Here is a 115,343-nt window from a genome sequence, read left to right as displayed (position 1 = left end):
GACTCACATACTGGGGATCCACATGTTCAAAGGCCGCTTTTACCGGATCAATGTGGATCTCCAATGCATCGCCTGCAGGATTCACACCGTCTTTCACATCAACAATTCCCGGTACGGCTTTGATTAACTGTGTAACTTTTCTTGCAGTATTTAATAAATTACTTTGATTGTTATCAAAAATCTTAATTTCTACTGGTTGAGGAACAGAAGTTAAATCACCGATACGGTCTTCCATAAGTTGCGCAAATTCAACAGTTACGCCAGGAATTTCTCGATTAATTTTACTGCGTAACGCCTCCATCACCACATTAATATGCTCTCTAGGTTCAGGTTTTAAACGAACAAAGAAATCCCCTTGGTAGGATTCAGTAATCCATCCCCCCATTTGTGTTCCTGTCCGGTGAGAAAAAGTCAGTACGTTGGGGTTATCTTTAATAATTGATTCTACTTGGTTACCTAAGCGTACCGATTCTGTTAATGATGTGCCAGGCTCTGTTCTTATATCAACAGTAAAGCCACCCTCATCTGTTTCAGGCATAAATCCTGATCCTGTAGCAAAATAGGCAAAGGTTCCTACTGCAAACAAAGGGATCAAAAAAACTACCAGTTGCAAAGGTTTTTTCAAGAAGCGAGTCAACCACAATTCATAGTGTCTATAGAGAGTACTAAACCAATCGTGCTTCCCCTCTGATTCAGCATCTTTTTGTGTTAACAGAAGATCACTAATCAATGGAATAACCAGCCAAGTGATTAAAAAAGAAATCACTAAACTTGCTGCCATGGTTAACGATAATGCTTTAAAGAATGCCCCTGTTACTCCATCTAAAAAGGCCAATGGAATAAAAATTACAATTGTCGCCGAGGACGAACCAACTAATGGAACTGTAAACTCTCTTGCTGCTTGCATAATCGTAGCGGAATGATTTCCCTGATGATCCCGTAGACGTCGCATGATATGTTCAATCATAACAATGGCATCATCAATGATTAATCCTACCGCAGCAGCCATTCCACCTAAGGTCATGATATTAAAAGTCATACCAAAAATAGACAAAATAGTAACGGTAGAGATCAATACAGCAGGCACCACAATAATGGCAATGAGAGTAATTTTGTAATTTCTAAGAAACACATAAAGCACAGCGGAAGCGAGAATCACACCGATCAAAATAGCATCTCGAACACTCACCGCAGAATCAATGACTAGGCGACTTTGATCATACCAGTTAGCCAATTTGATATGCCCTGGGAAAGTGAAATGATTTAATTTTTCTTGAATAGATTGTTCAATAACAACTGTATTTGCATCAGGTTGTTGGTGGATATTAATTAATACTGCATCTTTACCATCTGCATTAACTCGAACCCATTGAGGGACAGTACTATCAGAAACATCAGCCACATCCGCTACTGTAATAAATCCGTTCTTTCCTGAGCGAAGGATGGTTTGCTTAATTTTATTCGTGGTAGATAAACGATTGTCCGTAACTGCTAAATATAATTTGTAATGATCCTCGATTTTACCTACAGCAGTGATCACATTGTTTGCATTAACCGCATTAATGACATCGCTAATAGTCAAGCCATAAGCTAATAATTTAGCGGGCTTAACCGTAATATGAAACTCTTCTAGATTGCCCCCCGTTATTTGAATACGTGATATACCTTCCACTGAAGACAATAATGGTTTGAGTTGATACTCAGCCACTTCACGTAGCTTGGTTAAGGTTTCTGAGTTAGAAGTTAGGCTATAAGAAAGAATAGGAAATACAGTGGTATCCATTCGACGTACCAACATACTGCTACCTCTTGGTAGAGTCGGCATGATCCTTGAGATGGCTGCATTCACTTCTAAAGTTGCGTTAGCCATATCTGTCTTCCACGGAAAATAGACAGATACTTGAGCTTCTCCACGAGTGGTTTTAGAGCGGACATCTTTAACGTGTGGGACCAAACGAATCGCTTCTTCTACAGGTTTCGTGACTTGAAAGATCATTTGTTCTGCAGTCATATCTCCGCTACTTACAGAAATCTCGACACGTGGGAAATCGATATTGGGAAATAATGCGACAGGCAATGTAAACGAATTATAAACACCCGATAAAACAAGCAACACGATCAGAAAAAAAAGTGAACGACGGTGTTTTTGAATCCAGTTATCCACACGCATTATTGAGTTACCTTTACTGCCATACCCTCTTTCAATTCATAGTTACCCAAGACTACTACGGGTAACTCTTTATCAAAGGGACCGTCAATCACCGTAATATCGTCATATTCTTTTGCTTGCACATTGATTCTTTTAGCATGGTTATTACGTATCTGAAAAATATAATATCCTTGATCGTCAGATAAGACTGCTGAGCGTGGCACTTGCCATTTTTTACCAAGATTAATCTCGATATTACCCTGCATTCTCATACCAGGAGACAAATGAGAGTCGTTAACATCAATAAATAAATTAACTAATCCGGTTGTTTGGTCCACCATCCCTGTTATGTACTTAATATGGCCATTAATAATAATTCCTGGATCAAATACTGATGAGATATGCACTGGGGTATTCACGCTAATGGATGACACAAGCTCTGGTAATATCCCCATCTGAAAGTACAAACCCTTGTCAGCAATTACCGTGACAGCAGACTGGGCGGGTTGAACACGCATCCCTGATTCAACTGAAATCATGGTGACAATACCTGAAAAAGGTGAGCGAATGATTTCTCGTTGAATATTATTACCTAATTTTATCTCTGCATTTAGTGAACTCTCTGCATCGAATAACGCTTTTTTTGCATTGGCAAGTTGACTATTTGATGCCAAATTATCTTGATAAAGACGTTGTATCCGCTCAAACTCTTTTTTCGCAGTTTTTAGTTGTAGTTCTGCTTGATTAAATCCCTTTAACACTGAGGCTGCAGTAATTAATTCAAAGAGGGGTTCTCCTTTTTTTATTTTCTTACCTGGTAAAACGTATACTTTACCAATTTGCCCTTGGCGAGGACTATTTGCATTAAATTGCGCTTCAGGAGAGGCTACCATTACACCATAACCAGATAATTGGTAGTTCATCTCAGTGTAGCGAATCGGTTCCGTTTTAATCCAGGCTGTTTCACTCTCTTGGCCTAAAACGGTGGTTGCCACTACAACCATCATCAACATAAGAAGACGTTTCACTTATTCACCCAATTAGATAAAGGTTCACCGATCAACATTGATAAATTAATAGCTTGCTCAAGCCATAATTGCTTGGTTTTTACTAATTCTATTTTTTTATCAATCTCATTTATTTTAAACTGCCCGTATGCGACAAGATCCATATCTTGTCGTTGATAGGCCGCATGTGCGCTATCACTAAGTTGTGACAACAGATCAACGCTACTCAATAGAACCGGCATTTGATTAGTTAAAAAATCCAAGTCTTGAGTTAATTGGTGTACATCACTAAATGAACTATTGAGTCGATTCTGATACTCATCATAGAGTTGTTGGCGCGTTGCTTGAGCAATGGCTACATTTCCTTGATTGCGATTAAAAATAGGCAATGTAACGGATAAGTCAAAACCATTGTATATCACCGCTCCATTATCTCTTAATCTGGTATAACCAAAGTTGATCGCTGGAAATTGCCCTAAGATAGCCTCACGTAATCTATAGTCCTGCGCTTCATACCCTTTTTGTAGAGCTAATAAATCAGGACGAATGTGATGTAACTGCTGTAATTGATGATTGATTTGTTGTTTTGACAAATGGGGTAATGTTAACGAGTCTACTAGCACTAAATGGGTATCAGGAGATAACCCCAGCATCTGATTAAGCGCTGAACGATCTTGTGCGATAGCTCTTTTTAAATCAATAACCTGTTTTGTTGTTTCTTTCAATACAATTGTATTCACAGCTATTGTATTAAGATCCAAATCTTTTTCTACTAATGCTTTATGCTGAGCGCTTTCTATATTTTTTAATAATGTTTCTTTATCCAATAAGAGAGTTAACAAGCTTTCATTGGTAATAATCTTTTCAAATAAAATTTGTGATTGGGATAGAAGTAGCCACTCTTGCCAGAGTAAATCTAAATCAGCTTTTTCTTCAGAACTTTTTACGCCATGTTGAACAGTTGAGTGTGTAATAAGCGCAGAAATGTTATAAAAAAGGCCATACTCAGAGGCCACTGAGTTAGCTCCTGGACCACCATTGATAGGAGGTTGAGGATAAATGAGTAGAGTGGGATCCGGTAATAAACCTGCATTAAATGCTTGCGCCTTAGTAACTCCTGCGCTATCTCTTGCTTGCTTTAATCCCGGATTATTAGCAATAGCAATAGTAGCCACTTCAATAACATCCAACCCATTATTTGGATTAAATTCGTGTTGTATACCTATTTGTGTTGAACTTATTTGATCAGGTAGTTGGAGACGGCTGATATCCTGAGGCCACAACGGCTTGTCTGGTAATGGTTTACTGTTATAAGAAGCACAACCAAAAAGAGCCAATAGAGTAAAAAAAAGTACTATTTTAATTTTCATTAATAGCGGAACACATCTTGTTATTTAAAGACTAGGTTAACTATATCAACTTAAAATTAACTTAAAATTAGAGTAAATACTGTTTTTTTATATTGTTAATTTATACTCTAATCATAACCTTTAAACAATTAAATAATTATTAATTCATTGATTATTCTTGAACAATAAGATGCATCCAATGAATTGATGCCACTCCTAATGAAATTAAAACGATCTGCCAAACCGACTCTTTAAAGTCAACACGACGATGTAAACCTGGAATCAAGTCAGCTACAGCCACATAAATCATACTTGATGCAGCTAAAGCTAATAGATAAGGAACTGCATGTTGTAACGATTGCAGCGCAAGACAAGCAAACACCCCACCAACAAGGGTAGCCACACTGGTCAACAAATTAAACATTAGCGCTTTACTACGAGATAACCCTGAATGAAGCAACACCAATACATCACCTGCTTCTTGTGGTATTTCGTGAGCAATAATTGCTAGTGCAGTGACAATGCCAAGTTGGGTATTGGCCACAAATGCTGCAGCAATTATAATCCCGTCAACAAAATTGTGAACTGAATCACCTACAACCACCATTGCGCCAGTGCGTTGATGTCCCTCATGGAGGGAATGGCCGTGATCTTCCATGTCATGAGCATGAACATGACGCCATAAAACCAGTTTCTCCAAAAGAAAAAATAACAATATACCCGCTAACACTGTCATTGATACTAAATCAGCATTATGAGACAAGGTAAAGGCATGAGGCAGTATTTCTAAAAATACCGCTCCTAATAATGCGCCAATAGCATAGCTGACGAGCAAAGGAACCCATGTTGGACGTGCAGTAAGTACCACGATGACAGCGCACACAACCGATAACAGCCCAGCAGCAAGGCTTGCGATGACGGTATTCATTAATGGGGTCATGATCACTGGCTACACTCTTAATTGGAAATATTAACTAAATATTATACGACGCTTTCTGACTCTGCATCGAGCCAAATATAAAACCCCATTCGCCCCGTTTTACCCTGGTCACGTCGATGAGAATAAAAAAGATCGGCATAGGTGTAATTACATATCTCTCCGCCATAAATATGGTTAACCCCCAGCTCACTTAACTGTTGTTTTGCAAGCAACACTAAATCAGCAAACCATTTATGTGGGGCATGGGATGAAATAAAAGCCTTGTGTGCCTCTTGTCGATGCATAACAAACGCATCTCTCACTTCTTCCCCAACCTCGAAGTACTGTTGCCCAATTGTAGGGCCAATCCACACCATTAAATCATTAGCGGAAACACCCATCGCCTTAATTGTATTACCGATCACTCCCTTAGCTAAGCCACGCCAACCTGCATGAGCCACTGCTACAATTTTCTCTTTTTTATGACAGAATAATATTGGCATACAATCTGCAGTCAATACCACAGCAGCTCTACCCTGTTGAGTTAAAAACGCAGCATCTGCCTCGGGGACAGAAGTCGTATTGAGTAGATCAAGATTAACCACTTGAGTACCATGAACTTGCCTTAGGTAATAGGGTGTGACTTGTATATATTGCTCAACACGCTGACGATTTAGTGCAACATGCTGTAGATTATCATGAACATGATCACCTAAATTTAAGCTACCAAACTCTCCCACACTTACTCCACCCTGACGAGTGGTGGCAAATGTTTTTACCCATCGTGGCGCTGGCCAATTTACATTCCACTCATTCATAGTGACTGTGCCTTAATACTTCTACTAATCCCAGCAGATCCTCTGCTAAAGGAATACTCCACTCACAATATTCCTTTGTACGTGGATGAATGAGACCTAACCGAAAAGCTTGTAAAGCTTGTCTATTTAATTGTTTTAACGCAGCAATAGTATGCTCGTCATAACGTGGCAATTTACCGCCATAAACAGGGTCACCTGCTAAAGGATGGCCAATAAATTGCATATGTACTCGAATTTGATGTGTTCTACCTGTTGCCAAATGACATTCAACCAAAGTATGACAAGGTAGGCGCTCGAGAATATCGTAGTAAGTTAAGGCTTCTTTACCCGTTGCCACAACGGCCATTTTAGTACGCTGGGTTGGATGTCGACTAATCGGCGCTTCAACTTGTCCGGGCATAGTCAACATACCCTGAACACATGCCCAATAATGTCTTTTTACCGTTCTCGCTTGTAGTTGTTGCACTAAATCTTGGTGGGTAGGAAGGTTTTTTGCAACTACCATTAAGCCATTGGTTTCTTTATCAAGACGATGAACAATACCGCAACGAGGAACCATCTTTAACTGCTCATCGTAATAAAGTAGTCCGTTTTGTAGTGTATTACTCCAATTGCCATTCCCCGGATGAACAACTAAACCTGCTGGTTTATTTAAGACAATAATATCATCATCTTCATGAACTATATTAAGGTCAATAGGCTGGGCAATAATAGCTTCAAGGTCAATTTCCTCTGGCACCACAAGACTAACCTGGTCTCCAGTCCATACTTTTTCTTTAGGGACTGTAAGCTGACCATTAAGTTTGACTGCCCCATCTTTAATCCATTGTTGCAGTCTACTCCTTGAGTAACCTGGAAAGAGCATCACCAAAGCGTGATCAATACGACTTCCTGCTAAATCATGAGGTATCATGATATCAACTGGGTCTGATTCATCAAGACTGGTATAATCTAAAAATTCACTATTTGCTTCGGACATTATGAACACTAGTATAACTCGATTCTTATTACTCTCTCTATCTTTACTAGTAGTAGGGTGTAGCGGTATGAATGATGACTTAGATCCCACTAAGGGTTGGTCAGCTTCAAAAATATATAATGAAGCCAAATCACAAATGTTAGATGGCAATTATGAACAAGCTGCAAAGCTTTATGAATCATTGCAGACACGTTATCCGTATGGGGTTTACTCCCAACAAGCTGAGCTAGAACAAATCTACTCCTACTATAAGCAAGGAGAAAAAGCATCAGCAATCAGTGAAGCTGATCGTTTTATTAAAGCACACCCTAATCATCCCGGGGTAGATTATGCATACTACATGAAAGGGTTAGCAAATTTTGATGATGATTTAGGTCTTTTTGGGGTATATTCCCCAGAAGATCTGGCACAACGCGACAGCAAGCCTTACCGCGATGCGTTTGAAACTTTCAAAGAATTAGTTACCCGTTTCCCCAAGAGTAAATATACCCCTGACGCGATCGTGCGTATGCGTTACATTGTTAATGCCTTGGCCAAAGGTGATATTGTTATGGCGCGATACTACTATAAACGCCAAGCCTATTTAGCTGCAGCAGACCGCGCTAAAGAAGTATTAATCGATTATTCAAAGAGCCCACAGACTGAAGAGGCATTGTATATCTTAGCTAAAAGCTATCAAGCCATGAATCTCACACAGCTGTCTAACGATGCGTTAAGAGTGCTCAAGAGAGATTTTCCTGAGAGTAAGTTTTTACAAAATAAACCCAGTATAAATAGACCCTGGTGGAAAAAAATTATTTAACTTGAGCGGGTTTTTTAGTGGCATTGGTAGAAGGGGTAGTAGTTGATTGGGGGTTAACATACCGATAAAAGGTCTCCCCCTCCCTCACCATCCCCAAGTCTGTTCGTGCATGCTCTTCCAGAGCATCAGTCCCTTTCCTTAAATCTTTCACTTCAGCACTAAGTGCATCATTACGCATTTTTTGCTGAGTATTGGCTTCTTTTTGCTGAGAAATCTGTTGGTTTAAAGAACGGATTCTTAACCACCCACCTTTACCAATAAAAAGAGAGTAGCTAAGAAGTGTAATTAACAACAACAAAAAAAGAGAGACGATCTTACCAGGATCCTTCATGGTTCTCCTGATTCATTATCTATAATTGATAAAAAGCGCCTTTGCCTGCATAGCGGGCAACCGATCCCAATTCATCTTCAATTCTTAATAACTGGTTATATTTTGCCAATCGATCTGAGCGTGACAATGATCCTGTTTTAATTTGCCCTGCATTCGTTGCAACAGCAATATCAGCAATGACAGTATCTTCTGTTTCACCTGAACGATGAGAAATCACATTGGTATAACCTGCACGTTTTGCCATTTCAATAGCAGCAAAAGTCTCACTTAATGAACCAATCTGATTAATTTTAATTAAGATAGAATTGGCAATATGTCTTTGAATTCCCTCTTTTAAGATCTTAGCATTGGTAACAAAAATATCATCGCCAACTAATTGAACCTGTTTACCCAAGGCAGCAGTCAGTGCTTCCCAACCAGTCCAGTCAGCCTCAGACATACCATCTTCAATAGTAATCAACGGGTATTTTTTCACCCAGGCAGCCAAATACTCAACAAACTCACCAGAGCTTAATTGACGATTTTCTGCATGAAGATGGTAAAAACCATCTTTATAAAACTCTGAGCTGGCACAGTCTAATCCAATAGCAATGTCTTCTCCTGGACGATACCCAGCTTTTTCAATGGCTCTCATAATCAAGGTCAAACCAGCTTCATTACTTGAGAGGCGCGGAGCAAATCCCCCTTCATCACCAACAGTGGTAGACATACCCTCATCATCAATCAACTTTTTAAGGTGATGAAATACCTCAGCACCATAACGTAACGCTTCTTTGAAGCTTGGTGCACCAATTGGCAGAATCATGAATTCTTGCATATCCAATCCGTTATTGGCATGTGCACCACCGTTGATGACATTCATCATGGGAACTGGCATTTCGATGGCATTAGCACCACCCAAGTAACGATAGAGAGGTAGCCCTGCTTCTTCAGCCGCAGCTTTTGCTGTTGCTAAGGATACTGCTAAAATTGCATTGGCACCCAAGCGCGCTTTATTGTCTGTACCATCCAACTCAATCATTGTCTGGTCGATAAAACTCTGTTCGCTGACATCAAGCCCTACTAAGGCTTCATAAATTTCCGTATTAACATGACGAACAGCTTTTTCTACGCCCTTACCCAGATAACGCTTACTGTCTCCATCACGTAACTCAATAGCTTCTCTCGTCCCTGTTGAGGCGCCAGAAGGAACAGCAGCACGTCCAAGCGCTCCATCCTCGGTAACTACTTCTGCTTCAACAGTTGGATTACCACGAGAATCAAGAATTTCACGAGCGTAAACTTCAACAATAGAACTCATATTAATATTTCCTATTAGTTACTGGATTTCAATTAAACCTTGTTTTTTTACAATCACATCAATTTCAAGTAAAGTTTCCAACAATTCCCTCATCTGCCCTAAAGGCCACGCATTGGGGCCGTCAGACAAAGCTTGTGCAGGGCGAGGATGTGTTTCCATAAATATCCCCGAGATTCCAGCCGCAATGGCAGCCCTTGCTAATACAGGGACAAATTCTCTTTGACCACCACTAGCTGATCCTAATCCACCAGGCAATTGAACAGAATGAGTTGCATCAAAAACAACCGGACAATTTGTTTCCCGCATAATCGACAACGAGCGCATATCAGAAACCAAATTGTTGTAACCAAAAGAGACGCCGCGCTCACACACCATAATATTGTCTTGGCCACTGGCTTTCTTGGCTTTTTCAACAACATTCTTCATATCGTGAGGGGCTAGGAACTGCCCTTTTTTAATATTTACTGGCTTACCTGACTTAGCTACAGCCTCAATAAAGTCAGTTTGACGACATAAAAAAGCAGGGGTTTGTAATACATCAACAACAGATGCAACCTCCTTCACATCAGCGCTTTCATGTACGTCAGTTAACACTGGAATGCCTAACTCTTTTTTAACATCAGCCAAAATAGACAAACCCTTATCTTGGCCTATCCCTCTAAATGAACTACCAGAACTACGGTTTGCTTTGTCATAGGAGGCTTTAAAGATAAAAGGAATTTCAAGCTCATGAGTTATCTCTTTTAATTGGCCTGCCACCTCAAAAACCAATTCACGTGACTCAATCACACATGGCCCTGCAATGAGAAAAAAAGGATGATTAATTCCCGCTTCAAAATGACAGAGTTTCATTATTCTCTCCCAGGTTTCTTGCTCTTAGCATGCTGAGCCAGTGCTGCTTGAATGAAAGAACTGAATAAAGGATGACCGTGTCTTGGTGTTGATGTAAATTCGGGATGGAATTGACAGGCCACAAACCAAGGGTGATGAGGTAACTCAATCATTTCACACAACCCTTCCTCACTTGATTTACCAGATATTTTCAATCCTGCTGACTCTAATTGAGGCAAATAAAAATTATTCACTTCATAACGATGGCGGTGGCGTTCTATTATCACATCATGTTGATAAATAGTGCGGGCTAAACTGTCTTTTTCAAGTACACAACTTTGTCCACCAAGACGCATTGTGCCGCCTAAATCAGAAGAAGTATCTCTTGTTTCAACTCGCCCTTCAGCATTAATAAATTCAGTAATCAACGCAATCACAGGTTGCTTGGTTTGAGGTTCAAACTCTGTACTATGGGCTTCAGGAAGGTTGGCGCAATGACGTGCAAACTCAACAACAGCAAGCTGCATACCAAGGCAAATTCCCAAGTAGGGAATTGATGATTCCCGAGCAAAACGGATAGCTTTGATTTTACCTTCAACACCACGCTTACCAAATCCACCAGGAACCAATATGGCATCCATCCCCTTCAGGCAATCAATTCCCTCAGTCTCAAGACGCTCTGAATCCACATAATTAATATTGATTTTCGCACGCTCGTGAATACCAGCATGAATTAACGCTTCTGAAAGTGACTTATAAGATTCAATCAGATCAACATATTTACCAACTAGAGCAATACTTACTTCATGAAGTGGGTGCTCAATGGCGTCAACCAGTTTTGACCAGGCAGATAAATCTGCTGCGGGCGCCTTAATTGCCAGCTTGTTTAATACAATTTCATCAAGACGCTGGGTATGCAAACCACTTGGAATTTTATAAATACTGTCAACATCGGGTGCAGAAATGACGGCATCAGCATGAACATTGGTAAATAAAGCAATTTTGCGTCTTTCATCATCAGGAAGAGCACGATCGGCACGACAAATAAGCGCATCAGGCTGTATACCAATTTCACGTAGTTCTTTTACTGAGTGTTGCGTGGGTTTAGTCTTAATTTCCCCTGCTGAGGGTAAATACGGTAATAATGTAAGATGAATAAAACAGGTCGCATCACGCGGTAGTTCAACAGCCATTTGTCGAATAGCTTCAAGAAACGGTAACGACTCAATGTCACCCACCGTTCCACCTATTTCGACAATGGCAATATCTGCACCATCAGCACCTTGAACAATGCAGCTTTTAATTTCATCCGTAATGTGTGGGATAACTTGAACAGTACCACCTAAATAATCACCACGGCGCTCTTTCTTAATCACGCTTTCGTAAATCTGACCCGTGGTGAAGTTATTCTTTTTAGTCATTTTAGCGCTGATAAAACGCTCATAATGACCAAGGTCTAAGTCAGTCTCAGCGCCATCATCGGTGACAAAAACCTCACCATGCTGAAAGGGGCTCATAGTCCCTGGATCCACATTAATATAGGGATCCAACTTAAGCATAGTGATACGAATACCTCTGGATTCAAGAATCGCACCCAACGATGCGGCTGCGATGCCTTTACCTAGTGAGGAAACTACACCGCCGGTGACAAAAATATACTTAGTCATGGAATTAGATAAATATTAGACGATTGATTATATCGTTTAATGGAATTTACCTCAAACATTCCAGAGAATCTATTTATCTTAGTCTGACAGGATTTAAACTGATAGCCACTTGTGGAAATTAAGTAACCACCAGTCTAAATCATAACTTGCAGATAGAACGCTACTTAGAAGTTACTTAGTAAAAGCTCCCGCCTCTTTGTGTTGCGCTATTTTTTCCTCATTCCAACCTAATACTTCCTTCAAAATCTCATTGGTATGCTCTCCGAGTAAGGGTGAGCGTTTCATAGACACATGATTATCTGAAAGCTTAATTGGCATACCCACATTGAACCATTTCCCACGTTTGGGATGATCAAGTTCAACATACATATCACGTAATTTAACATGTTCATCTTCAGCCAAATCTTCTGTGCTCATAATAGGACCACATGGCACATCGATCTCATTGAGGATAGCCATAAACTCTCGTTTTGTATATTGACTGGCATAATCAGTAATTAATTGCCACATAATATTCTGATTACGTCTTCTTTCTTGAATCGTACTAAAACGTGAATCTTGTGCGAGTGCCTCTCCTCCTATTTTTTTGGCCAAGTTTTCCCATACCGCTTCTTGTACTACAACGTAAATAAAGTCATTAGGGCCACCTGGCTTACAACGAATAGCGTTACCAAGTTGTCCACCACCTGAGTCATTACCACTTCGAGGGGTTGCAGAGCGATTATTAGTATCAACAGAATACTCAGGTAAGGTGCCATGACTAAGACGTTGATGATCTCTAAATTTAACGCGACAAAGATTCATCACTGAATCCATCATAGCAACTTCTACATATTGCCCTTTGCCAGTGCGATGTCTTGACTGAAGTGCCGCTAATATACCAATGGCCAAATGTAATCCCGTACCAGAGTCACCAATCTGGGCACCCGTTACTAGAGGTGGGCCATCATCAAAACCCGTGGTACTCATTGCCCCACCCATAGCCTGCGCTACGTTTTCATAAGCTTTAAATTCTGAATAAGGGCCAGCAGAGCCAAAACCTTTAATTGATGCCATGATTATTTTCGGGTTAATTTCGTGAACTTTTTCCCAAGTAAAGCCAAAACGATCTAGTACACCTGGTCCGAAATTCTCCATAATTACATCACATTGTTTTAACAATTCAACAAAAACCTCTTTACCAGAGGGATTTTTCATGTTCACGGTAATCGAGCGTTTATTACAGTTCAGCATAGTAAAATAGAGACTATCCGCATCGGGTATATCTCTTAATTGCCCACGGGTAATGTCTCCAGATGGCGGCTCGAATTTAATCACATCCGCTCCAAGCCAAGCCAATAACTGTGATGAGGTTGGGCCAGCTTGAACATGGGTCATGTCAAGGATGCGAATACCTGATAATGCGTTTTCCATAAATCCCTCTTTGAAAAAATTAAATCATACCCCTCCTTTTTGTCGCTTTAGCAAAGAAAAGTCAAGTACATATATCAATAAAAATACAAAAAAAATATTGCTAAACAGATTCCAATTAATCAAAACGTGCACTTATAATGAAAATTCAAATAATAAAAATAATTGTCTCTTTTTTATTCAATTCTCAGTATTTTGCTATTTCTAGGACTGATCATGAAAATTTGTATTGTGGGTGGCGGTGGTGCAATTGGGGGATTTTTAGCGGTACAACTAGCCAGAGCAGGCAATGATGTGACAGTGGTTGCTCGCGGAAAAACATTGGACGCGATTCGTGAAAAAGGATTAACACTCATCACTGAAGAACATCCTAATGGAATACAGGGCCCTGTTCGAGCTGTAGAAAAAATAAGCGAAGTGGGTGTTATGGACGTGGTGATTTTGGCCATCAAAGCGCACCAATTAACTCCGATTGTAGACCAAATAGAACAAATGGTCGGGCAAGATACAGTCATTATCCCCATGCAAAACGGTATTCCTTTCTGGTATTTTCAACGCCGTCCAGGTTTACACCAGGATCATGTTGTTGAAACCGTTGATCCAAACGGCACCATCATGAAAACCCTTGATCCTCACAAAATTGTTGGCTGTGTTGTCTATCCTGCGGCCATCAGTGTATCTCCAGGTGTCATCAAACATGTAGAAGGCATTCGCTTCCCTATAGGTGAATTAGATGGAGCAACTACAGAGCGCGCCCAAAAAATATCTGACATGATGACAGCAGCTGGATTTAAGTCCCCCATTCTTGAAGACATCCGCTCGGAAATATGGTTGAAATTATGGGGCAACCTTACATTTAATCCTATCAGCGCCCTAACTCATGGAACATTACTTGAAATCTGTCAGCATCCAAGAACACGACAATTAGCCAAAGACATGATGACTGAAGCGCAAGAAATAGCGCATCAATTTAATGTGACATTCCGTGTAACAATTGACAAACGTATCGATGGCGCTGAAAAAGTGGGTCGCCATAAAACCTCAATGTTACAAGATGTGGAAGCTGGGCGTGAATTGGAAGTAGACGCACTACTTGGCTCGGTCATTGAACTTGGCCAATTGGTTAACGTACCGACACCAAGGCTTGAGGCAGTTTATGCACTCACCACGCTACTAATGGATTGTATACAAGATGCAAAAAGTGGGATTTCTCTGGTTAGACCCGGAAATCAACACTAAAAACAAAAAAATAGTTCGGGTGCGAAAGATTTACTGTTGTTAATCTAAAATAGATAGTAAAATTAAAAACAATAACAATAATTATATAATAAATCTAATAATTTTTAGAGAAGACTAAAGCTATGCGCCATGCTACGTTACGTCAGTTAAAGGTATTTGAAACTGTCGCCAGACGGTTATCTTTCTCACGGGCAGCTGAGGAATTACATTTGTCTCAGCCAGCGGTATCAACTCAAATTAGGCAACTTGAAAACCATGCAGGAGTGCCGCTATTTGAGCAACTAGGTAAAAAGATATATCTCACCCAGGCGGGTGAGACTATGCTTAAACACTGCCGTCTGATTATCAATCAATTTCGTGAAGCTGAAGAAGCCATGGACGTCTTTAAAGGCGTTTCAAGCGGGACGTTAAATGTGGGGGTGAATAGTGCTGCCGATTACTTCTTCCCTCACATTTTAGCGGAGTTTAAAAACCAAGTTGAACAAGCGAAAATACAATTAACCGTTGTGAACAGAGACAGCTTGGTACAAAAATTATCTGATAACGAAATTGACTTGATAATTATGTGCCGTCCACCCCATGAAATAGAAGTGATTGCCGAAAAATTCGCTCCACACCCCTACGTGATCATTGCAAGACCAGATCATCCTCTTGCCAATAAGAAAAACATTGCGCTTGAAGAGCTATTTGACTACCCCTTTATCACAAGAGAAACAGGCTCTGATACACGAGATGCAATTTCTGAAAAATTCAAAGACCAAGTAACAAATTTAGATATTGCGCTGGCAGTTCAAAGTACTGAAACCATTAAACAAGCCGTCCGATCGGGGATGGGGCTGGCTTTTATCTCTGCCTTTAATATTAATCTTGAGATAGAACTTAACCATCTCACTATACTTGATGTGGCCGGTTTTCCTGCTATGCGTCACTGGTATATTATTTACCGTAAAGAAAAACTCTTACCTCCTATTACCCAAGCTTTTATTGGTTTTTTACACGAAAGAGGGGCAACATTAATCAATGACTTTACGCCACTTAAAAGAGCAAATGTTGTGACAGATCTCTTTTTAGAGAATAGCCTTAGCGTATCTGAAACCTTTTAATGATTTTTAACGATTGAATTGAGTCTCTCAATTTCAACAATTAAACCGCTGTGATCAAGATCACTCAAACCATTTTCTACCATTGACTGAAAAAGCGCTTGCGTCTTAGCTAAAACAGGTAAATCTAATCCGTATTGACGGGCAACATCTAAAGCCGTATTTAAATCTTTTAACTGTGTAGTAGCATGAGCACCTGGTTTAAAACTCCGCTCAACCATTCTTTGGCCGTGTAATTCAAGGACACGACTCTCTGCAAACCCTCCGCGAATAGCCTCTCTCACAGCTTTAGCATCCGCTCCTGCTTTTGCCATGAGTGTCATGGCTTCGGCAACTGCTGCAATAGACATACCTACGATCATTTGGTTAGCCAGTTTAGCAAGCGCTCCTGCTCCCGCCTCACCAACATAGGTTGCTCTACCTAGTACATTAAACAAGGGTAACGCGTCATCAAAAACTGATTTTTCTCCGCCCACCATAATAGCAAGCGATCCTTGTTCTGCACCCACTACCCCACCTGATACAGGCGCATCTAGAGCATCGACGCCTTTCTCACGACACCACTGAGCATGTTGTTTAGCTACATGGGGTGGAATAGAACTCATATCAATAAAAATATCCCCAGGTTTGCTTGCAGGTAATATACCTTGTTGTAGTACTTCAGTGACTGCAGCACCATTAGTTAGCATGGTAATGATGATGTGTGCATCAGCCACCGTCTCTTGAATAGAGCCGCCTAAGTTTGCTCCTAACTGAACTAATGGCTGACATTTATCACGCGTACGGTTCCAAACCACTAACTCATAACCATGATCTAGCAATCTCTTTGCTATGGGCGTCCCCATTAAGCCAGTTCCAATTAACGCACATTTAGTTTTCATGAGCTTTATGCTTATAATGATTAATGAACAATTAACTGCTAATCCTACCATGACACAACCTGCATCCATACAGTTATTGATTGAACAATATTGCCAACAATTTATAAATGAATTGGTTGCACTGCGTCGAGATTTTCATCAACATCCTGAACTCTCAAACCGTGAGTATCGTACCTCGCGAATCGTGGCCACTTACCTAGAGCAACTGGGTTTATCTGTCACCCGCGAAGTGGCCCACACAGGAGTTGTCGGCTTATTACATGGTAGCCAACCAGGTCCTACTATTGCACTGCGTGCAGATATGGATGCCTTACCTGTTAGTGAAAATCATTCAACTTTAAGTTTTGCCTCGCACGTCAAGAGCGAGTATGAGGGTAAAGAAGTTGATGTTATGCATGCCTGTGGCCATGATTGTCACACTGCCATACTCCTTATTGTGGCAAAGATTCTCAGTAACCTAAAAGAGCATTGGCAGGGCACGATTAAATTTATTTTTCAACCTGCTGAAGAAGGGCCACCAGAGGGAGAAGAAGGCGGAGCTGAATTAATGATTGCTGAGGGAGTGCTCAATGACCCAGCACCTTTAGCTATATTTGGCTTACATGTTATTGCCGGCATGAAGTCAGGGCATATTGGTTACCGTTCAGGGGCGGCCATGGCAAGCTCTGATACCTTAAAAATTACCATAAAAGGCAATCAAACACATGGGGCGATGCCTTGGCTAGGAGTAGATCCTATTGTGGTTGCCTCACAGGTTATTCTGGGATTACAAACCATTACTAGTCGCCAAATAGATGTTACTCATGAACCAGCGATTGTTACTATCGCCTGTATCCAAGGAGGGATTCGTGACAACATTATTCCAGATCAGGTAAAGCTACTTGGAACCATTCGAACATTTGATGAAGACATGCGTGTAGATATTGCCAAACGCGTGACTGAAACGGCAAAGCATATTGCAATGAGCGCTGGTGCACAAGCAGAAGTACAAATAGACCGGGGGTATTCAGTTACCGTTAACGATCCACAACTGACAGAAAAAATGGTGCATAGTTTAGAAATAGCGGCAGGCAAAGAAAAAGTATTTATTGCACCCAAGCTAACGGGGGCCGAAGACTTTTCAAAATATCAACAATACATCCCCGGTCTATTTTTCTTTCTTGGCATTACCCCTGAAGAGTCAAGTCATGGCCAGGCAGCACCTAACCACTCTCCCCATTTTACCGTTGATGAAAGCGCCTTACCCGTAGGGGTGAAGGCGCTATGTCAATTAGCAATAGATGCCTTAAGCTTGTTTGGCCAAAAATAGCCAAGTCGAAATCACTGAATCTGGATTAAGAGACATTGATTCGATTCCCTCAGCCATTAACCATTTGGCCAAATCGGGATGATCTGACGGTCCTTGACCGCAAATACCCACATATTTGTTAGCGCGACGGCAAGCACTAATTGCTAGATGAAGCATGGCTTTAACAGCAGGGTCACGCTCATCAAAAGCATGTGCGACTAAGCCTGAATCTCTATCAACAGCTAAAGTCATTTGCGTTAAATCGTTTGAGCCAATTGAAAAACCATCAAAACGCTCTAAGAACTGATCAGCGAGAATTGCATTAGCCGGAATTTCACACATCATTACAATGCGTAAACTATTCTCGCCTCGTTTCAATCCTAACTCACCGAGCAGCGCTAAAGTACGATCGGCCTCAGCCAAACTTCTCACAAAAGGAACCATGATCTCAACGTTTGTAAAACCCATTACATCACGGACGTGTTTAAGGGCTTGGCACTCTAATTCAAAACATTCTTTGAAGGAACTTGAAATATAGCGCGCAGCACCCCTAAAACCTAGCATAGGGTTTTCCTCATGGGGCTCATACTGCTTACCACCAATTAAGTTGGTGTATTCATTTGATTTAAAGTCAGACAAACGAACAATCACTTTTTTAGGCCAAAAAGCAGCTGCAAGGGTTGCAATCCCTTCAGTTAATTTCTCACGATAAAAGTGAGAGGGGCTGGCATACCCTCTAGATTTTTCTTCTACTTCACGTTTTAAGTCGCCAGGAAGATTAGGGTAATCAAGACAAGCGCGAGGATGAACCCCAATCATGGCACTGATAATAAACTCTAAACGTGCCAAACCCACTCCTTCATTAGGTAGTCTTTGGAATGCGAAAGCCAATTGAGGGTTACCCACATTCATGGTAATTTTAACGGGAATATCAGGCATGCTATCTAACGTCACTGAATTCACTTCAAAATCAAGAATACCTTTATAGATATGCCCTGTTTCACCTTCCGCGCAGGACACAGTTACTTCACTCACTGTTTTTAATACGTCAGTTGCATTTTCACAACCCACTACCGCAGGAATACCTAATTCACGAGCAATAATCGCTGCATGACATGTTCTTCCACCGCGATTAGTCACAATCGCTGAAGCACGTTTCATGATAGGCTCCCAATTAGGATCAGTCATATCAGTGACCAAAACATCACCCGGTTGGACTTTATCCATCTCACTAACATCAAATATGATTTTCACCTTACCGGCACCAATTTTTTGGCCTATAGCGCGACCGGTTACAAGTACCTCACCTTTTTGTTTTAACTGATAACGCTCAAGGGTATCGGCGTTTTTACGAGAGGCAACAGTCTCAGGACGTGCTTGTAGAATATACAGTTTGCCGTCTATACCATCTTTAGCCCACTCTACGTCCATGGGACGCTGGTAATGCTTCTCGATAATCATGGCATAACGAGCTAACTCTTCGAGCTCTTCGTTATTTAAACAAAAACTATTGCGGTCAGATTCAGGTGTCTCTACGGTAGTAACTGTTTTCCCTGCAGTCTTATCGCTGCTGTATATCATTTTAGTGGCTTTAGAACCAAGATTACGCATTAATACAGCAGGCTTCTTTTCGGTTAAAGCCAGTTTACTAACATAGTATTCATCTGGATTCACCGCACCTTGAACAACACTCTCACCTAAACCCCAACTGGCTGTAATCAATACCACTTGATCAAAACCGGATTCTGTATCCATGGTGAATAACACACCACTCGCTCCTTTGTCGCTACGTGCCATTCTCTGAATACCAGCGGATAAGGCAACCTCTGCATGAGAAAAGCCTTGGTGAACACGGTAAGAAATAGCACGATCATTGTACAGAGAAGCAAATACGTGTTTAACTGCCTCGATGACATTGTCTAACCCGGAAATATTTAAAAATGTTTCCTGCTGTCCCGCAAAAGAGGCGTCAGGTAAGTCTTCAGCAGTAGCTGATGAACGGACTGCTACGGAGGGACTATCCTCACTGCCTACAGCAAGTTTTTGATAAGCACTAGCAATCTCATCTAGTAGTTTTTTTGGTAAAGGGGCATCCAATACCCATTGACGAATTTGTTTCCCGGCTTGAGCTAGGGCATTCACATCTTCGACATTAAGGCTATTTAAAGAGGCTTGAATACGCCCTTCTAAATCGCCCTCTTTTAGAAAATCACGAAATGCCAGTGCGGTGGTTGCAAATCCACCGGGAACACGAACCCCAGCATGACTCAATTGACTAATCATCTCACCTAAAGAGGCATTTTTACCTCCCACGGAGTCAACATCAGTCATACGTAATTCTTCAAACCAACGGATATACTCCCCAGCCATAATTTTCCCCTGACAACCACAAAAACTCTTATTATAAAATATTCGTGAACTAATAGGTTAGCCTAATCGAGAGATTTTAAAATGCCAAAAAGAAGTATTTTTTACGTATCAGACCGCACTGGGATTACCGCAGAGATGCTTGGCCAGAGTCTGATTACACAATTTGAGTCTGTTTCCTTTAAAAGACGCACATTACCCTTTATTGCTTCCCCTGAAAAAGCCCAGGAAGCCGTCACTATTATTAACCAAGCAAGTCTTGAAGATGGGTTCCAAGCTATTGTTTTTAGTACATTAATTGACGATGATCTACGTCAAACAATTCGCTTATCTAATGCCCTTGTATTTGATTTTTTTGAAATTTTTATCTCTCCATTAGAAAACGCCCTTGGCCTTGCCTCTTCCCACGCCATTGGTCGCTCACATGGAGGGGGGGATACACAAACTTATACACAGCGTATTGAGGCTATTAATTTCACTATGTCCCATGACGACGGGGTAAGCTCTAGAGGGCTTGATGAAGCGGAGATTATTCTTGTTGGCGTATCGCGTTCAGGCAAAACACCCACAAGTCTCTATCTTGCCATGCAATTTGGTATAAAAGCGGCGAATTACCCCATTATTCCCGAAGACCTGAGTCGCCAAAAACTACCTGATACATTAAGTAACTATCGTAAAAAACTATGGGGGTTATCAATAAAACCTGAGCGACTTCATCAAATTCGCTCAGAAAGACGGCCTGATAGCGAGTATGCGTCATTAGCCAATTGTCGTTATGAGATTCAAGCGGCAGAAGCTCTCATGAGGGGGCAAGGAATTCCTTTTCTAGATTCGACCAATATGTCTATTGAAGAACTGTCCACGACCATTCTTCATCAAACTGGTTTATCAAGACATCTTTATTGAACTTTCAACCTTTTTACTCAGAAATTATTGCCGTTTAGGGCAGGGAGGATGTCAACTAACTGAACTTGTAATTAATCTGTTACTCCAAAAACTTAAATTTATAACAAGTTAACTTAATATGACCCAATCTTTAAAACAATTGAGCCTATTATGCGCTCTTTTATTTTTTTATCAGTACTCTAATGCTTTTTGGTTATTAGGGTTTTCTGACGCCAACACTCTCTCTCCGGGGAGCCTTGGGGTAATTGCTGGAACGGGAGCTCAATTTGCAAGGGTGGGTAACCCGCAGAGTAACAGTTTCACTGGGGCAATACCTCATGCTGGAATTCGGTATGGATTAAATGAAGATACTGATATTGGCTATCGTCTGGTTCAAGTTGCTCTACCTTTCACTAGTGTTGGTCCAACTCTAGGGAGTGAAGTTGACCTCAAGAAAAGACTAACCAACGTTAATGATCCCTATCAAATTGCCTTAGTAGGGGGCGTCGCCTACTCCTATCTTGATATCTCCGGCACATCCAAAAGTGCATACAGCCCTGGTGCTGATCTCATTCTAAGTCATGCCATCAGTCCTAAATATACTTGGTTTACAGAATTACGAGAAGTATATACAGCCATCCCAACAGCAGTTGGCAGCACAGGATCTAATCATTTCAACGCACTTGGTATCGCATCAGGCGGCAAAATCAAACTGACGGATAGCACAAGTTTTGTCCCGGAAATTGGTTATTTCCACTTCAATGGATTACTAAATAATCAAAGTGCTAATGGCAATGCGATACAAATTGGAGCTATTTTTGCGATCAAAATCTGGTGAGTTATTGTCGTTGTCGCAAGCTTTCAAACATAATAATTGAGCCTGCTACCGCTGCATTTAATGACTCAGTACTCCCTTGCATAGGTACCTTTAAATGATTGGGATAGCAGAGTTGAAGCTTACTATCAACACCTGCCCCTTCATTACCGACTATCAAAGTAAAAGGCTCTGCTAGATTGATACCGTAGTAAGGTTGGCTACACTCAGATAAGGTTGCTACCCATACAGTCTGTAAAGGATTATATAACTCTTTTTCTAAATCCACCTGCTCAAAAATAGTGAGCTCAAAATGCGCACCCATCCCCGCGCGTAGCACTTTCGGTGACCATGCATGAGCGCATCCTTTTGACAACAGCACAGTATTAAAACCACTAGCCGCAGCAGAACGTAATAAAGTACCTACATTACCCGGGTCTTGAATCGTATCAAGCGCCAAATGAAAACCGTTAGGTACTATTGTAGACTCTGCATGCAACATAGTCATAACAGCCAATACACCATCCGGCGCATTGAGCGTACTTATTTTCTTGAATAACTGATGAGGTACTTCGATGAGTTCACCTTCAAAGCCATCAATCAACTCACGCACTTCTTTGTGCGTTCGCTTATCTTGAGAGTAGACAAGAGAAACAATACAGTCTCTCTTAAATTTAAAGAGGGACTGGACTAAATGTATCCCTTCAATTACTACCTGCTGCCTATCCAACCGATAAGCGTTGTCTTTATTAAGTGAAAGAATATGACGTATAAGTAAATTATCTGAGGAGGTAATTATTTTCATAATAACTCCCTCACTGGCCCAAAACTTTTTCTGTGGTGGGAACTAACCCCAAACTGATGCAGGGTTTGAAGATGCATTTTGGTTGGATACCCTTTGTGTTGAGCAAAACCATACTGCGGATAGTGTTGATGTAATTGAAGCATCGTTTTATCGCGTTCTGTTTTAGCCAAAATAGATGCAGCAGAAATCGATTCAATTCTCGCATCTCCAGAGACAACAGCATACATGGGATAGTCGCATTCAATGAATTGATTGCCATCGATCAATACGTAGTCAGGATGTACTGATAACTGATTCAGTGCGCGTTTCATGGCAAGTAAGGATGCTTGTAAGATATTTAACTCATCAATTTCTTCCACACTAGCAGAAGCCACAGCCCATGATAAGGCGTTCTCTTTGATTAACAAAGCAAGCTTTTCTCTTTTTGATTCTGATATTTTTTTTGAGTCATTTAGCCCTACAATAGGATGCACTGAATTCAGTATTACAGCTGCTGCGACAACAGGGCCTGCTATGGGACCTCGTCCTGCTTCATCCAACCCCACTGTAAGACCAACTAAATCATCAAGACTGTCTTTCAGTCCAATCTTTTTTCTAAATAGCATGATTCTCGAGTACCAACCTTACCCCATCAATGATGGCTTGTTCAGTATCAATGGATAGTTCCTGACGCATGTTTTGGTAGGCTGACAACATAATGTCACGTTTAACCTGGTTACTAAGTAGTTCATCTAAACTAGCTGTGATATTTTCAACCGTAGCTTTTTCTTGAAGCCATTCATCAATGATGGGTTGATTTAAAATCAAATTAGGTAGTGCAACAAAACCCTTTTTCTTTTTGCGACGAACCATCCAAGCGGTAAATGCTGATAGTTTATAGGTCACCACTTGTGGACAATCAAATAATGCAGCCTCAAGTGTCGCAGTTCCTGATGCCACTAAGGCCACATCAGCCGCACTCAACACCCGATGCGCATTTTCCTCAAGCATCATGATATGAACATCGTTCAGTGAATCTCCAGCTAGCTGACAAAATAACTCTTTCAATTTAGTATTAATAAAAGGGATTAAAAAAGTAACTGGTTTATTATGTTTACTGACTTCTTTTGCTACATTCATAAATAAACGAGCATGGTATTCTATTTCTGAAGAGCGACTACCAGGTAACAGTGCTACCACATGATCTTTATCATTAATAAACAAAGACTCTCTTACTGCTTTACGGTTAACAGGATGAGGCAGTTGATTCACTAAGGGATGGCCGATATAAGTAGAGGTTACTCGATGAGTAGCAAAATACTGTTTTTCAAACGGGAAAACGACTAATAAACGATCTACTGCCCGTTGAATGAGAGGTAATCTTCCCTCACGCCAAGCCCATACCGTTGGTGCTACCATTTGAATGGTTTTAATACCGCGTGCATGGAGTTGTTCTTCAACCCCCAAGTTAAAATCAGGGGCATCAATACCTATAAACAAATCAGGCGGTTGATGGATAAAATGAGCAATGATTTTTTTGCGTATAGACAATAATTCACGAAGAGAGCGTAATACTTCCCAATATCCCCTTACAGATAACTTGTCCATAGGAAATAAAGAGTGTGCCCCCTCTTTCATCATAAGAGGGCCAGCAATCCCTTCAAAATAGATATCAGGATAATGTTGTTTGAGTATACGAATGAGTGAGGCGCCCAGCTGATCACCTGATGCTTCCCCGGCTACAACCCCCACTCTTAACATCAGCGCATTATGCCTCGAGGGCTAGGTTGTAAAAGAAAATCGAGAAACAATTGTACCTTTGGGTAATCGCTCACAATTTCTTGAATATCATTTTTAGCTTCATCAAGTGACAAGGATGAGCGATATAGTTTTCGATAAGCCCGTTTAATAGCCATGATCTCCTCTGAAGAGTAACCACGTCGTTTCAGACCTTCACTATTAATACCGTGAGGACTAGTAGGGTTACCAGCAACTGTCACGAAGGGTGGAACATCTTGAGTGACAACAGCTGAAATACCAATAAAGCTATGAGCACCAACACGACAGAATTGATGTACACCAGAAAAACCTGCCAATATAGCCCAGTCACCCACATGAACGTGCCCTGCTAAACTCGCGTTATTTGCAAAAGTGGTATGGTTACCCACCTGACAATCATGTGCTAGATGTACGTAAGCCATAATCCAATTATGGTTACCTAAACGAGTTACTCCACCATCATCAATAGTGCCTATGTTAAAAGTACAAAACTCTCTGATAACATTATCGTGGCCAATCTCTAGAGCCGTATTTTCACCACGGTATTTTTTGTCTTGTGGGTCTCCACCAAGAGCAGCAAAGGAATAAATTTTATTGCGTTGCCCTATTGTGGTTTTACCAGAAATCTTAACATGATCGCCAATCACCGTATCCTTACCAATGGTTACTTGCTCATCAATAATAGAATACGCCCCTACTCTAACCCCTTCATCAAGTTGGGCTTTAGGATGAATTATCGCAGATGGATGGATCATCATTCTTCGTTAATATTCTTTTCAGTACACAGCAATTCAGCCTCAGACACAACTTTACCGTCCACTAATGCTTGTGTTTCATATTTCCACAAGCGTGATGAGCGACGTAATAATTTAGCTTTAAGTGTCAGCTGATCACCAGGGAAAACAGGTGCCCTAAAACGGGCTTTATCAATACCAATAAAATAGGTTACTAAATTACCATTAGGTTGCTTACCTTCTGTTTTATAACTTAGCAACGCAGCAGCTTGGGCCATTGCCTCAATAATCAATACACCAGGCATAACAGGGTGATCAGGAAAATGTCCCTGAAAAAACTCTTCATTCATGGTGATATTTTTGATAGCCGTAATGGACTCCCCAACATTTAACTCAACTACTTTATCGATAAGCAAAAAAGGGTATCGGTGAGGAAGATATTTCATCACTTCTTTGATATCCATAATAGCCATGATATTCCCTACTCCTCTTTTTTAGTTACTTTTTCTAACGCTTTAATTCGTTTTGCCCAATCCGGCAAATGACGCAAATAAACCAATGTTTCCAACCACTCTTTATGTTGTGCTCCGGGGACACCTGAAGAGTAGACGCCAGGTTCAGTGATGGATTTTGTAATCATAGTAAATCCTGTTACTGTTACGCCATCACAAATCTCCAAATGACCAACAATTCCTACTCCACCACCAATGCGACAGTGTTTGCCAATTTTAGTACTTCCTGACACGCCAGTACAACCAGCAATAACAGTATGAGCACCAACATGACAATTATGAGCAATTTGGATTTGATTATCCAATTTCACACCATCTTCAATAATAGTGTTATCAATGGCACCACGATCAATGGTTGTATTGGCACCAATCTCAACATCATCACCAATGATTACCTGACCAATTTGCGGTATTTTAATCCATTTACCTTTGTCCCACGCCATGCCAAAGCCATCCGAACCAACCACTACTCCTGAATGAACAATGGCACGCTGGCCAATCTGTGTTTGGTGATATAAGGTGACGTGAGGATACAGATATGTCTCATTACCAATAACACAATCTTGCCCTATATAGCACCCAGCCTCAATAACTACTCCTTCTCCTAAGCGCACGCCAGACTCTATCACCACATGTGCACCAATACTAATGCTCTGAGGCAATACAACGTCATCCGCTACCACAGCACTTGAATGAACACGAGAAGGTTTTTCATCAAAGGGGAATAATAACTGAGCAACTTTTGCATAGGTTGCGTAGGGATTTGCGCTGATTAAGCAGTGTGTTGGAGAAAAGGATTGATCTACTGTAGATAAAATTACTGCACTGGCTTGAGTATTTTTAAGAGAATCTCGGTAAAGAGAATTCGCTAAAAAAGTGATTTCACCTTTTTTAGCACCACCAATGGTTCCGATACCACTAATAAGCTCGGAACCATTACCAGACAACTCGACATCACAAAGTTCAGCTAACTGCGACAGAGTAAATGAATGCTTAGACTTCAAACAGATTACCTATTGTTTATCGGCTAAAGACTTTAATACTTTGTCAGTAATATCAATAGTTGGGCTAGCATAAATAACATCAGATATGATCAAGTCATACTTTTCTGATACGGCTATCTGACGAATAACTTGGTTTGCTCTTTCTTGAATACCAGCTAATTCTTCATTACGGCGGGTATTTAAGTCTTCACGAAACTCTCTTTGCTTGCGTTGGAATTCGCGATTTAAGTCAGCTAACTCTCGTTGTTTTGCATTACGATCAGACTCAGACATGGTCATGCCATCACGATCTAGCGATGTTTGTAGGTCTCGAGCTTGTTTTCCTAAACGTTGTAAATCTGCATCACGCGCAGCAAACTCTTTTTCGAGCTTTTTAGTTGCTTTTTGAGCAGGGGCAGCTTCACGGAAAATACGCTCGATGTTAATCCAGCCAATTTTTACGTTATCCGCATACACTGCTGGAATCGCAGATAAAAGCACCATTGCTAAAACTAGTCTTAAGAATTTCATATCAGTACTCTCTTAAAATGTTGAACCTAACTGAAACTGTAATCGCTCAATATTATCATAGGGTTGGGTTTTAAAGGGAAATGCATAGCTAAATTGTAACGGCCCCATTGGTGAATACCAATTTAACCCCACACCATAAGAATAACGGAATTGACTGGTTGAAATAGGTTGGTTCTGCGCAAAAACATTACCACCATCCAAGAATGTGCTTAAACGGAAGGATCGATCGTTAGATAACCCTGGGAACGGGAAATAAAACTCTAAGCTTCCGGTAGCAAGCTTGGCACCGCCTAAGTTATAAATATTACCGTAAATATCCTGTGCTTGAGGCCCCATACTAAATGGATAATAACCACGAACTGAATTAGGACCACCAGCAAAGAAGTTTTTAAAGAAGGCTAAGGGTTGGCCACCGTAACCATTGGCATAACCCAAATGTGATGAAGCTGAAAAGGTAATATCCTTATTAAACGTGGGATGAAGCCACTGATCATCAGCGGTAGCCTTATAGTATTTCAAGTCGGCACCAGGCAACCCTACTTCTAGGCGATAACGCTGATTGGCCCCTCTTGTTGGGTAGAGAATACTGTCTCGGGTATCTTTAGTGAAGCCAATGTCACTTTTAATTGTTCTAGCCAAATCACCAAACTGATTGACGAATCCCAAATATTGCAGCGGGCTACCTGTATACACATTGACACTGGTTGTTTCCACACCAAAACCAAATGTATATGCGTTAGTTTCACTTAATGGTACAGTCCAATGCGTATCAGCACCGAGCGTATTAGTACTGTACGGGCTAACGCCAATTAAAGATGTTGTATCTAACGACTGATCATAGATACTATAAGATCGTCCAATGCCGTCCTCAGTCCAGTAGGGATTGAAATAAGTTAGCGACACATTACGGCTGACTAGACCAGTGTTTAAAGCAAGCGTTAATGAGTTACCTGTTCCAAATAAGTTATTTTGACTAATACTTCCACTCAAAATAATTTTTTGTACTTGTGAGTAACCTGCACCCAATTGAATAGAACCTGTTTGCTGCTCAACCACAGTAAAATTAACATCAACCTGATCTGTGGTACCGGGAACGGGTTTTGTATCTACAGTAACCTCTTTAAAAAAGCCCAATCGATCAATACGCTCTTTTGATCGATTGATTTTTGCAATTGAGTACCAGCTTCCTTCAAGTTGGCGAACCTCACGACGTATTACTTCATCTCGAGTTTTTGCGTTACCATAAATATTAACGTGTCGCACATAAACACGACGGCCTGGATCAACCACAAAAGTGAAAGAGGCCGTTTGATTGTCTTTGTTAACTTGTGGGTTAGCATTGATATTAGCAAAAGAATAGCCTTCGTTAGCCAAGCGATCTGTCATAGCCTTAATGGATTCAGTGACCTTTTGTCGAGAAAAAATCTCACCTTTTTTAATTTCAATGAGTTTTTCTAACTCTTTTCTTGGTACAACGAAACGTCCAGCCATCTTAACGTCTGAAACGGTATAGCGTTTTCCTTCAGAAATAACAATAGTGATATAAATACCAAGCTTATCTGGAGAAATAGAAACTTGCGTTGAAAGAATAGCAAACTCTAGGTAACCACGGTCTTCATAAAAGCTTTTTAATGTTTCCAAGTCACCACTGAGCTTTTGTTTTGAGTACTGGTCGTTTTTGGTATACCAACTAATCCAATCGTGAGTTGAGAGTTTAAGCTGATCTAATAATTCTTTTTCTTTAAATGCTTTTACGCCAATAATATTAATAGATTTAATTTCAGAGGAATCCCCTTCTACGATATTTAAGGTAATTGCCACACGATTGCGATCCATAGGCGTAACAGTTGCTATCACCTGCGCGGCATAATGCCCTTTACTTAAATATTGTCTTTTTAACTCTTTTTCAGCTTTATCAAGGATTGACTTATCATAGATGCGCCCTTCAACCAAGCCAATTGACTTCAAAGCTTCTTTGAGTTGGTCCTTCGGAAATTCTTTTGATCCATTAATTTCCAACTTGGCGATAGCTGGACGTTCATGAACTTTTACAACCAGTACATCATGATCTTCCTCGAGCACTACATCTGAGAAAAACCCCGTTCCGTAAAGTGCTTTAAGTGCTTCGGAAGCCTTTTCATCGGTTACTTTGTCGCCAACTTTAATGGGCAAGTAGGTAAATATTGTACCCACTTCAATACGTTGTGCCCCCTCCACCCTAATATCCTTAATAACAAAGGAATTTAAAGCAAAAGCAGCCAAGCTAAATGAGCACAACAACAGTGCAGAAAGTAATCGTTTGATCATGAAATCAGGTTAATTAGTTAACAATCTATGTATATCGTTATATAAGGCAAATACCATTAATGCAGTCAGTAACACGAGACCAATTCTTTGAGTAAAAGCGACCACAGAATCGGAAACAGGACTCCCTTTTAATAATTCCACTACATAATACAACAAATAACCGCCATCTAATACCGGAATTGGAAGTAAATTCAATGCGCCAAGACTGATACTAATTAATGCCACAAAAGACAAAAAGGGAATAATTCCTAATTTAGCGGTCTCTCCAGCAAATCCTGCAATTTGAACTGGCCCACCTATACTCTTCCAAGAGGCCTTACCAACTAACATCATGGCAAAACTTTTAAAAGTTAAAGCCGTTACATTCCAGGTTTTATCAACAGACTTCATCACGGCTACACCCAAAGGATAGCGTACTGTTACCTTTAGTTTGTTTACTAGAGCGCTATCGCGCTGTGGCATCACACCTATACGACCAATTAATTTGCCATCATTGCTTTTTACTGACTCGGGAGTTAATTGAAGTGGTAGCAACTGCCCCGAACGCTCAACCTTGAGAGATACAGTGTGACCCGGTTGAGATTGAATGATTTTGACTAATGCTTGCCAATCCTCAACTTTCTCTTGATTAACCGAAATAACCCTATCTCCCTCTTTTAGATTGGCTTTTGCAGCGGGACTATCAGGTAAGATTTTTCCAACCACAGGCGCCATAGGAGGATTCCAAGGTAATACTCCAATATCTTTAATGAGATCCTGATCTGCGTGCGCCATATCAAATCCAAAAAGATCTAACTTTTTAAAAGCCACATGCCCCGCATCATCTTGCGTTTGTAAGTTAACTTGTTGTTCACTAAGTATTTTCTCAACTAATAAGGGTTCCAGATCGTTCCAGCTTGAGACGGGCTTGTTATCTACAGCAACAATAAGCTCTCCCCCTTTCAATCCAGCCGCATCAGCGATAGTTCCTTTGGCAGGCTGGTCTATGAAAGGACGCATTCCTGGAATGCCAATCATATTTAGGATAGTAAACAACAAAATGGCTAATATAAAGTTAGCCAAGGGGCCTGCACTGACTATAGCAAAACGTTTACCAAGAGTTTGATTATTAAAAGCGCGATGTAATTCATTATGAGCAACTGGTGCCTCACGTTCATCAAGCATTTTCACATAACCACCTAAAGGCAATATACCTAAAGCCCATTCGGTCTTATCAGGCCCAATCCGTTTCTGCCAGATAGGCTTACCAAAGCCAATGGAAAAACGTAATACTTTCACTCCAGCACGCTTAGCCACATAGTAATGGCCAAACTCATGAACTGTAATTAAAACGAGTAGCGTAAAAAGAAAAGCCGCTAGTGTTTCAATAATCCCCATATACTTTACACCTCATTTTTTTCAATAACAGTATAAGTTAAGACTCTGGCTTGTTGGTCTGCTGCTAACACCACATCTAACGAGTCCACTGAGTTAATTGTCATCTGATTCAATACTGCCTCAATAACGTCGGTTATTTGATTAAAACGAATGCGTCTATTTAAAAAGCTTTCAACAGCCACCTCATTTGCAGCATTTAAAATTGTACTGGCTGTTCCACCTGTTTTCACAACTTCATAAGCCAAACGAATAACTGGGAAACGATCTAAATTAACTGCTTCAAATTGCAAGCTTCCCACCTTAGCGAGATCTAAAGTAGGGACACCTGATTTAATTCTATCTGGATAAGCTAATGCATGCGCAATCGGAGTTCGCATATCGGGACATCCTAATTGAGCGATAACTGAGCCATCTCTATAGGCTACCATAGAGTGAATAATGCTTTGCGGATGAATCAGTACCTCGATTTGAGATGGGCTTGCATTAAATAACCAACATGCTTCAATTAATTCCAAAGCTTTATTCATCATCGTAGCAGAATCAACCGATATTTTTTTACCCATACTCCAGTTTGGATGCTTGCATGCTTGCTCTGGAGTGATATCTGCTAACTCATTTAATTGGTTATGTAAAAAAGGACCGCCTGAAGCTGTTAAGATGATTTTTTCGACGCCAGATTCAGTAAGCCCTCTTTGATGGTTTATTGGTAAAGATTGAAATATCGCATTGTGCTCACTGTCTACGGGAAGAAGGATTGCTTGACTGAGTTTTACGGCATCGATTAATAATTGCCCCGACACAACTAAAGACTCTTTATTGGCTAACAATATTCTTTTACCACGTGATGCTGCTGCAAGAGTGGGTTTAAGACCCGCTATCCCCACTATAGCAGCCATTACTGTATCAACAGAGTGGTTTGCTGCAACCTCTTCTAACGCATCAATACCAAATAATAATTGCGTTTGTTGGTCTTTGAATCGCTGAATTAACTCTTCATTTACATCAACATTAACTAACACCGCATAGGCAGGTTTAAACTCTTTACATTGCTCAAGTAACAATTCGCTATTACTAAAAGCCGTTAATGCATATACCCTGTATTTTTCAGGGTACATGGCAATGACTTGCAAAGTACTACAGCCTATGGATCCAGTTGACCCTAATATTGTAATGTGTTGCTGTGTCATATTATCTGACTAAACTCTCAGTCCATATTGCCATGACTGGCAACGTAGCAATCAAGGCATCGATTCTATCTAAAACGCCACCGTGGCCCGGCAAAATAAAACCACTGTCTTTAACACCTACGCAACGTTTTAACCATGACTCAAACAAGTCACCTTGAATACCCAGTATAGCTATAACTATTAGTAACGTATAAAAATTAAATTGATGATTTTTAATCCAACCAATCAAAGGAAGCTCGGTCCATGGCCAAAAAAATTGTAAAAAAATACCATATAAACAGACCATCACTAATGCACCCGTCACACCCTCCCAGGTTTTCCCTGGGCTAATACTTGGTGCTAATTTATGTTTACCGATTGCTTTACCAGTAAAATATGCAGCACTATCAGATAACCAAATAATAATTAATAGTAATAACAATTGAATTGCTCCTGATTGTTTAATCACAGCCAGTGAGAACATAGTTGAAAACAATAACAACCAACCTAGCAGAGCGTGCCCCCATTTATTCTCTATGTGCCAGAGATTTTTGAGCCAGAGAGGCGCCACTATTAACCAAAATAAGATAGCAAGAATATTTAATACGAAGGGGATATGACTGTGCGCAAACAGAATTTCAATCACAGCATAACAAACTGCTGTTAACAACAAATAAGAGTAGGTTTCTAACCGGCTAAAACGTCCAAGCTGAGCCCATTCCCAAAAACTGAATAAGGCAATAATAGCCACAATCACGTGCCACTGATTTGCAGTTGTATAAAACAACGCCCATCCCATGCCCAACAACAAGAAAAAGGCAGTGACAAGACGCTGTTTTAACATATAGATTAATTATATGGCCGCAGAAATACTTGGCCAGCTTGATTGAGACACTTGCTCGCTGGTTCTACCGAAGCGTCTCTCCCTTGACTGATAGGATAGTATTGCTTCTTTAAGACTGTCTTCATCAAAGTCAGGCCATAAAGTATCTGTGAAATATAATTCCGTGTAGGCTAATTGCCATAATAAGAAATTACTTATACGTTTTTCCCCACCTGTACGAATAAACAAATCAGGCTCAGGAATATTCCCCATAGATAAATAGGGAGTCAAATCGCTCTCAGAAATATCTTGTTCAATCTTTTCGGGACACTCTCTCATAAGCCTATTAAAGGCCTGCAAAACATCCCATCTTCCGCCGTAATTTGCCGCGATAGTGAGGGTTAATTGAGTGTTTTTTTCAGTTAATTGTTCAGAAGAACGAATTAACTCTTGTAACGGCGTATCAAATTGAGAAACATCACCTACTACACGTAGGCGAATATTGTGACGATGTAATCGGTTGATTTCTTTTTTTAATACAGTTAAAAACAACTGCATCAACATAGATACTTCATCTGCCGGACGGCGCCAGTTCTCACTACTAAAGGCAAACAAAGTAACATAAGGAATACCAAGATCAATTGCAGATTTAACTAATGAACGAACAGAATCTGTTCCACGTCTATGCCCTGCAATTCTTGGTAATAATTTTTTTCTAGCCCAACGACCATTGCCATCCATGATAACAGCAATATGCTGAGGAATTGAACCAACCTCAGGAATTGCTAAGGTAGAGCTGTTCGTATTACTCATGGCAAGTCCTCAGGTTGATAGTTCAGTTAAACAGCCATTAATTCAGCTTCTTTGGTAACCAATAATTTATCAACTTCTGCTATAAATTTATCAGTTAATTTTTGTATATCATCCTGTGCTTTACGGTCTTCATCTTCTGAAATAGATTTAGCCTTAAGCAAATCTTTCAATTGACCAATTGCATCTCGTCTAATATTTCTAACAGCAACTCGCGCATTTTCTGCCTCAGATTTAACGACTTTAGTTAAATCCCTGCGTCTTTCTTCTGTTAAAGCAGGCATAGGAACGCGGATTAGATCTCCTTGACTGGCTGGATTTAAGCCCAAATCAGACTCTCTAATTGCTTTTTCAATGGCAGACAACAAATTTTTCTCATAAGGAGAAACACCAATTGTTCGCGCATCAATTAAGTTCACATTAGCCACTTGATTAACAGGGGTAGGATTACCGTAATAATCAACCATAACATGGTCTAATATTCCCGCATGGGCTCGACCAGTTCTCACTTTAGACAAGTCAGTTTTCAGTGTTTCAACAGACTTTGCCATTTTTTGTTCAGCAGTTTTTTTTACGTCAGCAATCATTCCACTGGCTCCAATTTAATTCCTAACAAAGGTTCCTTCAGGCTCACCCATAACCACCCGTTTTAGAGCTCCTTCTTTGAAGATACTAAATACACACAGAGGCATATTTTGATCACGACATAAGGTCAATGCAGTAGCATCCATAACCTGTAGATTATTGACAATCGCTTCTTCAAAAGTTAAGGATTCATAACGTTTGGCTTCAGGATTTTTCACTGGATCAGCAGTGTAAATACCATCAACTTTAGTGGCCTTTAAAACAACATCTACATTCATTTCCATGCCGCGAAGAGCCGCTGCAGTATCAGTGGTAAAAAAAGGGTTACCAGTTCCAGCTGCAAAAATAACGACGCGACCGTCCTCTAGGTAACGCAATGCTTTACCACGAATATAAGGCTCTGCAACTTGATCCACATGAAGAGCTGACTGAACTCGGCTGACCAGACCAACTCGCTTCATTGCATCTTGAAGCGCTAAAGCATTCATTACCGTGGCAAGCATACCCATGTAGTCAGCTGTAGCGCGATCCATACCTTCAGCACCCAAAGCAACACCTCTAAAGATATTGCCCCCACCAATAACCACGGCAAGCTCGACGCCTAAGCGTTGAACTTCCGCTAATTGAGCGACAATCCGATCAATGGTCGCTCGATTAATCCCGTATGCATCCGACCCCATCAAGGCTTCACCTGATAGTTTTACTAATATTCGTTTGTATACGGGTTGGGTCATGGTTAAGCCATCGCAGCGCCAGCAGCAGCAGCTACTTCAGCCGCAAAGTCTTCACTTTTTTTCTCAATACCTTCACCAACCACATACATGGTGAAACTATGAACTCGGGCTTTTTTGGCAGCCAATAATTTTTCCACGGTCTGATCTGGATCTTTAACAAAAGGTTGTCCCATTAAGGTTACCTCAGCCAAATATTTTGCAATTCTTCCATCCACCATCTTAGCGATAATATCAGCTGGTTTACCAGATTCAGCTGCCTGAGCAGTATAAATCTCACGCTCTTTAGTTAAGATTTCCGCAGGCACTTCGTCCTTAGAAACACAAATTGGTTTACTTGCAGCAATATGCATAGCCAAGTCTTTACCTAAAGCATCATCTCCACCCTCAACGTCAATCATGACACCAATTTTTGCACCATGAAGATATTGAGAAAGACGACCCTTCGCATTAAAGCGCGCAAAACGACGAATAGTTACATTCTCGCCTAATTTCATAACCAAAGCTTTTCTTGATTCCTCAAGAATTTCACCGGCTGAAGTTTTGCATTGACCCAAGGTCTCTACATCAGCAACTTGAGAGTTGGCGGCACATTCTGCAGCCATTTTTGCAAAAGAAACGAAATCTTCATTTTTACCAACAAAGTCAGTCTCGCAATTAACTTCAACCATTACACCGAGATTGCCTTCTGCATTTACGTAAGTTGCAACCACGCCTTCAGCAGCGATTCGGCCAGCTGCTTTACTGGCTTTTGCACCACTACGTATTCTTAATAAATCTTCGGCAGCCTTTAAGTCACCATTAGATTCTGTGAGAGCCTTTTTACATTCCATCATGCCAAGACCAGTTAACTCACGTAACTCTTTCACTAAACTTGCGGTAATTTCCGCCATTTTCAAACTCCTTAAAGCTTTATCTTAATTAGACAACACTATTACTCTTGTGTAGGCTCAACAACTTCTTCGTACTCTTCGCCTTTGACGATTTCGGAAATACTTGCAGAACGACCTTCCAAGATAGCATCAGCAACACCACGAGCATACAAACGAATAGCACGCGTTGAGTCATCATTACCAGGAATCACGTAGTCAACCCCTTCGGTAGAGTTATTGGTATCAACCACACCGATAATTGGAATACCTAACTTACGAGCTTCAACAATAGCATTTTTCTGGTAACCCACGTCGATTACAAACATAGCATCAGGAATACCTTGCATGTCTTTGAAACCACCAAGACTGCGTTCCAATTTTTCCAATTCACGTTGATAGTTCAATGCTTCTTTTTTTGGTAACTTTTCTAAAGTACCATCGGTTGTCATTGTTGTTAATTCGTTGAGACGTTTAATTGACTGTTTAACAGTTTTAAAATTGGTTAACATACCACCAAGCCAACGGTGATCAACGAACGGCGAGTTGCTGCGTAAAGCCTCTTCGCGAACGATTTCTCTTGCTTGACGTTTAGTTCCAACAAACAAAACGGTACCTTTGTTATTTGCCACCTGACGGATAAACTTCATGGCTTCTTGGTACATCGGCAACGTTTTTTCTAAATTAATAATATGGATTTTATTACGATGACCAAAGATGTAAGGGGCCATCTTGGGATTCCAAAAACGGGTTTGATGCCCAAAGTGAACACCAGCTTCTAACATTTGACGCATTGTAACTGACATAAAAACACTCCTTAGTGTGAGGGTTGAGCCTCTGCCGATTAGCTAACTTTTTAAAAAAGCACCCTAACAATATATCGGCATGAGTCGTTTTAAAATAGAATCGTATGTAACGAATTCTCCAGCTTCTATCTTAAAGTCTTTCATAGACCTTTTAATAAAAGCTCTTAATTTTAGCATTTTTAAGGGTTGTTTTCAAGGAACGTACCCTAAAATGCTATAATGCAAATAAATATCATTAGGTCATTCCATGAAAATTCATATTAAAAATACACAAGAAATCGCAGCAATGCGTGTTGCTGGGCGCTTAGCCAGCGAAGTCCTTGATTTTATTACCCCTTATGTTAAACCGGGCGTTACTACAGAAGAGCTTGATAGGTTATGCCATGACTACATGGTAAATATTCAACAGACTATTCCAGCGCCACTTAATTATTGCCCTCCGGGTTACACACCTTATCCAAAATCGATTTGTACTTCGGTTAACCACCAAGTCTGTCATGGTATTCCAGGTAGTAAAACTCTTAAAAATGGCGATATTGTTAATCTTGATATTACCGTGATTAAGGATGGCTTCCACGGAGATACCAGTAGAATGTTTGTGGTTGGTGAAGGTAGTAAACAAGCAACAAGACTCTGCCAAATCACGTTTGAATCTATGTGGATTGGTATTGAACAAGTTAAGCCTGAGGCCTTTTTAGGTGACATAGGTTTTGCTATTCAGTCCTATGCAGAAAATGCAGGTTATAGTGTTGTTAGGGAGTTTTGCGGACATGGTATTGGTAAAGAATTTCATGAGGACCCCCAAGTTTTACACTATGGAAGGAAAGGAACTGGTATAAAACTTCGTCCTGGTATGATTTTCACCATTGAACCAATGATTAACGCAGGCAAGAAAGAAATTAGACAATTAGCTGACGGTTGGACTATTGTTACTGCCGATCACAGTTTGTCTGCACAGTGGGAACACACGGTTCTTGTCACTGAAACAGGTTATGAAGTATTGACACAATCTGAAGGATGTCCATCTCGTCCTACATTATGATCAACATTGATATAAAAACAATTCGTCAACATTTACTTGAACAACGAGAAAAATTAAAAACTCAGTATTACCAAAAACCCAATCCAAATTGGTTACTCAATAAGTGGACGGGGGTTGTTGATGATGTATTAACCAAAATATGGAAAGAGTTTGATTTTAATGACAAAATCAGTCTCATTGCTGTTGGTGGCTATGGGAGAGCGGAGTTATTTCCTTTCTCAGATATAGATTTACTAATATTAATTGATAAAGAGTTATCAACTGAATGCTTAACAAAAATTGAGTCATTAATTGGGTTATTCTGGGATATTGGTCTTGAAGTTGGGCATAGCGTAAGAACCCTTGATGAATGTCTTGAAGTAGCACAAGAAGATATTACTATTGCAACAACCCTTATTGATTCGCGTTTGGTTATTGGTCAACCAAACCACTTGGAAGGACTGAGAAAAGGTTTGTTCCATACTTTGGATTTAAATCAATTTATCCTAGGTAAAATTAAAGAGCAAAAAGATCGTCATCACAAACACAATGATACCGCTTTTAATTTAGAGCCTCATATAAAAGAAAGTCCAGGAGGGATTAGAGATCTGCACACCATTATTTGGTTGTCTTGGGGTGCAGGGTATGGCAATACGTGGCAAGACTTAGTCACAGCAGGTATTTTATTTGAACAAGAAATAACCAAAATAAAATCTTTAATTAAATATCTTGCAAACTTACGAATACGTTTACATTATCTTGCTAAAAGACGTGAAGACAGATTGCTGTTTGATTATCAAAACCAATTAGCAAATGAATTAGGATTTAAAGACAAAGAAAATCATCGCGCAAGCGAAATGATGATGCAGCAATACTATCAAACAGCTAAGTCGGTCTTATTAATTAACACTATTATTATTGAACAAGTCAAAGCGCAATTTTCCAAAACGCAAGAAACAGAAAAACAACAACGACTTTCTGATCATTTTATTCGCCAAGATGACTTACTCGGAACCACACCAGAAAACTTATTCAGTACTCAGCCTGATTTGATTTTTGACGGTTTTTTAATGCTACAAAAGTATCCCAAATTAAGAGGGTTTACTCCAACAGCTATTCGTGATTTGTGGCGTGCGCAAAAGTTAATTGATCACCAATTTCGTATAAACCCTCACAATCAAGAGGTGTTTATGGACATACTTAGGCAACCACTAAGGACTGCTGAAGTATTAAAAAGAATGAATTATTTCGGGATTTTAGGGCGCTATATCCCCTCCTTCGGTAAAATCGAAGGGCAAATGCAACATGACTTATTTCATGTTTACACAGTTGATGAACACATTCTGCGGGTATTAACTAACTTAAGACGATTCGCAGTACCTCAGTATGATCATGAGTTTCCATTTTGTTCAATTTTAATGCGTCAATTTGATCGTGTTGATCTACTCTATATTGCTGCTCTATTTCATGATATTGCCAAAGGCAGAGGTGGAGACCATTCTCTTCTAGGCTGTGAGGATGCACAAGAATTTTGTACTACGCATGGTTTATCAAAATACGATACAAACTTTGTATCTTGGTTGGTTGAGAGCCATTTACGTATGTCTTCCGTAGCGCAAAAACAAGATTTATCTGATCCTGAAGTCATTGAGAAATTTGCTTTAAGCGTAAAAGACAAACGACATTTAACTGCCTTGTATCTACTTACAGTAGCAGATGTTAGGGGAACCAGCCCTAAAGTATGGAATGCATGGAAAGCCAAATTACTAGAAGACTTATATCGACTCACTGAACGTTACTTTGATGGCCATCAAACTGATATTGATACCGAGATTGAAGAGAAAAAGCAACGTGTTCTAAATACCTTAAAGCATTACGGGTTATTAGATTCATCACAAATTAAATTATGGCGGATAGTGGATCCGTTTTATTTCCAACGCTATGATGAAAAAGAGATCACTTGGCACGCAAGATCGCTACAAGGAGTTATTGACTCTACTAAACCCATTGTCAAAGCAAGACTTTCCCCTCTTGGAGAGGGTATTCAGGTTCTCATTTACTCCCCTGATCAAACAGCTTTATTTGCAAGAATTTGTGGTTATTTTGAAAAAATCTCTTACACCATTCAAGAGGCAAAAATTCATACTTCGCTTAATGGTTATGCTTTAGATACATTTCAAATAGTTCATAAAAGTGAAGAGAATGATCATTACCGTCATGTAATTAAACGTATTGAAGAAGAATTGCAAACTAGGTTAATCCAACAATCCTCTCTAGAAGAACCGCTGAACTCTAGAATATCAAGACATTTGCAACATTTCCCCATAGAAGTGATGGTTCATTTTGGTGATAGAGAAAGACACCATGATCGCTCACTCACTATCGTTGCTGGAGATCGTCCTGGACTATTGTATAGAATTGCGCGTGTATTAGTTGGTCATCGTATCAATTTAAAGAGTGCACGTATCAATACATTAGGAGAACGTGTTGAGGACGTATTTATTTTGGACGACACTGGTCTTGAACAAACGGGACAACGTGAAAATATCCGCAATGAACTAATACAGGCCTTATCATAAAAAGAGCCTAGAAAATACAACTTCTAGGCTCTATATACTGATATTTTACTAATAATTATTAATTATCAAAACCTCGGAAACCTATATTGCCACCGCCATGATCACCGCTTTCTCCAAGGTGAGTGTTGGCGTTATTTTGCATAGTTCCCTGTTGAACCACTGCTAATACACCTGTTGCAATATTAGTATTCACCTCACTGGCATTAGTAGTATTAACTGCACCAACAGCAGTAACATAATCGCCGGCATTAATACTTAACGAACTAGAGGTAGTTGGTGAGTTATTTACTAAAATAGTAGTTGTGGCTGAACCAAAATCAACAGTTACTCCTTGGACCACAATAGGAGTAAGACCTACTGCACTAGTTCCTGTTGTAGCCAAACCTGAAACACTCACAAATCCTGTTGTAGGTGCTTTGATAACACTGATACCTGTGGCGCGACGGATTGATGATGCATCTAAATAAGTTGAAATCACAGTGTATACAGTAGGACTAGATGTGGCTGTAGCCAAAGAGGCCAAATAAGATGAGAAATTAGTAATATTAAATGCAGCAAAAGTCGTCGCTGTACGATCAGCAATTTCAGTATTACAGTCAACTACTACTGGTTGCCCTAAAATTGTTACTGTGTAAGCGGGTAAAGACGCTGCACAATTAGTGGCTGCTGTAGCACCACTGGTAATAGCTGCTACGGTAATTGGTGCAGTAAAAATTGTTCTGGATAGTGTTGAGGAGAGTTCAGACTGAACTGCAGAAGCAACAATTGATCCATTTGCGTTAACTGTACCCGTAAACTCTACTTTCGCTCCCACTGTAGGAAAGTTTGTTGTTAACTGACTTCCATCAATAGTAATACCACGTACAACAAAATTTGTACCAGATACCAGTGAAACAGTGCCCTCAATTTCCACGGTTTGACCAACTTGTAGTGTTGAACCACCTGGATTAATTGCACTCGTTCCAGTAAATGCGCTCACTACATTCGGTACGAATGTATTTGTTCCTATTACAGGCTGGGTAATTCCGCGCGCTGAGATCATAGCACCATTGGGAATGGTAGAGCACACTGATGTCACGCTATTAATCGTACAAGTTGCGCTAGCCAAATTAATGGTTTCATTGCCAACAGTATAAATACCATTTGCTAAGCTCACTGCCCCTGACACTTTAAATGGATAAAGTTCTGTGCTCACACCATTATCTGTAGTGAAAGGTTGTGTAAATACAGTATTAGTTTCATCCCAAGCACTCACCATCGTAGCCACAATTTGTGCCATGGAGGATCCTGACTGTGCATAAGAATAACCATAAACAATCACATAGGTTCCAACAACGTTACCACTTGTACTCTGTAAGTTGCTTTGTCCTGTAACAGGAACACATGATGTGATACCTGTTGTACAAGCTCGTTTATCTGTAAAAGACGTACTTGAAGTAATCTGAATAGTTTGCCCCATTACTGTAATTGTTCCTGCTGTCATGTCACTGGCATCAACATAGCCGCGTACCAAAGGCGTAATTCTTACTTCTTTTGCAACGGGCACCGCCACAGTACTGTTCGTGGCTGAATTCACTGCCACAGTCATTCCGACCACAGGTGAAAGTAGTCCGCTACTCAATAGCGCGGAATTGAGTGAGCTGTTAACAATACCGGTATCCGCATCCACTATATTCGCTGACGAAGTATCAAACTCATGTCCGTTAACAAACACACTGCCCAGCGCTGTAACTGTTCCATTTGAGACTGTCGCAGTTGATTGTAATGAGGTTGGTGTAGCAGAACTTGAGGTTCCTCCCCCTCCTCCGCCACCGCAGGAAACCAATCCTATTAAAGACAAAAATACAATAATTCCCGTCCATCTCTTTTGCGTTAAAAACCCCATGATTGCTCTCCCTTAGGTAGTATGCCATAAATGGGAATTTTACCCATTTTTTAAAAGAGTGCAAGAAATATTTAATGGTTTTTTAAAAAAACCATTAAAATCAATCGTCTGGAGTATTTATACCGAGCTCTTGAGAGAAGCCGAAGGAGTTAAAGTCACGTATTCTCGAAGGATAGAGCACGCCATCAAGATGGTCGCACTCATGCTGAACAACACGCGCATGAAATCCTGATACGGTACGGTCTATGATGTTTCCGTGCTCATCGCTCCCTTGGTAACGTATCACTGTATAGCGAGGTACACGACCTCTTAATCCAGGAACAGATAAGCATCCTTCCCAATCTTCCTCTAATTCTTCTGTTAAAGGTGTGATAATTGGATTAATTAACACAGTTAGCGGCACTTCCTCTGCATCTGGATAACGCGCGTTGTGTTTTACCCCGAAAATAACCACACGTAAACTGACTCCTATTTGAGGTGCTGCAAGCCCTGCTCCATCCAAATAGGCCATCGTATCAAACATATCCTCTAATAAAGACATGAGTGCTGGGGTATTAAATTGGTCTACAGATTTAGCCACCTGTCGCAACAGTGGATGCCCCATTCTTAAAACAGGTTTAATTGCCATACGACCCTTCGTGTAATTTCAACCATTCTAGAAATTGTTGTCCTACCTCATGATGCCTTACACCAAAAGCGATTGTTGCTTTTAAGTATCCCAATTTACTACCGCAATCGTAACGGACGCCATCAAAAGGTAAAGCCAATACATCTTGATCTTTTAATAATCGTGCAATGCCGTCTGTTAGTTGAATTTCACCACCGCTACCAGGCTGAGTTTGTCTCAAATAATCAAAGATTTCTGGGGTTAACAAATAACGACCTACCACACCTAAAGTAGAAGGAGCTTTATCAGGTTCAGGTTTCTCGACAATTTCAATAATTTTTTGAAGTGTATTTTTTTCTTGAGTAGCAACAATCCCGTACTGTTTGGTCTCTTCGCGAGCCACTTGCTGAACCCCCAACACGGATGAACCCGTTTCATTATACAAATCAACCATTTGCTTTAATACTGGCTTTTTAGCATCAATTAGGTCATCGGCCAATAAAATAGCAAAAGGCTCATCACCAACTAGGGGCTCTGCGCATAAAATAGCGTGTCCTAACCCTAAGGCTTCAGGCTGACGAACATACACACAACTTACATTCTTAGGTAGCAACCCTCTGACGTTCTCAAGTAGTTTCGTTTTGCCGCGTTGTTCAAGTTCGGCTTCTAATTCGTAAGCTTTATCAAAATGATCTTCAATAGCTCTTTTGCCCCGACCTGTAACAAAAATCAGCTCAGTAATTCCTGCAGCCACTGCTTCCTCAGCAGCGTATTGAATCAAAGGCTTATCAACAACCGGCAACATTTCCTTAGGGCTGGCTTTAGTGGCTGGTAAAAAACGACTCCCTAATCCAGCCACAGGAAATACAGCTTTTCTAATTGGTTTCATATTTTTCATGTCCTGTCTTAATTAATTCCAAGAACTCATCTTCATTGAGTATTTTAATTCCTAATTCAATTGCCTTGTCTAATTTACTTCCCGCTTCAGTACCCGCCACTACAAAATGGGTTTTACCAGACACACTGGATGACACCTTACCACCAATCTCTTCAATTTTAAGTTTTGCTTCATCACGGCTTAAGTGCGGAAGCGTGCCAGTTAATACGAATGTTTTTCCAGAACAAGAGTGGCTTTGAATGGTCACAATATGTGGCCAATGTATACCTGCTTGTAGTAACTTGTTAATCACATCACGATTATGTTCTTCTGCAAAGAAATCAACTATTGATTCTGCAATCACTGGACCAACGTCTTTTACAGCCAACAATTGTTCTTGATTGGCTGCCATTAATGACTTTATATCACCAAAATAATTAGCTAAATCTTTTGCTGTTGCCTCTCCTACGTTTCGTATTCCTAAGGCAAAAATAAAGCGAGGCAAAGTGGTTTGTTTGCTTTTCTCAATGGCGTCCATTAAGTTATCAATTGATTTATCACCAAACAAAGGTAATTCTTTTAATGCATCTCGAGAAAGATAATAAATATCAGCAGGAGTAGTTAATATTCCCAAATCCACAAACTGATCAACTCTTTTGTCACCCAAACCCTCAATATTCATGGCTCGTCGATGACAAAAGTGAACAATAGATTGTTTTCTTTGGGCAGGACAATATAATCCACCGCTACATCTTAATACTGCTTCATCCTGTTGACGAAATACGCTACTGCCACAAACAGGGCAATGCGTTGGCATGATGAAAGTCGTCACTCCAGCAGGTCGTTTCTCAAAAATCACGCCCACCACTTCGGGTATCACATCTCCTGCACGCCTTACCCAAACACTGTCCCCTACTCGAACATCTTTTCTTTTTAATTCATCTTCATTGTGTAAGGTAGCATTGGTGACCGTTACCCCACCTACAAATACTGGCTTGAGACGCGCTACAGGGGTTAATGCTCCCGTTCTACCCACTTGCACATCTATTCCAACAACTTCAGTTACTGCTTCTTCTGCTGGAAACTTATGCGCTAGGGCAAACCGAGGCGCTCTTGAAACAAACCCTAATTGCTGTTGTTGAATAAAATCATTTACCTTATACACCACACCATCAATTTGATACGGTAATGTTGGCCTTAATACATTTAATTTCTCAAAGTAACCGATCAGTCCTTCTACGCCAACAACCACATCTCTAATATCACAAACGGGAAAACGCATGGAAGCAAGCCAATCCATTAAGGATGAATGAGTGATAGGATGATCTCTACCTTCCAATACACCCAAACCATAGGCGAAAAATGATAGTTTTCGTTGTGCGGTAAGGGTGGAGTCTAATTGACGTAAAGCACCTGCTGCTGCATTACGTGGGTTAGCAAAAAGCTTTTCTCCTTTCTCACGCTGCGTCTCGTTAAGCTGGTCAAAATCCTCTTTAAACATCAATACTTCACCGCGTACCTCAAGTATCGAGGGAGGATTATTAGTAAATAATCTTAAAGGAATAGAGCGTATAGTTTTCAAGTTGAGAGTAACATCCTCTCCCCGCTCACCATCACCACGTGTACTTCCTTGCGTTAACAATCCGTTTTCATAAATCAAACTAACAGCCAAACCGTCGAATTTTGGCTCACAAGCGTAGTAAACCTGATCTCTACTCAACCCTTCACGTACACGACGATCAAAATTACATACATCTTCTTCACTAAATCCGTTATTTAATGACAACATAGGAAGACGATGGACTATTTCTGTAAACCCTTCCTTAGGACTTGCACCCACTCTCTGTGTCGGGGAGTCTGGAGTCAGATACTGCGGGTAAGCTCTCTCAAGCTCAGTGAGTTCGCTAAATAATCGGTCATATTCAGCATCAGGAACAGAGGGATGATCTTGAACATAATATTGATAGTTGTACAACTCAATGAGTTGTCTAAGCTCTTTAAGCTTTATTTCAATGTCATTTACCATTACATTGCAAACAATTTTTTAGCTATAGACTGCCCAGGAATTATTCCAAATTCATTCATGCTTAGATGAATTCTATCCATCTGTTTTTTAATACTTTCAATCTGTTTTATACCTAATGGTTTTAGATTATCATCCACCACCACGCCACCAAAGTTTGCAACCAACTCATTAGCACATGTGAATGCATCAGTTATTGCTTCTGATACATCATTGATTTGCGGTATATCAATAATCAACGTTAACCCTTTTACAAGAGTAGGATCATTTTCAATATTCAATATTGGACGTTGATCTTTATCACCCAGACTATACAGTTCCTGGTGAGCTGAATTGAATGAATGAAATAATCCATCATCACCTAACTCCAATCCTTTTTCATGCACAAAGGTTTTAATATTCTGCATAACAATGCTCGCATTTTCACTAAACAATACGTTCATGCCAATCATAATATCCACTTTGGCGCAAAACTCTTCAACTTGTTTTGCTCGCTCAAATAACTCTTTGTCTTTACTTGATTTAATGGATAATCTCAAACGCGAAGCGAACTGAGATAATACCGTCATCACTTCTTGCCAGCGCGTTTCTATTAACGGTCCTGATCGACTAGATACCGGCATAATGACTCTCAAATAACGATAGGACTGAGATCCATCAAATTTTTCCACATCAATCCATAGTTTTGATTCAGTCTCGTATATTTGCCAATGAACGTTACCATATAACCCTTTCAACTTACTAAGTTCATCGACTAACTCACGGTATTGAATATCCTCGTTCGAGGAAAACAATACTGACCACTCAAATCGAGTGTTAATATCGTCATCTTGTTTTATCCCGTCTCCCTCTTGATTCACTTTAGTACCAGAAAAGGTAGAAGCATTGTCGTCATTAATAATTCTAATACTAGGTTCTACCAATCCATCCTCAAACTCGTTTGCTTGACTACTTTGTTGAGCTCTATTGGTTTGCTCAAGTTTTTTTCGATGACGATATTCTTGAATGCGGCCCGCAAAAAGAAATACCATGACCAAAATAACTCCTGCGATAATTAAGTCGATTTGTAAAGCAGTCATGATTTATCCTTATTTTTAAACAGGTAATGATTCAGTTAAACGTACAGCTTCATCCACATCAACGGCTACCATTCTTGACACACCTGATTCAGCCATTGTTATACCAACCAGTTGCTGTGCCATTTCCATTGCAATTTTATTATGTGTAATAAATAAAAATTGCGTGTACTCAGACATTTTCGTCACCAACTTTACAAATCGCTCCGTATTGGTATCGTCAAGTGGTGCATCCACCTCATCTAAAATACAAAAAGGCGCGGGGTTGAGTTGAAACAATGAAAACACTAAAGCCAAAGCGGTTAAGGCTTTTTCACCACCTGACAGCAAATGAATTGAAGTGGTTTTCTTACCAGGTGGTTGAGCAATGATTTGAATACCGGCGTCTAGAATTTCTTCACCAGTCATCTCTATACGGGCATATCCGCCTGCAAAAAGCGAGGGGAAAAGTGTGCTAAAGCTTTCATTAACTTGATTAAAGGTGGCGTTCAGTTGATCTCTTGTTTCGCGATCAATTTTCTTCATCGCGTTTTCAAGTGTTTCAACAGCTTCTTGTAAGTCCGCTTGCTGTGAGTCCAAATAAGTTTTTCTTTCTCTTGATGCTTCTAGCTCAACCAGGGCCGCGAGATTAACAGGGCCTAATGCTTCAATATCTTTTTGTACACGAGTAATATCAGTTTGTAGGGTTGACGTTCTTACTCCTCTTTCCATTTGATTGGCAAGCATTTCCTCATCCGCATTGTTCTCTACCAATGTCAAAGATGCTTGCTCAACACCCAAGCGAGCTTCTTGCTCTTTTAGTCGAAGATCACTTAACTTTTCTCTTAAGGGATCGAGTTGCTGCTCAACACGCAAACGACTTTCCTCAGTTTCACGCAATTGAGCACTACAATTGTCCAAATCAATACGCGCTTGCTTTAATGCTGTTTCAATTTGCTCTCTGGTTTGTAAAGCTTGCTGCAAATTATTTTCTACTTGCTCAATAGAAATCATACTTAATTGCTGCTGAATCTCACTTAAGCGGGGTTCTTTATGCCGCAAGTCTTCAACAATAGCCTTGTGATTATTATTGATTAACTCAATTTTAGATTGAGCTGTTTTTAATAAATAATTAGACTCTTGATCTGCCCCTTCAGCAGTTTGTAATGCTTTACGGCACATTTCAAGATGCTGTTCTGCCTCTTTCCATGAGCTATCCTTTACCTCAAACTGTTGTCTTAACACTACCAATTGACTTTCATAGTGAGTCGTCTCTGACATCAAACGGTCAAGTAATACTTGTTCATCTGCTCGTTTCGCAATGATTTCACTAATTTCAGATTGAATTTGTTGACTGCGCTGTTCAAAACGTTGTTGTTCGGATTGAAGACGCGTACTATCGATCTCAAGGCTACGAATTTTGCTGCTCTCTTGACGCAAACCTTCACTATGTTGAGTTAACTGGTTTCTCACATCGATTAATGTTTCTTCAGCTAATAACCTATTATTCTCATAATCTATATTTTTTAACTGTAGCTGCTCTTTTTCCACTAGTAACTCTTCAATTTCTCGAGCACGTCCAATCGCACCATGGACCTCAACTTGCGGAGCAAAAAACTCCACGGTAGCGTTAGTTACACAATGGCCGTCCGTTGTCACCAGAACAACACCAACAGGCAATTGATCCATCAGGTTAATGGCTTGCGATAAAGAAGACACCACATAAACCTGATCAAGCCATTGGTTAATTAATATTTGATTAACCTGTGACTTAACTCTCACTTGAGATAATAGTAATCTACCCCATTGAGAATTAATCTCATGTTGATTAGTATGTGTTCCAGTAGGAGTCTTAAATAAACTAAACCCAAGCGGAAGTCGGTGTTGTTCCCAATTGTGAATTTGATTAAAATCATTAACTTCAACAGCACGTAAACGCTGTTTCAATACAGCTTCGAGGGCTGTTTCAAACCCCACCTCAACATCAAGCAGCTGCCATAACAGAGGAAGTTTATCTAGTCCGTACTCTTTAACCAAATCATTGGCATTGAGAGAAACAGCAATTTTTTCCTGCAAGCCAAGTAAAGCCTTTAACTGTGCCTCAACATTAGAAATTCTTTTTTGATGTTGCTGGTATAACTCATTTGCTGTTCGCACCATTTTTTCGCAACGCTTAACTCTTTGATCAAGAGAACTCACTGCTGCAGTTAAAATGGCGGTCTTTACTTCTCGCTCACGTACTTCAGAACGCAAACGATTGAGCTCGGTGAGATTAGGAGGAATAAGCGAGTTTAGCTCTTGACTTAAACGTTGTTGACGTTCCTCAAATTGCTGAAGCAAACGTGTACCTGCGTTATAGTCTGAGCGTGCTTTAGTTAGCTGGTTATCTAATTTTGTTCTCTCTTCACGTGCTACGTTTAACGCCTGAGAAGCGAGTTTTGCTTGTTCCTGTGCGTGAGGCAACTGAGCTCTGGATTCAGCAACACGACTTTTTGCAATTACTGTCAATTCCTGCGCTTTTACAAACTCTTCTTGGTGTTGCTGTAGTGCTTGCTCATCCAAAGTAATACGATGTTTTGCATCATTTATTTCTTGATGCAAACGGTCAATTTCACCTTCCAAACGTTTCTTTTCATTTCGAACACCATTAAGTTCATTCTCAATACGCGCTACATCGCTATTTGACTGAAATACTTGACCTTGTGCTACATTTACAGCATCAGATTTTTCATAATGCTCTTGTCTGATTTGTTCTAGACGTTTTTCTGTTTCTCTTAAATTAGCAATTTGCTCATCAAGCTCATTTTGAATTTTTTCTAACTCTCTCTGTGCCCGCTGACGTGAATTTTCAGCATCTCTTTTTCTTGAGTAAAGTAAAAGGTTTTGTAGATTAGACAATTCACTCTGTAATTCACGGTACTTCTCTGCGACAACTGCCTGCCCTTCTAACTTGCCAATTTGACTTTCTAATTCGCGAGAAATATCTTCCGTTCTCGACAAGTGGCTTCTCGCGTCATTTAGGCGTAATTCTGTTTCACGACGTCGCTCTTTATATCGGGAAATTCCAGCAGCCTCTTCAAGAAACACTCGAATCTCTTCAGGTTTTGATTCTACTATTCGAGAGATCATACCCTGCTCAATAATGGCGTAAGCTCTGGGCCCAAGGCCTGTTCCCATAAATACGTCTTGTACGTCTTTTCTTCTTACATGGGTATTGTTAATGTAATAGTTTGACACCCCATCGCGAGCTAAAACACGACGCACAGAGATTTCAGCATATTGAGACCATTGCCCTGGCGCACGTCCGTCAGTATTGTCAAATACCAACTCCACACTGGCTCGACCCTGAGGTTTGCGGTTTGTCGTACCACCAAAAATCACATCTTGCAGCGTTTCACCACGCAATTGCTTTGCCTGGGATTCTCCCAAAACCCAGCGAACAGCATCAATCACATTGGATTTTCCGCACCCATTGGGGCCAACAATCCCAACCAATTGACCTGGAACCGGTATTTGCGTTGGTTCTGCGAAGGACTTAAATCCTGCTAATTTTATATGTTTTAAATGCAATTTAACGCCAGCCACTAAAAAGAGGTTTAAAATATACCAATTTTACCTCATACCACGTATAGGACAACAGCTATGTCAACACTACCAAGTAAGCAATTAGAGACTTTTGTCAACCCTTCCCCTGAAAGAGATTATCTAATTCACATGGAAATCCCAGAATTTACCTGTTTGTGTCCTAAGACAGGACAACCCGATTTCGCATGGTTTACCTTGGATTACATTCCTGACCAAACGAATATTGAGCTAAAGAGTCTTAAATTATACATGTGGTCTTACAGAAATGAAGGCGCCTTTCATGAAGCAGTGACAAATAAGATTCTTTCTGATTTTGTAGCGACTTGCCAACCACGTTTTATGCGCCTATTAGCACGCTGGTATGTAAGAGGAGGTATTTATACTCACGTTGTCGCAGAACACACCAAACCAGGTTGGCAACCACAAATCACCCTACCAGAATTGGTGTTTAGTAAAGAAACCCCGCTAACTCATACGTTTGGTTAAGCATGAACTCACGTCTTGATTTATTACAACCTTATCCTTTTGAAAAATTACGTGGGTTAATGAAGGGAGTTAAAGGTAACGAAGCATTAAGGTTTATTGCTTTATCAGTTGGTGAACCGCGCCACCCTACTCCTCAATTCGTTAAGGAGGCATGGTCAAAGCATGTAGATGGTCTGGCTAATTACCCCACTACTCTTGGCTCAGAGAACTTACGCTTGGCTATTGGTGAGTGGATAAAGCGGCGTTTCTTAGTTAATAAAATCGACCACAATACTCAAATCATACCCACACTTGGAAGCCGGGAAGCATTGTTTTCAATTATCCAAGTGTTAATTGACGAGCATTCAGCTAAAAAATATGTAATTTGCCCCAATCCCTTTTATCAGATTTATGAAGGAGCGGCTCTATTAGCGGGAGCTACACCATACTTCGTTAATGCTGATCCCGTTAATCATCAAATAGACTATTCAAATATTGACCCATCAGTACTTAAACAAACTGCTGTGGTATTCGTTTGCTCTCCTGGTAACCCTACTGGGAAAATCATGACATTAGATGAATGGAAAGTTCTTTTTGAGCTATCAGATACTTATGGTTTTACTATTGTGAGCGATGAATGCTATTCGGAAATTTATCCCGACGAAACTTCCCCTCCGCTAGGGGCTCTCACTGCCAGCCTAAAACTTGGTCGCAAACAGTTTGATCGTTTAGTAGTGATGAGCAGTCTATCAAAAAGATCTAATGTACCAGGTATGCGCTCTGCTTTTGCTGCGGGAGATGCAAGTTTATTAAAAAGCTTTCTTCTCTATCGCACTTATCATGGCAGTGCGATGAACCCTACCATACAAAAAGTGAGTGAGTTAGCATGGCAAGATGAATCACACGTGATTGAAAATCGTCGTCTTTACCGTGAAAAATTCACTTCATTTTATGATATTGTAAATAATGTACTTCCTCTAGAAAAACCTGAGGCAAGCTTTTATTATTGGGTAAAAACACCGATAGATGATGTTCTTTTTACTCAACAATTATTCGCACAACACCATATTCAAGTATTACCAGGAAGTGTTTTAGCGCGTGACAACAACGGTACTAACCCAGGAAAAAATCGTATACGTATTGCTCTGGTGGGTAGTATAGAAGAAACTATCGACGCTGCTAACCGCATAAAAACATTTGTTTCACAACTCTAGGAATAGTTATTATGAATTTGCAACAACTCATTGAAGATGCATTTGAAAAACGTACTGAGTTCTCACCCAATAATGCGCCAGCAGATATTAAGCAAGCCGTAGAAGAAGTAATCCACTCATTAGATAACGGTCAACTACGTGTTGCTGAAAAAATGAATAACGATTGGATTACTCATCAATGGATTAAAAAAGCGGTATTACTGTCATTTAGACTACGCGATAACACATTAAGCGAAGGATCGTTTACCCGCTATTGGGATAAGGTAGACAGTAAATTTAGCCGTTACCAATCAGAAGACTTTGAAAAAGGTGGCTTTAGAGTGGTCCCTCCTGCAAGTGCAAGACGAGGTAGTTTTATTGCGAAAAATGTTGTACTTATGCCCTCCTATGTCAATATTGGCGCCTATGTCGATGAAGGTACCATGGTCGATACTTGGGCTACAGTGGGATCCTGCGCTCAAATTGGTAAAAATGTACATCTTTCAGGTGGTGTCGGTATAGGTGGAGTATTAGAGCCCGTTCAAGCAAATCCAACGATTATTGAAGACAACTGCTTTATTGGTGCACGCTCCGAAATTGTAGAAGGAGTCATCGTTGGTGAAGGATCAGTGATTTCCATGGGAGTCTATATTGGGCAAAGTACCAAAATTTATGATCGAGAAACCGATACTGTCAGCTATGGGAAAGTACCGCCTGGATCAGTCGTTGTCTCAGGCAACCTTCCATCTAGTAACGGAAAGTACAGTCTTTACTGCGCTGTCATTGTTAAAAAAGTGGACGCAAAAACCAGAGCCAAAACCAGTATTAACGAACTACTGCGTGGCGAATAAAGTTTATGTGCTTAATACTTGTTGCTTGGAACTATCACCCGCGTTTTCCTTTAATAGTGATTTCAAATCGTGATGAGTTCTATCAAAGACCAACCCAAATACCTCATTTTTGGGTTGATCAAGCAACAATCTATGCAGGTAGAGATCTACAGGCTGAAGGCACCTGGCTTGGGGTAAATCGTTTTAAACAGTTTGCTGCAGTAACCAATTACCGGGATCCATCACGACTGAAAACTGATGTTGAATCAAGAGGACAACTGACTGCTCAATTTTTACGTAATAGTCAGTCACTTGATGACTATATAGATCATCTGAAAATGAAAGCTGATCAATATAATGATTTCAACTTGATACTGTGTGATCAACGGCAGTTAGTTTGCTTTGAGAGCAAAACAAAACGTAGTCACGCATTATCACCTGGTATCTATGGACTAAGTAATCATTTTTTAGACACCCCTTGGCCTAAAGTTACAACCAGCAAAGAGAAATTAAAAAACTTACTGACCAACTGGGCACTTGAGATTCATACTCTTAATGATTTACAGATTGAACAACAGCATGTAAACGAACTCAGTAACATTTTATCTGATGAGACCATATATCCGGACGCACAATTACCTGAAACAGGTATGCCGCTTGAAATTGAACGACGTTTATCTGCTGCCTTCATTAAATCAGATGATTATGGTACCCGTGCGACAACCGTTGTTATTGCAAACCAAACTGGCGACTTTTTGTTCTATGAAAAACAATATGGTATTAATGGCCTGTTTGAAGGTGAAACTTGTCGTATTGTGACTCATTTAGAGGTAAATTAATTAACTATGAATGATACGTTATCACTAGCAAAAAAACTTATCTCTCGCCCATCAGTTACTCCTGATGATGCAGGATGTCAGCAACTAATCTACGAACGACTAAGCAAATTGGGTTTTACTCAACACGTGATCAAATCAAATGGCGTAACCAATTCTTGGCTACGTATTGGGAACAAAGCCCCTCTGGTCGTGTTTGCAGGCCATACAGACGTAGTCCCAACTGGACCTGAAGATAAATGGTATACCCCACCCTTTGAGCCTACTATTAAAGAGGATCTACTCTTTGGTCGGGGGGCCTCTGATATGAAATCCTCTCTGGCTGCCTTTGTGACAGCAATCGAATCATTTATACAAAACCATCCTGTTTTTAGTGGTTCGCTTGCTTTACTGTTAACTTCTGATGAAGAAGGACCAGCCACTGACGGCACTGTAAAAGTAGTGAACTGGCTTAAAGAAAACAATACTACGATTGACTACTGTATTGTTGGAGAACCAACTGCTGTAGAAAAGTTAGGCGATACTATTAAAAATGGTAGACGTGGTTCTCTGTCAGGAAAACTCACTGTTTTTGGAAAACAAGGCCATGTTGCATACCCTCATTTAGCATCGAATCCCATTCATCATTGTGCAGCAGCGTTAGCCGAGTTAGCTGCGACAAAGTGGGATGAAGGGAATGAGTATTTTCCTGCTACGACGTTTCAAATATCAAACATTCAAGGCGGTACTGGAGCGACCAACGTTATTCCTGGTGAAGTTCATATTTTATTTAACTTTCGTTTTTCTACTGACAGCACAGATCAATCGCTAATTGATCGGACTGAGGCAATTTTAAAGAAACATAATCTAACTTTTAATATTGATTGGCAATTAGGCGCCAAACCTTTTCTAACGCCACAAGGGATACTCGTTAACCGTGCCTGTGAAGCGATATATGAAGTAACGGGGATTGAACCAGAGGTATCTACTACAGGTGGAACCTCTGACGGACGATTTATTATTGAGGTATGTAAAGAACTGGTCGAAATTGGTCCATCAAACGCCACTATTCATCAACGTAATGAATCCGTCAAAGTTATGGATTTAGATAATCTATCCCGTATTTATCAAACCCTTTTAGAAAAACTATTACCAGTGTAGAGACACCATGACAATAGCTGAATTCTTACCCGATGAGATTGTAACGATTAGAGATTTATTACGTTACACTGTCACAACATACAATGAGGCTGGTTTATACTTTGGCCATGGCTTTCCGAATGCCCATGAAGAAGCGAGTTATTTGATTCTTAGTACTCTTCACCTACCCTTTGATCAAAAAGATCTTTGGCTTGATGCAAGTTTAACTGAACAAGAAAAAGACAAATTATTTACTTTAATCAAAAGACGAGTCACTGAAAAAGTTCCTGTTGCCTATTTGACTCATGAAGCATGGCTAGGAGATTACCGTTTTTACGTGGATGAACGCACCATTGTTCCACGCTCGTTTATTGCTGACGCATTATTTAATGACTTTGATAATTGGTTTGATGAACCAGAATCGGTTAAACATGTAGCAGACCTATGTACCGGGGGAGGATCATTAGCTATATTATTAGCATTGTTATTCCCTCAAGCAACAGTTGATGCTGTTGATATTTCCAATGATGCCCTTGATGTTGCAAAAATTAATGTCGCTCAATATAGATTAGAAAAACAAGTACATCTTCATCTTGGTAATCTATTTGAAGGCCTCCCTAAAAACCGACATTATTCATTAATCATTTCCAATCCACCCTACGTGGATGCGCATGCAATGTCGTCTCTGCCAGCCGAATACCAAGCAGAACCCAATTTGGCTCTAGCGAGTGGAGAGGATGGGTTAGATCATGTGAGACGTTTATTAAAAGAAGCACCACAGTATCTCACTAAAAATGGACTGCTAGTGGTGGAAATTGGACACAATCGTAGCGCTCTTGAAAACGCATTCCCTCACCTACCCTTTCTCTTCTTATCCTTACCTGGAGGAGATGATTATGTTTTTGTTCTGCGTCGTGAAGACCTAGTTTGAGAAGTCGTTTCTTTGGGTGAGCGTTTACTGCGAATACGACCTGGGGTGTAGCTTTTATCTCGTTCCATTTTCGTTTGCTGTTTGACACGCATAGGTTTACTAATACCAACCCATTCAATTATCTGCTTTACTTGTTCGGGTTTTAATTCTAAAAACTGCCCACGTTTCAAACGTGGTGGTAACTGAATGATACCAAAGCGTGTTCTAAGTAAACGGCTAACCATTAAATTCATGGATTCGAACATGCGTCTTACTTCACGGTTTCGTCCTTCCTTAATAGCTACCTGATACCAGTGGTTAGTTCCTTCTCCTCCCATATCACGTACCCATTCGAATTGTGCTGGACCATCTTCTAACAAAATTTCTTTACATGATTGTTTTAAATTTTCTTCGGACATTTCCCCAACAAGTCGTACCGCATACTCACGCTCAATATCAAAACTAGGATGCATTAAACGATTAGCAAGATCACCGTTATTGGTAAAAATCAACAAACCACTGGTATTAAAATCAAGCCGGCCTATATTAATCCACTTACTCCCTCGGATTCGAGGTAGCGCACTAAAGACAGACGGTCTTCCCTGCGGATCATCGCGACTAACTATCTCCCCTTCTGGTTTGTAATAGAGTAGTACACGAGGAATCTCTTCAGAGAAATTGAGTTGTATGATCCGCCTACCAACCTTCACCACATCAGTAGGAACAATTCTTGTACCAACGGTTGCAACTTCACCATTCACGAAAACCTGCCCATCTTCTATGAGAGTTTCCATGTCACGGCGTGATCCCAGCCCTGACTGGGCAAGAATTTTATGTAGCTTCTGAGCTTGAGGTTGTGTCATTTATCGTTATATCTACTGTATTAATAATATCTAGAGGTATGTCTTTATTCTCTTCCAAAGGCAAGGTCAGAGCCACTTCATTAGGGTTATCTTGTAAATCCATTAATGGGGGTAGCTCTGAGAGGCCATTAATATTTAAATCGTCTAAAAACTGTTTAGTAGTACCATATAAGGCAGGTTTACCTGGCACCTCACGATAGCCCAGCACCTCTACCCAACCGCGCGCCTCAAGTGTACGAATGACATTTGAGGCCACAGCAACACCACGTATTTCTTCTATATCACCACGTGTTACTGGTTGACGGTAAGCAATAATCGCCAAGGTCTCCATCACAGCTCGCGAATACTTAGGTGGCTTCTCAGGGTTTACAGCATTGATTTTATCTTGCACATCCGCCTTGGTTTGAAAGCGCCAACCAGAGGCTACTTCAACCAACTCAACACCTCTCTCCTGCCAACTTGCTTGTAGTTCGAATAACCAATCTTGAATCTGTTTTTGTTCAAATTGTCCGGCAAATAACTTTTTTAAATAAGCCATATTAATTGGTTCGTCAGCAACTAAGATAGTTGCTTCAATTAATTTTTTTGCCTCGCGACTTACTTCTTCATCAACATTCATGACGCTAACTCCACAGGTTCCCCTCCTAGGCTCACATATAATGGTGCATAGGCTTCGCTCTGCGAGACATTCACCATTCGTTCTTTAACCAATTCTAAGATAGCAATGAAATTCACTACTGCAATAGGGACGCTCATCCCCTCGTCAAACAAATCCATAAAAGCAACATATTTATGCTCGTTCAAACGCTTAAGAATTTTAGCCATATATTCTCGTACTGATAATTGCTCACGGCTAATCCGATGATGTTTATTCATCTTTATTCGTGACAAAACCAGCACCCAAGCATCCTGTAGATCACGTAATGTGACATCAGGCAATCGTTCCACCAATGTCTCATCAACCCACGCATGCGCACGTTTAAACTCTCTACCTTCACGTGGCATTTCTTCCAGTTCATGAGCTGCCATTTTAATTCTTTCATACTCAAGTAATCTTCTCATTAACGCAGCACGTGGATCAATTTCTTCTTCCTCGTTGGCTGCTGGAGGGGCCGGTAACAGCATTCTTGATTTAATCTCAATCAATACCGCCGCCATAACCAAATACTCTGCGGCCAACTCTAACCGACCATGCCGCATAGCTTCAACATAAGTCATGTATTGGCGAGTTAACTCAGCCATTGGAATATCAAGAATGTCTAATGAATTTTTTCTGATTAAATAGAGTAATAAGTCGAGCGGACCTTCAAAACTTTCTAAAAAAACCTCCAGCGCCTCTGGTGGAATATACAAATCTGTCGGTAAAGATGAAATCGGCTCACCCTTTACCTTGGCAATGGGTTGAGTCACAGGAACTTCAAGGATTTCAGCATCACTCATGAATAGGATAACCCTGTGGCTTCTCTCACGTCACGCAGCGTATCGTTAGCAATTTTCTGAGCACGCTCACAGCCATCTGCAATAATATTCTTAACCAAAGTAGGATCACTGGTGTAAATCTGAGCCTTTTCTTGCATTGGTTTTAATTCAGCATTGACTTTATCGATAACAGGCTGTTTACATTCTAAACAACCAATCGCAGCAGATTTACACCCCTCGACAACCCAATCACATGTTTTTTCATCACTGTATGTTCGATGAAAAGAAAACACGGGACAACGATTAGGGTCACCTGGATCTGTCCGCCTAACTCGAGCAGGATCAGTTGGCATGGTTCGAATTTTCTTAGTCACCGTCTCTTCATCGTCACGTAAAGAAATAGCATTATTATAGGATTTAGACATCTTTTGACCATCCAAACCAAGCAAACGAGACTCTTCAGTCAAAATAGATTGGGGCTCTACAAGGATCATCTTACCGCTACCCTCAAGGTAACCAAACACTCTTTCACGATCAGCAACGGTTAAATTCTGAGTTTCAGAGATGATTTCATGGGCTTGCTCTAAGGCCTCCTCCTCTCCCTGCTCTTGATAGCGGTTTCTTAACTCTAAATAGAGTTTGGCTTTTTTACTTCCCAGTTTTTTTACCGCCGCCAAGGCTTTTTCATTGAAGCCGGGTTCACGTCCATATAAGTGATTAAAACGACGTGCTACTTCGCGAGTAAACTCAATATGAGGAATTTGATCTTCCCCAACAGGTACCTGGTTGGCTCGATAAATTAAAATATCTGCGGCTTGTAACAAGGGATACCCAAGAAAACCATAGGTTGATAAGTCCTTATCGGTTAGCTTTTCTTGCTGTTCTTTATAAGTGGGCACTCTCTCTAACCAACCAAGAGGCGTCATCATCGATAAAATTAAGTGTAATTCCGCATGCTCAGGAACGCGTGACTGTATAAAAAGCGTCGCTTGTTTTGGGTCAACTCCTGCAGCCAACCAATCAATGACCATATCCCACACATGCGTTTCCATATGACTTGGATCATCGTAATGAGTGGTGAGGGCGTGCCAATCAGCTACCATAAACAAGCATTCGTGTTCATGCTGTAACTTGATCCAGTTTTTTAATACCCCATGGTAATGACCAAGGTGCATTGAGCCTGTTGGGCGCATGCCAGAGAGCACACGATCAGGGTACATTGTTGACTCCTATTTAATGGGTTGATTGAGAAGACCACATTTGCCAAACTGGTTTACAACCATAAGGCAATTCAGGTAGTTTTCCGGGTTCACAAAAGCTTTCTCCAGGTCCATGAAAATCTGATCCTCTGGACGCCATAAGATTTCTTTTTCTAACATGATTCGCAAATATTTCAACTTGTTCTTTGGTATGGTTTGAGGTCACTACCTCAACAGCAAGACCACCATGGCCTACAAACTCATCAATTAATACATCCATTTGCGCTTTTCCCATTTCATAGCGCCCTGGATGAGCGAGGACAGGAATCCCGTTTGCGGCTCGAATCCAGCTTAATGCGTCAGCGAGATCTGCCCACCGATGCTTTACAAAGCCAGGCTTCCCTTTAATCAAATAACGTTTAAACACTTGAGAAACGTTTTTAGCATAGCCCTGCTCGACAATAAATCGAGCAAAATGGGGACGGGCAATGATGTTGGGGTTTTCAGCAAATCTTAAGGCTCCCTCAAAAGCACCATGGATGCCTACCTTAGCAAGCTCCTCACCAATTATTTTAGCTCGCGCAAGTCTACCTTCTCGTATCTGACGTAAGCCTGCAACCAAATCACTTTGCTGAGGATCAATATTAAGACCTACCACGTGAATAGTATGGTTACCCCAAGTTACCGATACTTCAACACCATTAATAAAGTGAACTCCAGCCTCATTAGCAGCTTCTTTAGCCTCGGCCAGTCCTTGAATATCATCATGATCAGTGAGAGAGAGCGTTGTTACTCCATTAAAAGCTGCCAAACGAACTAATTCAGTGGGGCTTAAAAGGCCGTCCGAAACTCGAGAATGATTATGTAAGTCAATGTTTTCCATGAATTTTTTTTCAAATCAATTGTCATATGATAGCAAATCTTAAGCTACCCCGATACACCTGCTTACTATTTGGCATGGACAAAGATTAGGCTTTTCGAGGAAAATAGTAGGCTATGAAGATATTTTTTGATTTATTTCCAGTTGTTTTGTTTTTTGCTGCCTACCAGTGGGGCGGTATTTATTGGGCTACAGCCGTAGCCATTTGTGCCAGTATTCTCCAAATCATTGTTCTTTTATCGTTAAAAAAACGGGTGGAGCCTGCAGCATGGATTGGACTTGTGGTCATTGTTATATTCGGCGGCTTAACTTTATGGACTAAAACTCATCCAATAGGTGGCATTAATCCTACCGTATTTATTCGCTGGAAACCCACTGTTTTATACTGGATATTTGCGGCAATACTATTCTTCGGACCACTCGTATTAGGGAAAAACCCAATGCGTGCTCTGTTAGGTAAGGAACTACACTTACCTGACACGCTTTGGGGGAAAATTAATTTAGCCTGGGCACTGTTCTTTAGTTTTTTAGGCGCCATTAACCTTTATGTTGCTTTTCACTATCCGGAGGCTGTGTGGGTTAAATTTAAATTATTTGGTTTAATGGCTTTAATGATTATATTTATTGTGATCCAGGGTATTCTTTTAGCAAAACATATCAATCAAAACAATGATCAACAATAACGATTTAATCCATCAAATGGAAACACGATTAGCCCTGTTGCAACCCCGCTCACTGACAATTCGTGATGACACAAAACATCATGAAGGGCACCATGAGAGCAAAGGAGCCGGACATTTTAAGCTAACTATTGACTGCGACCAGTTCAAAGGTAAAGATACCCTAACATGTCATAGACTGATTTATAATGCATTAGGGGATCTGTTTCCCAACAGCATTCACGCGTTAAGAATAAATATTCTTAACCGATAAGTTTTAATTTTACTAAACCAAGGACTAACTACTCATGAAACTGAAACATACGCTTATTTCCTTGTCGTTGGTTGGTGGGCTATTGGCATTAACTATTGTCTATGCTGACCAATCAAAACAAGCCACCAGCTCTACTAACAATAGCGGCAAAGAAGTCATTGTTAATGGAACAGCCATCTCCAATGAAAAAGTTGACGTTATTATGCGCTCCCAAGAAGCGCAAGGTCGCCCTGCTGGCGCACAGCTTGAAAGAGCTGTAAAAGATAACCTCATTGCTTTATTGTTAATTTCACAAGAAGCGGAAAAAGAAGGCTTAGACAAAGATCCACAGGTTCTTGCACAAATTGACTTAAATAAACAAGAGATCTTGGCCAATACGTTCCAAAACCGTTTTGTTAAAGAACACCCCATCGCAGACAGCGTACTTAAAGCTGAATACGATAAAATGAAAACCCAAGCAGGTAGCAAAGAATATTCTGCCGAACATATTCTTGTTAAAACAGAAGCCGAAGCCAAACAAATCATCGCTGACCTTAAAAAAGGTGCCAACTTCGAAAAACTGGCTAAGGAAAAAAGCTTAGATACTGGATCTGGAGCAAACGGTGGAAAATTAGGTTGGGCGATTCCATCAACTTACGTGAAAGGTTTTGCTGACGCATTAGTTAATTTGAAAAAAGGGCAGTATACCGAAACACCGGTCCAAACCCAATTTGGTTATCACGTTATCCGCTTGTTGGATGTACGTCCGTTGAAAGCACCTGCCTTTGATGAAGTCAAAGAGAGATTACGTCAAAACAAAGAACAGGAAGCCTTCATTAAGTACGTTCAAGATCTTCGCGCTAAGGCTAAAATCGAAAACTACTAAAATTGTTTGATTCCTGGCAGTATTCACATTATTTAACGAGACTTATCCAATCAGGTAAAGTCTCTAAAGAAACTATTAACGCGTCCTTGCCAACAACTTGGACGCGTTTTTCTTTTAATGAAGCACTCTATCAGCTCTCCCCACAAGAAGATAACCCGGTTCTTAAACTAAATATTGGTTTACGACGCTTAAGACAACGTGTCTATAGTCACATTATTATGAAAGACTTGTTGGGGTTAGCTGATGTCAATGAAGTCACGCAGCAAATGAGTGATTTTGCTGAATTTGCCGTACAACAGGGCACTTTGGTGCTAACTAATGAGTTAGTTAAACTACATGGCACGCCAACGGGAAAAGATACTCATCAACAGCAAGAGTTACTGGTTATTGCCATGGGTAAATTAGGTGGACGAGAACTTAACGTTTCATCTGATATAGATCTTATTTTCGCCTATGAAGAAGAGGGTGAAACTCAAATAACATCAACAGCTCAACGCTCAATCTCAAACCAAGATTTTTTTCATCGACTAGGTCAACAGCTTAATAAATTACTGTCAGATGTGACTGATGAAGGTTTTGTATTTAGAGTTGATCTCAGATTACGCCCTAATGGGACGGCAGGGCCATTGGTCATTAACCTCGCCATGCTTGAGGATTACTTTACTATTCAGGGACGCGATTGGGAGCGTTACGCTTGGATAAAAGCGCGAGTTATTTCTGACCCGATGAATCATCATGTTATACGCGGAACACAGGCGTTAATAGAAAAAGTAACCCCATTTGTTTACCGTAAACATCTTGATTTCTCTGCGATGAGTGCGCTACGAACCATTCATCGTTTAATCCGTGAAGAAGCGAGAAATGCTGAACTGAAACATACCTATCGAGGGTCCGATATTAAGCTTGGACCTGGCGGAATCCGAGAAATTGAATTTATTACTCAAGTTTTTCAATTGATTCATGGTGGTCAAGATATTAAATTACGTACTATCCCTACTCTTAGCGTCCTAAAGACACTTGTGGATCGAGGCTTTCTTACTCCATCTGACTCGACACTTCTACAGGAGGCCTATTTTTTTCTAAGAAAATTAGAGCATAGAATTCAATACCGTGAAGATCAACAAATTCATTATCTGCCTGTGAATGATAATGAGCTGAGTGAACTTGCTTTGAGTATGGGCTTTGCTGATATCGCAAATTTTATGGATGCATTAAATCATCATCGCAATCAGGTGAGTCAACTATTTAATAAGATTTTTCCAAATGAAACAGAACAAACTTTAAGTGTGGGTGACGAATTATGGCAACGTTCCGAGGTATTATTAGACGAGAACTATCAAAACTTACCTGAAGTACATTTGATTCAAAAACTGTCTTCTCTTAAAACCACTTTCTCTTATCGAGCACAAACACAGCGAACAAGAGAACAATTTGATATGGCTATGGGTAAGGGATTAACCCTTATTCTTGAGCAGTATTCTGCTGATTCTCATGAAATCATTATTAATCGTTTTCTGCGCTTTATGGAAGCCATTAGTCGTAAGGCCTCCTATGTAATGCTACTCGTTGACTATCCTATTGTATTAAAACGATTAATTGATTTGCTTTATACCTCAGAATGGGCAAGTCAATATATTACTCAGCGACCACAGTTGTTAGATGAATTCTTAAAAAGTAATCCCTTTCATCATGATTTAAAAGACTATTGGCAAAACTTTAAAGACAACTTGATTAGTCGTCTAAATGAAATCCCACAGGATATCGAAGAGCAAATGCATATCTTGAGACGGGCAAAACACCAATATACTTTTCAAATTCTGTTACAGGATCTTCAAAAAAAGTTAACAGTCACTGAAGTAGCAGATCATCTAAGTGCTATGGCTGATACGCTAGCGGCTATTGTACTTAATCAAGTATGGCAACAATATGCAAAAAAACATATAGAACAACCTAAGCTTGCCATTATTGCTTATGGTAAATGGGGTAGTAAGGAAATGGGTTACTCCTCTGATTTGGATTTGGTCTTTCTACATAACGACGACCATCCTGATGCACAATTACACTATTCATATGTTGTCAGAAAGTTTTCTCAATGGATGGTTACACCACTTGGTACGGGAACTCTCTATGATATTGATATGCAATTAAGACCGAATGGAAGTGCTGGTTTATTAGTTAGCCCAATAGAGGCTTTTTATCATTATCATCATCAAGACAGAGATAATTCAGCTTGGGTTTGGGAGCATCAAGCGCTGACACGCGCACGTTTTTGTTGCGGTGATCCTGAGGTAGGTCACGCCTTTGATCAAATACGCTTTGATGTCATTACCAAACAAAGAGAACTCAACGCTCTCAAACAAGAAATTATTTCCATGCGTCAAAGAATGTATGAGGGGCATCCTAATCAATCTGACTTGTTTGATATCAAACATGATCAAGGAGGGATGATTGATATTGAGTTTATCGTTCAATTTCTCATTTTAGCCTATGCACATCGTTATCCCAATCTAACCGAAAACCTAGGGAACGTGGCATTACTTCGACGTTCTTCGAGCCTTGGATTATTAAGAAACGAAGAAGGGGAAGCATTAGCACAATGTTATATGCAATATCGTGAATGGCAACACTTAGAAAAACTAAAGGGAGCAATACACGCACGTATCCCCCCTTTAAAAGCAAAAAATCTTATCCAACAAGTTAATACCAGTTGGCAACAATTATTTAATCTTAATTAATAAACCTTCTTGCATTCCTAAACATTCTTAACCATGCTCCATCTTCCAACCACGAGTCTGGATACCATGAGTTTTGTACTGCTCTAAAGGCTCGTTCGGGATGAGGCATCATAATAGTAAAGCGTCCATCACGTGAAGTAACTCCCGCAATTCCGGTAGGTGATCCATTAGGGTTTAAAGGATAAGTCGTTGCTACCTTACCAAATCCATCTACATAGCGCATGGACACATAAGCTTGAGCACGTTTAAGCGACTCCTCATCCTTAAACGTCGCATATCCTTCACCATGAGCAACAGGTACTGGAATACGACTGCCAACCATTCCATTCATTAGAACTGACTGACTAGGGGTGATTTCCAGCAATACAACGCGAGCTTCAAATTGTTCAGAACGATTACGTTTAAAACGTGGCCAGTGATCAGCACCGGGAATAAGTGACGATAAATTACTCATCATTTGGCAACCATTACATACGCCTAAGGCAAAGACATCTGAACGATTAAAAAACTGAGCAAATTGATCGTAAGCACGGGCATTATATAAAATAGATTTAGCCCAGCCCTCCCCTGCACCTAACACATCCCCATAAGAGAAACCACCGCAAGCAACCAATCCTTTAAAACGAGCCAGAGTAACACGGCCACTTAATATATCACTCATATGAACGTCAACCGCACTAAACCCTGCTCGATCAAAGGCGGCAGCCATTTCAACATGTCCATTCACCCCCTGCTCACGTAGAACTGCTATTTCTGGACGAATTCCGGTATGAATATAGGGCGCTGTTATATCTTCATTTATATCAAAAGTAAGATTCCAAGTTAACCCCGGATCAGAACGATGACTAATACGCTCATATTCCTGAGTGACCACATGCGGGTTGTCACGTAGCATTTGAATACGATGGCTGGTTTCTGACCAAGCAAGATGAAGTTGTCCAACTGCCTCATCAATTAAAGTTTCATTATGATGTTGAACAATAAGACGATCTGTTTCATTTATCCGTCCTAAAACATGATGGCATTCTCCTAACCCTACAGCATCTAATGCGTCAGTGACATAGTCTATATCTGATTCTTTAATCTGAATAACAGCACCTAATTCTTCATTGAATAAGCAAGCTAGTGCATTAGAAGAATCAACAAGAGAGGCGAGATTAATGGTGGCTCCTAATCGTGAGCAAAATAACATTTCGCATACAGTAGTAATAACACCACCGTCTGAGCGATCGTGATAGGCAAGAATTTTTCCCTCTCTATTTAGGCTTTGCATAATAGTAAAGAAAGCTCTTACATCTTGCGGCTTATCTAGGTCAGGAGTCTCATTACCTACTTGATTGTATACCTGCGCCAACGCACTGGCTCCCAAACGATTTTTTCCTCGTCCAAGATCAATTAACAATAATAAGGTAGACTCATTGGCCGTTAATTCAGGAGTAAGCGTTTGGCGCACATCTAAGCAAGGAGCAAAACCGGAAATAATTAAAGACAAGGGGGCCGTTACTGAATGTTGACCTGACTCATCTTGCCATACTGTTTTCATGGACATAGAGTCTTTACCCACTGGAATACTTAAGCCAAGGTCAATACATACATCTTGTGTCACTGCCTTGACTGTATCAAACAGTACAGCATCTTCACCAGGAGACCCTGCTGCTGCCATCCAGTTGGCTGAAAATTTAATATCACTCAGTTTCGCAATGCGCGCCGCAGCAAGATTAGTAATGGCTTCGCCAACAGCCATTCTTCCAGAGGCAGGGCCATTAATTACAGCCAATGGCGTTCTCTCACCCATTGCAAAGGCTTCACCATGATAATGTTTGAAATCTGCTAGCGTCACAGCCACATCAGCAACCGGAACCTGCCAACGACCTACCATCGGATCGCGATGTGACAATCCACCTACAGTTCGGTCACCTATCGTGATTAAGAAGCTTTTATCCGCAACAGCAGGAAGTCGCAATACCCGATATAACGCTTCTCTGGCAGTGACCGACTGATCAAATTGAAGCGCTTTCAAGTTATTCTGAACATGAGTCACATCACGGGTCATTTTAGGTGGTTTTCCTAACAACGACTCAAGAGACATATCAACAACAGTTTCATTGAGCAAACTATCTTCAACCAACAAACGAGGCTCAGCGGTGGCTACCCCTACTACAGCAAAGGGACAGCGTTCGCGTTCACATAATGAGGTGAATAGATCAAGTTGATCTGGATGTATAGCCAAAACATAACGCTCTTGTGACTCGTTACTCCAAATCTCTTTGGGAGACATTCCCGGCTCTTCTGAAGGGACTTTACGTATATCAAAATGCCCTCCCACTCCCCCATCATGAGCTAATTCAGGAAAAGCATTTGATAAGCCCCCAGCACCCACATCATGAATCGCTAAAATAGGATTATGTTCACCTAACTGCCAGCAGCGATCAATTACTTCCTGCGCACGTCGTTGAATTTCTGGGTTAGAGCGCTGTACGGAATCAAAATCCAATTGTTCTTGGTTATCACCACTTGTCATGGATGACGCAGCGCCTCCTCCCAAACCAATTCTCATGCCCGGACCGCCAAGCTGGATAAACAAATTACCTGGTTGTAGCGGTTTCTTGTGAGTATGTCGCGCATCAATAGCACCTATCCCACCGGCCAACATAATAGGCTTATGGTATCCACGCATTTCTCCTGCAACTTGTTGTTCGTAGGTTCTGAAGTAACCAGCAAGATTAGGACGACCAAATTCATTATTGAATGCTGCTGCACCCAGTGGCCCATCAACCATAATAGTTAATGCTGACACAATTCGTTCTGGACGTTGTCCTGTCCCAGCTTCCCATGGTTGAACAAATCCAGGTATTAACAAATTTGACACACTAAAACCAGTCAAGCCTGCTTTTGGTTTTGCTCCAATACCAGTGGCGCCTTCATCTCTAATTTCTCCACCACTACCCGTTGCAGCACCAGGATGAGGAGCAATTGCTGTTGGATGGTTATGGGTTTCAACCTTTGCTAAAAAATGTGTCGTTAATGAATGATATGCATACTCTCCAGAACCATTAGGGAAAAATCGCTGCGCCATTTTTCCTTCTAAAATAGCCGCATTATCAGAATAAGCTACAATGGTTCCTTGAGGATTGTTCTTATGTGTGGTGCGTACCATACCAAACAATGATGATGTTTGTTTTTGTCCGTCAATGATCCAATCTGCATTAAAAATCTTATGACGACAGTGCTCAGAGTTGGCTTGAGCAAACATGAGTAACTCAGCATCTGTTGGATTTCTTTGTGCGTCAACGAACACTTTCAACAAATAATCAATTTCATCCTCTGCTAGAGCCAACCCATATGTTTGGTTGGCAAGCACTAGAGCTTGGCGACCTTGATCAAGTACATTAATCGTATTTAAGGGTTGAGGTTCATGTGGTTCAAATAATCGCGAATACTCTGCGCGATGACGAATAACAGTCTCTGTCATTCGATCATGTAAGCGCTCAGCCAATTGTTGCCATATCACTTCAGTCATTGGTGCAGACAATTTAACGTGATAAGCCAGTACTCTTTCAATACGATCAATTTGTGTTAATCCACAATGATGCACAATATCCGTCGCTTTACTAGACCAAGGAGAAATAGTCCCAATTCTTGGGGTCACAATAAGAGTGACTTCCGAATCATGCACAATTTCAGCACGCTCTCCATAATCAAGAATTTGTTGCAAACGATTACCGCCCGCTTCATCAATACGTGCGTGAATAGAAAAACAATGTTCATACCATGCCGTGATTTCAACCACAGGTAAGCCTGATTGCGCTAACTCATTACGTAAACGCTGTAAACGAAAAGAAGAGAGCGCTTGAGGGCCTTGCATATAGTGGACTGCATTCATGTTAATCGTTATTCCACAAAGTAAAATACAGTTATTATAACGGATCCGCCCTTATCGCTGTATTGGAAAAAGCAAATAACACCGAAGTGATCACTCTGGTTTAAAATAACTTATTATGTATAACAATGACTGTTAACTATGCTGAAACAAGTGAGACTCAACCACTATGGTCTATTACGCATCAGCGGTATCGATGCTGAAAAGTTTTTACAAGGACAACTGACCCAGGATATTTCCTTGGTGACAGCCGATCGTTTTTATTGGACAGGTTATTGCACACCTAAAGGACGACTGCTGGCAAATGGTTTGATATGGCGCAACAAAGACTCTTTTTTATGGCAAATACGACGTGAATTGGTGGAATCATTAGCGAAACGCCTAAAAATGTATATTCTTCGTGATAAAGTCACTATTGATGACCTGTCTTCTAATTATCAACAAATCGGACTCTTATCAGACACCTTAAACCAAGATTTAGAGCAATACCAGTTACCCTGCCCTCCTCTTAAAGAAAGCAAAACCCTAGAGAACGACTTACAGGTATTGCGTATTGCAAGTAATCGCGCATTAATAATTGGACAACCTCAATCAATTGAACCCCATTTAAGCAATGACAATATTAATACCGATTTAACTCTATGGTCTCTTGCACAAATACAAGATGGTTATCCTGAAATCACTGCATCAGCACAAGACCAATGGATTCCACAAATGTTAAATTTGGATTTGATTCATGGCATAGGTTTTAAAAAAGGCTGCTATACCGGACAAGAAATTGTTGCGCGCACTCATTATCTTGGGCAGGTAAAACGACGAACTTGTCTCTTTCAATGTAATGATATGGTTGAAGAAGGAGATCATTTGGTTGATGAACAAGATCATGAGACGACCATAGGACATGTGGTAAATGTTGCACATGATTCTGAACATCGATCATTGTTTTTGGCAGTAGTACAAACAGAGGCGATACGTAAACAACTTAATCTATGTGTAGCACGTACCCACTCACATGTTGTTCTCATTAACCTTCCTTATCCTGTGGTAACCCCATGATACGTTTTTTTTCAAGGTTGCCCACATTATTTGGCATTGCTTGTTTATGGTTATTGCATTTTTTACCCTTACCAGTTCTTGCTCGCCTAGGTAAAGCTATTGGACTACTCGCTTTTTACACAAAAATGAGTCGTACAACCCGTATCAATATCCATGCTTGTTTTCCACAACTATCAACTGAAGAACAACAGCAGTTAGTTAAAAAACAGTTAGGAGCATTATGTACTAGTCTACTTGAGCTTGGTGTAATCTGGTGGTCTCCAAAATCCAGAATTGAACAATTAGTCACTTTCAAAAATCTACATTTTACTGAAAATCACACTCGTCCAATTATTTTCTTAACCCCCCATTTTGTTGGTTTAGAAATGCAAGGGGCGCGTATGGGGATGGCTTTTCGTGGCGTCTCCATGTTCTCGGCACATAAAAATCCTGACATCGACCGTCTTATTCGTGAAGCACGGGATCGCTTAGGCGATATCATTATGGTGGAACGTAAACAAGGATTAAGAGCGCTCATTCGCGGACTAAAAGATGGGCGACGCCTTTATATCCTACCTGATATGGATTTTGGAGAGAATAATGACTCCATATTCGTTCCTTTCTTTAATATTCCTGCTGCAACTGTGACAACGTTGCCGCGTTTGGCAAAACTGACCAATGCCCTGGTTATACCAAGTATTTGTTATGAACTTCCTGGGCATACCGGATATCAAGTAGAATTTTTTGAACCATGGCAAAATTACCCTACTGACTCTCTAGAAGCAGATGTAGCACGAATGAATCAATTTATTGAAGAGCAAATTCGCCGCTTTCCTGAACAGTATTTTTGGGGACATAAACGTTTTAGAACCCGTCCTCATGCTAACGAACCCTATTTTTATCGTTGGCCTCAGCCTTTAGACTGATTTAAATCGATTTGAAATTGTCTGGTTTCCCAACCAAACTTGACGCATAGAGGCGATTCCATGAGCGCCGTGTTCGTATGCCCTGTCAAAACTTGAGGAATCCATCCCACCTATAGCAAAGACTGGAATTGTGCTGTGGCGAGTCATTTCTTCAAATTGTTGCCATCCAAGCGGGCTCATGTCAGGATGACTCAATGTATTTTGTACGGGCCCCACAACAACAAAATCACAACCTAACTGTTGGGCGTATTGTAATTCTGTTACGTTATGACAAGAACCAGCCACCAATGACAGAGGCGGGCGTTCTTTAAGGCTCATTATTTGTGCCGCAGTTAAATGAACTCCATGTGCTCCAACAGCCTGAGCCACCTCAATTGAAGAATTAATTAATACCTTTGCTGAATAGTGATTTGCTACGGCCATGACCTTTTCTGCAAGTTTAATTAACAAATCACGTTCTAACTCTTTTTCACGTAATTGAATTAAACGTAACCCTCTAAAACAGGCTCTTTCTAATGCTTCAAGAAACATGGGTTCAGTCATGTGACGACCATAAGTAATACCATAATGTACAGGTAACCTCAGCGCATCTAAAATACGTTGATTAGCTGGTAACATAGGACTAACTGGATCCTCTCCCCAACCTTGCCAAGCTAACTGTTGGTTCTCTAGAGGGATTGGCGTACCTTGCCATTTAATGATTCTAAATAAATGTAGCCGTACATGGGCGTGAGGATAATCAAAGGTTTGGCTAAACCAGGGATAACTTTTACTTATCTCAATGCCTAACTCTTCTCGTAATTCACGCACAAGAGCTTGTTCATGCGATTCGCCTAACTCAACCTTTCCCCCGGGAAACTCCCAGTATCCAGCATAGACTTTACCTTGTGGGCGCTGAGCCATTAAATAGCGCCCTTTCTCATCAACAATAACCCCCACCACCACTTCTGTGAACTTTGTTAACGGTGTTGTCATAGGATTTTACTTTTCTCGTCCAGCCCAGTCACGTGCAAACTGCCAGGCACTGCGCCCACTGCGCGAACCTCTTGTGAGAGCCCAATTAAGGGCTTCCATTCTAAACTCATCAGAACTAATATCAGACGCACCTAAGGACAAAGCCCAGTGCTTTGCAATGGTAAGGTAGGCTTCCTGGTCCACAGGATAAAAAGAAATCCACAAACCAAAACGATCGGATAAAGAGGTTTTTTCTTCAATGGCTTCACCAGGATGAATTTCACCATCACGGTGATTCACTGCTTGATTTTCTGACAGGAACTCTGGCATCAAATGGCGGCGATTACTGGTGGCATAAATCAACACATTTTGCGGTGTTTCATGAATCGAACCGTCTAATACTGTTTTTAGCATTTTATATTGCGACTCATTGGCTTCAAAAGACAAATCATCACAAAAAATAATAAAGCGTTGAGGATAGGCTGATAGCGCATCAACGATTTCTGGTAGATCTAATAAATGATCTTTATCTACTTCAACCAAACGCAAACCGCTGTGACCGAATTCATTCACCAAGGCTTTAATTAGTGACGATTTACCTGTGCCACGTGCTCCGGTTAATAAAACATTATTAGCACTCTTACCACTCACGAACTGTTGTGTGTTGTTATAGAGTCGTTCTTTTTGCTCATCAATTTCCTGTAAATCTGTTAACTGTATTTTTGGTAAACGAATTACAGGTTCAAAATAACCTTGATTACTTTTCTTAACACACCAGCGAGCAGCGAAGGTATTGTACCAATCAATCTCTTTGATTTTATCTACGACTACTAAACGCGCTACTAATTCAAGTAGTTGATCTAACCGTTCTATTAGAGGTATCAGTTGATTGTTGAGGTTAGTCATTTAACTTCGATAATCCGCATTAATTTTTACATAATCATAGGAAAAATCACACGTCCAAACAGTTTGTTTTGCTTGGCCACGATTTAATACAACACGAATAGTAATTTCTGGTTTCTTCATAACAGCTTGCCCTAATTCTTCAAGATAGCTCGCAGCACGCCCTCCCTGTTCTGAAACCAGAACATCATCTAAGTAGAGCTGTAGATTAGTCACATCAAGATCATGTATACCAGCATAGCCAATGGCCGCAAGAATTCTTCCTAGATTAGGGTCTTGAGCAAAAAATGCTGTTTTAACAAGTGGTGAATGAGAAATAGCAAAAGCCACTTGCAGGCATTCTTCTTGCGTTGCGCCCCCTTCTACTACTACAGACATAAATTTCGTTGCACCCTCACCATCACGAACAATAGCTTGCGCTAAGAAACTGGCCACTTCAATTAATGCTTCTTTAAAAATATGATATTGCTCCATATGAGAATCATTAATTAAAGGGAGCGCGGATTGTCCGCTAGCAGCCACTATAAATGAATCGTTAGTAGAGGTGTCACCATCTACGGTTATACGGTTAAAAGATACGTCTGCTACCTCTTTGACTAACTGTTGTAACAGTAATGGTTCTATTTTTATATCAGTTGCAATAAACCCCAGCATGGTCGCCATGTTGGGATGAATCATTCCAGCCCCTTTTGCTATTCCAGTAATAGTGATAGGAACCCCGTCAATGCTCACTTGCTTTGAGTAAGCCTTAGCAACCGTGTCCGTTGTCATGATTGCTTGCGCCGCATTAAACCAATTATCGTTATTCAATACAGCACGGGCTTTCTCAATCCCTTGTAATATAGGGCTCATGGGTAGACGCTCTAAAATCACTCCAGTAGAAAAAGGGAGAATGGTATGACGTGGTAATTTGAGTTGGTCTGCCACTGTCTGACACACAAGCAACGCATCTTGGTAACCCGCTTCTCCAGTTCCAGCATTGGCGCAACCAGTATTAATAATCAATGCTCGTGGTTGTGCTGCTGCTAAGTGTTCACGGCAAATTGTCACGGGAGCTGCACAAAAACGGTTTTGAGTAAATACTGCTCCTACCACAGTTCCTTCCGCTAGCGTCATAAGTAACAAGTCTTTTCGATTGGCTTTTTTAATTCCTGCCTCACAGACCCCTAACTGAATCCCAGGAATCGGGTATAAGTTTTGAGGATCCGGAGTATTTAAGTTAACAGCCATAAAACATCATTCCTTTACAAAGACCTACTATAAGTTAACCTTCTATTTACGCTAAACGTCCATGACATTGCTTGTATTTTTTTCCTGATCCACAAGGACACGGATCATTACGTCCTACTTTAGGCAAATCGCGACGATAGGTTTGCCCATCATCTGAAGTAGCCTGTATTTCATCATCGTTGCCTGCAAGCGCCTCATCAAAATCAGCATGATGATATTGAATATTACTTAACTGTGATGCTTGCGCTTCTTCCTCAACGGCTTTTTCAACTTCACTTTGCATGCTCACTTCAACGCGACACAAAATTTGAGTAACCTCACGTTTAATACCATCAAGCATTAACGAAAACAATTCAAAAGCCTCACGCTTATATTCTTGTTTGGGATTCTTTTGCGCATAGCCACGCAGATGAATACCTTGACGTAAATGATCTAACGCAGCCAAATGTTCACGCCAATATTTATCAATGGTATGCAATAAGATTGATCGTTCATAAGCATGTAATGCATCTGGAGAAACCAATTCAAATTTTGCTTGATAGCGTTGGTTGGCGTCTTTAGTCACACGTTTGAGTAACTCATCTTCACTCAAATCAGGTTCAGCTTTTAACCAGTCAGAAATAGGACAGGCCAATGCATAATCCTGCTCTAGGGTACGAACTAAACTATCTAAATCCCATTGATCTTCTGCCATATCCTCAGGAACAAAACGCCTAAATTCCTCGGTTAATACTGACTCACGCATAGCTGTAATAGTCTCAGACACATCGGTTGTTTCGAGGATTTCATTGCGTTGTAAATAAATTACTTTTCGTTGATCATTAGCAACATCATCGTACTCAAGTAATTGTTTACGAATATCAAAGTTTCTGGCTTCAACTTTGCGTTGGGCATTTTCAATAGCGCGCGTGACCCAAGGATGCTCAATAGCCTCTCCCTCTGGCATTTTAAGACGATCCATAATAGAAGCAACTCGATCAGCAGCAAAAATCTTTAGTAACGGATCCTCAAGAGACAAATAAAAACGAGTTGACCCCTTATCCCCCTGACGACCTGCTCGACCACGCAATTGATTATCGATACGACGAGACTCATGGCGTTCTGAACCAATAATATGTAATCCACCCGCCGTGAGTACTGCATCATGTACTTCTTGCCAGCGACTTTTTAGCTGGTTTATTTGTTCGTTTTTTTGCTGTTCACTCAGTGATTCATTGTTTTCTATCTCAGCAACATCTTGTTCAATATTGCCGCCTAATACAATATCAGTTCCCCGACCTGCCATATTCGTGGCAATAGTGATCATCCCAGGACGGCCGGCTTGAGCAACAATATCTGCTTCACGTGCATGTTGCTTAGCATTTAACACTTGATGTGATAATTTCTTTTGCTGCAGTACTTGAGAAAGTAATTCAGAGCTTTCAATCGAAGTGGTTCCTACTAATACAGGCTGTCCACGTTGATGGCAATCTTCAATATCTTTAATAATAGCCTGATATTTTTCACGTGCACTTCTAAAAATTTGGTCCATTCTATCCTGACGGACCATAGGACGATGAGTTGGGATAATAACGGTTTCCAAACCATAAATATGCTGGAATTCAAAGGCTTCTGTGTCCGCCGTTCCCGTCATACCTGAAAGCTTGCCGTAAAGCCTAAAATAATTTTGGAATGTAATAGATGCCAAAGTTTGCGATTCATTCTGAATCGATACCCCTTCTTTAGCTTCTAATGCTTGATGAATCCCCTCAGACCATCTTCTACCAGGCATCATACGGCCAGTAAATTCGTCCACAATAACAATTTCATTATTTTGTACCACATAATGTTGGTCGCGATGGTAGAGCACTTGAGCACGTAATGCTGCGTAGACGTGGTGCATCAAAATGATATTGCTAGGGTCATATAAGCTACTGCCTTCACTTAACAAACCCATTTCAATTAATAAACGCTCCGCTTTCTCATGGCCAGCTTCAGAGAGCGTAACCTGATGAGCTTTCAAATCCACAAAGAAGTCACCTTCCGACTCTTCCTCATTTTGAGCTTTTAAGTGGGGGATTAAAGTATTAATTTTGATGTAGAGATCGGTGCTGTCCTCTGCCTGGCCTGAAATAATCAGTGGTGTACGCGCTTCATCAATTAAAATTGAGTCGACCTCATCCACAATAGCAAAGTTTAATCCGCACTGTACCCGTTCACTCACGTCCCCTACCATGTTGTCACGCAGATAATCAAAACCAAACTCATTATTGGTTCCGTAAGTAATATCTGAACCATAAGCCTGTTGTTTTTCTTGGTGCGACATTTGCGATAAATTAATACCCACGCTTAACCCGAGAAATCGATGTACACGTCCCATCCATTCCGCATCACGTTTTGCCAAATAATCGTTAACAGTAACAACATGTACTCCTTTACCTGATAAGGCGTTTAAATAAGCAGGAAGAGTACTAACAAGCGTTTTTCCTTCACCGGTTCGCATTTCAGAGATTTTTCCTTCATGCAGTACCATGCCGCCAATTAACTGAACATCAAAGTGACGCATGCCCAATACTCGTTTACTGGCTTCACGCATCACCGCAAACGCTTCAGGCAAAATTTGGTCAAGGGTTTCACCCTGATTTAATCGATCACGAAACTCTTGGGTCTTTTGTGACAAGGCCTCATCTGACAAAGCTTGTAGGGAAGGCTCCAAAGCATTAATCTTGGTAACGACCTTGTAATACTGTTTTAGTAATCGATCGTTACGTGTACCAAAAATCTTTTTTAAAAATTGTGCGATCATGGGCGTTGGTGCCTGTTAAACAAAATTATGATTTTACCAGATACAATAACAACATGAACTCTAGATCGCTTAAAGCTCTTCTTAACCAAGAAAATAGCCTACAGATTTGGCAAAATAAGGCTAAATTACTGAAGGATATTGAATGCTTTTGGTATACATTACTCATACCAGCTTGGCGCGACCATAATTACATCGCTGGCCTTGAAAACGGTGAATTAACGGTTGCAGTCACTCACAATTCCGTTTTAGCCAAAATCAAACAACTGGGTCCCTCGTTACTGATCCAAATAAAAGACCGCTTCCCTGATATTACGTCACTTAAATTTAAAATGGTAGTTACTCAATCTGAGAAAATCAGACTACCACCACCCAATCAAACGTTAAGTATTAATACGTTGGCTTATTTTGAAGAGACACATAGCAAAATAAAAACAGGACCTGTGGCGGAGGCACTTCAGCGCTTGTTACGCCATCATAAAAAAAACAATATTAAAAGCTAGGTTGGCTAGTTAAGTTAGCCAGGGGTTCAACAAAGGAGGTGGGAACCTGTTGATTGTTGTCAAAGGAAACAAACTCCCAAGCATTGGGGTTCTCTAACAGAGCACGTGCAGCGACATTATTTAGTGCATGGCCTGATTTATGGCCAATGAATGAGCCAATTAGTGGGTGACCAATTAAGTATAGATCACCAATTGCATCCAAGATTTTATGTCTTAGGAACTCATCTGCAAAACGCAATCCATCAGCATTGAGTATACGAAACTCATCCATCACAATAGCATTATCAAGACTACCCCCTAAAGCAAGCCCCATAGAACGGAGTTTTTCAACATCTTGAGTAAAACCAAAGGTTCTCGCACGAGCTACTTCTTGAATGTAGGACGTATCCGCAAAATCAACTGTCACAGATGACCCCATTTCTTTGAATGCCGGATGATTAAATTGCCCTTCGTAGGTTACCTTAAAGCCAGAGTAAGGCTCAAAGCGAGCGACTTTATCACCATCTTGAACTGCTAGGGTTTGTTTAATCTTGATGTATTTCTTTGGGGCGGTTTGTTCAATTAACCCCACAGATTGAATAAGAAAGACAAAAGGACCGGAACTACCATCCATAATAGGTACTTCAGGTCCAGTAATGTCGATATAAAGATTATCAACCCCTAATCCTGCTAGGGCAGACATCAAGTGCTCCACGGTACTCACTTTGGCATTATTTTGCTCGATCAGTGAAGATAACCTCGTGTCAGTAACATGATGCGCCAAGGCTTGAATTGTTGGCGCACCAGGAAGGTCTGTCCTAACAAAGATAATTCCGGTGTCAACTGGCGCGGGACGTAAAGTCAAGCTGACCTTCACTCCTGTGTGAAGTCCAATGCCAACGGTATGCACCGTTGTTTTTAGTGTACGTTGCTTCAACATCCCATCATCCAGTTGTCTTCGCCTAGTCCGCTTGTTTTCTTAAAAAAGCTGGAATATCAAAGACATCCATGCCTGTTTCTTTCAATGCATCCACTATAGGACTGCGGCCACGACGAATAACAGCGGGCTCATCATAGTCTACGTCAAGAGGCTCGTTATCTGTCCCTGTCATCACAATACGCATTGGTGGTGTTTGTGCACGTTTAACAGGTTCACCTAGACCGGTAGCCACAATAGTCACTCTCAATGAGTCACCAATTGATTCATCCACCACACTACCAAATATCACAGTGGCGTCATCAGCGGTGAAAGAGCGAATGGTGTTCATTACATCATGAACTTCTTTCAACTTCATATTGGTGCCAGCAGTAATATTCACCAATACGCCTCTTGCTCCGGCTAGATTCACATCTTCCAATAATGGGCTAGCTATGGCCTGTTGGGCGGCAATATGAGCACGATCAATACCTGCGGCCATTGCAGAACCCATCATTGCTACCCCCATCTCGGACATAACTGTTTTTACGTCAGCAAAGTCAACGTTTACCAATCCTGGGCAATTGATTACCTCAGCAATACCGGCTACGGCACCTTTCAACACATCGTTAGCTGCCTCATAGGCATCCAACATAGTGATATCTTCACCCAATACATCCATTAATTTGGCATTAGGGATAATAATCAGCGAATCCACATTTTGTGATAGCTGAGTAATTCCATCCAAGGCAGCTTTCATACGCTTACCTTCAAAGTCAAAAGGCTTGGTTACAACCGCCACTGTAAGAATACCTAATTCGCGTGCGATTTCAGCCACCACTGGTGCCGCACCTGTTCCTGTACCACCGCCCATGCCAGCAGTGATAAATAACATATCAGCACCTTGAATCATTTCTGCGATCCGTTCACGGTCAGCCAGAGCCGCTTGTTTACCCACTTCAGGATTAGCACCTGCACCCAAACCCTTGGTAATAGATTGTCCTAATTGAAGGAGATGAGTAGCCTTACTGCGTTTTAACGCCTGACTATCGGTATTCATAGCAATAAACTCAACCCCTGACACTCCGCGTGAAACCATATGTTCCACTGCGTTTCCACCGCATCCCCCTACTCCTACAACTTTTATAACGGCTTCAAGTGCATGGTTTTCTAAAATTTCAAATGATGGCATGTTTTTCTCCTTATGGTTTTGCTAATTTTACCTAATTAAAACGCACTCTTGAACCAATTTTTCATTCGTTCGTAAATTTGTGCAAAAGAAGTGATGTTTGCACGAGACACTTGCTCTTTTTGATGCTGCTCTAATCCCGAATAAATGAGCCCCATACCCGTTGCAAACCGAGGACTTCTGACCACTTCCGCAAGACTTCCTTGATAATTAGGGGTACCGATACGAACCGGCATATGGAATATTTCTTCACCCAATTCAAGCATTCCAGCCATCAAGCTTGAACCTCCTGTTAGTACAATCCCTGATGATAAAAGCTCTTCAAAGCCACTGCGTCTTAATTCTGCTTGAATCAAAGAAAACAACTCCTCAACTCGAGGTTCCACCACTTCTGCTAGGGTATGTTTCGACATTTGTCTTGAACCGCGATCTCCTACTCCGGGAACTTCAAGAAGCTGGTCTGCATCAGCCATATGTCTTAAAGCACAACCATGCGCAATTTTTATCTCCTCCGCATCCTTTGTCGGGGTACGCAGCGCCATGGCAATATCATTGGTAATTTGATCACCTGCGATAGGAATAATTGCCGTATGTCGAATAGCACCACCGACAAACACAGCAATATCAGTAGTTCCACCACCAATATCTACTAAACATACCCCTAAATCTTTCTCATCTTCAGTGAGTACTGCTACAGCTGAAGCAAGGGGCTGCAATATCAAATCACGTACTTCTAAACCACAGCGTCTTACACACTTCATTATATTTTGTGCAGCCGATACCGCTCCAGTGACAATATGTACTTTTACTTCTAACCGTACCCCACTCATGCCAATCGGCTCTTTCACATCCTCTTGACCATCAATCACAAACTCTTGTGTCAATATATGTAAAATTTGTTGGTCTGTGGGGATACTCACTGCTCTGGCAGTTTCTAAGACTCTCTCTATGTCGCCATCAGCTACTTCTTTGTCTTTTATCGCGACCATCCCATGGGAGTTAAAACTCTTTATATGACTTCCTGCAATACCTGTAATGACTTCGCTAATTTTGACATTTGCCATTAACTCAGCCTCTTCTATTGCACGATGAATAGAGTTAACGGTGGCTTCAATATTTACCACCACCCCCTTCTTAAGTCCTTTTGAGGGATGCTGCCCAATACCAATTACATCAAAGCCACCTTCGGGCAAAACCTCTGCCACAATGACCACTATCTTAGACGTACCAATATCAAGCCCTACTAACAGGCTGCGCTGGTCGCGGTTTTTTTGCATCATTACCTAGCTCCTGGTTCTGCTGAGGCTAAGCGTAAAGCAAAGCCATTTTCATACCTTAAATCAACTAACTTACCCTGTACTGACTGATCACCAAAAATAATCGGATAAGCATCGACAAATTTACCTAAACGTTCATGCATATTAGCCCTACCAAGGTTAATCGTAAGCCCATTATCTAATTTAATTGTCCAAGCACGTCGCTCTGACAAGACCAACTGATCAATCGAGTGATGAATACGTGTTAACTGGCGATTAAATTCTTTTGCTTCTCTCATGACTTCAAGTTGCGCCCCATCTGGACCCGTAAATTGCGGAAGATGAGGAGTATAATCCGCTTCAAACAGTTGTCCTTCAGTATCCAGTAACTTTTGTTCACCCCAACGAACTAATGGACGGTGTTCAATGACATTTACCTGAATACCGTCTGGCCATAGACGACGTAATTGAACATGACTCACCCAAGGCATAGCATTCAATTCTTTCGCCGCAGAAAACAAATTAAAAGTAAAAAAATTACCTGGCATGGATTGGAGGCGTTTACTAATTAATTCTTTATCAACTTGCTGCATATCTCCAGTAACTTGGATGCGCTGAATATTAAACATAGGGCGTTTAATTCCCCAACTCACAAATAGATATAAAACCAGTGTCAGCAATACAACAAGGCTAAGTTTACCGAGCATGGCAACAAGACTTAACCAGTTTACTTTTGCTGAAATCTCTTTTTGAGCACCTGGTTTTACTCGTGTACCCATAGAGGATTGACGCCGTCTTCTTTTTTGCGTTAGATCATAGTCATCCACTTTAGGACGATTATTTCGTCCTAATTGTAACCATCCAGGTAATGATATAACAGCCATTTTAGCTCCTCCTAACCTAATCTATTACCGATTATTCTTACTTCTGGAGTAAGCGAAATACCGCATACTTCCCAGACCCGTTGTTGTACTCGATATATCAAATTTTCAATATCTGCTGCTGTAGCACCGCCAACATTAACAATAAAATTAGCATGCTTGTAAGATACTTCTGCACCACCTTCTCTAACACCTTTAAGACCACTCTTTTCAATTAACTGTGCCGCAAAACCACCTGGTGGGTTACGAAATACAGACCCTGCGTTAGGCTGCCCTAAAGGTTGGGTTGCTACACGACGCGCCAATAACTCTTTAATTAATTGCTGACCTTTCTTTAATGGATCATTAATAAACTTTAGTCTGGCAGCAATAAACCATTCTTGGGTGGGATGTAGCCGTGACACAGTACGCTGACCAACAGGAGGTTTGAGAGCCACATGCCTATAGCCAATTTCGTACTCACTATTATTACGTTCAAAGAAACTGCCTTGATCATCCATCGTAATGACTGACTCAACACACTGCCATGTCTCTTTACCATAGCACCCTGCATTCATCGCTAATGCTCCACCTAAAGTACCTGGAATACCTGCTAAAAATTCACCACCTTGATAACCAAGTTTAGCTACCCAGCGCGCAATCTTGGGAGCTGGAACCCCCGCTTCAACCTCCAGTATCAATTCATTAGGCCGTTGTTCCACCACCTGGATTTCTTTTAACGCACCATGCATTTGAATAATGGTTTCCGTTAGCCCTCCATCACGAACCAAGAGGTTGCTACCTAATCCAATCACATGAAAATCTGACTGCGTTTCTTGACTTACAAACCGAGACAAATCATCACGATTTAAAGGAACGTAGAAACGTTGAGCGATACCACCCGCACGCCAGCTGACATGTTGGCTCATTGGCTCATTATGTTTTAACTGACCAGGGGCAAGATAACTCACAATTACCTAGCCTCCTCAGTCAAGTGAATTAGTTGCTGTGGGAGTAAACCAATACTTCCTGCACCCATCGTGATTAATACATCATTAGCTTGTAATTGGTTTAGTACCCTGTGCGGGAGAGTTGTTAAATCACTGTGACGAATAAGTAATCGTGCATTTTTCTTATCCAAAGCTCGAGCTAATTGGTCGCTATCTATTCCTTGAATTGGCGCCTCTCCAGCAGGATAAATATCACACAGAATCACACCATCAGCATGTGACAACACATCAACAAAACCATCGAAGCAATCTTTTGTTCTGCTGTATCGATGAGGCTGAAATACTAAAACAATTCGTCTATTTGGAAAGGCACCGCGCGCAGCCTCTAAAGTTGCTTTCATCTCTACCGGGTGATGACCATAGTCGTCTACTAAATCAAAGTTACCTTTGTTGTGCGGAATAACTCGTTGGCCATAACGCTGGAAGCGACGTCCCACACCCTTAAATTTTTCCAAGGCTTTAATCACAGCAGGAGTTGAAGCGCCCACTTCAAGAGCAACAGCAATGGCTGCTAGGGCATTCAATACGTTATGACGACCTGGTAAATTCAATACTACTGATAAACGACGTGTTTCTCGTCTGGAACGATTGGGTTTTAATAGCACCCCAAATACCATTCTGCCAGCTTCTGCTGTCACATCAACCGCTTGAATCATGGCATCCTCTGAGAAACCATAAGTCACAACGGGTTTTTCTATACGCGGAAGTAATTCCTTAACCACTTGATCTTCTAGGCACAGCACAGCAACACCATAAAAGGGAAGATGATCAAGAAACTTAACAAAGGCATCTTTCAGTTTTTCAAAATCATGATCATAGGTTTCCATATGATCTTGATCGATATTGGTTACTACTGAAATAACTGGTTGTAAAAACAGAAAAGAAGCATCGGACTCATCTGCTTCTGCCACAATAAACTCACCTTTACCTAACGCTGCGTGAGTCCCTGCGCTATTCAGTTTACCGCCTATAACAAAGGTTGGATCAAGATCCGCTTCGGCTAAAATACTAGCAATTAAACTGGTAGTGGTTGTTTTGCCATGAGTACCTGCCACAGCAATACCTTTTTTAAGACGCATGAGTTCAGCCAACATCATGGCTCTAGGAATCACTGGGATTCTCTGTTCCCGGGCACGGACAACCTCTGGGTTATTGTGCAAGACAGCTGTGGAAATAACGACTACATCTGCTCCTTCTACATGTTCAGCCTGATGTCCGTGGCGAATTAATGCACCTAATCCGGACAATCTCTCTGTGGCAGTATTGATGTTAATATCAGAACCAGTTACCTCGTAACCTAAATTTAATAGTACTTCTGCGATACCGCTCATACCGGCACCACCAATTCCAACAAAATGAATATGACGAACTTTATGACGCATGACCCCACTCCTTACAGGCAAGATACAATTCATCTGTCGCCTGTCGTTTTGCTAAGTGGTATGCACGCTCAGCCATTAACGATAAATCCTGTCGATTAAGATGAGTCAAAAACTTAACAAGACCTTCAATAGTTAAATCCTTTTGTTGAACAAGGTAGGCTGCACCCTGTTCTTCTAAAAACTGTGCGTTCAGAGTTTGGTGATCATCCACTGCCGCAGGAAAAGGAACTAAAAGACTTGCTACTCCAGCGCACGCTAATTCACTAACAGTTAAAGCACCAGCACGACAGATTACTAAATCTGCTTGTTGATATACTGTCGCCATATCATCAATAAACGAAATGAGTTGTGCTTCAACTTGATGAGAACGGTAACATTGCTCGAGTTCTTCAAATAATTTTTCGCCGCCTTGATGAGTCACAAGAGGCCGATCTTCTGATGACATTTGAGACAAAGCTTCGGGAATAATTCTATTTAATGCACGTGCACCCTGACTGCCACCAATAACAAGTAAACGTAATTTTCCTTGTCGAGACTGGTAACGTTGTAGCGGAGGCAACAAAGATGTAATCGTCTCTCTCACAGGGTTACCAATCCATTTTATGGATTTGGGTTGGGGAAGTAGATTAGCTAATACATTTTTAGAGGTCCGTTTAAAGGCATCAGGAAAACCTGTATACACCTGCTTTGCCCATAATCCAAGAATGCGATTGGTTAAACCTGCTATTGCATTTTGTTCATGAAGAACTAATGAACATCCAACAATTTTTGCTGCCATCCCACCTGGAAAAGAGGCAAAACCCCCAAACCCCACAGCAAGAGAAGGACGATAATATCGATATAATTTACAAGCACGTCGGGTGGCTTGATAAATCATCCAAGGCGCACGAATATATCGCATTACACCATTACCGCGCATACCTTTGATAGCAATCGTCTCTAAACAATATCCTTTTTCTGGTACAAGTTTCGCCTCCATTCCTTGCTCAGAGCCAAGCCAAATTACTCGCCATTGTTGAGCACGTAATTGATCTGCCAGAGCCAAAGCGGGGAACACATGCCCCCCAGTACCGCCCGCCATGATGAATACAGTAGGGTTACTCATGACATCCTCACTCGAGGAGAAACACGTAACTCGTAATCAATACGCATGAGTATGGCTAGCGCCAATAAGTTAGAGACAATACCTGACCCACCATAACTTAATAGTGGCAAGGTGAGTCCTTTAGTGGGCAGCATGCCCATATTTACACCAACATTCACAATGGTTTGTACTGCTATCCACACCCCTACACCTTGCGCTACTAAGGCACCAAAATGATTACCTAAAGCCGCTGCTCGTCGCCCTATAGCAAAGGAGCGCCATACTACAAACACAAACAAACTCAAAGTGAAAAGTACCCCAACAAACCCTAATTCCTCAGCTATCACTGCCATTAAGAAGTCTGTGTGTGCTTCTGGTAGATATAATTGTTTTTCAACACTAGCGCCTAGTCCCACCCCAAACCAACCACCATGGCCAAAAGCAATAAGAGCGTGAGTTAATTGGTAGCCTTTACCGAACGGATCAGCCCATGGATGCCAAAACCAAATTAAGCGATTAAAGCGATAGGGAGACATAATCACTAAAAACACAAAGGCTACTGATAATAGCGCCATTAAAATTACAAATAAACGCCAATTTAATCCCCCCAAAAACAAAATCGAGGCAGTAATAGCGGTCATCACCACCAAAGCCCCAAAATCCGGCTCTTTTAACAAAAAGTAACCAACCAGAATCATGACAAGCCCCATTGGGAAAAAGCCCTTGGTCAGACTATGCATGAAAGCCGCCTTTCTCACTGTGTAATCAGCGGCGTATAACACCACAAAAAACTTCATGAACTCGGAGGGTTGTAAGTTAAAAACAAGCAATGACAACCAACGTCTACTCCCGTTTACCTCTTTGCCAATACCAGGTACCAATACCAATATCAACATAGGAATGCCAACAGCAAAAAAGAGATAAGGAGCAAGTTTTTGCCATGTTTCCACTTTGATCTGAAAGGCCATTATCCCGGCCATCATGGCAGCACTCACATAGATCAACTGTCGAATAAAGTAGTAGGTAGAATGAAACCCTGTATGTCGGTCCGCTTCTGCGCTAGCAATAGAGGCTGAATACACCATCACCACTCCAATTGCTAACAATCCAAGAACCGCCCAAAACAGAGCGATATCATATTCAGATCTAAGTAATTTGGGAGTAGACAAAACTTTCATGACGCTCTCTCCTCAATCACATCTTTAACAGATTGAATAAATACTTGTGCTCTATGCAAATAATTATCGAACATATCAAAACTAGCACAAGCTGGGGACAACAAAACAGCATCACCTGTTTGTGCAAAATGCATGGCTTTCACCACTGCTTCTTTCATATCACGAGCATGATCAATTGGAATTCCACAATGAAGAGTGGCTTGTTCAATCAATGGCGCGTCTCTTCCAATCAACACTAACGCACGACCATGTTTATTTAATGCGGGAGACAAGGGTGAAAAATCTTGACCTTTTCCATCTCCACCAGCTATCAATACCACCTTTTGAGGCAACCCTTCTAATGCAGCAACTGTCGCCCCCACGTTGGTCCCTTTGGAATCATCGTAGAAAGTAATCTGATTATGAGTTGCAACAGGCTCCACTCGATGAGGCAACCCTTTGAATTTCATTAACGCCTCAACGGCCACGCTCGGATTAACTCCTACCGCATAGGTTAAGGCTAAGGCGGCCATGGCATTGGCAGCATTATGTAATCCAGCAAGCGGAAAAGAACTCAATTTCAAACATGTGCTCTGGCCATGAGATATCCACACTTCATTATCTTTGTGCTCAATACCCCAATCATTTGTATTTACGGATTGATCCAAACCAAAAGACCAACTGGTAGGCTCAGACATTGCCCAAGAATAAGTATCCTGGCGATTTACAATGCGTTGTTTACAGTACCTAAAAATACGCTCCTTAGCAGCAGCATAACTATCCATATCTTGATAGCGATCTAAATGATCCTCGCTTACATTGAGTACTGTTGCAGCATCTAAATAGAGGTTGTGAGTGGTTTCTAATTGAAAACTAGATAGTTCTAACACGTAGGCTTGTATAGAATGACTCTCTGCCATCACATCTAATACTGGCGTTCCGATATTGCCAACTACAGCGGTGTGATACCCGGCATGTTTTAGGATTTCCCCCACCATTGTTGTCACGGTACTTTTACCATTAGAACCTGTAATACCAATAACAATTGGTTTGTGTGACAACTGATTGATTACTCTTGCGAATACTTCTACATCACCTAACACAAGAGCACCTCGTTGCTGCGCAACGCTAAGTGGAGTATAAGATAAAGGAACTCCTGGGCTCACGATAATGACATCAGCCTGTTGGCAGGCAATTTCGGTATCTGTTCCACAAAAAAAACGCACTCTTGGAAAGCTATTATTTAAAAGAGCCAGTTGGGGGGGGTGATCTCTGGTGTCAGCAGCAATCACTGTCAATTCAGGAAAATGCTCTAGCCAACGCAATACCGAGGCACCCGTCTCACCTAGACCGAGTACAAGTATTGTTTGTTGTGAGTTAAATAAGCCTTGCATAATTCCTTACCTGATTTTTAGTGTAGATAACCCAGCTAAAATTAAAATAATGGTAATTATCCAAAAACGAACTACCACCTGGTTTTCTTTCCATCCTTTCAACTCAAAGTGATGATGTACAGGAGCCATTCTAAAAATACGATTTCCTGTTAATTTAAATGATGCAACCTGAAGTACCACTGATAATGTTTCGAGAACAAATACTCCGCCCATAACAAATAAAACAATCTCTTGACGCACAATTACTGCTACGAGCCCCAGTGCTGCGCCAAGAGCTAAGGCCCCAACGTCACCCATGAAGACTTCTGCTGGATAAGCGTTAAACCAAAGAAAAGCAAGACCCGCACCAGTCATTGCAGCACAAAAAACCACCAATTCACCGGCACCGGGAATACTTGGAAAAGCAAGATAGGCTGCAAAAATTTTATTGCCAGCAACATACGCGAATATAGAAAGTGCAGCGGAAATCATGGCTGTTGGCATAATAGCCAATCCATCTAAGCCATCAGTTAAATTCACTGCGTTACTACTACCGACAATGACAAAATAGGTAAGAATAATAAATCCAAGACTTCCCAATGGCAGCTTTATGCTTTTGAAAAAAGGAACAATTAATTCTGTTTCAGCAGGACTTGTTGCCATGTAAGCCAAATAAGTAGCTACACATAAGGCAATAACCGACTGCCAGAAAAACTTCGCTTTAGCTGACAACCCTTTGGGATTACGGTAAACCACTTTACGGTAGTCATCTACCCAGCCAATTACACCAAAGCCAACCAAAACGATTAAACACAACCAAATATAGCGATTAGAGAGATCAGCCCAAAGTAGAGTGGTCACAATAATGGCAACCAGAATTAAAGCTCCCCCCATGGTGGGCGTTCCACTCTTAATCAAATGACTTTGCGGTCCATCTGTTCTTACAGCTTGACCAATCTTATAAGCCGTTAATTGTCGGATCATTGCAGGTCCAATCATGAAAGACATAGTTAATGCTGTTAAGGTAGCCAGTACTGCCCGTAGTGTAATGTAATCAAATACATGAAAACCATGTATTCCCATGGTTTGTCCTAACCAATGTGTCAGTGCTAGCAACATGTTAAATATCTCTTTTTTATCATTGCAGTAATCCTTCTACTACTCGTTCCATTTTCATAAAACGAGATCCTTTCACCAGCACAGTTGTGTCGCGATTCAATTGTGGCTTTAATGTACTGACAATCTGATCCACCGACTCGCAGTGATGCGCCCCTTCACCAAAACTTAGTGCACTGCGCTGAGTTAATTCACCTAAAGTAAAAAGATCATCAATACCTGCTCGTTTTGCCTTTAATCCCACTTCTGCATGGAGCTCATCTGCAAATTCCCCAAGCTCCCCTAGATCACCCAATACAAATATTTTTCTACCTTCACGCTCACTTAAGACGCCAATGGCAGCAAAAACAGAATCAGGGTTTGCGTTATAGGTGTCATCAATAACTAACGCACCCAGAGCAGAAAACTGCATTTGCAGTCGACCTGGTACACCAGTGAACTGTTCTAATCCCTTAATAATTTGTGTGGCTCCAACACCTGTTGCAAGACAGGCTGCTATCACAGCCAAAGCATTTTCTTGGTTATGCCGACCAGGAATTTGTAAACGTACTTTGATGGTTTCTCCAAATCCTGAAACCGTAAGTACCCGGCCATCAATGGCTCCAGTAATATGTGCTTGTGCGCTAATTGCAAAAGACAATTGACGATGAGGTTGAGCTCGTTGGCTAAGAATGGCACTCGTTGAAAGATCGGTGGGATAAACAGCCACCCCATCTGCATCTAATCCTTCAAAAATCTCACTTTTAGCACGAGCAATCGCCTCAATTGAACCAAGTAAGCCGATATGCGCTCTTTGAACAGTATTAATTAATGCCACATCAGGTTTCGCCATGTTAGATAGATAAGCAATTTCTCCTTCATGATTCATGCCCATCTCAATCACAGCAAATCGATGTTCGGGACGTAACCTCAATAAAGTCAAAGGAACGCCTATTGCATTATTTAAGTTACCTTCCGTCGCCAACACGGAATTAATGTCATAACCTAGGGTGAGACTATGCTCGCGTAAAATAGCTGCAGTCATTTCTTTAACTGTTGTTTTACCATTACTACCAGTTAGAGCAATGACAAAAGGATTAATATGTTTGCGCCAAGCTTGAGCCAATTGCCCCAAACTGAGCAAAGTATCCTTTACTTTTAATAATCGCTGCTCAGATATCGTTGAGGGTACCACCCAATCCTCTCTGACTACTGCGCATAATGCCCCTTTTGCTAATGCTTGAACAACATAATCGTGGCCATCGAACTGATCCCCATGTAACGCAAAAAACACATCACCTTGACCAATTGATCGGCTGTCTATACTAATGCGACTGACTGGGTCATCTTGTTGATCTACTTTAAGCGGTAGAGATAAATAATGAGCTAACTGCCCAAGAGTCATCATAGGAGTATTTATCTGACTCATGCCTCACTCCTTTGTAGATAGTCTTTTACAATCTGCTGATCGCTAAAGTAATGTTTGATCCCTTTTATTTCTTGATAGTCTTCATGCCCTTTACCAGCCACAAGAACAATATCACCTGGACAGGCACAATCCAGGGCATACTCAATAGCCAAACGACGATCAAGAATAATGTCACTGACTCCAGTCATACCGGATTGAATTGCACGAATTATTTCGTCTGGTTCCTCATCACGTGGATTATCATTTGTGATAATAATTTGATCAGCAAACTGATCGACCACTTTTCCCATGAGGGGGCGTTTTCCTTTATCACGATTACCGCCACAACCGAATACACAAATGAGTTTATTATGATCAGGAGTAATTTCTCTAAGCGTTACTAACACTTGCTCTAAAGCGTCGGGAGTGTGAGCATAATCGATGACTGCTACAAAACCATTTTTAGCAACAATTTTCTCTAATCTTCCAGAGGGAGGAGTAAGCGATGCAATAAGCCTTACCGTTTGTTTAAGATCAATATCAAGGCATAGTAATGCAGCGAGAACTGCCATTAAATTGGCGATATTAAAACGTCCTAATAATGGACTGAATATATGGTAAGTCTCTCCTTCAAAAGTAAGATCAAACTCTGCTCCTTGGGCAGTCAATTTAATATTGGTAGCAGATAAAATACCGGGACGATTAGTTACTGTTAGTGAATAACCGATGACTTGAGGAATAGTAGTACGGTAACGATGTAGTAACTGCTTACCGAATTCATCATCATAATTAATAACAGCCCACTGTAAACCTTGCGCCTGGAAAAGCAATGCTTTTGCTTCAGAATACGCTTCCATAGTTCCGTGATAATCTAAATGATCACGGGTTAAATTAGTAAATATGGCACCGGTAAATGTAACTGCACCAACACGTCCCTGAACTAGCCCATGGGACGATACTTCCATAACACAGTCTTTACAATGCTGATCAACAAAGCGTTTAAGCCACTTCTGGCACTCAATTGCATCAGCAGTGGTATTGTGAGATTCACTTAACTGCGGCCAGATACCATTACCTAAAGTACCCATAACAGCGCACTTACCTTTTATACGCGATAACAATTGAGTCAACCACAGACTACAGCTACTCTTACCATTGGTGCCTGTTACACCAGTCACTCTTAGTCGCTGACTTGGATTACCATATACTTCAGCCGCAATAGCACTAATGTTGCCTTTCAAATTAACCACCGAGCGATGGTTAAGCGTTTGCCATTTCATCGGCCAATCAAAGCCCTCTGGATCCCAAATTATCGACTGCGCCCCACGCTCAATGGCATCAGCAATATAATCTCGTCCATCGACTCGATCACCTTTATAAGCAACAAAGGTATCGCCTTGTTTAACGCTTCTACTGTCCGCGGTTAACTCTTGAATTCGTAGTTCCGAATGCAATTGGGCCGCGGTTTGTTTAAACTCACCGCGGCCAGGAGGAAGAGGGTACTTAACAGAATTAATCATCAGGTATCCTCTGCTGCATCACTTTTCGTTGTGATGTGATAATCACCCGAGCCAGGATCATCTGGGGGCACTCCATTCATTTGAAGTACGCTACCCATCAGTACAGAAAACACAGGAGCAGCAACCTCCCCACCGTAGTACACCGCACCTTGGGGATCATCAACCATTACTGCAATCACATAACGTGGGCTAGATGCAGGAGCAAACCCTACAAAAGAAGCAACATAATGATTACCATAATGACGTCCACTTACCTTGTGCGCAGTCCCGGTTTTTCCTGCGACACGATATCCTTTTACCTGAGCCTCAATTGCTGTGCCGCCCGGTTGAACTACCATTTCTAGCATTGCTTTTACTTCGTCAGCAGTTTTCGCAGAAAACACCTGTCGACCGGTAACAGGCCCATTAACTTTAACAATTGACAATGGTTTTAACATGCCATGGTTAGCAAAAATCGTGTACGCTTGAGCGAGTTGAGCTAGACTAACTGAAATACCATTACCATAAGCCATAGTTGCTTGCTCAATAGGGCGCCAGGTTCTGTATGGTCGAACTTTTCCTCCTGTTTCACCCGGAAAACCCAATTTAGGTGGCAGACCAAACCCTGCATCGGTAAATGTATTCCACATGTCTTTAGGATTTAGAGACAACGCAATTCTCGCAGCCCCGACGTTACTTGATCGCTGAATAACTTGAGAAACAGTTAATTCCTCTGAATGATGGGTATCATGAATTCTGGCTGGACCAATGGTCATGACACCACCCGTGGTGGGAATAATCGTGTTTGGTGTGACTTTTCCTAATTCAAGCGCGGTCGCAATTGTAAAAGGTTTGAGCGTTGAGCCTGGCTCATAAGAGTCTGTTAAAGCACGATTTCTCAGTTGAGCTCCTGACAAATGATGGCGATCATTAGGATCGTAATTAGGGCAATTAGCCAAAGCCAATATTTCACCAGTAAGACTATCTACAACAATGACCGATCCAGCTTGCGCGTGGTGTTGCTCAACTGCTTTACTTAGTTCACGATAAGCCAAATGTTGGATTCGATAATCAATACTGAGTGTTACATCTTGACCGGGTCGTGAAACACGAATATTTTGTTCATCTTCAATGATGTGTCCTGCACGATCTTTAATGACTCTTTTTGCACCATCACGTCCACCCAAGGAATGCTGATAAGCATATTCGATCCCCTCTTGGCCAATATCATCTGCATTCGTAAAACCGATTACGTGAGCCACCTCCTCACCTTTTGGATAAGCCCGATGATAACCACGCTGAGGAAACAATCCCGTAATATCAAGACGCATAATTTGATCAGCCACTGCGGGACTAACTTGTCGTTTTAAGTAAACAATATTATGTTTACCCTCATCGAGTTTTTGTTTTAGCTCATCAACATCAATACCCAGCAAACTAGCAAGCTTTCTTTCTTGATGTTCATCGATATCAACATTCTCACGGCTTGCGAGAATAGATTCAGATGGCACACTAATGGCAAGCGGTACACCGTTACGATCACGAATAATGCCTCTGTTCGCAGGAATATCTATCACTCGGCTATAACGCTCTTGCCCTTTATGCTGCAAAAAGCTTGCGTTAAAGCCTTGTAAATACATATCTCGACCAACAAGTACCACAAACCATCCCATTAAAAACAACAGCAATACGCGGGATCGCCATCCTTCTAACTTAAAATTAAATCGAGATTGAGGTTTAGGATCAAACTTCATGATGCACCTTGCGCTGATGAAATAATTAACTTCACCTTACTTGGTAATGGAGAGTGCATTTGTAACTCACGTATCGCGCCCTCTTCAATGCGCTTACTTGAAGTTAACGATCCTTGCTGAATTTGTAATTCATTCCAATCATTGTGTAACTGTAGTGCGTAATCATGTTCTTTTTGTAAATCCATAAAAAGAACACGCGAGCGATGCTGCGCATTGACTACTGCAAGAGACATCAATGCGACTAATAAAAATAGTATTAAGTTAAGACGATTCATGCCGCACACCTCTCAGCGATACGCATTATGGCACTGCGACTGCGAGGGTTTGACTGCTGCTCATTTTCAGATGCTCTGATACTTTTACCAACCAAACGAAGTAATGGTTGCGGTCTTTGCGACTCAGGAATAGCAAGACCTCGAGGAATTTCTGGTGGTGACGAATGGCGTTTAAAAAACTGTTTAACCAAGCGGTCTTCTAAAGAGTGAAAACTAATCACCACCACCCTTCCCTCCTCTTTTAAAAGAGAAAGAGTTTGTGGTAATACCTCTTCTATTTCTTCTAATTCTTTATTAATAAATATACGAATAGCCTGAAAAGTACGCGTGGCAGGATTAAGTCCTGGCTCTCTTTTTTTCACTACCTGAGCGATTAACTCAGCTAACTGTTGAGTGGTTTCAAGAGGCTTAATATTTCTTTGATTAATAACGGCTGAGGCAATTTGTCTTGCAAAACGCTCCTCACCATAATCTCGGATAACTCGAATCAACTCTTTTTCATCAACTTGCTCTAACCAGTCTTTGGCTGACAACCCCACTGCAGGGTTCATTCTCATATCAAGAGGCCCATCAAAGCGAAAACTAAAACCACGTTGCGGTTCATCTAATTGCGGAGAAGACACTCCTAGATCCAGTAAAATACCGTTTACTTTGCTAATACCAAGCTCTGACAGTTTGTGTTGCATTTCAGAAAAACGGGCGTGAACAAAGTGAAGACGGCTATCTTGCCATTGTTGACCGATTAAATAAGCCTCAGGATCACGATCAAAAGCAATCAGTTTTCCGTGCGGTCCTAATTGATTTAAAATTGCGCGAGCGTGTCCTCCCCGTCCAAAAGTACCATCCACATATACGCCGTCAGGAACAATGGCTAAAGCATCTATGGCTTCAGCTAGAAGCACACTAATATGTGTTGATTGAGATGGAGAGGGTTGGCTCGTTATCACAGTGAGAAATCTTCCATGCCAGCGGGGACAAGATCGGCGCCCAGCCGTTCGATTTCTTTGAATTGCTCGTCCCAAGCAGGGGGATTCCATAACTTAAAATGACTACCCTGCCCAAACATCATAACCTCGCGATCAATTGAAGCAAAACGTCTTAGAGCAGGAGCAACCAATACTCGTCCTGCACTATCCATTTCAACATCATCAGCATGACCAACTAATAAACCCTGCAGTAAGGTGGAATTTTTATCAAATCCAGAGCGCTTCATGATGGCATCACGAATCGGCTCCCAAGCAGAACGGGGATAAAGCAGAAGACAACGATGTGGGTGAGCAGTAATAACGAGGTGACCATCACTTTGCAAACGCAAAGCATCCCGATAACGAGTTGGCACTGCCAGTCGTCCTTTGGCATCCAAACTAATTAACGATGGCCCTTGAAACACACTCTCCCCTTTTTTTAGCCAGAAAAAGACCTAATTTCCCATAAATTCCCACTTTTTTCCACTATATGGCATAAGTACAACAAGGTCAAGTAGAAAAACCGGCAAACCACTGTTTTTTTTAGGAAATATGAGAAATCGAGGATTCTGAAAAGAAAAGTTGTGGGGTGAAGCTGACCGATAAGCCGGGTTCTGTCGTGGACAGTCATTCCTCTAGACGATTGGTTACCCAACCGTTCAAGCAACCTACCCAGGAACAACGCGAGCCACGTTAACGTTCCTCTATTTGGTCTTGCTCCGAATGGGGTTTAACATGCCAGTGCTGTTACCAGCCCTGCGGTGCGCTCTTACCGCACCTTTTCACCCTTACCTGCATTGTATAAACAATACATCGGCGGTTTAAGTCTCTGTATCACTTTCCATAGCCTCACGGCTTCCGGTCGTTAACCGGCATTCTGCTCTATGGAGCCCGGACTTTCCTCTCCGTGCCAAAGCACGCAGCGACTGTCTAGTCAGCTTCAAGTACATTCTATCAAGATTCGTGATTAAAGCTCCATACGAGAAACTCCCCAGCCCTCATGGGTATTAATGTTTCAGAACCATATTGTAATTGCGAAGGAACCTTAACCTGCTGTTTAGTAAGGGTTATTTGTGAAGTATTACGTGCTAAGCCATAAAAATCCGCACCATAAAAAGAAGCAAACCCTTCTAGCTTATCTAGAGCTCCAATACTGTCAAACGCTTCAGCGTATAACTCCATGGCTGCGTGAGCTGTGTAGATGCCAGCACAGCCGCAAGCATTTTCTTTCAGTGATTGCGGATGTGGGGCGCTATCTGTCCCGAGAAAAAACTTATTATTTCCTGATGCCACGGCATCAAGCAGAGCTTGACGATGTTTTTCTCTTTTCAAGACTGGTAAACAATAATGATGAGGACGAATGCCACCTTGAAATAAGGCATTACGATTCAGCAATAAATGATGGGCTGTAACAGTTGCTGCTATGTTTTTATCGGCAGTCAACACAAATTTAACTGCCGAAGCTGTGGTGATGTGCTCTAACACTACCTTTAATTTAGGGTATTTGAGAATTAAAGGGATAAGTTGATCCTCAATAAATACCCTCTCTCTATCGAATACGTCAATGGCAGGATCAGTCACTTCACCATGCACTAATAATGGTAAACCACACTGCTCCATCGCTTCTAATACCTCTTCAACCTTAGACCATTGACGCACTCCAGAGTCAGAGTTGGTAGTCGCTCCTGCAGGATAATATTTTACGGCATGCACAAAACCACTCTCTTTTGCCTTAACAATCTCCTCAGGCAGAGTATTTTCCGTTAAATAAAGCGTCATCAAAGGGCTAAAGGAAGAGCCTTTAGGTAGAGCTGCAGTGATGCGATCACGATAGGACTGAGCCTGAGCCACTGTCACCACTGGTGGCTTCAAATTAGGCATGATAATTGCCCGGGCAAACTGTTTTGCCGTATCAGGTAATACCGCTTGTAAAAAATCACCATCACGCACATGCAAATGCCAATCATCTGGTCTGGTTATCGTTATTTGCTCACTCATACCTACTCCTTAACTTTTACTAAATATTAACATATAGAGTTATTGCAAATAAGAAACATTCTCGTTTAAGATAGAGTCATGGATACTATTTATCGTGCAAATCAACTTAAAATCGGTGAAACTGCCATCATTAGCGAAGTCAGTCTTGATGATGTGACAGATTCTCGCCTGGGACAGGATTGTATTCGACGCTTATTAGAGTTGGGATTTATCCCTGGAGAAAAACTAAAAGTAGTACGCAAGGGTTTCCCGCAAGGGGATCCTATTGCCTTTCGTATTGGCACCTCAACGTTTGCTTTACGTGCTAAAGAGGCGCAAACCATTAAAATAAGACGCTCCACCCCATGAAAACGTCCTATATTGCCGCACTCGTCGGCGCCCCAAACTGCGGTAAAACCGCCCTGTTTAATCGCCTAACAGGGAGTCGGCAGAAAGTCGCTAATTACGCTGGGGTAACCGTTGAAAAAAAAGAAGGGGATTTAAATTGTCCTTCTGGTCAGAAAGTACATGTTATTGATCTACCCGGTACCTACAGCCTTACCCCTACCTCACTCGATGAGTCCATTACTCGCCGTGTGGTCATGGGACAGCTTAAAGATGAAGTGGCACCGGATTTATTGGTTTGTGTCGTTGATAGCACCAACTTGCGACTACATTTACGCTTGGTGTTAGAGCTCACGCGATTAAAAAAACCCATGGTGTTAGTGTTAAACATGATGGATGTAGCCAAAAGCCAAGGGTTAATCATTGACGTGGACAAGCTCTCCCAAGAACTGGAAATTCCCGTCGTCTCCTGCGTCGCGGTCAATAATGAAGGAGCACAAGAGCTCGTTGATTTTCTTGACCATTGCAACATTGCTGACAATCAAAGCTCAGTATTACCTTGGAAAGATCCGACCCCTAATGAACTCCAGGAGATGCAACAACGAGTAAGAGAAATTATTCGTTTAAGTTGTGATGAGTCAGCAAGAAAAGAAGGGCTAAATGAAAAACTAGATAATATTGTCATGCATCCTGTATGGGGTATGATTATCTTAGCTTGTGTCTTGTTTTTCACTTTTCAGGCTGTCTTCAGTTGGGCTAATTTACCGATGGACGCCATCAAAAGCGCCATAGATTGGCTGAGTAATTTAATTAATCATTGGCTACCCCAAGGATTATTAAGAAGTTTACTGGTTGATGGAATCATTTCTGGAGCTGGAAGCGTTTTACAGTTCTTGCCACAAATTCTCATATTATTTACTTTTATTTTAGCGTTAGAAGATTCAGGTTATCTTCCTCGAGCAGCGTTTTTACTTGATCGCATAATGGGGAGTGTGGGGCTATCAGGGCGATCATTTATTCCCCTGCTGTCAAGTTTTGCCTGTGCCATACCAGGGATTATGGCAACACGTACCATTCAAAACCCACGTGACCGCCTAACAACAATACTGATTGCACCATTAATGACCTGTTCCGCGAGACTACCTGTGTATGGCTTATTAATCGCTGCGTTTATTCCTAATCGATCTGTTGGGGGACTATTTAATCTGCAGGGTTTGGTGTTATTTTCCCTCTACATGGGCGGCATTCTCTCTGCCATGATTGTAGCCTTTGTCCTTAAAAAAACTATCGGACGCCGTCACTACCAACCGCTGATGATGGAACTACCTTCATATCGTCTACCGCATATGCGTAACCTACTAATGGGGTTACTTGAACGCGCTGAAATATTCACCTCTCGAGTTGGGAAAATCATCTTACCGATGATGGTAATTCTCTGGTTCTTAAGCTCCTATCCTATCGCTCCAGCTCACAGTACCGAGCCTGCGATCACTTATAGCTTTGCTGGTAGTTTAGGGAAATTTCTAGAACATATCTTTGCGCCAATTGGTTTTAATTGGCAAATTTGTTTGGCACTTGTTCCTGGACTTGCAGCTCGTGAAGTAGCAGTTGGGGCTTTAGGGACTGTCTACGCCCTAGCCAGCGAGGGTGGCGAGGTAAATACCTCAGCTCTCGCCCCCTTGTTGCATCATTCATGGGGACTAGCCACGGCTTTGTCTTTACTCGTATGGTATATTTTTGCCCCGCAATGTGTTGCTACATTAGGTGCCGTGAAGCGAGAAACTAACTCGTGGCGTATTCCATCAATTATGCTAACTTATCTGTTTTTATTGGGTTATTTAGCCTCTTTTGTAACTTATCAGCTTACGTTGAATTTCGGGGGGTAATATGTGGGATACCTATATTGCAATAGCTATTGTTGTGGTGGCGGCAGTGTATTTAGTAAAACAATGGACAGGTAACCGTTCCTGTCACGAGTCATCAACCTGCAATAACTGTCAATCCACTAACCACGAGAGTGAGCATCATTGCTCATAACTGGTAGCGGTTTTATCTCTACCAGTGATGAATGATACTCGCCACAATCAAAATATTAGTGAGTACATAAACTAATACAATGGTACTTCTAATTAAGGCGATTTTATCAGCCTCACGATTGTCCCCACCTGATTTTTCACCTAGAGCTTTCGCCCATAATCTCCACATGAATCACCCTTTGAATATTAAAACTTCAAAATAAAAGATAGTTACTATACCGTAACGGAATAGGTTGACAAGGGGGTAAGTTAAACCTGACTATCTTTCCATTCACCCTATTATTAATTGCTTTGTAAGGCTCGGACATATGGAGCTCAGGCTTTGTTCACACTAGAATACTCTCCATTTGACTGCCGGTCAGCCCATAGGCGCCTTTGCTTGCGTACTTTTAATTGAAACAATACGGACTGCTTTTCCACTTGAACTTGATCAAGTTATCAAGGAACCTTGAGTAAGCTTATTGAATCCGCTTTCAAATAGTATTTCACCTAAGATACGCTCGGTATAGCGCTCAACTGTATCCGTTTATTCCGATTTACCCAAAAATCCAAGGATTTTGATTTTAAATTTATTCCTACTTAACGTTATTAATGTGATTCGGTAATATTTTTCCATGGCCATTCTTTCTTTTCGTGACCCTGAGACTGAGACTCTTTACCTGGGTACAAGAGCTGCTCGCTGGGTCAACATAGAACGCGTGGCTCTCAGAAAACTCACCCAACTAGCCATTTCTAGTCGACTTGAGAATTTGCGAGTCCCACCCGGGAATCGATTAGAAACGCTCTCAGGCGATCGACAGGGGCAACCCAGCATCCACATTAACGATATCGTGGCCGGCAAGCGAGCGGTAACCGCCGAGACTGACTTGCTTCTTTGTCGTTACTTTGGTGTGAGCGATGGCTGGTGGCTTTTACTGCAAGCGCATTACGACACTCATATCGCGCGTCGCGAGTTGGGTAAACAGCTGCAGAAAGTTCATCGTTACAAACTCTTATCAGAAACTGTTGCGCTGTGATCAACCAGTTATTTCGAGCTAAGGATTATTGCTTTCCCTTAACTACTTTGAATTCCCTTAGTTTTATTCGGTTGTCACAACACTAGATTGTTGTGCCTCACCCAACTCACTCGACGGTAACACTCTTAGCTAAGTTACGTGGTTTATCAACATCTGTACCACGCTGACACGCGACGTGATAGGCCAATAACTGTAAGGGTACCACATGCATGATTGGACTTAAAATCCCTTCATGATCCGGCATACGAATCACATGAATCCCCTCTTCTGCTTTGAAATGGGAATCATTGTCTGCAATCACGTACAATACTCCGCCACGCGCCTTAACTTCTTGCAAATTCGATTTAAGTTTTTCCAATAAATTGTCGTTAGGAGCAACAGCAATAACAGGCATGCGCTCATCCACTAAAGCCAGAGGACCGTGTTTTAATTCACCGGCGGGATAGGCTTCAGCATGAATGTAAGAAATCTCTTTAAGCTTTAATGATCCTTCCAGGGCAATGGGGTAGTGAATACCTCTACCCAAAAAAAGTACGTGGTCTTTTTGGGCAAAGCGATCAGCCCATAGCGTTAGTTGCGGCTCTAAATTCAAAACATGTTGAATCTTGTTGGGTAAACGTCTTAGTGCATCAAGATACTCATTTTCCTTGTCGCTAGATAAGCGAGATTGGCACTTAGCAATCACCACAGATAAGGAGAATAATGCCACTAATTGAGTCGTAAAGGCTTTGGTTGAGGCAACGCCAATTTCCATTCCTGCACGGGTTAAGAAAGAGAATTGAGACTGTCTAACTAAAGCACTTTCAGGCACATTACAAATGGTTAAAGTATGATGATGACCTAATGCTTTAGCGTGTTTAAGAGCAGCTTGGGTATCCGCCGTTTCACCAGATTGTGAAATAGTTATTACTAAAAAATCAGGCTGCGGAACAGAAATACGATAACGGTATTCACTGGCTACCTCAACAATACAAGGTAAGTGAGTAATCTGTTCAAACCAATAACGTGCCACAAGACCTGCATGATAACTTGTGCCACAGGCAAGTATCATCACCCCTTTGATGTGTGAGAATACTTCATTGGCCCTCTCTCCAAAAAGATCGGGAGTAAAGCCTACCCCCACTATTTTTTCTACGGTATCGGTAATGGCGCGTGGCTGTTCTGCAATCTCCTTTTGCATATAATGCTGATAAGGCCCCAACTCAACGTTATCAGGTGAGAGCTCACTAATGTGCATGACGCGCTCAACTTCACTGCCCTGTCTGTCTGTTATGTGATAACCATTAAGTGTTAATTCAACGACATCCCCTTCTTCAAGATAGAGCATCTTTTGAGTCACGCTGATTAACGCCGATGCATCAGATGCCAAATAATAACCCTCCTCACCAATACCAATTAAAAGAGGGCTACCAAGGCGTGCGGCAATGAGTTGCTCTGGTTGATCTTCCACCATTACAGCAATGGCATAAGCGCCTTGAAGACGAGCGAGTGCCTCTCTAACTGCTAAATTCAACTGATGATGTTGGCGATAAAAGGAATGAATCAGGTGAGCGATAACTTCTGTGTCAGTTTCAGAGGTAAACACATAACCCATTTCCTGCAATTGATGGCGTAATGCTTCGTAATTTTCGATAATACCATTATGAACTACTGCCAAACCATCTAGACTTATATGTGGATGGGCGTTGCGTTCTGAGGGTACTCCATGGGTTGCCCAGCGGGTATGAGCAATACCAATTGATCCAGTAATATGATGCTTAACTACTTCCTCTTCAAGTTGTTTAACGCGACCCGTGCTTCTCACTCGCCCTAATTGCTTGTTATGAATGACCGCTAGACCTGCTGAATCATAACCACGATATTCTAGTTTTTTTAATCCTTCCACTAAAATTGGAACAATATTCTGACGACTGATGGCCCCTACAATACCGCACATGACATGAACCCTACATGAAGAGATAAAAAAGGTATTATCTATCAATTTTATCAAAAAGGGTTATCGTTTACGCTAAATGAAGAGCAGAAATATAGAAAACAACAAACAATACTGTTAAAAAACAGATTTAAAAATCAAAAAGCCTATTTATTAAATAGGCTTTTAGTGACTTGTTATTTGGTTAATTGACTCAATGACGAATTAAATAATCAAAAGCTCCTAACGCTGCAGTAGCACCAGAACCAATACTAATAACAATTTGTTTGTAAGGAGTATTAGTACAATCACCTGCTGCAAAAACACCCGGTACATTAGTTTGGTTATGTCCATCAACAACAATTTCACCAAAACGGGTACGTTCAACATTGTCTGCTAACCAATCCGTATTGGGAACAAGACCAATTTGTATAAATACCCCTTCCAAAGCAATATGTTTTTCAAGACCTGTATCGCGTTCAATGTAACTCATACCGTTAACTTTGGTATCACCGGTAATTTCTTTGGTCTGTACATTTTTTAAAACAGTTACATTCGCTAAACTATGTAAGCGTTTTTGTAATACATCATCCGCTTTTAAGTCCGGCATGAATTCAAGAAGAGTAACGTGCCCAACAATACCTGCTAAGTCGATAGCAGCCTCAACGCCACTGTTACCTCCTCCAACCACTGCGACATGTTTACCTTTAAATAACGGACCATCGCAATGAGGGCAATAGGCAACCCCTTTATTTTTAAATTCAGCCTCGCCTGGGATACCGAGATTCTTCCAACGTGCTCCTGTTGCGATGATGACAGTTTTACTTTTAACCGTCGCCCCACTCTCAAGGTCCACTTCAATTAACTCATTGCGACGAAGGCTTTTGGCACGCTGAAGATTCATAATCTCTACGGGATAGTGTTTAACGTGTTCCTCAAAGTTGGCTACTAATTTTGGTCCTTCAGTGTAAGGAGTACCAATTAGATTTTCGATACCCATGGTATCCATAACTTGGCCACCAAATCGTTCAGCCACTAACCCTGTTTTAATACCTTTGCGGGTTGCATATATTGCAGCGCTCGCTCCTGCCGGACCGCCGCCAATAACCAGCACATCAAACTCTTTACCGTTAATGTCACTGACATCAGCTTGACTACCCATTTTAGCTAAGATTTCTTCAATACTTTGTCTACCGCTGGCAAACATTTCACCATTTAACAATACAGCGGGGACGGCCATAATATTTTGGCTTTCAACTTCTTCTTTGAATACAGCACCATCAACCATGGTGTGTGAAATATTGGGGTTCAATATACTCATTGTATTGAGTGCTTGAACAACGTCAGGACAGTTGTGACAGGATAAACTAATATAAGTCACAAATTGGAAATGTCCTCGAACATCTTTAATTTGATCAACTACCTTGTCATCAATTTTTGGCTTTCTTCCACTTACCTGTAGTAGTGCTAAAACAAAGCTAGTAAATTCATGACCTAAAGGTATGCCAGCAAAAGTGATGCGCTCTCCCACCTGAAAACTAGGTGTTCTAGGTAGTGTCGCCGTCTCAATACGAATGAGTGAAGCCATGCTTGATACCTCTTGCAATAGCTCCACCATTTCGAGTGAGGTGGCATCAGTGCCTGCACTAACCTTGATAACAACCTCACCTTCTAATAATTGGAGGTACTGTTGTAATTGTTCTTTAATGCCTGCTTCTAATGCCATTTTCTTACTCCTTAGATTTTTCCAACTAGATCAAGACTTGGGGTAATGGTTTTTGATCCTTCTTTCCATTTAGCTGGGCATACTTCACCTGGGTGAGCTGCCGTGTATTGTGCTGCTTTGAGTTTTCTCAATGTTTCTGATACGTCACGAGCAATTTCATTGCTGTGAACTTCTGCGGTTTTAACAATCCCTTCAGGATTAATAATGAATGTACCGCGTAAAGCCAAGCCTTCTTCATCAATATGCACATCAAAACCACGGCTTAGAGTATGGGTAGGATCACCAACTAATGGGAATTTTGCTTTACCTACCGCAGGGCTAGTTTCGTGCCATACTTTGTGTGAAAAATGTGTGTCAGTAGTCACGATGTACACTTCTGCACCAAGTTTTTGGAATTCAGCGTAGCTATCAGCAGCGTCTTCTACTTCAGTAGGACAGTTAAAAGTGAATGCAGCAGGCATAAAAATGAATACATTCCATTTGCCTTTAATAGATTCATTGGTTACGTCAATGAATTTACCATTAAGGTAAGCTTGTGTCTTGAACTCTGGTACTGGTTTATTGATGATTGACATATACATCTCCTTAACAACGAGTCATTAATCCAAACTACTCAACCAACTAATTGATAGTGATTGAAGCTGGGCTTTAGGGTTAACCGATTAAGTTTTAGAATTAGTCTAAACTCAAAACTAGTTTAAGCTTTCACTTTCTTTCTGTCAAGAAAAAAAGTCAAATAACACAATATGTTAACTATTTATTACAAGTTTAGAAAAACAGCCAATTCCGCCAGCGCTTTTTGATATACATCACGCTTAAACTCAATAACTGTTTCCAAAGGAATCCAATAGTCATGCCAACGCCAAGCGTCAAACTCCGGTTGTTCACTAGCACGCAACGAAACATCTGAATCTTTACCCGTCAGACGCAATAAAAACCAAATTTGTTTTTGTCCTTTATAATTACCACGACAATCACGTCTTACCCATTGTTCTGGAACGTTGTAGTGTAACCAGTTCTTGGTTCTTCCCAAGATAGCAACATGTTCTGGGCGTAACCCTACTTCCTCACCCAATTCTCTGTACATGGCTTGCTCTGGTGTTTCACCTTGCTTAATCCCACCCTGAGGAAATTGCCAAGAGTGCTCTCTAATACGTTTACCCCAGAAAACCTGATTGTTTGCATTACAAAGGATAATACCCACATTGGGCCGGTAGCCGTCCCGATCGATCATGGTCTTACCCTATATTAATTTATTAAACTAGTTATATTGTTCCACATTACGGAATTCCCATCAATTTATGTGTCTGAAGAGATAGTTGCCACTGTGGGTGAGACAAGCAATAGTTGATTGCCTGGCGTAGGTTATCTGCCTGCTGAGGGCCATCCATTGGTTGTATAAGAAAATGATCAAAGGCCAATTTCTCAAAGCGTTCCGGATCAACATGGTTTTGCGGAAAAACCAACTTCAACTCATGACCAACAGTTTGTTTGAGTATTTCTTGTCCTTTAGGACTGACACAAATCCAATCAATACCAGGTGGAGCAACAATGGTTCCATTTGTCTCAAGGGCAACTAAAAAGCCAATTTCATGCAAGGCATTAATTAATAACTCATCAACTTGTAATAAGGGTTCGCCACCAGTTAATACTACCCAAGCTTGACCAGGACGGCTCTCCCCCCAACAGCGTTGTATGGCTTGAGCCAGTAATTGAGCACTAGCAAAGCGTCCTCCACCCACCCCATCGGTACCGACAAAATCCGTATCACAAAAGTTACAACGCGCAATCTCCCGATCTTCCTCACGGCCAGACCATAAATTACATCCGGTAAAGCGACAAAATACTGCCACCCGCCCCATTTGGCGTCCTTCTCCTTGCAAGGTCAAAAAGATCTCTTTTACGGAATAAGTCATCTTACTCAACCCAAGTTGGTAATTCAGAATAATTGCGTCTTAATCCTTCGCTTGGTGTCTGCCATAAACTCACACGAGCGATTTTAGGTAAAAGTCCTAAGGTCTCTTTTTCTATAGCGTGTAGACAATCCTGAAGCTGGCCCTGACCAAATACATCCTGTAAAGGTTGATGATCTAATTGATTCATTAATGGTGAAAAGACTTTTTTCACATCACCAAAATCCTCTACCCACTGAAACACCTTATCCAGTGATGAGCTTAACCCTACTCTCAGCAAATACGTATGACCGACAATTTGTTGGCTATTAGGTAGACGGGTAGCACTATCAAATGAAAACTCTTTCCAAATATAAAAGTCTCGGCCATTAAATACCGATCCGGTAGACCGTGTTTCAAAAACAGTCACCTCAGTAATAGACAATCCACCCTGAGTAAATTGTTGCCAAATCCAATAAGCGATCATTTCACTGGTTGGATTAGTTAAGCCATTAATCTCGTTTAATACTTGATGGTGAAGTTGATTATGTAATTGTTGCCAATAGGCATAGACTTTTTCATATTGTTGTAGAGCGCAATGAATTAACACTTCAAAGCCATGTCCATGTAATCGGCCACATTTATGATCTTTACCTACTTGAGGAAGGAAATGAGCCGCTTCAAAACGTGAACGAAACCAAGTATTTTGTTGATACCCTGATACAAAAGTAATGCCGTAATGGGGTCCTGACCAAATCTGTAAACGCTTTATGTTCTCATGTCCTAGCTGCTTGATAAACCAAGTCATGAGAGATTCATTATTGGTATCAGTTAACTTATCATTTAAGTGGGTTAAATTAAGAGAAGTACATAATTGTGTTAACTGAGGCGACATACACTCATAACTAACACAATCAACTCTAAAGCTGTGGCCATGAAGTATGGGTTTAGCTCCTTCAGTCAAAGCACTATGACGAGCAGCCTCAAAACCCGCCGAACTTAAATATAATTCTTGCACCATAATATTAAGTTACCTGTTAACAACAGGATCATTCATATTGAGTTCAGCAAACCCTTTTTGACGCAAAATACACGCATCACATTGCCCGCAGGGTTGACCTTGAACTCCAGGATCATAACAACTTGTGGTTAAAGAATAATCCACTCCCAAAGACAGTCCTGTTTCTATAATTTGTTTTTTTGACATAGCAATCAAAGGAGCATGAATGGTGAGTCTAGTGCTCCCCTCCACGCCAGCTCGGGTAGCTAAATTCGCCATATTCTCGTAACTCTTAATGTATTCAGGTCGACAGTCCGGATAGCCACTGTAATCTAAAGCATTAACACCAATAAAAATATCTTGGGCACCCAACACCTCAGCCCAAGCGAGCGCAAAAGACAAGAAGATCGTGTTGCGAGCTGGCACATAAGTGACTGGTATACCTTCACCAATGTCTTCTACTGAACGATGCTTAGGAACAGGCTCATTGCTAGTTAACGCCGACCCGCCAATTTGCCTTAAATCAAACTGAACAATACTGTGTTGAGCCACAGAAAAATGCTGCGCAATGCGTTTAGCCGCCTCTAATTCCACTTTGTGGCGCTGCCCATAATCAAAACTCATGGCGTAAGGCGTATAGCCTTGATGCTTAGCGATAGCTAAAACGGTTGTTGAATCTAAACCACCACTTAATAATATTACTGCAGGTTTTTTCATTTATCTTCTACGCCAATATTTATAGAATAACCATGCCCCTAACATCCCACCTAAATGAGCGAAGTGAGCCACTCCTACTTGGGTACCTGCTATACCTTGAAAAAGCTCTAAACCGCCATAAAGTGTCGCAAAAAGCCACGCCGGCATGGGGATGGGAGGAATAAGTAGCATGACGGTTCGTCTAGGAAAACATAATGCATAAACCAGTAATAAACCAAACACTCCACCTGATGCGCCAATAGTGGGATAGGGTTCACCGCCCATCACTGAATAATAAATTAACTGTGATAATGCTGCGGTAATAATAGAAGCAAAATAAATTTTTAAAAAACGTTTTTCTCCTACCACTCTCTCCACGTCAGAGCCAAACATGTAAAGCCCTAGCATGTTTAAAAAAAGATGATTAACACCACCATGTAAAAATCCGTAGGTAATAATCTGCCAAGGTTCAAAGTGAGGATAACCCACGTAACCTGGTTGTGCCGTGACAGGCCATAATGCCATCCATTCCAAAGGAATTGAGGTGGTAGTGATTGTTTGCAGAAAAAATACAATGACATTAATAAAAATTAATGAGCGCGTCATGGTTGGAACAAAATCAAACATGGCTTTTCTGTTCCTTAATGTACGTATAGTAAATAATCGTTAATGGCTGTTCGTACGCCGACATGTTGCATACGCTCAGTTAATTTATCGGCCTGATTAATTTGATTTTGATCCATACGTTTAATTAACTCAGCTTTACATCGTTGGGCTTGCCCCACCCCCATCAGTACTGCTTTTTTGCATAAGGCAAAAGCAATAGTGTCATTTTTTTGCACACCAAAACCTTGCGCATAGTAAATACCAATATTTGCTGTAGCAAGACCATCACCTTTATCTGCGGCTTTTTCAAACCAAACATAAGCGTCACGATAACTTTGTGTCACGCCTTCTCCCTGAGCATACATCAACGCTAAATTATTTAAGGCATCTAAATTACCAAGTTCTGCGGCACGCTTGTAGTAATTAACTGCTTTAGGGCTATCTGACTTAACGCCAAATCCCTCGCTAAATAAAAAGCCAAGATTATTTAATGCAACAGGATTGTTTTGTTGTGCTGACTTGTTAAACCATAATAGGGCATCACTATACTCATGCTTTTCTCTAAAGTACGAACCTAACCAGTTTTGCGCAACCGCATCCCCAACATCAGCTGCACTTTTAAGTTGTTTTAATGCCTCAAGATCGCCTTTATATGCTTTAAACGCTAAAGACTGAGCTTGCTTATTTTCCATTGACCAAACATTGACTACTAAGAAAAATACCAAACAAAAAAAAGCAATAATTCTATTTGCATTTGGGTTAAACATCAGACCCCCTCCAAGTTTGTCGTTGATGCTATTGATAATTGAGCATATTTCATGATTAGCTATGATAATTCAGCACTTAGCCTTGTTCGACATATAAAAGCCATAGACATTCCATGCGCTCTTAAAACAACTTGCCGCCTAAAATGCAAAACGGGTTAGATTAACTATAACCTAACCCGCTGTAATTGTGGCGCGCCCGGCAGGATTCGAACCCACGACCCCTTGGTTCGTAGCCAAGTACTCTATCCAACTGAGCTACGGGCGCAAAGAACGTAATTCTAACACAGCATTAATAAAGCGTACAGAGGCACCATTTTGTCCTAATAAATATCTTTCATTTCACTAGTACCACAACTTTGATTAATCCACTAAGGAGTCACTTTTACAGCCAACCCTAATCTTTCAATACGTAGCGCCAATTGGTTAAGCCATTCTTCACTCAAACGCCCAATTCTTGGCGCATCTGGCTGATAGGAAGGACGCGCTAGGCTATATAACAATACTCCTTGTAAAGGAATAGATTGTCGAAGGGCGCGTTCTATTACAGATAACCAACTAGCCACCTCTTCCTCCCGTGGAGGAAGGTTGTCCCAACTAACCATACAAGTCTGAATCCATGTGGGGCATAAAGGAGCGACCTGGCCGAGACGGGTGATAATCAGTTCTGGATCAAGGTTAATTTTATTGATTCTTAAAATATCCTCTTTAGTCCCACGGTCACACTTAAACCAAATCTCTCCTAAACCGTGTTGAGCCATGGACTGAAAAGCGCGCTGAGTAGCCACTTGATGACTAAAACTACCATTGGTAATAACCACAATTTTAACTTTGTCAGTTAGCCCATAAAAAGCGAGTACTTCTTGAGCGATTGCTACTGCTTGAGGAAATAATTTGGCTGAAGTGGGTTCGCCATTACCTGAGAAAGCAATATCATTTAAGCGCCTTAAACCAGCATCAACAAAGCGTTCCATGAAGTCCCCATGGACAATTTGTTCAAACATGCTAAATAACTCTTTGCGCAATAAAACCAGATCCGTCAACGGTGCTTTTCCTCGTTTAAGATCAGGTACTTGGCAATACACACAGGCCCAATTACAAGCACTATTGGTATTCAAATTGATGCCAACTGATACCCCAGCCGAACGCCGTGACACCACAGGGTAAACATAAGTCATCCCTGTCACATCACGATTATGGTCTTCAAAAGTCAGGTGTTTCTCAGATTGAGGCATGATAAAGTCTATTTGTTTACTTAAATTACAAGCATTTCTACATTCTGCCACTCTATACCACTTAATCGCAAACCAACAACTAGAGGACTTGACATTATTCGCCAGAAGGTTACACGTAATGTAACTTTACAATGAGCACCACATACAACTTATCTCTGTTTTAAAAATCAAGGGCTGGGATCGCCAAGCATAATAGCCAAAGAGATGAACGTGCATCATGTGGCACAACCTTTTCACTGAATAACTTGACTCCAACTCCTTTGCGCATATATCTTTCACCGCGCTTCTTTAGCAAAATACGTAGTCGCTTTTTTAGGATATCTCGCTCCTCTGCCACTCGTTTTAACACTACCCTCAAGCGTTTGAGTTCTGCTTCTTGTTGATTGTGTGATGTGCGCTAAAGATGAGTTAGGCTGTCACAGTTAACCTACTCCGATAAAGTACTCTTTACTGTCCCCAGATACTTTGCTGTTTCTTCCTTAAATTCCTGAGTATATCGCTTACTACTTCGTCGACAAATGTCTTCAGTGTTTCTGGCAGGGAAATGTTCATAGTGGTCATGATCGAAGTCTATCTAGATTGGCAAAATTTGGCGAGAATTTTCCTTAAACACGTGCTGGTTAAGTCAGAATACGACCAATTCCATGATCCGGGTCAGCGCCGAGAGGGCCGTGTTTAGGTCGCAAGCAAAACCGCCTATCAACAATCTGGTAACACTCGTAGCGGTTTAACCCGCATCCACACCAGACTCTTTAGTTTCACTTCCAGACACTATATCCAGCGCATGGTCACGAGCATCCGCTTCACGGCTTGTGGGGGTGGGCGGCATTGGCCGGTACAGCCCGCTCAGAGTAAAAAATTAGATTTAGTACAGACCACCGTATCCTAATTGCAAACCATCAACAAGATCCACTGAATGATGTAAAATATAGGTTTTGTCTTGGGCATATCTTAATTATGGCATTAATAGTTCAAAAATATGGCGGTACCTCGGTTGCCAACCCTGAAAGAATAAAAAAAGTAGCAGAACGGGTAGCAAAGTTTGTCAAACAGGGCCATCAGATTGTTGTGGTAGTGTCCGCCATGAGCGGCGAAACTGACCGCTTAATAAAACTTGCCAAAGAAATCCAAAGCACACCTGATCCCCGCGAACTAGACGTTATGGTCTCCACAGGTGAGCAAGTTACTATTGGAATGACTGCTATGGCCTTAATGAGTATTGGCATTAAAGCCAAAAGCTATACCGGCACTCAAGTGAGAATATTAACCGACAATGCTCACACTAAAGCGCGTATTCTCGACATTGATGATACGAAGATCCGTGCTGACTTAAATGCAGGTTATGTAGTAGTTGTAGCAGGCTTCCAAGGTGTCACGGAGGATGGCAGCATTACCACACTAGGGCGCGGTGGTTCTGACACTACGGGTGTGGCCTTGGCTGCAGCACTCAAGGCAGATGAATGCCAAATCTATACAGATGTTGATGGTGTCTATACAACTGACCCACGTATCGTGCCTGAGGCACGACGCTTAGAAACAATCACCTTTGAAGAAATGCTGGAAATGGCTAGTTTGGGCTCAAAGGTATTGCAAATACGTTCTGTTGAATTCGCTGGAAAATATAAAGTTAAACTAAGAGTTCTATCAAGCTTTGAAGATAAAAATGATGGCACCTTGATCACTTTTGAGGAAAATAACACCATGGAACAACCCATAATCTCCGGTATCGCTTTTAATCGTGATGAGGCTAAACTTTCTCTACTGGGAGTACCAGACAAACCTGGCATCGCTCACTCTATTTTGTCTCCCGTTGGAGCAGCCAATGTTGATGTGGATATGATCATCCAGAATATTGGTGTGGATGGTTCCACTGATTTTTCTTTTACAGTGCACCGTAATGAGTATCAAAAAACATTAGATTTACTCAACAACTCTATCAAACCACAAACTGGCGCAAGAGAAGTTCGTGGGGATAACAAAATATGTAAGGTATCTTTAGTTGGTGTGGGTATGCGCTCCCACGCGGGAGTGGCGAGTTTAATGTTTAAAACTCTCTCAGAGGAAGGGATCAATATTCAGATGATTTCTACGTCAGAAATCAAAATATCTGTTGTTATTGATGAAAAATACATGGAATTAGCTGTTCGTGCTTTACACAAAGCATTTAATTTAGATAATTCAGCCTCTGCTTAAGTTGTAATTGTCTGGTAGAATATTGTTTCTGTTTTTTTGGAGAGATGGCCGAGTGGTCGAAGGCACTCCCCTGCTAAGGGAGCATGCGGTCAAAAACTGCATCGAGGGTTCGAATCCCTCTCTCTCCGCCAGTATAAAAGCCCCGCATCATGCGGGGCTTTTTACTTTCCAATCCTGACTTATGGCATTAACGGCGATCAAGAAAAACCATCTCAAACTCTTAATCTCAAAGTACTAACTAAGTAATTAGCTCGACGGTTGAATTAATCGCATCATCAAGATCATTGGACGTGCTGGGAAGGCTTTAAACCCATAATATTCATAAAACTGGCGAGCACGGTCTTAAGGGTATGGACAAGTATGCCTCGTACTCCCGCGATACCATAACACAACGCTGCAGCGCATCCTTAAGTAAGGCGGCACCCAGTTTCATACCTCGTGCTAGGGTATCAACTACCAAGCGGGAAAGGACCATTACAGGAATTAGATTAGGCATGTTCTGACGAATTGATCGTCTTGCATCTTGGTGCACAATCGCTCAAGCCCAGGATTAGGTTGCGCAGGACCATTCAACAATGCTGTGAACTACTTGAGTTTTTCTTCGTCAAGGCTAAAAAATACCTGGTCGAACAACACTGGCTGAGCCTTGTTGCCGGCAGCCTCAAGCATAACTTAGTAAGATTCCATTAGGTTATCTTTATTTACGAACTAAGCGACTACGCTTGAAGGCCCTGCATTTGGGCGAAAAACAGTTGATTACGTCCTGCGGTATTGCTTGGTAAAAGCCCACCCGATTGCATATAGTTGCGCAATGTCGGCAAGGACACTTCTAGGTACTCAGTTGCTTCTACTGCAGAAAATGGCTCCTGGTGCGTTTCACCAAACACCTGCTCGTATGTAAAATTATCTTTGGGAAAAGCATTACTAGCAAGCAAAGAAAAAATCGAACTCGTTGGGCTATTCGCAAAAGCATTAAATGTCACTCTCTAAAAACTACCCTCTGTTTTAAAGTAATGGCAAAGAATAATTGACAATTATTTAGTTAGGTACCATAATATTAATAACCTAACAAATATTCATGTTCAATTTATGTTACTACTTAAAGAACTACCTACCGAGCACAGCCTTAGGCAATTTGCCGCGCGCTATCCAAATATCAATATTCCGGCGATTGTAGATTTTGTTGTGTTATTAAGAGCAAGCTCTGATATTTCACAAGCACTTGATAAATTACTGGCTAAACATGGCCTATTACAAGGTCGGTGGTGGATTCTTATTTTATTGTTAAGACAACCCAACCTCACCTCATCCCCTAGTGATTTGGCTGAAAAAGCCGGTGTTACTAAAGCCAGCATTACAGGCTTTATTGATAGCCTACAACGTGAAGGGTATGTGTCTCGAGTAGAGGACGAAATAGATCGTCGTAAATATGTAATTCGCTTAACTGAGGCTGGTTTAAAAAAACTAGATAGCACCGTTCCAGACTACAATGAAAAAATAGAATCGTTGATGAACATCCTAAACCCAGAACAAAGGGAAGAGATGCTGAACTCATTAAAAACCTTAGTGAACCATCTCGAACTATTACGATGAATTTTTTTATAGCTAAAGTTAGGTACCTAACTATTATCTTTTCTTTATTTATACTGGGCTGCGCTTCCAACCAAGGGATCGTACCCTCCACCCAACCTCTCAGTATTAATCAAATTAATGTTGGACACACACTCTCTACACCTGTCACGACCACCTGGCCTCAGCATAATTGGTGGAACATCTATAAGGACCCTCAACTCAATCAATTAATTGCAGAGGCTATTCAAGATAGTCAGATTATCAAAAGTATTAATCACCGATTAGCTCTTGCCCGGGGGGTAACTGAACTCTATCAAAGTCAAAGACAGCCTAACGTTGATATTAATTCAACAGCTATGCGTGAGCACTTCACGGAACTACAATTTATTCCTCCTCCTTGGGGAGGGTATACCTATTGGAATAATAATATCTTTGCATCACTCTCATACAATTTAGATTTATGGGGACAGCGTAAAGATCAATGGCTAGCTTCAGTGGATGAAGCCCAGGCTGTTGAACTAGATGGTCAAGAGATACGCATAGAACTTGAAAACGCGATTATTAAACTCTATATCGAACTTGCAGCCACGTACCAATTAACTGATATTGCGCAACAACAACTCGATGACTCACAAGAACGTATCACCTTGGAAAAACAACGACAGCAAGCAGGAATTAGTACCACCGCTAGCGTTAACTTACACGAGAGCTCTCTGCCACTATTGAGAGCTAAAATCACCACATTAGAACAATATAGCCAATTACTTAAATATGAAATCAGTGCTTTAATGGGCAAAGGCCCAGGGGAATCTCAACGCATACAGCGCCCTCACCTCACTTTAAACTCAGCCATTGGTTTACCTCAAGATCTCCCCCTTCATCTTATTGCTAAAAGACCTGATATTCGTGCTGCACGCTCACGCATTAACTCAATGGAGAAAAAAATTCATGTGGCACAAGCTGCTTTTTATCCTGATGTGAATTTATCTACTTTTTTAGGCTTTGAAGCAATTGGTTTTAATCAACTACTAAGCCATCAAGGATTAATGACTGGTATTGGCCCAGCAGTCTCTCTGCCCATCTTTGATGGCGGCATGAGGCGCGCTAACCTTTCGATAGCAACCACAGAATATGATTTATCCGTAGATCAATATAATAATCGCATCATTGACGCTCTAAAAGAAGTAGCTAACGCGATCACAACTCTTAAGAGTACCATTCAACAACAACAAGATATTGATGAAGCATTGAATAAATCCCATACATCAGTGTTGTATGCTAATGAATCTTATCAAGCCGGATTAACTGATTATCAGTCAGTTTTAACTCACAATGAAACCTATCTCAACACCAAAGAGAGTCTAATTAACATTGAAAAAGAACGACTTGATGCCTATGCAGAACTAATGAGAGCATTAGGCGGTGGCATATGACAAGTCACCTTCAGTCATTGACAATGTCTACTCAATCTTTGTGGGCATGGTGTAAAAAAGAATCCATGATGCTCACGCATATCGGTAAATTATGTCTAGCAGGAATACTGGCTATTTTATTGTCTCTACTATTTGATTTAGAGCAACCTAGAACAGCATTAATTACTGTCGCCATTGTGATGCAAACCCACTCCGGAATGGTATTGAGCAAAAGCTATTACCGACTGTTAGGTACAATTGCTGGGATTGGTATGTCTCTGTTACTGGTTGCTTTATTTGCACAGCAACCTTTTCTTTTTTTAATCAGTATGGCTCTATGGATTGGGCTATGTACCGCAGGATCCATCATACTGCGCGACCATCAATCTTACGCCTTTGTGTTGGCAGGCTACACGCTATGTATCGTGGGGCTTCCCGCCACTCTCAATGCCAACTATAGCTTTGACATTGCCATGAACCGTATTTCAGAAATCATGATTGGATTAGTCTGTGCTACCACTGTGAGTGAACTTATTTTACCAAGACGCATGGGCGAGACGATCGCTCATGCATTACGTCAGCGCTTCATTGATTTTACTTATTTACTTAATACCTCTATCACAGAACAGAACAATAAAGTTGCCGTCATGCAATTGATGAATGATATTTTTAGACTAGAGTCCTATCAAGCCTCTTCAACACTTGAAAGCGATCAATCTCGTTCATTACGCTTA

103 protein-coding genes, 2 tRNA genes and 1 other RNA gene (2 of these 106 only partly in view) are annotated in these 115,343 nt (G+C 41.1%); 30 read left to right on the top strand and 76 right to left on the bottom strand.

The annotated features are described in order from the left end of the window. The 6 genes from FV185_RS01410 to rluD all read right to left on the bottom strand — a co-directional run. A protein-coding gene (locus tag FV185_RS01410; RefSeq protein WP_067492852.1) for an efflux RND transporter permease subunit crosses the window boundary here: on the bottom strand, positions 1–2,170 show its 5' portion. It extends 875 nt beyond the left edge of the window; the window shows 2,170 of its 3,045 coding nt (coding positions 1–2,170); its start codon is at positions 2,168–2,170; its stop codon lies beyond the left edge, outside the window. Next, positions 2,170–3,177: an efflux RND transporter periplasmic adaptor subunit gene (locus FV185_RS01405; protein ID WP_067492850.1), complete on the bottom strand. Its 1,008-nt coding sequence runs from the start codon at positions 3,175–3,177 to the stop codon at positions 2,170–2,172. The genes FV185_RS01410 and FV185_RS01405 overlap by 1 nt, the downstream gene beginning before the upstream one ends. Next, positions 3,174–4,526, bottom strand: a complete 1,353-nt coding sequence (locus tag FV185_RS01400) for a TolC family protein (RefSeq protein ID WP_067492848.1) — start codon at positions 4,524–4,526, stop codon at positions 3,174–3,176. The genes FV185_RS01405 and FV185_RS01400 overlap by 4 nt, the downstream gene beginning before the upstream one ends. A gap of 151 nt (positions 4,527–4,677) precedes the next feature. Beyond that, positions 4,678–5,445 (bottom strand): ZIP family metal transporter, encoded by a 768-nt coding sequence (locus FV185_RS01395; protein WP_067492846.1) that lies wholly within the window; start codon positions 5,443–5,445, stop codon positions 4,678–4,680. Between the two features lie 41 nt (positions 5,446–5,486). Then, a complete protein-coding gene (gene pgeF / locus FV185_RS01390) occupies positions 5,487–6,242 on the bottom strand; it encodes a peptidoglycan editing factor PgeF (RefSeq protein WP_067492844.1) in 756 nt (251 codons plus the stop codon). Further along, positions 6,235–7,221 carry a 23S rRNA pseudouridine(1911/1915/1917) synthase RluD gene (rluD, locus tag FV185_RS01385; protein WP_067492842.1) on the bottom strand — a complete coding sequence of 329 codons (987 nt, stop codon included), beginning with the start codon at positions 7,219–7,221 and terminating at the stop codon, positions 6,235–6,237. Before rluD ends, pgeF begins: the two co-directional genes overlap by 8 nt. A 1-nt stretch (position 7,222) precedes the next feature. Between rluD and FV185_RS01380 the strand changes: the two genes are divergently transcribed. Then, a complete protein-coding gene (locus FV185_RS01380; protein ID WP_067492840.1) occupies positions 7,223–8,023 on the top strand; it encodes an outer membrane protein assembly factor BamD in 801 nt (266 codons plus the stop codon). Here the strand turns inward: FV185_RS01380 and ftsB are convergent. From ftsB to frc, 5 genes are all read right to left on the bottom strand, one after another. Next, positions 8,016–8,354 carry a cell division protein FtsB gene (gene ftsB / locus FV185_RS01375; protein ID WP_067492838.1) on the bottom strand — a complete coding sequence of 113 codons (339 nt, stop codon included), beginning with the start codon at positions 8,352–8,354 and terminating at the stop codon, positions 8,016–8,018. The genes FV185_RS01380 and ftsB overlap by 8 nt on opposite strands. 19 nt (positions 8,355–8,373) lie before the next feature. Beyond that, entirely contained in the window at positions 8,374–9,654 is a 1,281-nt protein-coding gene (gene eno, locus FV185_RS01370) for a phosphopyruvate hydratase (protein WP_067492836.1), read from the bottom strand. 18 nt (positions 9,655–9,672) lie between these two features. Further along, complete coding sequence (gene kdsA, locus FV185_RS01365) at positions 9,673–10,506, bottom strand: 3-deoxy-8-phosphooctulonate synthase (protein WP_067492834.1); 834 nt, start codon at positions 10,504–10,506, stop codon at positions 9,673–9,675. Then, positions 10,506–12,152, bottom strand: a complete 1,647-nt coding sequence (locus FV185_RS01360; protein ID WP_067492832.1) for a CTP synthase — start codon at positions 12,150–12,152, stop codon at positions 10,506–10,508. Before FV185_RS01360 ends, kdsA begins: the two co-directional genes overlap by 1 nt. Before the next feature lie 171 nt (positions 12,153–12,323). Further along, positions 12,324–13,565: a formyl-CoA transferase gene (gene frc / locus FV185_RS01355; RefSeq protein WP_067492830.1), complete on the bottom strand. Its 1,242-nt coding sequence runs from the start codon at positions 13,563–13,565 to the stop codon at positions 12,324–12,326. Between the two features lie 213 nt (positions 13,566–13,778). Here frc and FV185_RS01350 point away from each other — a divergent pair, with 213 nt between their 5' ends. Together FV185_RS01350 and FV185_RS01345 are read left to right on the top strand one after the other, a co-directional pair. Beyond that, a complete protein-coding gene (locus FV185_RS01350; RefSeq protein ID WP_067492828.1) occupies positions 13,779–14,801 on the top strand; it encodes a 2-dehydropantoate 2-reductase in 1,023 nt (340 codons plus the stop codon). Between the two features lie 122 nt (positions 14,802–14,923). Continuing rightward, complete coding sequence (locus FV185_RS01345) at positions 14,924–15,904, top strand: LysR family transcriptional regulator (RefSeq protein WP_067492826.1); 981 nt, start codon at positions 14,924–14,926, stop codon at positions 15,902–15,904. On the opposite strand, the gene FV185_RS01340 is transcribed toward FV185_RS01345, so the two are convergent. Then, positions 15,901–16,782 carry an NAD(P)-dependent oxidoreductase gene (locus FV185_RS01340; protein WP_067492824.1) on the bottom strand — a complete coding sequence of 294 codons (882 nt, stop codon included), beginning with the start codon at positions 16,780–16,782 and terminating at the stop codon, positions 15,901–15,903. The two genes, FV185_RS01345 and FV185_RS01340, sit on opposite strands and share 4 nt — an antisense overlap. On the opposite strand from FV185_RS01340, the gene FV185_RS01335 reads away from it, so the two are divergent. Next, on the top strand, positions 16,781–18,091 hold the full coding sequence (locus tag FV185_RS01335) for an amidohydrolase (RefSeq protein ID WP_067492822.1): 1,311 nt from the start codon (positions 16,781–16,783) through the stop codon (positions 18,089–18,091). The genes FV185_RS01340 and FV185_RS01335 overlap by 2 nt on opposite strands. On the opposite strand, the gene ppsA is transcribed toward FV185_RS01335, so the two are convergent. After that, positions 18,068–20,440 (bottom strand): phosphoenolpyruvate synthase, encoded by a 2,373-nt coding sequence (gene ppsA / locus FV185_RS01330; RefSeq protein WP_067492820.1) that lies wholly within the window; start codon positions 20,438–20,440, stop codon positions 18,068–18,070. The two genes, FV185_RS01335 and ppsA, sit on opposite strands and share 24 nt — an antisense overlap. 81 nt (positions 20,441–20,521) lie before the next feature. Here ppsA and ppsR point away from each other — a divergent pair, with 81 nt between their 5' ends. Then, on the top strand, positions 20,522–21,343 hold the full coding sequence (ppsR, locus tag FV185_RS01325; protein WP_067492818.1) for a posphoenolpyruvate synthetase regulatory kinase/phosphorylase PpsR: 822 nt from the start codon (positions 20,522–20,524) through the stop codon (positions 21,341–21,343). A 118-nt stretch (positions 21,344–21,461) separates the two neighbouring features. Then, on the top strand, positions 21,462–22,160 hold the full coding sequence (locus tag FV185_RS01320; RefSeq protein WP_067492816.1) for a hypothetical protein: 699 nt from the start codon (positions 21,462–21,464) through the stop codon (positions 22,158–22,160). Position 22,161: 1 nt separating this feature from the next. Here FV185_RS01320 and FV185_RS01315 read toward each other — a convergent pair whose 3' ends face one another. Genes FV185_RS01315 through rpsB form a run of 16 tightly spaced genes read right to left on the bottom strand, consistent with a single transcriptional unit; the run spans position 22,162 to position 36,933 of the window. Further along, entirely contained in the window at positions 22,162–22,941 is a 780-nt protein-coding gene (locus tag FV185_RS01315) for a TrmH family RNA methyltransferase (RefSeq protein ID WP_067492814.1), read from the bottom strand. Beyond that, a complete protein-coding gene (gene rnhB, locus FV185_RS01310; protein ID WP_082786971.1) occupies positions 22,938–23,546 on the bottom strand; it encodes a ribonuclease HII in 609 nt (202 codons plus the stop codon). The genes FV185_RS01315 and rnhB overlap by 4 nt, the downstream gene beginning before the upstream one ends. Beyond that, complete coding sequence (gene lpxB, locus FV185_RS01305) at positions 23,536–24,681, bottom strand: lipid-A-disaccharide synthase (RefSeq protein WP_067492812.1); 1,146 nt, start codon at positions 24,679–24,681, stop codon at positions 23,536–23,538. The genes rnhB and lpxB overlap by 11 nt, the downstream gene beginning before the upstream one ends. Beyond that, positions 24,681–25,454 (bottom strand): acyl-ACP--UDP-N-acetylglucosamine O-acyltransferase, encoded by a 774-nt coding sequence (lpxA, locus tag FV185_RS01300; protein WP_067494166.1) that lies wholly within the window; start codon positions 25,452–25,454, stop codon positions 24,681–24,683. Before lpxA ends, lpxB begins: the two co-directional genes overlap by 1 nt. After that, the gene (gene fabZ / locus FV185_RS01295) at positions 25,454–25,906 is read right to left on the bottom strand and encodes a 3-hydroxyacyl-ACP dehydratase FabZ (RefSeq protein ID WP_067492810.1); all 453 of its coding nucleotides are present in this window, start codon (positions 25,904–25,906) and stop codon (positions 25,454–25,456) included. Before fabZ ends, lpxA begins: the two co-directional genes overlap by 1 nt. A gap of 8 nt (positions 25,907–25,914) precedes the next feature. Beyond that, on the bottom strand, positions 25,915–26,949 hold the full coding sequence (gene lpxD / locus FV185_RS01290; RefSeq protein ID WP_067492808.1) for a UDP-3-O-(3-hydroxymyristoyl)glucosamine N-acyltransferase: 1,035 nt from the start codon (positions 26,947–26,949) through the stop codon (positions 25,915–25,917). 9 nt (positions 26,950–26,958) lie between these two features. Next, positions 26,959–27,459 carry an OmpH family outer membrane protein gene (locus tag FV185_RS01285; protein WP_067492806.1) on the bottom strand — a complete coding sequence of 167 codons (501 nt, stop codon included), beginning with the start codon at positions 27,457–27,459 and terminating at the stop codon, positions 26,959–26,961. 12 nt (positions 27,460–27,471) lie between these two features. Continuing rightward, the gene (bamA, locus tag FV185_RS01280) at positions 27,472–29,766 is read right to left on the bottom strand and encodes an outer membrane protein assembly factor BamA (protein WP_067492804.1); all 2,295 of its coding nucleotides are present in this window, start codon (positions 29,764–29,766) and stop codon (positions 27,472–27,474) included. A gap of 9 nt (positions 29,767–29,775) precedes the next feature. Then, the gene (gene rseP, locus FV185_RS01275) at positions 29,776–31,143 is read right to left on the bottom strand and encodes an RIP metalloprotease RseP (protein ID WP_067492802.1); all 1,368 of its coding nucleotides are present in this window, start codon (positions 31,141–31,143) and stop codon (positions 29,776–29,778) included. Positions 31,144–31,148: 5 nt separating this feature from the next. Beyond that, entirely contained in the window at positions 31,149–32,330 is a 1,182-nt protein-coding gene (gene ispC, locus FV185_RS01270; RefSeq protein WP_067492800.1) for a 1-deoxy-D-xylulose-5-phosphate reductoisomerase, read from the bottom strand. Position 32,331: 1 nt separating this feature from the next. Next, a complete protein-coding gene (locus FV185_RS01265) occupies positions 32,332–33,153 on the bottom strand; it encodes a phosphatidate cytidylyltransferase (RefSeq protein ID WP_067492798.1) in 822 nt (273 codons plus the stop codon). 9 nt (positions 33,154–33,162) lie between these two features. Next, positions 33,163–33,945: a polyprenyl diphosphate synthase gene (gene uppS, locus FV185_RS01260; protein WP_067492796.1), complete on the bottom strand. Its 783-nt coding sequence runs from the start codon at positions 33,943–33,945 to the stop codon at positions 33,163–33,165. Between the two features lie 26 nt (positions 33,946–33,971). Further along, on the bottom strand, positions 33,972–34,529 hold the full coding sequence (frr, locus tag FV185_RS01255) for a ribosome recycling factor (RefSeq protein ID WP_067492794.1): 558 nt from the start codon (positions 34,527–34,529) through the stop codon (positions 33,972–33,974). Positions 34,530–34,544: 15 nt separating this feature from the next. Continuing rightward, positions 34,545–35,261, bottom strand: coding sequence for a UMP kinase (gene pyrH / locus FV185_RS01250; RefSeq protein WP_067492792.1), 717 nt, complete (start codon positions 35,259–35,261; stop codon positions 34,545–34,547). Positions 35,262–35,263: 2 nt separating this feature from the next. Continuing rightward, positions 35,264–36,151, bottom strand: a complete 888-nt coding sequence (gene tsf / locus FV185_RS01245) for a translation elongation factor Ts (protein ID WP_067492790.1) — start codon at positions 36,149–36,151, stop codon at positions 35,264–35,266. A gap of 41 nt (positions 36,152–36,192) precedes the next feature. Continuing rightward, on the bottom strand, positions 36,193–36,933 hold the full coding sequence (gene rpsB, locus FV185_RS01240; protein ID WP_067492788.1) for a 30S ribosomal protein S2: 741 nt from the start codon (positions 36,931–36,933) through the stop codon (positions 36,193–36,195). 247 nt (positions 36,934–37,180) lie between these two features. Here rpsB and map point away from each other — a divergent pair, with 247 nt between their 5' ends. Both map and FV185_RS01230 read left to right on the top strand, forming a co-directional pair. Next, a complete protein-coding gene (gene map / locus FV185_RS01235) occupies positions 37,181–37,975 on the top strand; it encodes a type I methionyl aminopeptidase (protein WP_067492786.1) in 795 nt (264 codons plus the stop codon). Further along, the gene (locus tag FV185_RS01230) at positions 37,972–40,533 is read left to right on the top strand and encodes a [protein-PII] uridylyltransferase (protein WP_082786970.1); all 2,562 of its coding nucleotides are present in this window, start codon (positions 37,972–37,974) and stop codon (positions 40,531–40,533) included. Before map ends, FV185_RS01230 begins: the two co-directional genes overlap by 4 nt. A 58-nt stretch (positions 40,534–40,591) precedes the next feature. Here FV185_RS01230 and FV185_RS01225 read toward each other — a convergent pair whose 3' ends face one another. From FV185_RS01225 to smc, 6 genes are all read right to left on the bottom strand, one after another. Further along, complete coding sequence (locus FV185_RS01225) at positions 40,592–42,418, bottom strand: DUF5666 domain-containing protein (protein WP_067492784.1); 1,827 nt, start codon at positions 42,416–42,418, stop codon at positions 40,592–40,594. A gap of 100 nt (positions 42,419–42,518) precedes the next feature. Beyond that, on the bottom strand, positions 42,519–43,046 hold the full coding sequence (def, locus tag FV185_RS01220) for a peptide deformylase (RefSeq protein ID WP_067492782.1): 528 nt from the start codon (positions 43,044–43,046) through the stop codon (positions 42,519–42,521). Continuing rightward, the gene (gene galU / locus FV185_RS01215) at positions 43,036–43,914 is read right to left on the bottom strand and encodes a UTP--glucose-1-phosphate uridylyltransferase GalU (protein ID WP_067494160.1); all 879 of its coding nucleotides are present in this window, start codon (positions 43,912–43,914) and stop codon (positions 43,036–43,038) included. Before galU ends, def begins: the two co-directional genes overlap by 11 nt. After that, positions 43,901–45,928: an NAD-dependent DNA ligase LigA gene (gene ligA / locus FV185_RS01210; RefSeq protein WP_067492780.1), complete on the bottom strand. Its 2,028-nt coding sequence runs from the start codon at positions 45,926–45,928 to the stop codon at positions 43,901–43,903. Before ligA ends, galU begins: the two co-directional genes overlap by 14 nt. After that, a complete protein-coding gene (locus FV185_RS01205; RefSeq protein ID WP_067492778.1) occupies positions 45,928–47,004 on the bottom strand; it encodes a cell division protein ZipA C-terminal FtsZ-binding domain-containing protein in 1,077 nt (358 codons plus the stop codon). Before FV185_RS01205 ends, ligA begins: the two co-directional genes overlap by 1 nt. Positions 47,005–47,019: 15 nt before the next feature. Continuing rightward, positions 47,020–50,550, bottom strand: coding sequence for a chromosome segregation protein SMC (gene smc / locus FV185_RS01200; protein ID WP_197457701.1), 3,531 nt, complete (start codon positions 50,548–50,550; stop codon positions 47,020–47,022). Between the two features lie 72 nt (positions 50,551–50,622). On the opposite strand from smc, the gene queF reads away from it, so the two are divergent. From queF to prmB, 6 genes are read left to right on the top strand one after another with little or no spacing between them, the layout of a single operon-like run. Further along, on the top strand, positions 50,623–51,051 hold the full coding sequence (gene queF, locus FV185_RS01195; protein ID WP_067492775.1) for a preQ(1) synthase: 429 nt from the start codon (positions 50,623–50,625) through the stop codon (positions 51,049–51,051). 2 nt (positions 51,052–51,053) lie between these two features. Continuing rightward, positions 51,054–52,244, top strand: coding sequence for a succinyldiaminopimelate transaminase (gene dapC, locus FV185_RS01190; RefSeq protein WP_067492773.1), 1,191 nt, complete (start codon positions 51,054–51,056; stop codon positions 52,242–52,244). 11 nt (positions 52,245–52,255) lie between these two features. Beyond that, positions 52,256–53,074 carry a 2,3,4,5-tetrahydropyridine-2,6-dicarboxylate N-succinyltransferase gene (dapD, locus tag FV185_RS01185; RefSeq protein WP_067492771.1) on the top strand — a complete coding sequence of 273 codons (819 nt, stop codon included), beginning with the start codon at positions 52,256–52,258 and terminating at the stop codon, positions 53,072–53,074. 5 nt (positions 53,075–53,079) lie between these two features. After that, complete coding sequence (locus tag FV185_RS01180; RefSeq protein WP_067492769.1) at positions 53,080–53,892, top strand: NRDE family protein; 813 nt, start codon at positions 53,080–53,082, stop codon at positions 53,890–53,892. A gap of 6 nt (positions 53,893–53,898) precedes the next feature. Continuing rightward, positions 53,899–55,029: a succinyl-diaminopimelate desuccinylase gene (gene dapE, locus FV185_RS01175; RefSeq protein ID WP_067492768.1), complete on the top strand. Its 1,131-nt coding sequence runs from the start codon at positions 53,899–53,901 to the stop codon at positions 55,027–55,029. Between the two features lie 7 nt (positions 55,030–55,036). Beyond that, positions 55,037–55,939, top strand: coding sequence for a 50S ribosomal protein L3 N(5)-glutamine methyltransferase (gene prmB / locus FV185_RS01170; protein ID WP_067492766.1), 903 nt, complete (start codon positions 55,037–55,039; stop codon positions 55,937–55,939). On the opposite strand, the gene rluB is transcribed toward prmB, so the two are convergent. Genes rluB through FV185_RS01145 form a run of 5 tightly spaced genes read right to left on the bottom strand, consistent with a single transcriptional unit; the run spans position 55,903 to position 60,282 of the window. Then, positions 55,903–56,781: a 23S rRNA pseudouridine(2605) synthase RluB gene (rluB, locus tag FV185_RS01165; protein WP_067492764.1), complete on the bottom strand. Its 879-nt coding sequence runs from the start codon at positions 56,779–56,781 to the stop codon at positions 55,903–55,905. The genes prmB and rluB overlap by 37 nt on opposite strands. Next, on the bottom strand, positions 56,750–57,400 hold the full coding sequence (gene scpB, locus FV185_RS01160; protein WP_082786968.1) for an SMC-Scp complex subunit ScpB: 651 nt from the start codon (positions 57,398–57,400) through the stop codon (positions 56,750–56,752). Before scpB ends, rluB begins: the two co-directional genes overlap by 32 nt. Further along, positions 57,397–58,221: a segregation and condensation protein A gene (locus FV185_RS01155; protein WP_067492762.1), complete on the bottom strand. Its 825-nt coding sequence runs from the start codon at positions 58,219–58,221 to the stop codon at positions 57,397–57,399. The genes scpB and FV185_RS01155 overlap by 4 nt, the downstream gene beginning before the upstream one ends. Next, positions 58,218–59,420 (bottom strand): tryptophan--tRNA ligase, encoded by a 1,203-nt coding sequence (locus FV185_RS01150; RefSeq protein WP_067492760.1) that lies wholly within the window; start codon positions 59,418–59,420, stop codon positions 58,218–58,220. The genes FV185_RS01155 and FV185_RS01150 overlap by 4 nt, the downstream gene beginning before the upstream one ends. A gap of 13 nt (positions 59,421–59,433) precedes the next feature. Next, positions 59,434–60,282 (bottom strand): 3',5'-nucleoside bisphosphate phosphatase, encoded by an 849-nt coding sequence (locus FV185_RS01145; protein WP_067492758.1) that lies wholly within the window; start codon positions 60,280–60,282, stop codon positions 59,434–59,436. 113 nt (positions 60,283–60,395) lie between these two features. On the opposite strand from FV185_RS01145, the gene FV185_RS01140 reads away from it, so the two are divergent. The 4 genes from FV185_RS01140 to glnE are packed head-to-tail and all read left to right on the top strand — an operon-like array spanning position 60,396 to position 64,812. Beyond that, a complete protein-coding gene (locus FV185_RS01140; RefSeq protein WP_067492756.1) occupies positions 60,396–60,962 on the top strand; it encodes a septation protein A in 567 nt (188 codons plus the stop codon). Then, positions 60,949–61,212: a BolA family protein gene (locus FV185_RS01135; RefSeq protein ID WP_067492754.1), complete on the top strand. Its 264-nt coding sequence runs from the start codon at positions 60,949–60,951 to the stop codon at positions 61,210–61,212. Before FV185_RS01140 ends, FV185_RS01135 begins: the two co-directional genes overlap by 14 nt. 34 nt (positions 61,213–61,246) lie before the next feature. Beyond that, the gene (locus FV185_RS01130; protein WP_067492751.1) at positions 61,247–62,077 is read left to right on the top strand and encodes a peptidylprolyl isomerase; all 831 of its coding nucleotides are present in this window, start codon (positions 61,247–61,249) and stop codon (positions 62,075–62,077) included. A gap of 2 nt (positions 62,078–62,079) precedes the next feature. Next, on the top strand, positions 62,080–64,812 hold the full coding sequence (gene glnE / locus FV185_RS01125; RefSeq protein ID WP_067492749.1) for a bifunctional [glutamate--ammonia ligase]-adenylyl-L-tyrosine phosphorylase/[glutamate--ammonia-ligase] adenylyltransferase: 2,733 nt from the start codon (positions 62,080–62,082) through the stop codon (positions 64,810–64,812). Here the strand turns inward: glnE and purL are convergent. Beyond that, positions 64,805–68,695: a phosphoribosylformylglycinamidine synthase gene (gene purL, locus FV185_RS01120; RefSeq protein ID WP_067492747.1), complete on the bottom strand. Its 3,891-nt coding sequence runs from the start codon at positions 68,693–68,695 to the stop codon at positions 64,805–64,807. The genes glnE and purL overlap by 8 nt on opposite strands. 138 nt (positions 68,696–68,833) lie before the next feature. Between purL and ygfZ the strand changes: the two genes are divergently transcribed. Together ygfZ and FV185_RS01110 are read left to right on the top strand one after the other, a co-directional pair. Continuing rightward, positions 68,834–69,748, top strand: coding sequence for a CAF17-like 4Fe-4S cluster assembly/insertion protein YgfZ (gene ygfZ / locus FV185_RS01115; RefSeq protein WP_067492745.1), 915 nt, complete (start codon positions 68,834–68,836; stop codon positions 69,746–69,748). Continuing rightward, the gene (locus tag FV185_RS01110; RefSeq protein ID WP_067492743.1) at positions 69,745–70,653 is read left to right on the top strand and encodes a lysophospholipid acyltransferase family protein; all 909 of its coding nucleotides are present in this window, start codon (positions 69,745–69,747) and stop codon (positions 70,651–70,653) included. Before ygfZ ends, FV185_RS01110 begins: the two co-directional genes overlap by 4 nt. Here FV185_RS01110 and FV185_RS01105 read toward each other — a convergent pair. The 4 genes from FV185_RS01105 to secA are packed head-to-tail and all read right to left on the bottom strand — an operon-like array spanning position 70,645 to position 76,525. Further along, positions 70,645–71,628 carry a Nudix family hydrolase gene (locus FV185_RS01105; protein ID WP_067492741.1) on the bottom strand — a complete coding sequence of 328 codons (984 nt, stop codon included), beginning with the start codon at positions 71,626–71,628 and terminating at the stop codon, positions 70,645–70,647. The two genes, FV185_RS01110 and FV185_RS01105, sit on opposite strands and share 9 nt — an antisense overlap. Positions 71,629–71,634: 6 nt before the next feature. Beyond that, on the bottom strand, positions 71,635–72,513 hold the full coding sequence (locus FV185_RS01100; protein ID WP_067492739.1) for an ATP-binding protein: 879 nt from the start codon (positions 72,511–72,513) through the stop codon (positions 71,635–71,637). Further along, positions 72,514–73,740: a bifunctional glutamate N-acetyltransferase/amino-acid acetyltransferase ArgJ gene (argJ, locus tag FV185_RS01095; RefSeq protein ID WP_067492738.1), complete on the bottom strand. Its 1,227-nt coding sequence runs from the start codon at positions 73,738–73,740 to the stop codon at positions 72,514–72,516. A gap of 46 nt (positions 73,741–73,786) precedes the next feature. After that, the gene (secA, locus tag FV185_RS01090; protein WP_067492736.1) at positions 73,787–76,525 is read right to left on the bottom strand and encodes a preprotein translocase subunit SecA; all 2,739 of its coding nucleotides are present in this window, start codon (positions 76,523–76,525) and stop codon (positions 73,787–73,789) included. 53 nt (positions 76,526–76,578) lie between these two features. On the opposite strand from secA, the gene FV185_RS01085 reads away from it, so the two are divergent. Beyond that, the gene (locus FV185_RS01085) at positions 76,579–77,025 is read left to right on the top strand and encodes a DciA family protein (RefSeq protein WP_156474142.1); all 447 of its coding nucleotides are present in this window, start codon (positions 76,579–76,581) and stop codon (positions 77,023–77,025) included. Here FV185_RS01085 and lpxC read toward each other — a convergent pair. The 18 genes from lpxC to pyrC all read right to left on the bottom strand — a co-directional run bounded on the left by lpxC (position 77,015) and on the right by pyrC (position 96,225). After that, positions 77,015–77,944 (bottom strand): UDP-3-O-acyl-N-acetylglucosamine deacetylase, encoded by a 930-nt coding sequence (gene lpxC, locus FV185_RS01080; RefSeq protein ID WP_067492729.1) that lies wholly within the window; start codon positions 77,942–77,944, stop codon positions 77,015–77,017. The two genes, FV185_RS01085 and lpxC, sit on opposite strands and share 11 nt — an antisense overlap. A 22-nt stretch (positions 77,945–77,966) precedes the next feature. Then, the gene (gene ftsZ / locus FV185_RS01075) at positions 77,967–79,112 is read right to left on the bottom strand and encodes a cell division protein FtsZ (protein ID WP_067492727.1); all 1,146 of its coding nucleotides are present in this window, start codon (positions 79,110–79,112) and stop codon (positions 77,967–77,969) included. Between the two features lie 35 nt (positions 79,113–79,147). Continuing rightward, entirely contained in the window at positions 79,148–80,386 is a 1,239-nt protein-coding gene (ftsA, locus tag FV185_RS01070) for a cell division protein FtsA (RefSeq protein ID WP_067494157.1), read from the bottom strand. Positions 80,387–80,388: 2 nt separating this feature from the next. After that, complete coding sequence (locus FV185_RS01065; protein WP_067492726.1) at positions 80,389–81,249, bottom strand: cell division protein FtsQ/DivIB; 861 nt, start codon at positions 81,247–81,249, stop codon at positions 80,389–80,391. Positions 81,250–81,260: 11 nt separating this feature from the next. Continuing rightward, positions 81,261–82,196, bottom strand: a complete 936-nt coding sequence (gene murB, locus FV185_RS01060) for a UDP-N-acetylmuramate dehydrogenase (protein WP_197457700.1) — start codon at positions 82,194–82,196, stop codon at positions 81,261–81,263. Positions 82,197–82,198: 2 nt separating this feature from the next. Beyond that, positions 82,199–83,617, bottom strand: coding sequence for a UDP-N-acetylmuramate--L-alanine ligase (gene murC, locus FV185_RS01055; RefSeq protein ID WP_067492723.1), 1,419 nt, complete (start codon positions 83,615–83,617; stop codon positions 82,199–82,201). Beyond that, entirely contained in the window at positions 83,607–84,722 is a 1,116-nt protein-coding gene (gene murG / locus FV185_RS01050) for an undecaprenyldiphospho-muramoylpentapeptide beta-N-acetylglucosaminyltransferase (RefSeq protein WP_067492722.1), read from the bottom strand. Before murG ends, murC begins: the two co-directional genes overlap by 11 nt. Beyond that, on the bottom strand, positions 84,719–85,879 hold the full coding sequence (gene ftsW / locus FV185_RS01045) for a putative lipid II flippase FtsW (RefSeq protein ID WP_067492721.1): 1,161 nt from the start codon (positions 85,877–85,879) through the stop codon (positions 84,719–84,721). Before ftsW ends, murG begins: the two co-directional genes overlap by 4 nt. Then, entirely contained in the window at positions 85,876–87,252 is a 1,377-nt protein-coding gene (gene murD / locus FV185_RS01040) for a UDP-N-acetylmuramoyl-L-alanine--D-glutamate ligase (RefSeq protein ID WP_067492720.1), read from the bottom strand. Before murD ends, ftsW begins: the two co-directional genes overlap by 4 nt. A gap of 6 nt (positions 87,253–87,258) precedes the next feature. After that, positions 87,259–88,350 (bottom strand): phospho-N-acetylmuramoyl-pentapeptide-transferase, encoded by a 1,092-nt coding sequence (gene mraY / locus FV185_RS01035; RefSeq protein WP_067492715.1) that lies wholly within the window; start codon positions 88,348–88,350, stop codon positions 87,259–87,261. A gap of 19 nt (positions 88,351–88,369) precedes the next feature. Further along, complete coding sequence (locus FV185_RS01030; RefSeq protein WP_197457699.1) at positions 88,370–89,755, bottom strand: UDP-N-acetylmuramoyl-tripeptide--D-alanyl-D-alanine ligase; 1,386 nt, start codon at positions 89,753–89,755, stop codon at positions 88,370–88,372. Next, positions 89,752–91,254 carry a UDP-N-acetylmuramoyl-L-alanyl-D-glutamate--2,6-diaminopimelate ligase gene (locus tag FV185_RS01025; protein ID WP_067492713.1) on the bottom strand — a complete coding sequence of 501 codons (1,503 nt, stop codon included), beginning with the start codon at positions 91,252–91,254 and terminating at the stop codon, positions 89,752–89,754. The genes FV185_RS01030 and FV185_RS01025 overlap by 4 nt, the downstream gene beginning before the upstream one ends. Next, positions 91,254–92,987: a peptidoglycan D,D-transpeptidase FtsI family protein gene (locus tag FV185_RS01020; protein ID WP_067492711.1), complete on the bottom strand. Its 1,734-nt coding sequence runs from the start codon at positions 92,985–92,987 to the stop codon at positions 91,254–91,256. Before FV185_RS01020 ends, FV185_RS01025 begins: the two co-directional genes overlap by 1 nt. Further along, positions 92,984–93,262: a cell division protein FtsL gene (ftsL, locus tag FV185_RS01015; RefSeq protein ID WP_067492709.1), complete on the bottom strand. Its 279-nt coding sequence runs from the start codon at positions 93,260–93,262 to the stop codon at positions 92,984–92,986. Before ftsL ends, FV185_RS01020 begins: the two co-directional genes overlap by 4 nt. Continuing rightward, positions 93,259–94,209 (bottom strand): 16S rRNA (cytosine(1402)-N(4))-methyltransferase RsmH, encoded by a 951-nt coding sequence (gene rsmH / locus FV185_RS01010; RefSeq protein WP_229347564.1) that lies wholly within the window; start codon positions 94,207–94,209, stop codon positions 93,259–93,261. Before rsmH ends, ftsL begins: the two co-directional genes overlap by 4 nt. Next, the gene (gene mraZ, locus FV185_RS01005) at positions 94,206–94,652 is read right to left on the bottom strand and encodes a division/cell wall cluster transcriptional repressor MraZ (protein WP_067492707.1); all 447 of its coding nucleotides are present in this window, start codon (positions 94,650–94,652) and stop codon (positions 94,206–94,208) included. The genes rsmH and mraZ overlap by 4 nt, the downstream gene beginning before the upstream one ends. A gap of 162 nt (positions 94,653–94,814) precedes the next feature. After that, positions 94,815–95,169: RNase P RNA component class A (rnpB, locus tag FV185_RS01000), an RNA gene on the bottom strand. A 12-nt stretch (positions 95,170–95,181) separates the two neighbouring features. Beyond that, the gene (gene pyrC / locus FV185_RS00995) at positions 95,182–96,225 is read right to left on the bottom strand and encodes a dihydroorotase (protein ID WP_067492705.1); all 1,044 of its coding nucleotides are present in this window, start codon (positions 96,223–96,225) and stop codon (positions 95,182–95,184) included. A 78-nt stretch (positions 96,226–96,303) separates the two neighbouring features. Between pyrC and FV185_RS00990 the strand changes: the two genes are divergently transcribed. From FV185_RS00990 to FV185_RS09505, 3 genes are read left to right on the top strand one after another with little or no spacing between them, the layout of a single operon-like run. Beyond that, positions 96,304–96,573, top strand: a complete 270-nt coding sequence (locus tag FV185_RS00990; RefSeq protein WP_067492703.1) for a FeoA family protein — start codon at positions 96,304–96,306, stop codon at positions 96,571–96,573. Continuing rightward, positions 96,570–98,435, top strand: coding sequence for a ferrous iron transporter B (gene feoB, locus FV185_RS00985; protein WP_067492702.1), 1,866 nt, complete (start codon positions 96,570–96,572; stop codon positions 98,433–98,435). The genes FV185_RS00990 and feoB overlap by 4 nt, the downstream gene beginning before the upstream one ends. A 1-nt stretch (position 98,436) precedes the next feature. Further along, on the top strand, positions 98,437–98,586 hold the full coding sequence (locus tag FV185_RS09505) for a hypothetical protein (RefSeq protein WP_156474141.1): 150 nt from the start codon (positions 98,437–98,439) through the stop codon (positions 98,584–98,586). 18 nt (positions 98,587–98,604) lie between these two features. Here the strand turns inward: FV185_RS09505 and FV185_RS09630 are convergent, their stop codons facing one another. Continuing rightward, the gene (locus FV185_RS09630; RefSeq protein WP_197457698.1) at positions 98,605–98,754 is read right to left on the bottom strand and encodes a hypothetical protein; all 150 of its coding nucleotides are present in this window, start codon (positions 98,752–98,754) and stop codon (positions 98,605–98,607) included. A gap of 445 nt (positions 98,755–99,199) precedes the next feature. Between FV185_RS09630 and FV185_RS00980 the strand changes: the two genes are divergently transcribed. Then, entirely contained in the window at positions 99,200–99,601 is a 402-nt protein-coding gene (locus tag FV185_RS00980; protein WP_067492700.1) for a type II toxin-antitoxin system RelE/ParE family toxin, read from the top strand. A 106-nt stretch (positions 99,602–99,707) separates the two neighbouring features. Here the strand turns inward: FV185_RS00980 and glmS are convergent, their stop codons facing one another. The 11 genes from glmS to FV185_RS00925 all read right to left on the bottom strand — a co-directional run bounded on the left by glmS (position 99,708) and on the right by FV185_RS00925 (position 109,483). Continuing rightward, positions 99,708–101,537, bottom strand: coding sequence for a glutamine--fructose-6-phosphate transaminase (isomerizing) (gene glmS, locus FV185_RS00975; protein WP_067492699.1), 1,830 nt, complete (start codon positions 101,535–101,537; stop codon positions 99,708–99,710). A gap of 190 nt (positions 101,538–101,727) precedes the next feature. Beyond that, positions 101,728–103,239, bottom strand: a complete 1,512-nt coding sequence (gene ahpF, locus FV185_RS00970; protein WP_067492698.1) for an alkyl hydroperoxide reductase subunit F — start codon at positions 103,237–103,239, stop codon at positions 101,728–101,730. An 11-nt stretch (positions 103,240–103,250) separates the two neighbouring features. Continuing rightward, a complete protein-coding gene (gene ahpC / locus FV185_RS00965; protein WP_067492697.1) occupies positions 103,251–103,814 on the bottom strand; it encodes an alkyl hydroperoxide reductase subunit C in 564 nt (187 codons plus the stop codon). Between the two features lie 185 nt (positions 103,815–103,999). Next, positions 104,000–104,473 (bottom strand): RNA pyrophosphohydrolase, encoded by a 474-nt coding sequence (locus tag FV185_RS00960; RefSeq protein ID WP_067492696.1) that lies wholly within the window; start codon positions 104,471–104,473, stop codon positions 104,000–104,002. Positions 104,474–104,519: 46 nt separating this feature from the next. Next, positions 104,520–105,155 carry a 7-carboxy-7-deazaguanine synthase gene (gene queE / locus FV185_RS00955; protein WP_067492694.1) on the bottom strand — a complete coding sequence of 212 codons (636 nt, stop codon included), beginning with the start codon at positions 105,153–105,155 and terminating at the stop codon, positions 104,520–104,522. Between the two features lies 1 nt (position 105,156). Further along, positions 105,157–106,152, bottom strand: a complete 996-nt coding sequence (locus FV185_RS00950; RefSeq protein WP_067492692.1) for a 6-pyruvoyl trahydropterin synthase family protein — start codon at positions 106,150–106,152, stop codon at positions 105,157–105,159. 9 nt (positions 106,153–106,161) lie between these two features. Then, positions 106,162–106,848, bottom strand: a complete 687-nt coding sequence (gene queC, locus FV185_RS00945) for a 7-cyano-7-deazaguanine synthase QueC (protein ID WP_067492690.1) — start codon at positions 106,846–106,848, stop codon at positions 106,162–106,164. After that, on the bottom strand, positions 106,849–107,454 hold the full coding sequence (locus FV185_RS00940) for a rhomboid family intramembrane serine protease (RefSeq protein ID WP_067492688.1): 606 nt from the start codon (positions 107,452–107,454) through the stop codon (positions 106,849–106,851). 14 nt (positions 107,455–107,468) lie between these two features. Further along, positions 107,469–108,200: a tetratricopeptide repeat protein gene (locus tag FV185_RS00935; protein WP_067492686.1), complete on the bottom strand. Its 732-nt coding sequence runs from the start codon at positions 108,198–108,200 to the stop codon at positions 107,469–107,471. A 188-nt stretch (positions 108,201–108,388) separates the two neighbouring features. Further along, a tRNA-Arg gene (locus tag FV185_RS00930) sits at positions 108,389–108,465 on the bottom strand. Between the two features lie 103 nt (positions 108,466–108,568). After that, entirely contained in the window at positions 108,569–109,483 is a 915-nt protein-coding gene (locus FV185_RS00925) for a radical SAM protein (RefSeq protein WP_197457697.1), read from the bottom strand. A 906-nt stretch (positions 109,484–110,389) separates the two neighbouring features. Between FV185_RS00925 and FV185_RS00920 the strand changes: the two genes are divergently transcribed. Together FV185_RS00920 and FV185_RS00915 are read left to right on the top strand one after the other, a co-directional pair. Further along, positions 110,390–111,625, top strand: a complete 1,236-nt coding sequence (locus tag FV185_RS00920; RefSeq protein WP_067492682.1) for an aspartate kinase — start codon at positions 110,390–110,392, stop codon at positions 111,623–111,625. A gap of 38 nt (positions 111,626–111,663) precedes the next feature. After that, positions 111,664–111,756: transfer RNA gene (locus tag FV185_RS00915), tRNA-Ser, on the top strand. 585 nt (positions 111,757–112,341) lie between these two features. On the opposite strand, the gene FV185_RS00910 is transcribed toward FV185_RS00915, so the two are convergent. After that, positions 112,342–112,608, bottom strand: coding sequence for a hypothetical protein (locus tag FV185_RS00910; RefSeq protein ID WP_067492680.1), 267 nt, complete (start codon positions 112,606–112,608; stop codon positions 112,342–112,344). A gap of 106 nt (positions 112,609–112,714) precedes the next feature. Here FV185_RS00910 and FV185_RS00905 point away from each other — a divergent pair, with 106 nt between their 5' ends. The 3 genes in view from FV185_RS00905 to FV185_RS00895 are tightly spaced (each overlapping or abutting the next) and all read left to right on the top strand, a layout consistent with a single transcriptional unit that may run on beyond the window. After that, the gene (locus FV185_RS00905; protein ID WP_067492678.1) at positions 112,715–113,218 is read left to right on the top strand and encodes a MarR family winged helix-turn-helix transcriptional regulator; all 504 of its coding nucleotides are present in this window, start codon (positions 112,715–112,717) and stop codon (positions 113,216–113,218) included. Continuing rightward, positions 113,215–114,630, top strand: a complete 1,416-nt coding sequence (locus FV185_RS00900) for an efflux transporter outer membrane subunit (protein ID WP_067492676.1) — start codon at positions 113,215–113,217, stop codon at positions 114,628–114,630. Before FV185_RS00905 ends, FV185_RS00900 begins: the two co-directional genes overlap by 4 nt. After that, on the top strand, positions 114,627–115,343 hold the 5' end (the start) of the coding sequence (locus tag FV185_RS00895) for an FUSC family protein (RefSeq protein ID WP_067492674.1). Its footprint extends 1,356 nt past the window's final position; only the first 717 of its 2,073 coding nucleotides appear in the window; the start codon lies at positions 114,627–114,629; its stop codon lies off the right edge, out of view. Before FV185_RS00900 ends, FV185_RS00895 begins: the two co-directional genes overlap by 4 nt.

The sequence above is a fragment of the Ferrovum sp. PN-J185 genome (assembly GCF_001581925.1).
Lineage (GTDB): Bacteria > Pseudomonadota > Gammaproteobacteria > Burkholderiales > Ferrovaceae > PN-J185.
The sequence above is the reverse complement of the archived record's forward strand: the minus strand, read 5'-3'. Positions and strand labels throughout refer to the sequence as shown.

Excerpts from the sequence above, each read along its gene's own strand:
- FV185_RS01400 (WP_067492848.1), bottom strand. The coding sequence starts at position 4,526 with ATGAAAATTAAAATAGTACTTTTTTTTACTCTATTGGCTCTTTTTGGT.
- FV185_RS01395 (WP_067492846.1), bottom strand. The coding sequence starts at position 5,445 with ATGACCCCATTAATGAATACCGTCATCGCAAGCCTTGCTGCTGGGCTG.
- pgeF (WP_067492844.1), bottom strand. The coding sequence starts at position 6,242 with ATGAATGAGTGGAATGTAAATTGGCCAGCGCCACGATGGGTAAAAACA.
- rluD (WP_067492842.1), bottom strand. The coding sequence starts at position 7,221 with ATGTCCGAAGCAAATAGTGAATTTTTAGATTATACCAGTCTTGATGAA.
- FV185_RS01380 (WP_067492840.1), top strand. The coding sequence starts at position 7,223 with ATGAACACTAGTATAACTCGATTCTTATTACTCTCTCTATCTTTACTA.
- ftsB (WP_067492838.1), bottom strand. The coding sequence starts at position 8,354 with ATGAAGGATCCTGGTAAGATCGTCTCTCTTTTTTTGTTGTTGTTAATT.
- eno (WP_067492836.1), bottom strand. The coding sequence starts at position 9,654 with ATGAGTTCTATTGTTGAAGTTTACGCTCGTGAAATTCTTGATTCTCGT.
- kdsA (WP_067492834.1), bottom strand. The coding sequence starts at position 10,506 with ATGAAACTCTGTCATTTTGAAGCGGGAATTAATCATCCTTTTTTTCTC.
- FV185_RS01360 (WP_067492832.1), bottom strand. The coding sequence starts at position 12,152 with ATGACTAAGTATATTTTTGTCACCGGCGGTGTAGTTTCCTCACTAGGT.
- frc (WP_067492830.1), bottom strand. The coding sequence starts at position 13,565 with ATGGAAAACGCATTATCAGGTATTCGCATCCTTGACATGACCCATGTT.
- FV185_RS01350 (WP_067492828.1), top strand. The coding sequence starts at position 13,779 with ATGAAAATTTGTATTGTGGGTGGCGGTGGTGCAATTGGGGGATTTTTA.
- FV185_RS01345 (WP_067492826.1), top strand. The coding sequence starts at position 14,924 with ATGCGCCATGCTACGTTACGTCAGTTAAAGGTATTTGAAACTGTCGCC.
- FV185_RS01335 (WP_067492822.1), top strand. The coding sequence starts at position 16,781 with ATGAGCTTTATGCTTATAATGATTAATGAACAATTAACTGCTAATCCT.
- FV185_RS01340 (WP_067492824.1), bottom strand. The coding sequence starts at position 16,782 with ATGAAAACTAAATGTGCGTTAATTGGAACTGGCTTAATGGGGACGCCC.
- ppsA (WP_067492820.1), bottom strand. The coding sequence starts at position 20,440 with ATGGCTGGGGAGTATATCCGTTGGTTTGAAGAATTACGTATGACTGAT.
- ppsR (WP_067492818.1), top strand. The coding sequence starts at position 20,522 with ATGCCAAAAAGAAGTATTTTTTACGTATCAGACCGCACTGGGATTACC.
- FV185_RS01320 (WP_067492816.1), top strand. The coding sequence starts at position 21,462 with ATGACCCAATCTTTAAAACAATTGAGCCTATTATGCGCTCTTTTATTT.
- FV185_RS01315 (WP_067492814.1), bottom strand. The coding sequence starts at position 22,941 with ATGAAAATAATTACCTCCTCAGATAATTTACTTATACGTCATATTCTT.
- rnhB (WP_082786971.1), bottom strand. The coding sequence starts at position 23,546 with ATGCTATTTAGAAAAAAGATTGGACTGAAAGACAGTCTTGATGATTTA.
- lpxB (WP_067492812.1), bottom strand. The coding sequence starts at position 24,681 with ATGTTAAGAGTGGGGGTTGTAGCCGGGGAAGCATCAGGTGATCAGCTG.
- lpxA (WP_067494166.1), bottom strand. The coding sequence starts at position 25,454 with ATGATCCATCCATCTGCGATAATTCATCCTAAAGCCCAACTTGATGAA.
- fabZ (WP_067492810.1), bottom strand. The coding sequence starts at position 25,906 with ATGGCTATTATGGATATCAAAGAAGTGATGAAATATCTTCCTCACCGA.
- FV185_RS01285 (WP_067492806.1), bottom strand. The coding sequence starts at position 27,459 with ATGAAATTCTTAAGACTAGTTTTAGCAATGGTGCTTTTATCTGCGATT.
- bamA (WP_067492804.1), bottom strand. The coding sequence starts at position 29,766 with ATGATCAAACGATTACTTTCTGCACTGTTGTTGTGCTCATTTAGCTTG.
- rseP (WP_067492802.1), bottom strand. The coding sequence starts at position 31,143 with ATGGGGATTATTGAAACACTAGCGGCTTTTCTTTTTACGCTACTCGTT.
- ispC (WP_067492800.1), bottom strand. The coding sequence starts at position 32,330 with ATGACACAGCAACACATTACAATATTAGGGTCAACTGGATCCATAGGC.
- FV185_RS01265 (WP_067492798.1), bottom strand. The coding sequence starts at position 33,153 with ATGTTAAAACAGCGTCTTGTCACTGCCTTTTTCTTGTTGTTGGGCATG.
- uppS (WP_067492796.1), bottom strand. The coding sequence starts at position 33,945 with ATGAGTAATACGAACAGCTCTACCTTAGCAATTCCTGAGGTTGGTTCA.
- frr (WP_067492794.1), bottom strand. The coding sequence starts at position 34,529 with ATGATTGCTGACGTAAAAAAAACTGCTGAACAAAAAATGGCAAAGTCT.
- pyrH (WP_067492792.1), bottom strand. The coding sequence starts at position 35,261 with ATGACCCAACCCGTATACAAACGAATATTAGTAAAACTATCAGGTGAA.
- tsf (WP_067492790.1), bottom strand. The coding sequence starts at position 36,151 with ATGGCGGAAATTACCGCAAGTTTAGTGAAAGAGTTACGTGAGTTAACT.
- rpsB (WP_067492788.1), bottom strand. The coding sequence starts at position 36,933 with ATGTCAGTTACAATGCGTCAAATGTTAGAAGCTGGTGTTCACTTTGGG.
- map (WP_067492786.1), top strand. The coding sequence starts at position 37,181 with ATGAAAATTCATATTAAAAATACACAAGAAATCGCAGCAATGCGTGTT.
- FV185_RS01230 (WP_082786970.1), top strand. The coding sequence starts at position 37,972 with ATGATCAACATTGATATAAAAACAATTCGTCAACATTTACTTGAACAA.
- FV185_RS01225 (WP_067492784.1), bottom strand. The coding sequence starts at position 42,418 with ATGGGGTTTTTAACGCAAAAGAGATGGACGGGAATTATTGTATTTTTG.
- def (WP_067492782.1), bottom strand. The coding sequence starts at position 43,046 with ATGGCAATTAAACCTGTTTTAAGAATGGGGCATCCACTGTTGCGACAG.
- galU (WP_067494160.1), bottom strand. The coding sequence starts at position 43,914 with ATGAAACCAATTAGAAAAGCTGTATTTCCTGTGGCTGGATTAGGGAGT.
- ligA (WP_067492780.1), bottom strand. The coding sequence starts at position 45,928 with ATGGTAAATGACATTGAAATAAAGCTTAAAGAGCTTAGACAACTCATT.
- FV185_RS01205 (WP_067492778.1), bottom strand. The coding sequence starts at position 47,004 with ATGACTGCTTTACAAATCGACTTAATTATCGCAGGAGTTATTTTGGTC.
- queF (WP_067492775.1), top strand. The coding sequence starts at position 50,623 with ATGTCAACACTACCAAGTAAGCAATTAGAGACTTTTGTCAACCCTTCC.
- dapC (WP_067492773.1), top strand. The coding sequence starts at position 51,054 with ATGAACTCACGTCTTGATTTATTACAACCTTATCCTTTTGAAAAATTA.
- dapD (WP_067492771.1), top strand. The coding sequence starts at position 52,256 with ATGAATTTGCAACAACTCATTGAAGATGCATTTGAAAAACGTACTGAG.
- FV185_RS01180 (WP_067492769.1), top strand. The coding sequence starts at position 53,080 with ATGTGCTTAATACTTGTTGCTTGGAACTATCACCCGCGTTTTCCTTTA.
- dapE (WP_067492768.1), top strand. The coding sequence starts at position 53,899 with ATGAATGATACGTTATCACTAGCAAAAAAACTTATCTCTCGCCCATCA.
- prmB (WP_067492766.1), top strand. The coding sequence starts at position 55,037 with ATGACAATAGCTGAATTCTTACCCGATGAGATTGTAACGATTAGAGAT.
- rluB (WP_067492764.1), bottom strand. The coding sequence starts at position 56,781 with ATGACACAACCTCAAGCTCAGAAGCTACATAAAATTCTTGCCCAGTCA.
- scpB (WP_082786968.1), bottom strand. The coding sequence starts at position 57,400 with ATGAATGTTGATGAAGAAGTAAGTCGCGAGGCAAAAAAATTAATTGAA.
- FV185_RS01155 (WP_067492762.1), bottom strand. The coding sequence starts at position 58,221 with ATGAGTGATGCTGAAATCCTTGAAGTTCCTGTGACTCAACCCATTGCC.
- FV185_RS01150 (WP_067492760.1), bottom strand. The coding sequence starts at position 59,420 with ATGTACCCTGATCGTGTGCTCTCTGGCATGCGCCCAACAGGCTCAATG.
- FV185_RS01145 (WP_067492758.1), bottom strand. The coding sequence starts at position 60,282 with ATGGAAAACATTGACTTACATAATCATTCTCGAGTTTCGGACGGCCTT.
- FV185_RS01140 (WP_067492756.1), top strand. The coding sequence starts at position 60,396 with ATGAAGATATTTTTTGATTTATTTCCAGTTGTTTTGTTTTTTGCTGCC.
- FV185_RS01135 (WP_067492754.1), top strand. The coding sequence starts at position 60,949 with ATGATCAACAATAACGATTTAATCCATCAAATGGAAACACGATTAGCC.
- FV185_RS01130 (WP_067492751.1), top strand. The coding sequence starts at position 61,247 with ATGAAACTGAAACATACGCTTATTTCCTTGTCGTTGGTTGGTGGGCTA.
- purL (WP_067492747.1), bottom strand. The coding sequence starts at position 68,695 with ATGAATGCAGTCCACTATATGCAAGGCCCTCAAGCGCTCTCTTCTTTT.
- ygfZ (WP_067492745.1), top strand. The coding sequence starts at position 68,834 with ATGCTGAAACAAGTGAGACTCAACCACTATGGTCTATTACGCATCAGC.
- FV185_RS01110 (WP_067492743.1), top strand. The coding sequence starts at position 69,745 with ATGATACGTTTTTTTTCAAGGTTGCCCACATTATTTGGCATTGCTTGT.
- FV185_RS01105 (WP_067492741.1), bottom strand. The coding sequence starts at position 71,628 with ATGACAACACCGTTAACAAAGTTCACAGAAGTGGTGGTGGGGGTTATT.
- FV185_RS01100 (WP_067492739.1), bottom strand. The coding sequence starts at position 72,513 with ATGACTAACCTCAACAATCAACTGATACCTCTAATAGAACGGTTAGAT.
- argJ (WP_067492738.1), bottom strand. The coding sequence starts at position 73,740 with ATGGCTGTTAACTTAAATACTCCGGATCCTCAAAACTTATACCCGATT.
- secA (WP_067492736.1), bottom strand. The coding sequence starts at position 76,525 with ATGATCGCACAATTTTTAAAAAAGATTTTTGGTACACGTAACGATCGA.
- FV185_RS01085 (WP_156474142.1), top strand. The coding sequence starts at position 76,579 with ATGAACTCTAGATCGCTTAAAGCTCTTCTTAACCAAGAAAATAGCCTA.
- lpxC (WP_067492729.1), bottom strand. The coding sequence starts at position 77,944 with ATGTTGAAGCAACGTACACTAAAAACAACGGTGCATACCGTTGGCATT.
- ftsZ (WP_067492727.1), bottom strand. The coding sequence starts at position 79,112 with ATGCCATCATTTGAAATTTTAGAAAACCATGCACTTGAAGCCGTTATA.
- ftsA (WP_067494157.1), bottom strand. The coding sequence starts at position 80,386 with ATGCAAAAAAACCGCGACCAGCGCAGCCTGTTAGTAGGGCTTGATATT.
- FV185_RS01065 (WP_067492726.1), bottom strand. The coding sequence starts at position 81,249 with ATGGCTGTTATATCATTACCTGGATGGTTACAATTAGGACGAAATAAT.
- murC (WP_067492723.1), bottom strand. The coding sequence starts at position 83,617 with ATGCGTCATAAAGTTCGTCATATTCATTTTGTTGGAATTGGTGGTGCC.
- murG (WP_067492722.1), bottom strand. The coding sequence starts at position 84,722 with ATGAGTAACCCTACTGTATTCATCATGGCGGGCGGTACTGGGGGGCAT.
- ftsW (WP_067492721.1), bottom strand. The coding sequence starts at position 85,879 with ATGAAAGTTTTGTCTACTCCCAAATTACTTAGATCTGAATATGATATC.
- murD (WP_067492720.1), bottom strand. The coding sequence starts at position 87,252 with ATGCAAGGCTTATTTAACTCACAACAAACAATACTTGTACTCGGTCTA.
- mraY (WP_067492715.1), bottom strand. The coding sequence starts at position 88,350 with ATGTTGCTAGCACTGACACATTGGTTAGGACAAACCATGGGAATACAT.
- FV185_RS01030 (WP_197457699.1), bottom strand. The coding sequence starts at position 89,755 with ATGAGTCAGATAAATACTCCTATGATGACTCTTGGGCAGTTAGCTCAT.
- FV185_RS01025 (WP_067492713.1), bottom strand. The coding sequence starts at position 91,254 with ATGATTAATTCTGTTAAGTACCCTCTTCCTCCTGGCCGCGGTGAGTTT.
- FV185_RS01020 (WP_067492711.1), bottom strand. The coding sequence starts at position 92,987 with ATGAAGTTTGATCCTAAACCTCAATCTCGATTTAATTTTAAGTTAGAA.
- ftsL (WP_067492709.1), bottom strand. The coding sequence starts at position 93,262 with ATGAATCGTCTTAACTTAATACTATTTTTATTAGTCGCATTGATGTCT.
- pyrC (WP_067492705.1), bottom strand. The coding sequence starts at position 96,225 with ATGAGTGAGCAAATAACGATAACCAGACCAGATGATTGGCATTTGCAT.
- FV185_RS00990 (WP_067492703.1), top strand. The coding sequence starts at position 96,304 with ATGGATACTATTTATCGTGCAAATCAACTTAAAATCGGTGAAACTGCC.
- feoB (WP_067492702.1), top strand. The coding sequence starts at position 96,570 with ATGAAAACGTCCTATATTGCCGCACTCGTCGGCGCCCCAAACTGCGGT.
- FV185_RS09505 (WP_156474141.1), top strand. The coding sequence starts at position 98,437 with ATGTGGGATACCTATATTGCAATAGCTATTGTTGTGGTGGCGGCAGTG.
- FV185_RS09630 (WP_197457698.1), bottom strand. The coding sequence starts at position 98,754 with ATGTGGAGATTATGGGCGAAAGCTCTAGGTGAAAAATCAGGTGGGGAC.
- FV185_RS00980 (WP_067492700.1), top strand. The coding sequence starts at position 99,200 with ATGGCCATTCTTTCTTTTCGTGACCCTGAGACTGAGACTCTTTACCTG.
- glmS (WP_067492699.1), bottom strand. The coding sequence starts at position 101,537 with ATGTGCGGTATTGTAGGGGCCATCAGTCGTCAGAATATTGTTCCAATT.
- ahpF (WP_067492698.1), bottom strand. The coding sequence starts at position 103,239 with ATGGCATTAGAAGCAGGCATTAAAGAACAATTACAACAGTACCTCCAA.
- ahpC (WP_067492697.1), bottom strand. The coding sequence starts at position 103,814 with ATGTCAATCATCAATAAACCAGTACCAGAGTTCAAGACACAAGCTTAC.
- FV185_RS00960 (WP_067492696.1), bottom strand. The coding sequence starts at position 104,473 with ATGATCGATCGGGACGGCTACCGGCCCAATGTGGGTATTATCCTTTGT.
- queE (WP_067492694.1), bottom strand. The coding sequence starts at position 105,155 with ATGACTTATTCCGTAAAAGAGATCTTTTTGACCTTGCAAGGAGAAGGA.
- FV185_RS00950 (WP_067492692.1), bottom strand. The coding sequence starts at position 106,152 with ATGGTGCAAGAATTATATTTAAGTTCGGCGGGTTTTGAGGCTGCTCGT.
- queC (WP_067492690.1), bottom strand. The coding sequence starts at position 106,848 with ATGAAAAAACCTGCAGTAATATTATTAAGTGGTGGTTTAGATTCAACA.
- FV185_RS00940 (WP_067492688.1), bottom strand. The coding sequence starts at position 107,454 with ATGTTTGATTTTGTTCCAACCATGACGCGCTCATTAATTTTTATTAAT.
- FV185_RS00935 (WP_067492686.1), bottom strand. The coding sequence starts at position 108,200 with ATGTTTAACCCAAATGCAAATAGAATTATTGCTTTTTTTTGTTTGGTA.
- FV185_RS00920 (WP_067492682.1), top strand. The coding sequence starts at position 110,390 with ATGGCATTAATAGTTCAAAAATATGGCGGTACCTCGGTTGCCAACCCT.
- FV185_RS00905 (WP_067492678.1), top strand. The coding sequence starts at position 112,715 with ATGTTACTACTTAAAGAACTACCTACCGAGCACAGCCTTAGGCAATTT.
- FV185_RS00900 (WP_067492676.1), top strand. The coding sequence starts at position 113,215 with ATGAATTTTTTTATAGCTAAAGTTAGGTACCTAACTATTATCTTTTCT.